This window comes from Eubacterium sp. Marseille-QA0814 (assembly GCF_965119675.1).
Taxonomy (GTDB): Bacteria; Bacillota; Clostridia; order Lachnospirales; family Lachnospiraceae; genus Eubacterium_G.
The window spans coordinates 388527-503869 of sequence record NZ_CBCPMG010000001.1 but is presented as its reverse complement, the minus strand read 5'-3'; the positions used below and the strand labels follow the sequence as shown (position 1 = coordinate 503869).

Genomic DNA, 115343 nt, shown 5'->3' with positions numbered 1-115343 from the left:
TGCTGTTCTGTAAATACTGTTTAAATCACCTGAACCAATTGAATCAATAATTGTTGCCATCAAAAGTGGTATAAAGTTTTCAACAATTACTTCTGCTAACATGGCAATAGGTGTAAGAATGGATACCAGTTTAAATTCTTTAATCTGTTTTCCTAATGTCTTTAACATTTTAATCTATCCTCCTACTTAAATTCTTCATATAAAAATTTACTTCCTAATTGTTTTATGGAAACATTTTAAATCTTCTTCGTTAAGCTGACTGTCATCTAATAAATTGGCATACAATCTTTCAAGAAAGTTTTCCAATTTGTTTTTTTCATCATCACTGAAACCCTTAACCAGGATTTCTTCTGTTTTAGATTTATATAAATCTAACTTTTCCTTAATACCGTATGCTTCTTTCGTAACATAAATATTTTTGAATTTCTTGTTATCCTCATCTATTTTAATGTCAATTAAATTTTTGTCCTCCATTCTATTTAAAATTCCTGACATGGTAGAATGCTTAACTTCAAATTCCTGACACAAACATTTCTGTGTTACTTTCTGGTCGGGATGATGTAATAAATACATTAATACATGCATCTGACTGTTAGTTAATCCACTCTTTTCTAAATTGCGGTCCATACGCAATTTAAATAACCTATCAATACGTTTAATCTGATGACCTAAATCCTCCATAAAAATTCTCCTTAACATAATAAAAGAGCTACGATATGTAGCACGCTACACATCTTAACTCTTTTTAATATTATAGTCAATATATTTTTTTATTTTTTAGTTAAATAATATAACAACCTATAAATAGATTATAAATCAAACTATTTATATACAGGCACTTGTATTAAGGATTAAATCAATCTGTTCTCTTGTGTTTTCTTCTGAATATGAATTGTCAATAAATTCATCTGCCCCTTTATTATATTCTTCATCTGCCGGCTGACTTTCAATAACACTGATACACTTTTCTTTAGAGTAACCTCTTGTCTGCATTAGTCGTTTAATTCTTGTATCCCTGTTACAAAAAACAAACCAAAGTTCGTCACAATATTGTTCAACTCCGGAACCTAATAAAATTGCTGACTCTACAACTATAATTCTTTTTTTGGATGACTTAATTCTTGAGATAATTTCCTTAACAGCTCCCGGGTGGGTAATACTGTTTAATTTTTCAAGTTGTTCCTTGTCATTAAAAACAATCTCCGCAAGTTTTTTGCTATCAATCTTATTATCAACTATGACTTCAGGAAATGTTTTCACAATTTCATTGTATACATCATTTCCGGGAAGCATAACCTCTTTTGCCACCTTATCTGCTTCAATTATGTTTGCCTCATAGTTATTTTCCAAATAGTTAAGTACTGTTGACTTACCTGAGCCAACGCCTCCCATTACACCAATAATCATTTTTATATCCTTCGTTATCTTTTATATTTTAATGAGCTTCATCCCAATTATTTCCTACTTCTGCTTCAACAAGAAGTGGTACTTCAAGATTTGCTGCCTGAGACATTTCATTTATTAAAATATCTTTTACCTGTTCCACTTCTTCCTTTTTTGCCTCGATTAAAAGTTCATCGTGAACCTGTAGAACAATTCTTGATACTAAATTGTTATTTTTTAAGGCTTTGTCCACATTAATCATGGCAATTTTCATAATATCTGCAGCAGTTCCCTGAATTGGAGCATTCATTGCTACTCTTTCACCAAACTGTCTTCTCATAAAATTAGACTCTTTTAATTCAGGAATAGGTCTTTTTCTGCCAAACATTGTAACAGAATAACCTTTTTCTTTTGCACTGTTTACAGAATTATCTAAGAACTGCTTAATGCCCGGATAACTTTCAAAATAATTGTTAATGTACTGCTGTGCTTCTTTTTTGCTAATTGATAAATCCTGACTTAATCCAAAAGAACTTATGCCATAAACAATTCCGAAGTTTACAGCTTTTGCATTACTTCTTTGTGTTTTAGTAACTTCTTCAATTGGCACACCAAAAACAAGTGAAGCTGTAGCAGCATGTATATCTTTTGAATGTTTATAGGCATTAATCAAATTAGCATCACCTGACATATGGGCTAAAATTCTAAGTTCAATCTGAGAATAATCGGCATCTACAAATACGCACCCTTCTTTTGGAACAAAAACTTTTCTTAGCTGTCTGCCAATTTCTGTTCTAACAGGAATATTTTGTAAATTAGGTTCTGTACTGCTGATTCTTCCTGTTGCAGTAATTGTCTGGTTAAATTTTCCGTATATTCTGCTGTCATCTTTTATAAAAACACTTAATCCATCTGCGTAAGTAGATTTCAACTTAGTTAATTGTCTATACTCCAATACATCTTTAACAAATGGATAATCCGGTTCTAATTTTTCCAAAACAGAAGCTGATGTGGAATAACCTGTTTTTGTTTTCTTACCACCTGGTAATCCCATTTCTCCAAAAAGTATTTCACCTAGCTGTTTTGGTGAATTAATGTTAAATTCGTGACCGGCACTTTCGTAGATTTTCTTTTCTAAATCAGCAATTTTGATACCAAGTTCATCGCCATATTTCTTTAAGGCCTCACCATCAACTTTTATACCAATGTTCTCCATGTTAAATAAAGCAATTGATAAAGGTTTCTCGATGTTATTGTATACAGCCTCCATTTCCAATTCTTTTAATTTCTCCTGAACAGGCTGAAAACCTTTATAGAAAATAAATGCGTTATAGCAGGCATATCTCATTTGATTTTCAACTATTTCAATAGATGGTGTTTCCTTCTTTTTTGTCTTTGGAAAAATTTCCTCATAAGTTGGAACTGTCATTGAAAGATAGTCCCTTGCAACATCATCATAATTATAAGAATGACCATTTGGATTAATTAAATATTGCATTAAACCTAAATCTTCAAGATTTACATATTTTTCATCAACTAATGATGTTTCAAAAAGATTATTGTTCTCTTTTATATCAGTTGTGTAAATCTTTGTTTTATCAACCATTTCTTTTAACTTATCTTTGATATATTCTTTTGTAATAAATCCTACTACCGGTATATAATATATTTTTTCTTCACTTAAACATAAACCTATACCGAAAATATCAGTTTCATTTAATATAAATAAGCCTACCTGCTCACTGTTATTTATACATTCGTTAAAAATTTCTTCTGCTTCAACGTAATCATTAACTAATTTAAAATTCTCCTCTATGTCCATTGATGCTGAAACATTAGAAAATCTTGATATCATACTCTTTAATTCAAGTTCTTTTATGATGTCTAAAGCTTCTTCTGTATAAATATCTCCAAAAACACACTCTGACGGTTTAACACCTACAGGTGATTCAATATTAATTGTTGCCAAAACTTTACTCATTTTTGCCAATTGGAAATTATTAATTAAGGCATTTCTGTTTCTTGTGTTTGAAATTTCATCTGCGTGTTCTAATGCATTTTCAATTGAACCAAACTGGGAAATAATGGCAGTAGCTCCCTTTTCTCCAATTCCCGGCACACCCGGTATGTTGTCAGAAGAATCCCCCATTAAAGCCTTTACGTCAATAAATTCAAAAGGTGTTACCTTATATAAAGCCTTTACGTCTTCTGTATTATATCGTTCAATTGTTGTTTGACCTTTTTTAGTTTTAGGAATACAAACAGTTATTTTTTCAGATGCAAGCTGCAATAAATCCCTGTCACCGGAATAAATGCACACATCCATACCTTCTTTTTCCCCTTCTTTACACATAGTTCCTATTACATCATCTGCTTCATAACCTGGAAGTTCAATTACCGTAATATTCATTTTCTTTAGCAAATCCTTGATAATTGGAACCTGCTCCCTTAATTCAGGTAACATAGGTTTTCTTGTTCCTTTATACTCCTTAAACATTTCATGTCTGAACGTTGGCTGATGAACATCAAATGCAACTGCAAAATGAGTTGGCTGCTCGTCATCTATAAATTTAAACATCATATTAAGGAAGCCGAATACTGCATTAGTATGTACTCCTTTTGTATTTCCAAATAAAGGAACTCCATAAAAAGCCCTGTTTAATATGCTGTGTCCGTCAATTAATAATAATTTATTCATGTCTACCTCGTTTTAAATAATATTTGTTAAAATAAAATAATTTTCACTATAACATAGGAAATTATGGAAAGAACAATTGCTAAAATGGCAATAATTGAAATTCGTGCAGCTTTTTTATAGGACTTTTGCCTTTGCAAATATTCATCATAGTATTCAATTAAATCCTGCAATTCTTCCTCTGCCTTCTTCGTCTCCTCACCCTCAAAAGGAGCCGGCACATCTTCCAAACCTCTATGTATAGTATAATACAATTGTAATTCTTCCATACAATCTTTGCATTCTTTTGCATGACTGAGAAAATCTTCTAAATCTTCTGAATATTCAATTCTATCAAAAATAAAATCATTTATTTTCTCCTGAAACACTTCGCAATTCATATTTACCCTCGTTTCATCTTACATTTATTCGCTCATTTTGTACTTTTTTATTTAAAATCCAATTGCTCATTTTGTTTTTATTCAATTCAAAGCTCATTTTTCTTTTTTAAGATAATTAAAAATTTTTCTGAAATCAATTATACATTTTTATTGACATTTATACAACAAAATGATAAGATTTTTATTGCTTGCGGATATGGCGGAATGGCAGACGCATCAGACTCAAAATCTGACGCCCATAAAGCGTGTGGGTTCAAGTCCCACTATCCGCATTGATTAACACCACATAATGTGGTGTTTTTTTATGTAATAAGAAACGTTCCACTAGGGATGTACACTCGCGTGAAAAGAAAAATGTTCCACTAAGAAAGCACCCTGGTGTAATAAAACAATAGTTATATGATAACACGCACTCAGGTTATACATTGATGCAAAAAAGCCAATTTCTACTGTAAATCATAATACAATTAACTATATTCAACAGTTTTAATTGTATTGCTACTTACATAGAAATTGACTTTTTTTAGTTTCTTTTATTTTGACTTTTTATAGTAACTGTTTTTTTATTATTCTTGCTAATTTTTCTCTGCATATTTGAACAATTATTGAAAACAATGTAATATCTTTAAATTAATCCAAACTGTAAGAACCACCATTATACTTTACTCCATACACGGTACCTGATTCGCAGGATACTGCATATGACTGTGAAGACACACTCTTTCCATCCTTGTCCTCAATTTCACAATTAATAATATAATATTCTTCTGAAGAAATTTCAGTTATCTTTTTATATTCCAAATAACCTACATCGCCATTTTCAAATTCGCCATAATTATTTTCAAATTCACCATTTGAAACAAGATAATCTGTAAGGCTGTTAGATGCCTGACTGTATGATATTCTCTTAGGTACATAATTATATGCTCTTGTAACAACTGAGCTTGTTATACCCTGATTATCTATTGCAACAAAATAGTAAATAGAATTCTTTTTTGGAATTTTAATTGGTTCTGTATACAACTGACTTTTCTTTGTTGGAGTTGTACCGTCTGTTGTATAGTATATACTACAACCACTATCAGCAGTTACGGTAATCTTCTCCTGAGTCGAGTATTCACCACTCTTCAAATCTACTGTAGGCTCATTTATTTTCTTAAATTCTAATATATACTTGTAGGCTGCTTCTTTGCTTTTCTTTTTATTTTTGTCAACAGAATATGCTCTTAAAGTATATGTTCCTTCTGTTGCAAAAGAAATTGTACCTGAATATTTTTTTCTTGAAACACTGTCACTTGGATCTGAACCATCTGTTGTATAGTAAATCTTTACATCATCACTGGCACTTAGTTTCACTTCTATTGGTTTATCATAAGTTCCTGCCTTTACGCTGGCTGATGGAACTGTGCCATCAAAATTCTCCAACTCTTTTCTTAAATTTGCAGGTGCAGAATTAACTAATGTTTTGATGTTCGAATCCATGTCATTATTCTGATAAAGAACAATCAGTTTCTTATAATAGTCAATATTCTGATTATCAACGTCAATTAAATATTCAAGATATTTCATTTCTTCTTCATCATATTTCCCAAGAATTTCGTCTACCTGACAAACCTTTTCATAGGCTTTAATTTTCTGTTCTTTTGTAAAAGCATTACTTGAAGCTAAAATATACTGAGACTTGGCATACTCATAATTTTCTTCTTTGTAATATTTTTCACCAATATTATAATATTTGTCAAACTTACCTGTCATAATTGATTTCTTGACAGCTAATGTTCCCACAGATGTAGCTGCCATTAGTACAATTACCAAAACAATTAAACCAAGCACCTTCTTCTTTGACATTTTCTTCTTAGGTGCCTTTTTCTTTGAAATATTCTTTTTTGTTGTGTTCTTTTTAACTTTATTGCTACTTGAGTAATTATGTGAAGCACTTTTGTAATTATGCTCTTTAGAGCTGGATATGTAAGAGTCATCAAATTCCTCTAAATCCTCTTCAACCTCATCATCTAACTTCTGTATTTTATAACTACTCTTCTTATTTTCGTTTTCACTATAACCTTCTCTGCCTGACTCTATTTTAATACCGGCAAAAATATCTTCTTCTGTCTTATCTATTTTATCTATTGATGTTTGTGTAATATCATTATGAAAGCCATTGATTTTTGTACCACATTTTCTGCAAAACATAGCATTATCATCACACTCACATCCACAATTTGGACATATCATATTTTAATTCCTTTCTGTTTTGAAAATATAATATTTACAGCCTAGAATATATCATATAATATTCTATCTTTCAAATATATATTTTATCTATATATTATACTAATTTCATTCATCCCTTTTAGAGAATACACAACCACAAAAATTTTGTCTATACAAATTATGTTCTTTTGACAACTCAATAGATCTCTTATAACCGTTTTTCTTTTTAAAATCAGAAAATAAATAATCTATATTATACTTTTCAGATATTTCTTTTCCAATTTCATTTAATTTCTGTGCGTTTTTAAGGGGACTAATTGACAGAGTTGTTGTAAAAAAGTCGTACCCGTTATCCTTTGCATACTTTCCGGAAAATTCCAATCTTAACCTATAGCATTTAAAGCATCTTTCGCCACCTTCTTTTGCTTTTTCATATCCTTTTACATATTCATAAAATTCTTTAGAATCATAATTAGCAATAATGGGTTTTACACTATGTTGAAATTCCATTTCATTTATAAATCTGATTAACTCTTCTGCTCTATGATTATATTCCTCTGTTGTTGAAATATTAGGATTATAAAACAACACATCTATCTCAAAATATTTAGACAAATATTCTAACACATAACTACTGCAGGGTGCGCAGCAGGCATGAAGAAGTAACCTTGGAGTTTTATTTTCGTTAATATTATTCTCTATTGTCTTTTCAAGTTCTTTTTGATAATTTATTTTGTTCATTTATTATCACACTTTCATATAAAAGATAAGACAGGATCTGTCCTGTCTTATCTTTTGTTCTTTTTCTTATTTAATTCTAAATATTGCTTATAAGCTTTCTTGAGTATCATTCTTTCATTTGGAAATTTCAACAAATGATACGCTTCAATATACTTATAATATCCAGAATCGTAAAAATATTCTTCGCGCTGTGGTTTACTATAAAAGCTATTAGAAGACATTAGGTACCAATGCACCTCTTTTTCAACAATATCTCCAGGAATATTAAATGTATATTCGCTTTTTCCCACATACTCATTAATTTTTGCACTTACGCCGGTTTCTTCTTTCACCTCACGTAAGGCAGTTTCTTCATGAGTTTCTCCTGGTTCAACTGTTCCTTTTGGAAGAACCCATCCTTCATACCTATTCCGAAAATTTTTGTATAAAAGTAATATTTTATTTCTATATATAACCACACCGCCACAACTGACCGCCTTTTCCATAGGTTGTCCTCCTGTTTTGTAGTGTGTTAAATTACTTTTAGTATACAGTAATAGAGATATCATTGCAATATTTCATCTAATTAAAATATTCATCAAATACTTCTTTTGCACAATTTACTGCAGAGTTGCTTCCTTCCGGCATATTTTCTAAAACTACTGCAATTGCAACTTTCTTTTTGCCTTTCTTTGCATAGCCTACAAACCATGAATTAACATTGTCTTTTTTGTCAACTTCTGCAGTACCTGTTTTACCGTAAGCCGTATAATCTGAATAAGCCATCACTTTACCTGTACCGTATTCACAAACAGCTCTCATATATTCCTGTAACTGCTTTGCCTGTGCCTTTTTCATCAAACGCTTATATTCTGTTTGCTCTGTGGATTTAACCACAGTTCCATTACTGTTTTGTACGTGGTCTACAATATAAGGTTTCATTAAAACACCATTATTTGCAATAGCTGACGCAATCATTGCCATATGAGCCGGTGATACCGTTGTTTTACCCTGGCCTATACTTGTCTGTGTAATATCAAACTGTGAAGACTTCTTTGTTAGTGGAAAAACACTTTCGTTATAATCCATATCCAATGGCAATTCCTGATTAAACAATAACTTCTCTGCTGTCTTTCTAAACTTTGACACATTAAGTTCATTACCAATTGTTGAAAATGCGCTGTTACATGAATATGCAAAAGCGTGTGTTAAATCTTCACTATAATGGGCTGTTCCGTCAAAACATTTAATTGAAAAATTATTAAAGTTTGCCTTACCATTACAATTATAAGAAAAATCAGAATAATTCTTATTTTCTTTCATGTATTCTAATGTAGTAATAATTTTAAAAATCGAACCCGGTATATATTTACCCTGTGTGGCTCTGTTTACTAATCGTGAGTCACTTGAATCAGATGTGATCTTATCCCATATATCATCTATACTTTCAGGATCATAAGATGGTCTTGAAACCATTGCTCTAATTTCTCCTGTATTAGGATCTATTACAAAAACTGCTCCTTTATACCCTGAAAGACTATTATATGCAGCTTTTTGTGTGCTAACACTTAAAGTTGTATATACATCACATCCCCGCTCTTCTGTGTCAGAGAAATCATCAATAATCTTCTGCACTGCTGAAGTCTGAGATGACAATAAATCATAATTGCACATTTTTTCCAAACCATACTTTCCATGTGTGGTTATTCCTATTGCATGAGAAAAAATCTTACCGTATGGATATTTTCTTTCATCGTCAGACAAATCTGTCTCTGTCCCTTTCGTATCAGTATAAGCAAGTCTTTTTTTACTTTTACTGTAAATAGTGCCTCGCACTACTTTAGATGCACTTCCATCAATTCGTCTGTTATATGTATTATTAATAATCTTTGGACTTTGATTAACAACAAAATTAGCATAAAAACCTATCATAAATACAAAAATAAGGGAAATTACTACAGTTGTAACCATTGCCTGTCTATTAAGTTTTTTTCTTTCTATTTTAGCGTATTTTGATTTCCTGCGTTCTATCGAGGCCTTGGATTTCCTGCGTTCTTCTTTCCTTGACATGTCTTGCTCCTTTTTCTGTTACTCTTCTTCTTGTGGACTTTTGCGCCGTTCCCACAATTGCCAACCCTTGAATAATTGCAAATACAATCAGCGTACTTAGAATCGAACTTCCACCATAACTTAATAATGGGAATGTAACACCTGTTGATGGAATCATGTTAATTGCCCCGCCAACTGTAACGATAATCTGTACTGCATACTGCATTCCTAAACCAATACATACCAACTTGTTAAATAAACTTATTTGCTGCATAGCTGTATTTAAAAAGGCAACAAAACATGTTAAACATAACAAAAGTAAAAGTATTGCAAATATTGCACCAAGCTCTTCACCAATAGCTGAGAAAATAAAATCCTGATCTACAACCGGTACATCTTTTGGTCTGCCCTGATATAATCCTGTACCAGTTAAGCCACCATTACCCAGCGCAAACAAAGACTGTGTTACCTGAAATCCTGTATCTCCGGGATCAGCCCAAGGATTAAGCCAAACGCTCACTCTTACTCTAACATGAGCAAAAACCTTGTATGCGAAAACTGAGGCAATGGAAAGTCCTGCAAAGCAGATGAAAATATAGCCTACTTTTCTTGTGCCAACATAAATCATAAAAACATAAATCATAAAGAATATTAATGCACTACCTAAATCTCTTGAGGCTACTAGCAATAACACATGGATACCAGCCATTATGGCTGATAAAACTACGTTTTTAAAACTTGTTGATTTACTTAACAAGCCTGCAATAAAGAAAACAAAAATTATTTTCACAAATTCTGATGGTTGGAAAGTAAAGAATTTTCCAATTGGTATTGCAAGCTTAGCTCCATTATCTGTTTTACCTACAGCTAAAACCAATGCCAGTAAGGCTATCCCTACAAAACAATAAATCCATGTAAATGATTTCCATAATTCATATTTGCTCATTAAATAAGGCACAATTAGTGACAGCATCGTTACCACAGCTACGATTACAAACTGTCTTATGCTATTGGCAAACTTCAATCTTGCTAACATAATAAAACCGATTGTCAATAACATGCACATATTACTTAAAATTGCCTTATTAATATTAGGATAAATGATTGGAAAAATTCCAAGCACAACTATCAAATAACAAAGTTGTGCACCTCCTAATATTATTACTCCTATTTCCGTAGTATCCTGTTGGTTCATGTAAATTGTCGCAATTCCCAAAAAATACGTTAGAAATATTATTCCATTTTGTCTTTGAAAAATACCTGACGCCTTGTATGGATTCTTACATCTAAGTGCACTAAAGCATTCCCATACGTAAAAAAACATAAGTAAAATAAAAAGGTATTTTGTCACAATAATTAAAAATGTACTCATTTTTCAATCTCCATATTACTCTACAGAACTCCTCTTTTAAAATGTCCCCTAGTTGAATCTGTTTTATCAATGATATTCTTATTATATAAAAATGAATCAATATAATCTTTAGCTATATTTTTCACTTCATCCTGAGATTCAATTGTAAAATTCAATCTGATTGTCTGAGGACTTAATTTGTTAATATTATCCCTATATCCTAACAAAGATAAAGGTTTGCAATTATACATTAAATTATAACAGTAATCGCATACACACTTTATATTAAATATATTATTTAATCTGTCTTTAATTCCATATATATCATTGCTCTTTCTACAATTGTCTACTGTTTTTAAGCAACAGTTGGCAGAAATCATTGTAGGTATATAACCATAAGCAACAAAATTCTCACCCCCACAACCGCGCTCTCTTAATTCTGCATAATTAAGTTCTAACGGGCTTGTAGTTGTTATGTGATCATCACAATAATATTTTTTCGAAATACTGTTATACGCATAAACATTATAATCAAAAACATAAAGAGTTTCCATCTTTTTTTCTTTCAAATAGAAATATTCCTCTATATTTCTTATTAAAAATCCGTCAAAATTTTTTAATGCTTCACCAAATTTAGCATTAAACTTTTTAACGTCCTGTTTTCTAAAAACATACGGCATTGCCAAATATACTTCTTTTTTTACGCGCCTGCATTGCTCAATTATATCACTTATGTCATTAGAAAACAAAAACTCTTCCAAATATACTTTTGAAATTTCTTTAAATGATAAAACGGCATTTAATTGTTTCTTGTTAGAAACCATTGCTACAAAATTATATTTCCCATCATTATTATTATAATTATTAATTTCTGACGAATCTTTACGTTCAAATAATATATTCTTTCCTTCCGTTTCCTCTATGGTTCTATTATATTTAACTATAATTTCATTGTATGTTTTTTCAATGAAATCACGTCTTAAATTATTCAATGCTCCAACAGGTACGAATAAATTTTCATCTATATTTATTGATAAACTCCTGAATTTAAAATCTGTGTTTCCGAGTTTACTTAATTGTTTAATAACTGTTTCTTTAGTTATCGGCTTATTTTCAGCAATAAACGGTACCTGTCCTTGTGCTACAACCTTCTTATGATTAATTGTTGTACTAATTTCTATAGGATAGTTTTCCTTTATTACTACAGTCGCATCTAATAGATATTTTTTTCTTTCTTTTAAATATTTTTCTCTAATATAACTAATATATTCTGTATTTTCTAATCTAAAGGATGGCTTCTTTAAAGAAATCATGTTTCTTCCATTATGTTGTTTAAAATAACTTTCATTAAAACCATTCCTGTTAAATAAATCCCATAATTTCTGTAAATCTGATTGTTCTACTTTATATTGTATTTGGGAATTTTCCTGAGTCTTCAAATATAAATCTACATATTTTCTGTAAATACTTACCACTCCCGCAACATACTCAGGTTTCTTCATTCTGCCTTCTACTTTCAGTGAATACACACCACTTTCTATTACTTCCGGCAGAATTTTTAATGTACAAATATCTTTTGGACTAAGTACATATTTTTCATTCTTTTTATTTAATACTTTTCCGTTTAATGTAACATCATACTCCATTCTGCAAGGCTGGGCACATTGGCCTCTGTTTCCGCTACGACCACCTATAAAACTACTTAGGAAACACTGGCCTGAATAACAATAACATAAAGCTCCATGAACAAAACTTTCGATTTCGAGATTTGTCTTTTGATGTATATATGATATTTCATTTAAAGAAAGTTCTCTTGGTGTGACAATTCGTGACACGCCAAGTTTTTTCAGATATTCAACTGTCAAATTACCGAAAATTGTCATCTGGGTACTTGCATGAATATGCATCCCTGGAAAATTTTCTTTTATAAACAATAATACTCCCATGTCCTGTACAATAACGGCATCCAACCCATTAGTATACAGTGGAAGTAAATAATTATATAGTTTTTCTTTTATTTCATTATCTTTTACTAAAGTATTAACTGTTAAATAAATCTTTCTATTAAATAAATGTGCATACTGTATTGCACTTATTAATTCATCCTCCGATAAATTATTTGCATTAGCTCTTGCTCCAAATAATTCTCCACCGGTATATACTGCGTCAGCTCCGGCATTTATGGCTGCTATAACGCTTTCATAATTTCCACCCGGTGCAAGTAACTCAACTAACATAAATTTCTCCTATAACTGTTTTATTAGTAAGAAACGACCAGGCCGAAGCCTGATCGTTTAATTTACTTTTCAAGTTCTGTCTGAAGTTTAACAATCTCTTTTTCGAGATTCTTAATTTTTTCAAGAGCTTCATCTAATTCTTTAGTTGCTGTCTCAGCTTTCGAATCTGAAACTATCAACTCATGTTTTAAATCGTATACTTCTTTTTCCTTTAGTTCTAAATCACCCTCAAGCATGTCTGCCTGTTTTTTTGCTTTAAAATAATCATTTGCTATGTTAATTTCAAGAAGTATTCTCTGCATATCCATATTCTGCATACGATAGCTTTCATTCTGTTTAAAGTCCTGTATCATATTATTGATATATGTAGCAACCTTCTGTAGATACGCTTCACTCTCAAATCCACCTATATTGTAAATCTTCCCATCAATAATAACATCCACGTAGTTCTTTGATGACATAATTATCTCCTTGTACTAAAATCATTGATTATAATATCACAAAATCTTTTAAATTAAAAGAAGTATGTAATTTATCACTTTAATTATTTAACCTTAATGCTCTTTGCCTTTGACCATACTGTGTATCCAGCACTTGTTTTAACTCTTGTTCTAACATAAATCTTCTTCTTTGATTTAATCTTCTTACCTGTTAATTTAACAGTGTTCTTCTTTGAAGTAACTTTTGTCTTTGAACTAAAGTTCTTCTTTGTTGAATACTGGAATTCGTATGACTTAGCACCTTTTACTTTCTTAGCTGTAGCCTTAATGTAAGCTTTCTTAGCTTTCTTTGTCTTAAGTTTTGGAGCCTTTGATGTTGCAACTGGATTTCCTGCGACTACCTTAAAGTCTTTAATTTCAACCTGACCGCTCATGTCGTTTTCATCTGGGAATTCTTTTAAGAAAGCACCCATAGCTAACATAACGCCCATTGTCTTCTGCTTATACTTAATTGTATCGCCAGGCACTGTAACCTTAGTTGTGACTGTAACATAATCATCATTTCTGCTATCTAATTTAATCATGTTCTTGAAATCTTTTGTGTTTGAAAGAACATTTGCTCCCTTATATGTAGCCTTAACAGCATAAAGATTTACTGCTGGATCTCCGTCCTTTGTGTTATTTCTGTAAGCTTTTAAATGAACATGCTTAATGTAGTTCATCTTACCTGTTCCTACATTGTATCCTGTTCCATCTTTACGTTTCTTTGTCTGTTTAATTTCATTCTTTAATGTTGACTTAATCTTAAATGAAATTGTGTAAGTACGTCCTCTATCAATGTTAAGGATTTTCTTTAATGTAACACCCCAAGGGTTGCTCTGTGCTACAGTTCCCATTGGTGTCCACTGAGCACTATAACCTGTACTTGTAATGTTAAGTAATGCATCTCCGTTTGTTGAAGCTGCAGCAAGCTTAGCATTTTCGCCATAGCTCTTGAAAGCGTTCTTCTGGTTGTTGTAAACCTGACCATCTTTCTTTAATTCATCTTCCCATTTTCCACCATCTTCTCTAGTGTGAATTGAAAATGCCTGCCACTTAACTCCGTTAGAGATATCTGTACCTGTTTTAACTGCGGCTGGTACTGTACCGACCATTCCTACTACCATTGTTAAAGATAATGCAACGGCAGAGATCTTTTTGAAAAAATTCTTTCTCATTTTATACACCCTCCTAAAAAATTTCATCTCTTTTATATTACCATTTTTAAACGTTTTTTTCAACACCTATATGTGTATAAGCAAAGTCTGTTACCACTCTGCCTCTCGGTGTCCTTTGAATAAATCCGTTTTGAATTAAATATGGTTCATAAACATCTTCTAAAGTGCCTGCATCCTCGCCTAAAGCAGCCGCTAAAGTATCAAGTCCCACAGGTCCGCCTGCGAACTTGTAAATTATGGTTTCCAGTATGCTTCTATCACCTTTATCAAGACCTAACTTGTCAACTTCTAAAAGGTTCAAAGCATCATTTGCCACTTCATATGTAATCTTACCGTCGTATTTAACCTGAGCAAAATCCCTTACCCTTTTTAACAAGCGGTTTGCAAGACGTGGTGTTCCTCTTGAACGTCTAGCCATTTCAACAGCTCCCTGTTCATCAATTTCAACATTAAGTAAGCCAGCAGACCTTATAATAATCTGCTTTAATTCATCTATTGTATAAAACTCCAGCTTATTAATAACACCAAATCTGTCTCTAAGAGGGGCTGTTAATAGTCCTGCTCTTGTTGTTGCCCCAACCAAAGTAAACTTAGGCAAATCAAGTCTAATAGATCTGGCCCCCTGACCTTTACCAATCATAATGTCAATTGAATAGTCTTCCATGGCCGGATACAAAACCTCTTCTACCTGTCTGTTTAATCTGTGAATTTCATCTATAAACAAAATATCATTTTCCGATAAATTATTAAGTATGGCAGCCATCTCTCCCGGCTTTTCAATTGCCGGTCCTGAAGTAATCTTAATATTAACGCCCATTTCATTTGCAATTATAGTTGACAAGGTTGTTTTTCCTAGTCCCGGTGGTCCATAAAACAATACATGATCTAACGGTTCATTTCGCGATTTTGCTGCTTCTATAAAAATTTTCAAATTATTTTTTGCTTTCTCCTGACCAACATATTGATCAAGAGAAGATGGTCTAAGACCTTTTTCTATTACAACATCCTCGGATGCTGCTTCTGTTTGAATAATTCTTTTCGCCATTTATCTTTCCTTCATATTATAAAAGTTATATTATATTCTTCAATGCCTTTTTCAATACTTCCTCAACATCCATGCTTTCAGTAATTTCTATCTTCTTAACTGCGCTGAAAGCATCGCCCTTAGAATAACCAAGCGCTACTAATGCGTCAACTGCGTCTGACTGGACACTGTTTGAAATATCATCATTTCCTGATGTATGAATCATATCTTCCAAATCTATCTTATCTTTTAATTCTATAATAATTCGCTGAGCAGTTTTGGCACCTATTCCCTGTGCTTTTGAAATTGCCTTGGCATCACCTGAAATTATTGCCATTTGAAGTTGTTCTCCAGGCAATGCAGAAACAATGGCAAGGCCGCCCTTTGGACCAACACCACTTACACTTATTAATTTTTTAAATAATTCTAATTCTTCTTTAGAAAAAAAGCCAAACAACTGCATTGCGTCTTCACGTACATTAAAGTATGTGTAAATCTTGACTTCTTCTCCTATACCTAATGTTTCAAGTGCCGTTACCGGCATTAGAATATTATATCCTATCTGATTATTTTCAATAACAACTCTGTCCAATTCAACCGAATCAACAACACCTTTTATGTATGAAATCATTATCTGTCTCCCTTTTTCACTTCGTTCATTAATAGAACAAATGTTTACCTTGAAGATATAATAACACATTTTTTTATCTATTACAATTCAAATTATAATTTAAAACAGGATTCTCTTTCAACCAGTGTACAAGGCATTTTTACCTTAACCGCAGTTGAAATACTCAAATTTGAGGCTCCATATAAGAAATTAACACCATATTGTCCCATATCATAAGCCGGTGCATGTAACGTTGTAAGTGAAGGTGTTGTGTAGTTACAAATACTGGCATCATCAAATCCAACAATAGATATATCCTCTGGCATCTTTAGTCCTTTTTCATTAATTGCCTTCATTGCGCCAAAAGCAATGTAGTCACTTGCACAAACAACAGCTGTGGGTATTTCATCTGAATCTATCAAATTCTTCATCATTTCATAACCTGATTCGATACTGTAGTTACCCTGTCTTAAGAAAGTATCACAGTCCATTTCATTTTCCCTGCAAAATGACACATAAGCATTTAATCTCTCATCTTCTACAATCTCATTTTCATCTAACACTTCTACTCCTGCAAGGAAGCCTATTTTTTTATGACCTAAAGATAAAAGATAATCCATTCCCTTGTAAATTGCATCTTTGAAGTCCATGGAAAAAGTTGTCACATTGTAGTCAGGCATTTCCATATCCAAAAATACTGTGTTTGACGTGATTTTAGTAATAGACTTTATATCTTTTTTACTAAATTTTCCAATGCAGATTATTCCATCTACGTCATTTAAATTTTCAATATAGTTCTCGTCACTTTTAAATACTCTTATAATTTGTATTGAGTTTTTAAGACAAAAATCTTCAATTCCATTTCTCACAGAAAGATAATATGAATCCTGCATCTCCTGTTCTGCTGAAAACCACTGTACAATCCCCAAAGTAAAATTACTTTTCTTACTTCTACCTGTTTTTTTATAATTTAGTTTTTTTGCAGCCTCCATTACCCGCATTTTTGTTTCTAAAGATGTACTAAGACTGCTGTCATTATTTAAAATTCTTGAAACTGTTGCCATGCTCACATTTGCCATTTTGGCAATATCTTTAATCGTAGCCATTTTTTACCTCCAAAATTATGTATCTAATATGTATTTCATTATCTAACTTGCATTATGAAATTTTCATTATTCTATTTACTCAAACCGTTAATTAGTAACTATCCTAAGTTGCCTAATAAATAGCTTTTTTTCAATACTTATATATTACAAAACCTATTTACTTTTTTCAATAATTTTTTTACTAAATTTTACTAAAAGTTTACCACAAAAAAATAACGATTTTATACGTACATTTATACTAATTTCCTTTTATTATATTTATTACTTTTTCACAAAGATTTTTTATTTTAGTAAACTTTGTTGATTTTTTAGTAAAATAATTTTATATTTACCTTAACAGAAGAAATTTAAAAGTTTTCAACTAATTATTTGTTACGGTTTCACTACATATTTTGGAGGTATTTTATGAAAATAGACGAATTAAAGAAACAAATATTAAATAACAAATTCAACTCTACTTTAGCAGATATATACTATGACGATTCTGAAATGATTGATTATCAGAAAAATCGTTATATTAATGCATTAAGTAAATACGAAAAATTTTTCGACGATGAAGATGTTGAAATTTACAGTGCTCCCGGCAGAACTGAAGTTGGTGGCAATCATACAGACCATCAGCATGGTATGGTTCTTGCAGCTTCAATTAATTTAGATGCAATAGCCATTGTTGGAAAAACTACCGAAAACACTATAGAACTTATATCTGAAGGTTATGACCCAATTTCAGTTTCTGTAGAAGACTTGAATGTAAACGAAAAAGATTTTGGCACTACTTCTTCTTTAATTAAAGGAGTTCTTGCAGGAATGAAAAAAGAAGGCTATAAAATAGGACCTTTTAAAGCTTATATTACAAGCGATGTAATAAACGGTGCCGGTCTTTCATCTTCAGCAGCTTTTGAAGCAATTATCGGAACCATTATTTCAGGTATGTATAACAATATGGAAGTATCTTCCACTGAAATTGCTCAAATCGGACAATATGCAGAAAATGTTTTCTTTGGAAAACCTTGCGGCTTAATGGACCAAATGGCTTGTTCCGTAGGGGGTTTTGTACATATTAATTTTAAAAATCCTGACTCACCAATAGTCGAAAAAGTCGACTTTGATGTTGAAAAAGAAGGCTATAGTCTTTGCATCACAGACACCAAAGCCTCACATGCAGATTTAACAGATGATTATGCTGCCATTCCTGCTGAAATGAAAGAGGTTGCCCAGTATTTTAACAAAGAATTTTTAAATGAAATACCTGCAGATGATTTTTATGATAAAATTCCTGAACTCTACTCTGCTGTTAGCAATCGTGGGTTATTAAGAGCAATTCACTTCTTCGGTGAAAATGCCAGAGTTCAGAAAGAAGTTGATGCATTAAAAAATAATGACTTCACAAACTTTCTTAATTTAGTTAAAGAATCAGGTAATTCATCTTATAAATATTTACAGAATATTTATTCAGGAAAAGATTATAAAAATCAGCCTGTTTCAGTTGCATTGGCGGTTAGCGAACTTGTATTAAAAGACAACGGTGTTTGTCGCGTACATGGTGGTGGTTTTGCCGGAACAATACAGGCATTTGTAAAAAATGAATATGTTTCAACTTACAAGGAGCAAATGGAAAAATTATTAGGTGAAAACACATGTCATGTTTTAAAGATTAGAAAATATGGAGGAATTAAAGTATTATGATTAATGTAGTTATAGATGAAAATATAAAAAGACTTGTACAATATGGAATTGATAATAATTTAATTCCTGAATGTGAAAGAATTTATTCTACAAATATGTTGTTGGAAGTTTTTGGTAAAGAAGATTTCAGCGATCCTGATGTAGAATATAATTTAACTTTAGATGAAATATTAGGAAACTTGCTTGATGCAGCAGTAAAACTAAATATAATAGAAGATTCCGTTACTTACAGAGACTTGTTCGACACAAAAATTATGAACTGTATCACTCCAAGACCAGGGCAGGTTATTTCAACTTTTTTTGAAAAGTATGAAAAATCACCAGAAGAAGCAACTAACTTCTACTACAATTTTTCAACAAAAACAAATTATATAAGGAAATCAAGAATTGAAAAGAATAAAAATTGGAAATACCAATGCGAATATGGAAATTTAGATATTACAATCAATTTATCTAAACCTGAAAAAGATCCGAAAGCTATTGCCGCAGCTAAAAACGTAAAAGCATCTTCATATCCTAAATGTGCATTGTGTATTGAAAATGAGGGTTATGCCGGCAGAGTTAATCATCCTGCAAGACAGAATCACAGAGTTATTCCTTTAACTCTTAATAATTCTAAGTGGTGCTTTCAATATTCCCCTTACGTTTATTACAATGAGCACTGCATAGTTTTTAACGGTGAACATACACCAATGAAAATTGAAAAAAGCACTTTTGTAAAATTATTTGATTTTGTAAAAATGTTCCCTCATTATTTTTTAGGTTCAAATGCAGACCTACCAATTGTAGGCGGTTCTATTTTAACACACGACCATTTTCAAGGGGGCAACTATACTTTTGCCATGGCAAACGCACCTATAATTAAAGAATTTTCTGTTGGCGATTTCCATGATGTAAAATGTGGAATTTTAAAATGGCCTATTTCAGTAATAAGACTTGAGTCTGAAAATTTGGATTCTTTAATTAATCTTGGCAATCATATTTTGGAAGTTTGGAGAAACTACAGTGATGAAGAATATTTCATTTTCTCTGAAACTGATGGTACTCCTCATAATACTGTAACTCTTATAGCAAGAATTAAAGATGGAAAATATCAGGTTGACATTGCTCTTAGAAACAACATTACAACTAAAGAACATCCATTAGGTGTATTCCACCCTCACGAAAACCTGCACCATATAAAGAAGGAAAACATCGGTTTAATTGAACTTATGGGACTTGCTGTTTTGCCGGCAAGACTTAACAAAGAAATGGACATTCTATCTGATTATATTTTAAATAACAAAGATATCCGTTCAAATGAAGAAATCAGAAAACATGCTGACTGGGCATACAATTTTATTCCTAAGTATGAATCAATTACTAAGGATAACATTAATGAAATTCTTCAACAGGAAATCGGAAAAACTTTCGTTAAAGTATTAGAAGATGCCGGAGTATACAAATGTACCCCTGATGGAATGAAGGGCTTTATGAAATTCATTCAGCAACTATAAAACAATAAGCTGTTAATATCTTATCTGATATTTTTTTATCAAAATATCCACAGTTAACAGATAATAATTAAAAATAACAGGAGATTTCATTTATGATTATTGAAGATTTTGGCACATTAAGTAACGGTAAGGAATGTAAATTATATACTTTACAAACCCCTGCTCTCGATTTATCAGTTACAGATTATGGCACTACTCTTGTAAACCTGATTGTTAAGGATGGTGACAAAAAAACTGACATCGTTCTTGGTTTTTCAAATGCAAAAGATTATGAAACTAAAAACGATCCATGTTTCGGTTGCAATGTAGGCAGAAACGCCAACAGAATAAAAAACGGTAAATTTACTTTAAACAATGTTGCATACAGTCTTGACCAAAACGATGGTAAAAACAATTTACATAGTGGTAACAATCCTTATTTTAAACGAATATGGAATGTTGAAACTTATGATGATAACCACATTACATTTTCACTGAACAGTCCTAATATGGATCAGGGATTCCCCGGTGAGATAAAAGTATTTGTAACTTACAAAATTATAAACAATAATTCATTTGAAATAATTTTTGAAGGTATACCAAAGGAAGATACAATAATTAATATTACTAATCACTCCTACTTTAATCTTAACGGTGAAGGTTCAGGTTCGGTATTAGACCATAGCGTACAGATTTTTGCAGACTACTATACTCCTGCCAACAGGGAATCGATTCCTTTAGGAACTGTTGAATCGGTAAAAAACACGCCTATGGACTTTACCAGCCCTAAAAAAATTAGGTTAGAAATAGAGAATGATTTTCAGCAATTAATTTACGGTAAAGGTTATGACCATAACTTTGTAACCGTAGAACCTAATAAGGCAGTTAAATACGAAGATTTACCTTATAATGGAAAACTTCACAAAATTGTTGAAGCTACCGGTGATAAGTCAGGAATTAAACTTTCCGTAGAAACAGATTATCCGGGTGTCCAAATGTATACAGCCAATTATGTAGAGAATATTTCAGGAAAAAACGGGCATGTATACAACCAGCGGGCCGCTGTTTGTTTTGAACCACAATTTTTCCCTGATGCAATTAATAATCCAAATTTCATCAGTTCAGTATGCCCCAAACATAAAACATTCAAAAAACATATTTTGTACACACTAAATACATAATTTCGGACTACTATATGATTATAGAACAGTTAAATAATTAAAACTCCCCTTTAAAATATATTATTTAACTAAATGGGATTGTGGATTTCCCTCTCACACAATCCCTAATCATATAGATATTTAACTTTTAATATAGACGGCGCATGTGTTGTATTTTATTTCTCCTTTTTGTTAGCACATGCGTTAATTTTTGTCTTACATTTTCTTTTTTATTGAAATTCTAAAAAATCTAAGAAGAAATTTTTTCAAATCAAAAGGATATAATGGATATATATAACTTGTCCTTGCAATGGTTCTGTTAGAAACTATTGTTAAAACCGTAATCACCAATCCTATAATTAAACCTGTTAAATTAAATAGCTGTGTCAAAACAAGCATTATTAATCTCAAAAATTTAATAGAGTATGCAAGCTCATAATTTTCATGAGTGAAATTAGCAATGGCTACTACCGCCATGTAAAGCATTGTCTGTTCATTAAACCACCCTGTATTAACTGCAAACTCCCCAATAATTATTGCTGCAATTAATGACAGCGGGGTATTCAATGTACTTGGCGTATTTATGGCAGCCAGCTTTAAACCGTCTACCGCCAGCTCTAAAATTAGCAATTGCAGGAAAATAGGGACATATTGTGGCTCAGTTATTTTTGTAAAAAACAGCCAGTCTGGCACAAACTCAGGATTGTTTGCGTAAAGCAAAAATAACGGCGTTAATATTAGGGATACCAACGTCACAATTGTTCTTGCCAGTCTTAAATAAGTTCCTGTAATTGGTGGAAAATAATAATCATCTGCTTCTTCTATTACGTCAAATATAGTTGTGGGAAGTAACATTGCAGCAGGTGAATTATCAACCAATATACAAATTTGTCCCTCTAATATTTCCGCAGCAACTGTGTCCGGTCTTTCCGTATATCTAAACTTGGGAAAAGGATTAAACCAATGTCCTTTATGCAAACATTCTGACAAACTTTCCTGATTCATGGGAAGGGCATCTGTTTTAATTTCACGAAGTTGTTTCTTTATATAATTTAAAAGTTTTTTGTCAGCTTTATCTGACATATAACACACTGCTATATCGGTTCTTGAACTTCTACCAACCTGTACAACCTCGCACATATATTTAGGATCACGTATTCGCCTTCTGATTAAAGCAGTATTCCTTATTATATTTTCCACGAAACCATCTCTAGAGCCTCGCAAAACCTTGTATTTTTCAGGTTCTTCTATACTTCTGTCAGGATATTTTCTAATATCAATAAGCATTGCCTTGGGGAAACCTTCAACTAAGAGACATACAACACCTGACAAAATAAAAGTAACAACATTATATTGATCCTTATATAAATCTATTTGTACATAAGGAATTTTATCTCTGACAAATCTTTCAGGCGTATCCGGTATTTCATCGGCTTTAAGCTTACAAAAAAATTCCTCTATTTTCTGAATCATGTCACTGTCACAAAAGCCGTTAATATAATACATTACAGCTTTTCTATTACCTACTGTAAGTTCTCTTTTTAGTAAATCAAAACTTTGTTCCACATAAAGCAGTTTATCTATTTTTTCCACATTCATTTGTAAATTATCTGATATAAAATTTACATCGTTATATTCAATGCTATTATTACCATTTGTATTTCCTTTTGGATAAATATTCACTCCATTATTACCATCATTCTTAGAACTATCACTATCTATTGTATCCAAGAAAGGATTTTTTCTTTTATTATTTTTTTCCATAAAAATACCTCACACTAAGTTATAGTATAAGGTGATTTTTATTAATTATTCATTTAAATATTTTCAATAACTTTCTTAGGACATTTTTCTGCACAAATACCGCAGTTTTTACATTTGTCCTGATTAATAACTGCTAAGTTAAATTCAAAATCAATAGCTTCGTTTGGACAGTTCTTTGCACAAAGTCCGCATCCAATACAGCCTGCTGTACAAGCCTGCATTACATCTCTACCTTTATCTTTTGAACTACATTTAACAACATATTTTGAATCATATGGAATAATTGAGATTAAATGTTTTGGACACGCCTGAACGCATTTACCACATGCTTTACACTTATCTCTGTCAACCACAGCCTTACCGTTTACAACATGTATTGCATCAAACTCACACACTTTCACACATGAACCTAAACCTAAACATCCATAACCACATGCCTTTGCACCGCCACCAGGTATGTTTGCAGCATCTTCACATGACATATTTCCATAATAATTATATTTATCTTTTGCCTTATCACAGTCACCGGAACAGGCAACGTAAGCAACTTTTTTTACTACGTTTGCTTCCACACCAATGATTTTGGCGATTTTCTTTGCAACTTCTGCTCCACCAACAGGACAGGCTCCCGGATCACATTCGCCTTTTGCAATTGCAGCAGCTAAACCGTCACAGCCCGGAAATCCACAACCACCACAGTTATTTCCAGGAAGCTCTTCTCTTATTGCAGCTTCTGTTTCATTAACTTCAACTGCAAAGAATTTTCCTGCAATTCCTAAAACTATACCAATTATAAGTCCTACACCACCAACAATAAGAACAGCCAAAAGTATTCCTTTTATAGTGGCACTTAATGCTAAAATTCCCATGTTCTACCTCCTTAAATAATGCCGGTAAAACCGGTAAATGCTATTGCCATTAATCCAGCTGCCAATAAAACCATAGGTGTTCCCTGAAATGCTTTTGGTATATTATTATTTTCTGATTTTTCTCTAATGCCGGCTAAAATAACAATGGCAATTAGAAAACCAACAGAAATACCAAAAGAATTTGCCATACTTTCAGCAAAATTATATCCGCTGTCAATATTAGAAATTGCAACACCAAGTACAGCACAGTTTGTTGTTATAAGTGGCAAGTATACACCTAATGCCTGATATAAAGGTTTAATAAATTTCTTTAATATCATTTCAACTAACTGAACTAAAGCTGCAATAACCAAAATAAATACTATAGTCTGTAAGTATTCTAATTTAAAAGGCACTAAAAGTGCATAATATAATCCGTAAGTAACTGCTGACGCAATCATAATAACGAAAATAACGGCAGCTCCCATGCCTGCAGCAGTATCTGTTTTCTTTGATACTCCAATAAAAGGACACAAGCCTAAAAACTGGCTTAATACAACATTATTTACTAATGCTGCAGCAACAGCTATTAACATACAATTAACCATTTATTTGTCCTCCTTTTCTTCTTTATCACAGGAATCAAAATTAATACAGCCCTGACAACTTGCACAGCCTTCTTCACAATGCAATTTTCTTGGCTTTTTACCATGACTAATTCTAATCTGATTCTGAATGGCAATTAAAAATGCCAATACAAAGAAGGCACCTGGAGCCATAACGAAAATTCCAATTCCATCCCAGTTAGGAATGTTAATTCCAAGAATTGTTCCTGCACCTAAGATTTCTCTGAAGCCACCTAAAATTGAAAGGGCAATTGTAAATCCAAGTCCCATACCCACACCATCAAAAATCGATGGTATAACAGGATTCTTTGATGCATAACTTTCTGCTCTACCTAAAATAATACAGTTTACAACAATAAGAGGTATATAAATACCCAACGCACTATTTAAGGATGGTAAATAAGCCTCTAATAAGAACTGTAAAATTGTAACGAAACTTGCAACGATAACAATGTACGCAGGCACTCTCACACTGTTTGGAATAATATTTCTTAAAAGTGAAATTACACAGTTAGATAATATTAAAACAGCCATTGTACTAAGTCCCATACCTGCACCGTTAATTAATGAAGAAGTAACCGCAAGCGTCGGACACATTCCAAGTACCAACACAAATGTTGGATTTTCTTTGATAATACCGTTATATAATCTCTCATCTATCTTTCCCATTACTTGCCACCTCCTGTAATATATTTCACACAGTAGATAGCAGCATTAACACCATGAGTTACTGCATTACTTGTAATTGTAGCACTACTTATAGCATTAATTTCATTATCTGCTGAAGCTCCACTTTTTGAGTAAACAAAATAATCTGCTTTTTTATTTTTAAACTGATTCTTAAAACTATCTTCATTTGCCTTCATACCAAGTCCAGGTGTTTCAGATAAAGATAAAAATGAAATACCAAGAACCGTACCGTCATTTTTTATACCAACTGTCATCTGAAGACTTCCATCGTAGGCCTCATTATCAGTTACAGTTACAATATAGCCTAATGCTTCTCCACTATTATCTTTCGCCTCTACCACTTCATTAATATCACAGTTAAACTCTTTGATAGTAGTGATGTTATTGTCTGTTTCGTTTTTCTTAACCTGTTCTTTAATGTATTTAGCACAGGCGCTGTCAACTTTCACATTTTCAAAGCTTTCCATACCAGGCATTACTGACTCGTAAGCAGTCATTTTAGTTTTTTCTTCCTGGTCATTTCTAGCCTTTGATGTAACATTATAAACAAAGCCAAGTCCTAAGCCTGCCACTAAAGTAATGGCAAATAATATTAATGTGTTCTTAACAATATTCTTCATATTATCTGCCTCCCTTCTGCTTAACAATACCGAAAGCTCTTGGAATTGTGCATTTCTCAATTAAAGGCACTAAAAGGTTACAGAAGATAATTGCATAACTTACACCTTCTGCTGTGTTTCCAAAAGTTCTGAATATAGCTGTTAAAATACCTAAGCAGGCTCCAAAAATATAACGACCTGTTTTTGTAATTGGTGAAGTTGTGTAATCTGTTGCCATAAAGAAAGCTCCGAAAATTAAACCACCACCACAAAGATGCATTGCAAGGAAATCAATATCTGTCTTACCATTAAATAACATAATACAAATTGCAAATACAACTATATATGTAAGTGGAATTCTTAAATCTATTACCTTCTTAACTACTAAGTATAAAGCGCCAATTAAAAGTGCAATTATACTTGTTTCACCTATTGTACCTGCATGGTTACCAATAAACATATCAAGTAAAGATGAAGAACTTTCGCCTACATTCTTTAATGCTGTCAGCGGTGTTGCACTTGATGTAGCATCTATTCCACTAACATCTGTAGGGTAGAAAGCTGTCATGTTACCTGCAAAACTTAACATTAAAAAGCATCTTGCTCCAAGTGCAGGGTTCATAAAGTTCTGTCCAAGTCCGCCAAATAACTGCTTTACAATTATAATTGCAAACACACCACCTAATGCAGCTTTCCAATATGGAAATGTGCAAGGTAAATTAAGTGCTAAAATCATACCTGTTACAACTGCGCTTAAATCGAAAATTGAAACAGGATTATTTGTAATTTTGTTATATATGTATTCAGAAGCAACACATGTAATAACTGTTAAAATTATTAATAATGCTGAGTGAATACCGTATTTTATGCCAAAAAGGTTGGCTGAGTTATATATTCCAAAAATTGTAGCCGGTAGTAACGCAATTATTACATCTCCCATAATTGACATAGTTGTAACTTTTGCTTTTACATGAGGGCTTGATGATACATTATACATTTCTTTCACTCTTACCCTTTCCTACGTGCAGCCTGAACTTTTCTTTTCATAGTTCTAACTGATTGTGTAATATTTCTGTTAGCAGGACAAATAAAATTACATGTACCACATTCAATACATTCCATACCATGCATTTTAATAAATCCTTCCATGTCATCAGCTACAGCAGCCTGTGCTAATTTGGCACAAACTAACCCTTCAGGACAAACCTGAACGCACTTGCCACAATTTAAACAATTAGTCATTGTGCCATGTGCAACCTGATCATGTTTAAACACAAGTAAGGCTGATGAACCTTTTATAACAGGCACATCCAAATTGAACATAGCCTGCCCCATCATAGGACCACCGGATAGAATTTTTTCTGTATTTTCATCAATTCCACCAGCTTCGTCAACTATTAACTGATGCATTGTTCCAAAAGGAACTTCCAAATTACAGGGATTTTTGACTCCGTCACCTGAGACAGTAACAATTCTCTCTGTTAAAGGTTTGTGTAATTTAACAGCTCTGTAAACATTGTATACAGTATCAACATTGTCAACTATGCAGCCTGCATCAGCAGGTAGCATTGATGAATTAATTTTTCTTTTTGTTACTGCATGAATAATATGTCTTTCAGAACCCTGTGGATATTTTGTTTTAAGTGTTGCCACCTGAATTCTGTCTTCATTGGCTGTAAGCTTTGTTAAATTCTCTATTACATCCATCTTATTATTTTCAATTGCAATAACACCTTTTGCATTGTCAAATAATTGAAGAATAATCTTTAATCCTTCTATAACTTCCTTAGGATTCTCAACTAATCTTCTGTAATCAGATGTAATATATGGCTCACATTCCGCTCCATTAACAATAATATAATCAATGGCATTTTCATCTTTCGGTGCAAGCTTAACATGTGTTGGAAAACATGCTCCACCTAAACCAACAACACCACACTCTTTTACAGATTCTCTTATATATTCCTTAGTGAAAGGCTCACTTGGAACTTCATACTCCATTTCTTCATATTGTTCATCATTTTCAATGATAATAGATAAAACTTTTGAACCATTTGGTACAAGTCTTGGTTCTATCTTCTTAACAGTTCCTGAAACTGATGAATGAATATTGGCTGAAACAAATCCATTTGCCTTGGCAATTAGCTGTCCCTTAAGCACTCTGTCACCGATTTCAATAACAGGTACTGCCGGTGCTCCTATATGCTGAGATACAGGAATTACAACTTCTTTTCCCGGATTTACTTTTCTAACAGCCACATCTTTTGAAAGTTCTTTTCCATCGTATGGATGAACTCCTCCTTTAAATGTTAGAATAGACATTTTTTTACCTCTCTCTATTTTTTATAGCCTTCTCTTATAATAATACTTTTGATGATTTTCTTCAATAAATACATTAAATTTATCATATTTTTATGTTAAAATCGCTCTTATCCTGAAATATTTTCTTTAGACATTTTCTATAGACTACTTTTAATTTTTGTCTGCACTTTTTCTTTTTTTAATCCTATGATAAAATACACTTATGATAGTTATAAGAAATAAAGCAGATGTAAAAATTGAATACCCTATAGAAACACTTTCGTCTAAGGACAAAGTTATTTTTTTTGACATTGAAACAACAGGTTTTTCCAGAAAATACTGTAACATATATTTAATCGGCTGTATGTATTATGCAGGTGAGCAGTTAATGTATACACAGTGGTTAGCAGAAAATTTCAATGATGAAGCTAACGTTTTAATGGCATTTAACAAGTTCATAAAAGATTTCGACACGATAATTCATTTTAACGGTAATTCTTTTGATATTCCTTTTGTAAAAGAACGTGGCGAAAAATATATGCTGGATTTTAATTTTGAGAAATATAAGCAGATAGATATTTATAAGTCAGTTAATTCAATTAATCATATTTTAAAAATGGAAAATCAAAAACAGAAAACTTTTGAAAAACTCTTAAATATCGAAAGAACAGATCCATTTTCAGGCGGTGATTTAATTGAAGTTTTTAAGCAATATGTAGAATCTAAAGATGAGCGTTTACTTTTCCCACTTCTGCTTCATAATAAAGAAGATGTATTTAACATGGGATATCTACTCTCACTTTTGGCTTTCAATGACTTGTTTAATTATAAATATAATATTAAGAAATATGATTTTTATGATTACACTGATTCTAACGAGAATCCACAAAAAGATTTGTGTGTTAATTTTGTTTTAGATAATCCCCTTCCAACTAATATTTCTTATAATATTAGTGGCATATCATTAATAATAAAAGAAAACGTTGGTGAACTTACTGTTAATGTTTTAAATGGTACTTACAAATATTTTTATTCAAATTATAAAGATTACTATTATCTTACTGCCGAAGATGTTGCCGTCCATAAAAGTGTTGCCCACTATGTTGACACAAAATACCGCAAGCAGGCTACTGCTTCCACATGTTACGAAAAGCACACAGGAGAATTTCTTCCGGTAAAAGATTCTACTGATTTTAAATATTTATTTAAAGAAGAATATAAAGATAAATATCAGTTTATAAAAGCTGATTCAATTAATGATGAAACCATTAAAGTTTATGTTAATTCCATTATTGATTTCATCAAAGTTAAACCTAAATAATTTATTTTTTAAGCTTAAATTGTTTTTTCAAAATTTGTCAAAAAAACAACAACTTACCAGTTTATATTTTTTATATTTCCACATAATAGTAGTGTAACAAATATTCAATTGAAAGTTAGTTACTATTAAACAAAAATGTGGAGGTGTATTATGAGTAACACAAATAACGTTAATGTTCCAGAAGCAAAGAGTGCAATGAACAGATTTAAAATGGAGTGTGCATCAGAAGTTGGTGTACAGCTTACAGATGGTTACAATGGTAACTTAACATCAGCTCAGGCTGGTTCTGTTGGTGGCCAGATGGTTAAAAAGATGATTGAAGCTCAGGAAAAACAGATGAGCGGAAAATAATCGGATTTTAACGCTGTTAAAATTCAATTAAATAATAGACTTTTCTATTATTAAAAAGAGAGACTGCTAATTGTATGTTAAAGATTTTTCTAAACTATACAATTCTCAGTCTCTCACTTTTTACTTCTGAAATTTATTTACAATTTCTTTAAACTTCATGCTGTTTGAAGCCTTAATTAAAACTGTATCGCCTGTTTTGATAATGTCATCCATCTGTTCAAGAAATTCTTCCTTTGTCTCAAAATGAAGACATTGACCTGCACCAGCAAGCGCCCCCTTATGTATTTCTTTTGCAAGTTCACCGATAGTAATTACCAGATCAATTTTTAACTGACCTGCAGTTTCTCCAACCTCTCTATGAAGTTCAAGCTCTTTAGCTCCAAGTTCAAACATGTTACCAAGAATAGCAACTTTTCTACCTGTTGCGTGAGATAAAACTTCAAGACTTGCTTTCATTGACATTGGATTAGCATTGTAGCAATCATCAATTACTGTAACTCCATTTACTTCGAACATATTGTTTCTGCCACCTATGGCTTTTAACTTTCTAATACCTTTGTCAATTTCATCAAAACTCATACCAAAATGAACGCCTATACATGTTGCCGCCATGGCATTGTAAAGCATATGGTAGCCCGGTATTGGAATTACTGTTTCAAACTTATGACCAAAATAATTAATAACAGCCTTTGTACCCATTACTCCTATTTGCTCATATTCATCTATAGATACATTTTGTTTTGTTTCAACACCAAAGAAAACAGGTTTGCTTCCTTTTACTTCCTTAACATTGATAAGTTTGTCATCATCACCATTTAAAACAACAAAAGGATTTTCCTGTGCGTAATCAAACATTTCTGTTTTAGCCTTAAACACACCATCTCTGTCACCTAAATTTTCAAGATGACATGTGCCAATATTTGTAATTACACAAACATCAGGTTTAGATACTTTTGCAAGTCTGTGCATTTCCTCAAAATCACTAATACCCATTTCGATTACAGCAATTTCGTGGTTATCACGAATTTTAAGAACTGTAAGGGGTTCTCCAATTTCATTATTATAATTTCCTTCTGTTTTTAAAACACTGAACTTTTCAGACAATACAGAAGCGATAATTTCCTTTGTACTTGTTTTACCAACACTGCCTGTTATACCAATAACTTTACAGTCAAGCTGTTCTCTGTAAAACTCAGCAATATCCTTTAAAGCCTGTGCTGTTGATTCAACCAAAATATATGGTCCGTTAACATTATCAAGTTTCTTTTCGCTTAAACTGCAAATTGCCCCTTTTTCAAAACACTGATTAATAAAATCATGACCGTCTACTCTTGCCCCTGCAAAAGGCACATAAAGAAAGCCATCCTCAATTAATCTGCTGTCTTTTTCCACACCTGTAATTATATTGCTCTTTAAACTTTCATCGCCAATGTATTCACCATTACAGGCTTTAGCGATATTTTCCAATGTCATATTTTTCATTTTCATGTTTAATTCCTATTTCTTTCTGTAAAATTATTTCTTATACAATTTATCTTATATGCATGCTATTTGTATTAAGTAATGAAATTATCTTTGTTTAGTTATATTTTTTAATAATATATTTTTTTGTTTACTAATGTTTCTTAGATAACTGCCTTAATTTACTGATATTTCTTAAGTGAAATATTAATTAAGTTATCGCATAAAGTTGGATAATCAATTCCAATTGCTCTTGCTTCATCAGGAATAAGACTTGTTGCAGTCATACCCGGTAATGTATTTACTTCCAAACAGAACATATTGCCATCCTTATCCATCATTACATCTGCTCTTGAATAGGCTTCACAGCCAATGGCATCACAGGCACCTTCTGCAACTTTCTGCATTTTCTTTGTTAATTCTTCATCAAGCTTTGCAGGACATACATGAGTTGTAGCACCTTCTTTATATTTATTTTCGTAGTCATACCAACCTTCATTTGGAATAATTTCAACAATAGGATATGCCATGCCATCAACTACACCAATTGAGAATTCTCTTCCTTCAATAAAGTCTTCTACCAAAATCTGATTATCATATTTAAAGCACTCTTCTACGGCGCTATCATATTCAGAAGCTTCTTTGACCAAAACAACACCTACGCTTGAACCACCGTTACATGCTTTTACAACAACAGGTGCTTTCATACCATGTGCCTCTAAAGATGTGTCTTCACCTTTTTTAATCCATACACTTTTAGCTGTTGGGACTCCTTTTGCAATAAAAATCTGTTTTGTAACAGCCTTATCCATACCAATTGCAGACGCAAGTGCACCTGAACCTGTATATTTAATTCCGTGTAAATCTAATGTTGCCTGACATTTTCCATCTTCTCCGTTTTTTCCATGTAAAGCAAGAAATACAATATCAGCCTTAGCGCAAATTTCCAATACATTTTCTCCAAAGAAAGATTTTCTGATTTTCTCTTCTTCCTTTACTTTTGAAGATAAACTTCTAATATGGTCTCTTTCTGCTATTACATCATATTCTTTCTCTGATTTTTCAAATATTGAAAGATCCTTGTTTCCAAAAAATGCATCTAATAAAATTGCGTTATGACCTTTTTCTCTTAAAGCTCCGCAAACATTATAACCTGAGTTAATTGATACTTCTCTTTCTGTACTATTTCCACCACATAAAACTACAATATTCATATTAAATCGTATGTAAAACATACGCTCCTTTCTATATATTAATAATACCAGTATCCTGATATTTTAAAATTTCTTTTTCTTCGTCTGTTACTTCCACCTGATTATTTTCTATTAAATCAGCAGCCTGTGCCGCCTCTTTTAAAACTTTGGCATCATTCATAATGTCTCCGATTTTAAATTCAAAATCACCACTTTGTCTTACACCAAAGAAATCACCGGGACCTCTAAGTTTTAAATCTTCACTTGCTATATAAAAACCATCATTTGACCTATTTAATATATCAAGTCTGTTGCTGGCGTCTTTCTTGCCTGAACCATTAATAAAAATACAATAAGACTGATGTTTTCCTCTACCAACACGACCTCTTAACTGATGAAGCTGTGCCAAACCAAATCTCTCAGCATTTTCTACCATCATTACCGTAGCGTTTGGAACATTAACACCAACCTCAACTACCGTTGTTGAAACCAGAATTTGAATTTTATTTTCGGCAAATAGATTCATTTTTTCATTCTTCTCTGCCGGTTTCATTCGACCATGTAAAAAGTCTACTTTTACAGAGGGTGGCATGACAGCCTGTAACTTTTTGGCATATTCAATAACGTTTTCCCCTTCCACAGCCTCGCTGTACTCAACAGTAGGACAAATAACATACGCCTGTCTACCCGCGGCAATTTGCTTCTCAATAAAATCATAGGCTCTTGGTCTATAATCAGTACCTACAACGCAGTTTGCAATAGGCTTTCTTCCACTTGGCAATTGGTCGATTATTGATATGTCCAAATCACCATACATAATAATTGCCAAGGTTCTTGGAATTGGAGTTGCACTCATTACCATTGTATGAGGGTAATCTCCTTTTTCTGCTATTGTTTCTCTTTGTTTTACACCAAATCTATGTTGCTCATCTGTTACCACCAATGCAAGATTTCTGTATTTTACCTTGTCCTGAATAAGGGCATGTGTACCTATAATTATGTTGGCATAACCTGTTTCAATAGCCTCATAAGCCTCACGCTTTTCTTTTACCTTCATTGAGCCAACCAAAATTACAACTTTCAGGTTAAGGTTATTCTTCTTAATTAATTCACAAATATCTTCATAATGCTGTCTTGCAAGAACTTCAGTTGGTGCCATTAAAACACCCTGCTCACCATTTAACGCAGCAGTTAATAGCCCTAAAATAGCAACGATTGTTTTACCTGAACCAACATCACCCTGAACTAATCTGTTCATAACCTTCTCAGAAGCCATATCATTTTTTATTTCATTCCAGGTTTTCATCTGGGCATCAGTTAATGTAAAATCCAAATTATTAATGACCTGTTTAATTTCTTTTGGTTCCTTCAAAACATGATGATTTGAAACAAAACTGTTATTTTCTTTTAGTTCTCTTAATGTAACAATAAATCTGAAAAATTCTTCAAAAACAAGTCTTTTTCTTGCAATCTGAAAATCCTCGTTATTGACTGGAAAATGTATCTTCTTAATTGCTTCCTGACAATTAATTAAATCAAATTTTTCTCTAATAGATTTTGGAATATATTCCTTTTTCTCAACAAGAGAAAATGCCTGTTTAACCGCCTTAATAACTATATTGTTTGTAAGCCCTGAAACTAAAGGATACACCGGTTGCATTTTGCCCATTTTCTTTTGATACTGAGCTTTCGTAAATGTTTTCGGCTGATCAATAACGTAACTGCCTCTGCTCTCATGTATAAATCCTCTAAATATTAAAATATCACCATTATGTATAGTATTTTTAATATATGGAGCATTAAACCATGTTGCCTTAATTCCGTTACCTTCTAAATCCCTTATATAAGCCTCTACAATTTGAAGATTTCTAACTCGCCTTAAAGAAATCTCCCTAACAACTGTTCCAAGTACAGCCTGAGTTCTATTTTCTTCAAGATTTCTAACTAAAACAGGCTCCTCATAGGTATCGTAATATCTTGGATAATAATCAAGTAAATCCTCTACTTTTTCAATGCCTGCTCTGTTCAATGTTTTTTCAGTTTTTTCGCCAATACCTTTTAATTGTTTTAATTCCATAAAGAAAACCTCAATAGCTTTTTTGCCATGTTTAATTATACTTAACTGATAGGGAGAAATCAACCTCTTCCTGATGCAAGCATCATTCTTTCAACGCGAACTCCTTTCTTATAGGAAATGAACTTTTTCTTTAGAAAAACTTCATTTCCTATAAGCGACGTTGCATTAGCTGAAATGCCCGCCTATAAATCAAAAACAACACACAGTCTCTTGTGCTAGCACAAGCGATGTCACACGAACGCTTTCTTATAGAAAATATATTTTTCTGTGAAAAATTATATTTTCTATAAGCGGCGTGCATTCCTTAAATGCACGCCTATAAACCAAAAACAACACACAGTCTCTTGTGCTAGCACAAGCGATGTCACGCGAACGCTTTCTTATAGAAAATATATTTTTCTGTGAAAAATTATATTTTCTATAAGCGACGTTGCATTTTTCAAATGAACGTCGCCAAAATAAAACAGAAGCAACCTCTTCCTGATGCAAGCATCATTCTGGGATTGCTTCTGTTTTATTTTAAGCGTTCGCTTGAAATAATTGCCTTCGCTTAGTTGTTGATTAATTTGCCGCTTTCGTCATTCCAACTGTAAAGTTTTCTGATTTCTTCTCCAACTTTTTCTGATGGATGTTCTGAAGCTAACTTTCTCATTGCCTTGAAGTGTACCTGACGGCCTGCTGGTGACATGTCAAGTAAGAATTCTTTTGCGAATGTTCCGTCCTGAATGTCTGAAAGAACTTTCTTCATTGCTTTCTTTGTATCTTCTGTTACAATCTTTGGTCCTGTTATGTAATCACCGTATTCTGCTGTGTTTGAGATTGAGTATCTCATTCCTGCGAATCCTGACTGGTAAATTAAGTCTACGATTAATTTCATTTCATGGATACATTCGAAGTATGCGTTTCTTGGATCATATCCTGCTTCACATAATGTTTCGAATCCTGCCTGCATTAATGCACATACACCACCACAAAGTACAGCCTGTTCTCCGAATAAGTCTGTTTCTGTTTCTGTTCTGAATGTTGTTTCAAGAACTCCGGCTCTTGCTCCGCCAATTCCTAATGAGTATGCTAATGCCATGTCTAATGCCTTACCTGTTGCATCCTGTTCTACTGCTACTAAACAAGGTGTTCCTTTTCCTTCCTGATATTCTGAACGTACTGTATGACCAGGTGCCTTTGGTGCTACCATTGTTACGTCTACATCCTTTGGTGGCTTGATGCATCCAAAGTGAATGTTAAATCCATGTGCGAACATTAACATATTTCCTGCTTCAAGGTTTGGTTCAATGTCCTTCTTGTACATGTCTGCCTGTAATTCGTCGTTTATAAGTATCATTATAATGTCTGCCTGCTTTGCAGCTTCTGCAGCTGTGTATACCTTAAATCCCTGCTTTTCTGCCTTTGCCCATGACTTACTTCCTTCATATAATCCGATGATTACGTCACATCCTGATTCTTTTAAGTTTAATGCATGTGCATGTCCCTGGCTACCATAACCGATGATTGCAATCTTCTTTCCATCTAATAATGATAAGTTGCAATCTTCCTGATAAAAAATTCTTGCTTCTGACATAATAATAAAACCTCCTATTTATCTTTGTCTATGTTGGTATTATATTCCTTTAGTTGTCTTATGTCAATAACGTTGTCTGCTCTCTTTGTAATTTCCCCAATTTATTTATTTATTGTCTAATCCCAAACGCTCTATTGCATGAATAATATGAACCTTCATTGCGTTTTTTGCGCCCTCAGGATTTCTGTTTTTCATAAAATCTGTTATTAATTTATGATCAGACAAAATTTCTTCCATTTCCAAATTTTCATGTTCATAAATGTAAACACCTTTTTGGATTGACTGTTGTAAGACAGGCTCCAGTTGATTTATAAATTCATTATGTGTAGCTTTTGCTATGGAGCAATGGAATGCCTTTTCTTCTTCTTCATAATCGATGCCTTTTCTAATAAGCTTTTCAATTTTTTCAGAAATAGACAGTATTCTTTCAATCTCTTTTTCTGTTGCTCTTAATGTTGCATAATATGCTACTTCAGGTTCGAAAATCAAACGCATTTCATATAAATCATTTAAACCTACCTTCGCTGTTGAACCTACTTCCAAACCTTTAAATGTATATTGCTTAAAATCTTCTTTAACAAATGTTCCTTTTCCTCTTTTTATTTCTAAAACATTTGCTGTTACTAAAATTCTAATGGCTTCCCTTAATGTGATTCTGCTTACGCCTAACTGCTCAGATAATTCCATTTCATTTGGCAACTTATCGCCTGGATTATATTTCTTTTCTACTGTTATCATAGACAAAATCACATCAGCAATGTCATCTGATAGTCTTTTGCTCTTTGCCATTTATATCACCTCTAATATGTTGCTTTTAGAGTTGATTATAGCACACTGTTTTAACTTTGGCTAATAAAAAAGTATCAGTCATCTATTTTAAACGAATTTTCCATCTAAAATATCTGACTGACACTTTTATTATTTACTGTGAATTATTTAGCTATGATTTCCTTTCAATCCTTCAGTTTAACTAAACTATAACCTGTTATTGAATTGGTAATCAAGCACTGAATATATATTTTTTATTATTCACAATTTATTATTTAACTCTAATTTTCTTACTATACTTACCGTAATAATACTTCTTACCAACTTTCTTGTAAGCACGAACTCTTATATAACCCTTAGGCATTTTCTTTGTTCTCTTAACTGTTACTTTTAATTTCTTTGTTTTCTTTGTAACAGTATTTTTCTTCTTGAAGTTACTCTTTGTTGAGTATGAAACTTCATAACCTGTTGCCCCAAGAACCTTTGATAGCTTTAATGTAGCTTTTTTCTTAGTAATTTTTTTCTTTGCTACTTTTGCTTTAGCTGGTCTGATCTTTAATGTAAATGTTGTAGACTCTCTGTATGCATTTATACCTGTAATAGTAATTTTTCCATTACCGATATTTTTGTTGTTAGTGTATTTAACAGTATAATCAACACCGTTTCTTAACTTCAAGCCATCAACAGTTACTACAACCTTAGGAGTAATATTCTTTCCTGTGTAAGTTTTTGTATAAACTCTTTGCATATTTGAATCATAATCAAAATCTCCTGAAATCTGAATATGGTTCTCATAGATTCCTTTTCTTGCTTTTTCATAAGTTTTATCTAACTGTGCTTTTCCATTTACATAAGATAAAACCTTACACATGTTACCACTTCCGTAAACTCCGTAGCCTGCTTTGTTAATAGCGTAATCAATACCGCCATTACCGACTAAACTATATGTACAAACATTTGTAAATTTAACATTTGCAGTATTTGGACATTCAACAGCTGACTTCAAGTAACACTGTGCTTTCTGATAACAAGAGTAAATACCAATACCATAGCCTTCATGGCTTGTTACATTGCTATTTACCTTGTAATCTGCATATCCATATGTACCAGGTGCATTCCATACACTCTGGCTTGTAATATCGTATGGTAATTCACTTTGATACATATAACATTTTCCACCGTTACCATTCCATACAGTCTGGTATTTCTGGAAATGCTCAACCATTAATCCATAAGTTGTAATGTTATCACCATTGAAGATTACACCTGTATCTGCAGTATTCTTGTCCCACGCTACGCCTGCACCATGGTCAGCTCTCCAAATCCAGAAGTTATCACCGATAACATTATTGCTGTTAATTACAACACAATTTGTTGTTTTACCTGGTGTGCTGTCAGCTCCACCAACTCTATAGAAAGTATCAATTAAGCAAATTGGATTATCAGAATTATCATTAGTATTCTTTTCTGTACCAACTGTTAATAAAGTACTTGATTTCTTACTTCCTGCATCAAATAAAACACCTGCAACCTTAACGCCTTTAACGTCAGCAATAGTCATACACTGATTTCCTTTAGTTGGTTTGAGAGTTGCATAACCAAGACCTAATACAACTGTATTTTCATTTGTAATTGTAATAGGTTCACTGATTTCATAAATACCAGGTGTTAAAATTAAATTCTTTCCGTCTTTAATTTCACCATTAATTTTTGCTGCTGTATCACCAGGTTTTGCAACATAAAATTTATCTAAGCCAATTGTTTCACCTTTGATTTCATCTCCATCCCATGAAACACCTGTTGCATCCTTGCGTAACTCAGGAACAAATACTCCATATTCACCGTTTTTGTCAACAGTTAAGAATGGTTTTTCCTGAACTTCCGGAGTCTTTGTAACTTTTGTGTAAGCTAAATATGGCCATTCACCATCAGGACCGTTTTTAACTTCTGCGTTTGTATCAAGTAATGGCTTAACTTCACAACCAACGAAAACATAGTTCCAAACGCTTCCATCCCACCTGTTCATTTCAACGTTTCTTGATAACCATTGCTGCTGTGAGCCACCTGCTACACCAGCTTCTGCAACTACATCTTTTCCTGTTTTACGGTCTTTATATGTGTACTTTCTACCTGCGATTTTTGAATCTGCAAGAAAGCCACCACTGGCATATCCACCTTCATGATGTAAGTTTAAATTGCCTTTAATATTCATTCTTCTCATTGATGTTGCCTGAGAAACAGCCCACATTGTTGTCTGATTTGTAGTTGTTAAGTTTTCAACAGATCTCCAGAAATTACATAAAGCATTGTAATTAACTGAACCATCATATTTCTTGCCCTTCATCCATTCAGCTTTACATGTAATATTGCCTAAAGTTGTATCTTTGGGTGATATTCCCATACCTGCAACCTGTGTGTAAAAACCTACATTAACATTAAGATTGTCGCTGTATGTTCCAGGTGCAAACATCATTGCATATCTGTCAGAAATAAACTGACCTGCCTCTGTTGTCTTATAAACGTTATCAATATATTTTTGAACTTCTGTTGTATTATCAGTGTCCTCGAATATTGCTGTGTTATATCCAAATGTCTTAATTTCATAAGATGTTGGATTAGACAAAGTATATTCTTTTCCATCTTTTACAAATGAAACCTTGTAATATTCACCATTATAATCTTTGTCATTGTAACTTGCATCAGAAGATGTTCCTACTTTTTCATATTTGGCAAATCTACTGCTTGCCTTGTAAATATTATAAGAACCACCATCTAATTTGTTCCATGTAATTGTACATGAACCGTCATCATTTTTTACAAATTTCAAATTTGAAATAGTTGTAACATTAGTTGCTCCGCTAACCGGCATAACCGTTACACTTGTTAATACTAATGCCATAACTAAAACAAACGAAATTACATTTTTCTTAATTTTGTTCATTCTCTTCGCTCCTTTTTCCGAAATTTAAAGTTATTTTATCATAATAGTTTTACTATTCCAAATAAAAAAACGTTTTTAAACAATGTGTACAAATAATGTTTTTTATATTATTAAAAATCACCAAAAAATTTTATCTATTTTCGAAAAAGGTCACATATACTCTTTTTAATTTGGATTATTAAAGTTGGTAAAAATGCTAAAGCTAAAATCTTCACTAATTCCATTATATCTAAATCCTCAATCATAAACATTGTTTTTAATGGCGGAATAGTTAAAACTCCCAGTAGTAAAATTACACCTATTGCAAATGCTCCAATAATCCATTTATTTGTTCCTAATTTTATTTTTACAATTGATAAATCACTTCTACAGTTAAACCCATGAAATAATCTTGCCAATGTTAATACTGCAAATGCCATTGTACTTGCCTTTAACGACGAAGTCCTATCCCCCATTAAAAATCCAGCAAAAGTTACTATAGAAATTAAACAACCATAAAGTAAAAGTTCCTTTGTAAATTTCTGCGTAAAAATTCCCTTTTTAGGATTTCTTGGTTTGATTTTCAATAATGATTTGTCTACTTTTTCCATACCAATTGCCAATGCCGGAAGGGAATCTGTCAACAAATTAATAAACAATAAATGAACCGGCTTAAATGGTACATCTAAATTAAGCAATGAACATATTAATACAACAATAATTGCAGCTAAGTTCCCTGACAAAAGGAACAATATTGAATTAATAATATTTCTATAAACACTTCTACCATTAGAAACAGCTTTGATAATTGTGGCAAAATTATCATCTGCAAGAATCATTGATGATGCATCTTTTGAAACTTCAGTGCCGGTAATTCCCATTGCAATTCCGATATCTGCTTTTTTTAACGCAGGTGCGTCATTTACACCGTCACCTGTCATTGCCACAATATTTCCCTGTCTTTGCCAAGCGTCAACAATTCTGATTTTATTTTCAGGTGATACCCTTGCATATACTGATACTTTTTTGATTTTATCATTTAGTTCTTTGTCATTAATTCTGTCAAGTTCTTCCCCTGTCATAACCAAATCATTTTCATTATAAATACCGATTTTCTCTGCAATGGCTCTTGCTGTTTCTTTATGGTCACCGGTAATCATTATTGGTTTTATGCCGGCTTCTTTTGCATTCTTTACAGCTTCCTTTGATTCTGTTCTTGGTGGATCCATCATTGAAATTAAACCTAAAAATACAAAATCTTCTTCATTCTCAAAACTTAAGTTCTCTTCCTTGTAAATTTCTTTATATCCAAAAGCTAAAACCCTGTAACCATTTTTTGAAAAATTATAATTAGTTTCTAATATGTTTTCTATGTCTGACTCTTTTATGTCTTTTACTTTACCATTTAAACTAATGCCTTTAATTTTGTTAATTAAAACATCTACTGCCCCTTTTGTGAAAACAATCTTTTTATTATCAATCTCATACTGAGTGCTCATTATTTTTCTTGTAGAGTCAAAAGGATTTTCTTCTTCTCTTAGAAATTTATTTCTAAGATTTACATAAGTTTCATTTTTTAAAATATTAGCTCTTTCGACCATTTCTAATAAACAGGTTTCTGTTGGATCACCAATATTTTTTTCAGTTGAAATTTCTGAGTCATTGTTAAGTATTGCATTATAAATTAAAAATCTTTCTGTTAAATCATCACAGGAACAATTTTCAGGTTTTAGAATTTTATTATTTACATAAATATCTTCTACTGTCATTTTATTCTGTGTTAAAGTACCTGTTTTATCTGAACAGATAACAGATACGCAACCTAAACTTTCAACAGCTTTTAAATCCTTTATTATTGCATTTTCTTTTGCCATTCTGCTTGTTCCCATTGCCTGAACAATTGTAATAATAGATGTTAGTGCCTCTGGAATCGCTGCTACTGCAAGTGCTACAGCAAACATAAGTGAGTCAAGTAATGCCTGCCCTCTAATTAAACTAAGAAGTAAAACAAAACCACATATTCCCATAATTACAAGTGCTAGTTTTTTGCTAAAATTATCCATGCTTATCTGTAAAGGCGTTTTCTTATTTTTGGTGTCATTCATAAGGGAAGCAATGTTACCAATTTCTGTGTCCATGGCTGTATTTGTGACAATAACTTTTGCCCTACCATAAGTTACCAATGTTCCTGAATACACCATATTCACTCTATCTGCAAGTGGAGTTTCATCCTGTAAAACTATATCTGCCTTATCCACATTTAAAGATTCGCCTGTAAGAGAACTTTCATTTACCTGTAAAGAATAATTCTCTATTATTCTGCCATCAGCAGGCACCATATCTCCTGCTTCCAATATTAAAATATCACCAGGCACAATCTTTTTTGATGGAATTTCCATTTTTGCACCATTTCTAATTACTTTAGACACAGGTGATGATAATTCTCGTAAGGCATCAAGAGATTTCTCAGCTTTAAAATATTGAACAGTACCTAAAATTGCATTTAAAATTATTACTACCAAAATTACAATAGTGCTTTCCACATTACCCGATGCTAATGAAATAAGCGCCGAAATAATTAGAATAATAACAAGTAAATCATTAAACTGGTCGTAAAATATTTGAAAAAATGTTTTCTTTTCTGTTTGTTCTAAAATATTTTCTCCGAAAGAGTTTAATTTTTCTTCTGCTTCTTTTGATGTTAGACCATTAAAAGTTCCAAATTGTTCTTTTAGCTGTTGTTTTGTTTTTTGATAATTTTCCATGGGAACCTCCTTGCTAATATTTGCATTTTTCTTTTTTTATTTACAATGAATTCCCTTGGAATTCATTGTAAATAAAAAAGAACGAGATTTTTGTGCATCAAAAATAATGCACAAAAAGTCTCGTTCAACTAAATCTTGTTAGTTCTCTGGCCTCCGGTTCAATTATGAACGTACTGACGAAAACCAGAACATGTAAAACATGCAACTACTCCCCTTTTGTTGTAAAGGTCTATAATTTTCTGTTATTATATCACACTGCAATCGAAAATCCTAGTACAATTTCTAATAAAAATTCCAGACCTAAAATTTTCAGAGGCAAATTTCATAAATTACATGCCCATTCCCATACCAGGGTTAGCTGGCATAGCAGGAACATCTTCTTTTATGTTTGCAACAACGGATTCTGTTGTAAGTAATGTACTTGCCACACTTGTTGCGTTCTGTAAAGCGCTTCTTGTAACCTTAGCAGGATCAAGGATTCCGGCGTCAACCATCTTAACGTATTTTCCGTTAAGTGCATCAAAACCTGTTCCCGGTTCTGATTCTCTTACTTTATTTACAATAACTGAACCTTCAAGTCCTGCATTCTTTGAAATTGTAAATAATGGTGCTTCAAGAGCCTTAAGAATAATTGAAGCTCCTGTCTTTTCATCACCTTCAAGTGAATCAACTAATTCTGCAACTTTCTTTGAAGCATGGATATAAGCAGATCCGCCACCTGCAATAATTCCTTCTTCTACAGCTGCTCTTGTTGCGTTTAAAGCATCTTCCATTCTTAACTTGTTTTCCTGCATTTCTGGTTCTGTAGCAGCACCTACTCTTATTACTGCAACACCACCGGCTAATTTTGCAAGTCTTTCCTGTAATTTTTCTTTATCGAAATCTGATGTTGTTTCTTCAAGCTGAGCCTTAATCTGACCAACTCTTCCTTCGATTTCTTCTGATGCTCCAAGGCCATCAACAATAATTGTATTTTCTTTTGTTACCTTAACAGATTTTGCTCTACCTAAATCTTCAATCTTAGTTTCTGCAAGAGATAAACCAAGTTCATCTGAAATAACCTGACCACCTGTTAAAATAGCAATATCTTTTAACATTTCCTTACGTCTGTCACCATATCCAGGTGCCTTAACAGCTACTACATTAAATGTACCACGTAACTTGTTTACGATAAGTGTTGTAAGAGCTTCACCTTCAACATCTTCAGCAATAATTAAAAGTTTTGCACCAGACTGTACAATCTGTTCAAGTACAGGAAGGATTTCCTGAATGTTAGAAATCTTCTTATCTGTAATTAAAATATATGGATCTTCTAATGTTGCTTCCATCTTTTCCATATCTGTTGCCATGTAAGCTGAAATATATCCTCTGTCAAACTGCATACCTTCAACTAAATCAAGTTCAGTTTTCATTGTCTTTGACTCTTCAATTGTAATAACACCGTCGTTTGAAACTTTTTCCATTGCATCTGCAACCATGTTACCAACTTCTTCGTCACCTGCTGAAATTGCAGCAACCTTTGCAATCTGTTCTTTTCCTGTTACAACACTGCTCATGTCAGCGATTGCTTCAACTGCACAATTTGTAGCTTTCTTCATTCCTTTTCTAAGAATAATTGGGTTAGCACCTGCAGCTAAATTCTTCATACCTGCGTTAATCATTGCCTGTGCTAAAACTGTAGCTGTTGTTGTACCATCACCTGCAACGTCATTTGTCTTTGTTGCAACTTCTTTTACAATCTGTGCTCCCATGTTTTCAAAAGCATCTTCTAATTCAACTTCTTTTGCAATTGTTACACCATCGTTTGTAATAAGTGGTGCCCCAAATGATTTATCTAAAACTACGTTTCTTCCTTTTGGTCCAAGTGTTACCTTTACTGTATCTGCTAACTGGTTTACACCTGCTTCAAGAGCCTTTCTTGCTTCTGCTCCATATTTAATTTCCTTTGCCATAATAAATGCCTCCTATAAAAATTATTCAACTATTGCAAGTATGTCTGACTGTTTTACAATAATGTATTCTTCATCATCTAATTTAACTTCATTGCCTGCATATTTTGAAAAGATAACAACATCCCCAACTTTAACATGCATTGTTACTTCTTTTCCATCAACTAATCCACCGGGACCAACTGCAACAACTTCTGCCTGCTGTGGTTTTTCCTGTGTCTGACTTGTTAAAATAATTCCTGACTTTGTTTTTTCTTCAGGAGTAGACTGTTTTAATACTACTCTGTCTGCTAATGGTACTAATTTCATTTTGTTACCTCCATATGTTATACTCATAGGTTCTAGACCTGCTTTTTTATGTTTTGTTAGCACTCTTTAATTATGAGTGCTAATCACTAATACATATATTATCACTTTTCTTATTAAATGCAACCCAAATAATAAAAAATTAACAAAACTGTTACATTTTTATTTTCCTACCTTGTTATCTCTGCCAAAACAGAATAAATATTGTTGGGCATAGCCACCGTACTCTCCGTATTTTTCTCTGGCAAATTCAGCAATCCTTTCCTTAGATGTATCTTCACCATTGAAATAAACTGACTCCATAATTCTTTTTATCCATACATCAATTGGAAAAGCATCTCTGTAGCCAAGTGAGAAAAGCATTACACAATTGGCGACCTTTTCACCAACACCTTTAATTTCTATTAGTTTTTTTCGTGCCTGCTCTTCATTTAAATTCTTAAAAGTTTTCTCACATAAATAGCCACTACTAATCTTTTCCACTGCATCAGCCAAATATGGTGCCCTGAAACCTGTTTTCATTTCTCTAAAGCTTTCTTCCGTTATTGTTCCAAGAACCTTTGGTGATGGGAATGAATAATATTTTTCATTGTTTATGGTACCCAGATAATTTCCATATTTTTCGCTAATTCTTTTTACAAGCTGTTTAATATGGGGAATTTGTTTATTTTGGGAAATAATAAAAGATATAAGCATTTCATGAAACTGTTGATTTAAAATTCTAACGCCATATTTTTCCTTTATTGCAGGTTCCAGTTTTTTGTCATTTTGCAATAAAAAATTTTTGATTTTTCCATAATCACGTTTCAAATCAAAATAATCAATCCAAATATTTTCGACTTCTTCTATAGAATTATTGAAGAAAATCAAATTATCATCTTCCTGTTTTACATGTATTAATTTCTCATAGGCAACAACTACATATTCATTATCATTTTGCTTATAAAATCTAAAACACTGACCACATTCTAAAGTCTGTTCCAAATTAAAATCATTTATTCCCTCTATAATTGTATTATTTTTTTGCTGGTATATTCTCATTTTTTTCTCCTAATGTATTTCATAATAACACTAGCCTAACATTTTTAATTATCAGATTCAATAGAATCATTTACCAATTAATATATCATGAAAAAAAGCTTATACTAAATATATATTCTTACTTTATTTTGTGGCAGTTTCGTATTATAATTAAAGAAAATTTGTAACGACTAATACAAATATATTTAGAATAATAATTGGAGGTTTAGATATGGGATTTTTAAAAAAATTATTTGGAACAGCAGCAGTTACCGGAGCCGCTGTTGGTGGTGCATTATATGTGAAGAAACGCAAGGAAGAAAAAGATATTGACGAAGATATTTTTGAAGATTTTGACGATTCAAAAGCATTTGATGTTGTAACTGATGACAACGGAGATTCTACTAAGGTTGTAATTACAATTAACAAACGAAAAGTTAAGAATTTTGCTGATAGTGCAGCAGATAAGATTATTGACACTTCTGAAAAGATTAAGGATACCGTATCTGAAAAGCTTGGAGAAGACAATGTTAATATTATTAAAGATAAAGCTAGTCAGGTAAAGGAAAAAGCTTACGAAGCTGCTGACATTGCAAGTGAAAAGGCAAAAGATTTTCGCGAAATGGCTGTAAACAAAGTTGGCGAAGATAAAATCGATGCTACAAAAGAAAAGATTAGCAATGCTGCAACTAAAGTAACAGATACAATTAACAATACAATCGACAAGATGACTTCTACTTCTTCATCACATATCAACGATATTGATGATAATCTTTTTGATGAAGACGATTTGGAAGATGCCTTTACTGATCAGGATGTAACAGAAGACGATTTCGTTACTGAAGATGATGTTACAGTTGACTCAAAAGAACAGGGTGACTTATATGAAGAAGATTCTGATGGCGATGATTTAGATGATGATTTGCTTACAGATGAATTAAATGATCTATAAAACATAATTAGAAAATTTGTTTTTAGATTCACCTGCTTTTTCTTTTTATTTTTGATACTTTTTAAGGTTTCAGACTTTTATATAAAGTTTGGAACCTTTCTTATTACACAAAAAAGAAGTCTTTATTGATATACGATTTTTGCTTTCCAAATATCTATCTTAATAAAAACTTCTTTTTAATTTATATTCTTTTTATATTAATCTTAATACCAATTCCATTCTATTTCTTTGGCAACTTAAATGAGCTCTTAAGTGATACGATTCTGTTAAATACAGGATGCTCAGCTGTATAGTCTTTTAAATCTGCACAGAAATATCCCTGTCTTACAAACTGGAATTTATCTTCAGGCTTAACATCTGCAATGTTTGGTTCAACATAACAATCTGTTAATACTGTCTTTGAGTTAGGATTTAAGTTAAGAGTTCCATCTTCATTTAACTTACCTTTTTCTTCATCAACAATGTTTTCATAAAGACGTACTTCTGACTTAACACCATGACGTGCTGAAACCCAATGGATAGTTCCTTTTACTTTTCTACCTGTAAATCCACTGCCACTTCTTGTTTCAGGATCGTAAGTTACATGTATTTCTGTTACCTTACCGTTCTCATCCTTCTTGTAGTCCACACATTTAACAAAGTAAGCATTCATTAATCTTACTTCATTACCAGGGAATAATCTAAAATATTTCTTAGGTGGCTCTTCCATAAAGTCATCGCGGTCAATATAGATTTCCTTACAGAATGGTACTTTTCTTGTTCCAAGTTCAGGACATTCAACATTATTTACAACGTCAAACCATTCAACCTGATCTTCAGGATAGTTGTCAATTATAACTTTAATTGGATCTAAAACAGCCATTAATCTTGGTTTCTTAGCTTTTAAATCTTCTCTGATGCAGTATTCTAACATTGCATAGTCAACTGAGCTGTTACTCTTTGAAATACCACATAATTCAACAAACATCTTAATTGATTCAGGTGTAAAACCTCTTCTACGCAAAGCTGCAATAGAAACAAGTCTTGGATCATCCCAACCGTCAACAATTCCATCTTCAACTAACTGTTTAATATATCTCTTACCTGTTACAACATTTGTAACATATAACTTAGCAAACTCAATCTGTCTAGGTGGATTTGGATACTCTAATTCTCTTACTACCCAGTCATATAATGGTCTATGGTCTTCGAATTCTAATGTACAAATTGAATGAGTAACCCCTTCGATTGCATCTTCAATTGGATGAGCAAAATCGTACATAGGATAAATGCACCATTTATCTCCTGTGTTATGGTGTGTCATGTGAGCAACTCTATAAATAATAGGATCTCTCATATTAATATTAGGGCTTGCCATGTCAATTTTGGCTCTTAATACTTTTTCACCATCTTTATATACACCGTTCTTCATGTTTTCAAAGAGTTCAAGATTCTCTTCAACAGTTCTGTCTCTGTAAGGGCTGTCCTTACCAGGTTCTGTTAAAGTACCTCTGTATTCTCTAATTTCTTCAGGTGACAAATCACAAACATAAGCCTTGCCTTTTTTTATAAGCTTAACTGCAGCTTCATACATTTGTTCAAAATAATTTGACGCAAAAAATAGTCTGTCTTCCCAATCTGCACCTAACCACTTTATATCTTTTAATATTGATTCAACAAACTCTTCCTTCTCTTTTGTAGGGTTTGTGTCATCAAATCTCATATTAAACTTTCCGTTATATTCTTTTGCTAATCCGTAATTTAATAATATTGATTTAGCATGTCCTATATGAAGATATCCATTTGGTTCAGGTGGAAATCTTGTCTGAACATGGTCGAATCTTCCTTCTTCTAAATCTTTGTCAATAATCATTTCAATGAAGTTTCTTGACTCAACTTTTTCATTATTTTCTGTATTAATGTGTTCCTTATCCATTTTTGCCTCCAGTATTATTACTTCATCATATCCATTTAATAAAATATGTAATTAATTAGAATATAATTGTTTTTAACCCATAATGTAGAAAATTATACACTAAATACAATATGTTTTCAAGAATAAATGGGCTGTACATAATAAAAAGTTTATCTTCACCTTGTTCACTAATTTAACCGAAATTTGAGAAAATAATCGCTCAACAGTTAATTATGTATTCAATGTAAAAATAAACTTTTTATAATTATATATTTAGTGTTCTATCTTGCAACAAATACTTCTACGTATCTAACGCCCCACTGTAATGCAGCTGAATGTGAGCTGAAGAACATATCAATATGATTCCCTCTTACTCCACCACCTACATCTTCAACAGTGTAAGTATGACCGTTAATAACTACCTTTGTTCCCATTGGTAACTTTGATGTATCAGCGGCAATTGTTCTGCCTGCTGTTGCTCTCTTACCTGATGCAGTAACACCATTGCTCTTACCGCAACATGATGAACATGGGCAATAACCTGTAATTTTAAAAGTACCTAAACTTCTTAATTTTGTTTTCTTCTTTGTTACTTTTTTCTTTGCTTTAAGCTTCTTAGCCTTCTTAGCTTTTAATCTCTTAGCCTTAGCTCTCTTTGCTTTAAGTTTTTTAGCCTTTTTAGCTTTCTTCGCCTGTGCTTTAGTTGCTGTCTGTTTGCTAACACCTGTATTTGGTGAAATAATAACCTTTTCTGTTTCCTGTGTATTTAAAAATAGTTTTGTTTCCTGTGTGTTTAAGAAATTTGCAGAAAGTTTTGAGTTTTCATTTAATTCTTTAACAACTTTCCCCTCTTCGTTCTGTGTAATTACTTCAGTATGGTTATTTGCCTGCTTATCACTTTTATTACCTGTTAATGTCTGTGCCTGTATTGCTACAATTGCCAAACTAAATATTATAAGTGCTGTACAAGTAACAACTTTTACTCTGTTCATAATATAACTCCTTTTCTGCGCAATTTGATTACGCAAGGAGTATATTACAGCATTTGTTACAGTTTGTCAATAAAATATTACATTTTTGTTACAAACTCATTTCTCTTTTTAACTTTTTTGACGTTTTTTGTACTGTATTTATTACATTTTGTAAATATGGATTTTATAATATATTTTCTAAAATTCTCTGAATAATTGTCTCATAACCACATACAACAACCGTATTTTCATTAATTATTACAAAAGCTGTTTTTCTAAAGTTAAGACCTACTCCCAATTCCATACCAGCTGACATTTCTGCCCTTCTGACAATTTTATCTATTTCCCTTTTATTGTCCTTTTTTAACTTGCTTTTTTCGAATTCAATCATAGGAAAACCACCTCGGTAACCTACAAGTTTCAAATCCTTTAGTTCAAATTCTTTCTTCCACTGTTCAATCTTCTCATCCATAATTTATCTCCATTATCAATTTCTTTGCTTTATAATACAACATTTTTATATTTTTTTCACTTTATTTTTTAATCTGCATAGTTTATACCATGGAGGTGAATATGAAACCTATTGCTATTTTATCCGGTGACAAACGTCAAAAGTATATTTTAAAATACCTTAAAACTCATGGCTATAACGCCTATTTAAAAAGTACAATGGATTTTAATAACGATGATATACTTGTATGTTCTACTCCTTTTTGCAAAAACAAAAAATTCATTAACTGTGACTTTTACTCCAGCTTTCCACTAAGAACATTTTTATCACTTTTAAAACCAAACCAAATTGTTTTTGGTGGAAATATTCCTACAGCCTGTAAAAAAATAACAAATATCAAATTCGTAGACACACTTCAATTAGATGATATAGTTTGGAAAAATGCTATTTTAACGGCTGAAGGACTAATAATGCATATCATAAAAAATACTGATTTTGCCATTGAAAATTCCGAAATTCTTATTCTAGGTTACGGTAACTGTGGTACAAATATTGGCAAAAAATTAAATGCCTTAGGCGGCAAAGTCACCTTTTATGACCATACGGAAATTCACTTAATTGGTGCTAGGGCTAATGGTTTTAAAACTGTACAATTAGAGGATTTTGATACACATCTAAATAAATTTGACATAATAATAAATACAGTTCCACAGCCTATACTTTCAGATAAACATTACTCTTTACTTTCAAAAAACACCGTTCTTTTCGATGTTTCTTCTCAGCCTTTTGGGTTCAATAAAGATTTAGCATGTAAAAATCATTTATCTTTAATTACATGCCCTGGCATACCAGGTGCAACATCACCAAAGAATGCCGGGGAATTAATTGCAAAAAGCATTATTTCATATTTAGAAAGGACTGAGATAAATGAGTCATAACTTTGTTGGTAAAAACATTGGTATAGGTATTACCGGTTCTTACTGCACTTACAAAAAAGTTTTTGAAGAATTACGTAGACTTGCAGACACTAAAGCCAATATTTTTACAATTTTTTCTGACAACGCTTCGACTACCGACACCCGCTTTGGGAAGTCAAAAGATTTCCTAAAACTTGCAAAGGAAATCAGCAAAAAAGAACCAATTACAACCATCCCCGCTGCCGAACCAATTGGGCCAAAATCAATGCTTGACATACTTGTAATTGCCCCTTGTACCGGTAACACATTATCAAAACTTGCAAACGGTATTAGCGATACACCGGTTTTAATGGCAGCTAAAGCACATCTTAGAAACAACAGACCTTTAGTTATTTTCTTAAGTACTAACGATGCTCTTGGTATGAATTTGAAAAACATAGGAATATTATTAAATACGAAAAATATTTATTTTGTGCCTTTTGGCCAGGATGATTATATACAGAAACCAAATTCAATGATTGCCCATGTGGACTTAATTGAAGACACAATTGAAAAGGCATTAATTGGACGCCAAATCCAGCCTGTTATCAAAAGTCCACATGTTACTATTTTATAAAAAGGGAGAATTATATGTGCGGTATTGCTGGTTTTTATCAAATAAAGCATAATGTTTTTAAAGACTATTCTTACAAGCTTCTCACAGGTAAGCTAAAAAACATGAGGGACTCTATCAAACATAGAGGTCCTAATGATGATGAAATATTTATGGAAGGTTTTTGCGGTTTGGCTCATACCCGTTTATCCATTCGTGATATTAAAGGTGGTGCCCAGCCTATGACAAGAAAATATAACGGAAAACGTGCAACCATAGCTTATAACGGAGAAATCTATAACACTGATCAATTAAAAAATAAACTGGCTGCTTATGACATTGACTTAAGAACAACTAGCGATACCGAAATAATTCTTTACTGCTATCTTGTATTTGGACCAAAGATTTTCAAAGAATTAAACGGGATTTTCGCCTTTGCTATATATGAAAACAATAAACTAACCATTGTAAGAGATCATGTTGGTGTTAAGCCATTGTTCTATTATTTTGACGGTTCTCAGTTTGTTTTTTCATCAGAAATAAAAGGGATTTTCGCCTACGGTATCACACCCCGTTTAAATAAAAGCAGTTGGTGTGAGATTATCGGTTTAGGTCCGGCTCATACTCCGGGCAATGGAGTTTTTGAAAATATTCATGAGGTATTATCAGGACATTATTTAACCATAAAATTAACACCAGATAAAAAGATTATTCTTGAAGATTATTGTTACTGGAAGCTTAGAAGCAAAATCCATAAGGATGACTACAATGCCACTGTTATGCATACAAACTTTTTAATAGAAGACAGTATAAAAAATCAAATGGTTTCTGATATACCTATTTGTACTTTTTTGTCAGGTGGCTTGGACTCCAGCTTAGTTTCTTCTATTGTAAATAAACATCTTGGTGAAAAAAGCCTTGCTACTTACTCCTTTGATTTTGTAGACAACAACATTAATTTCAAGGCTAATTCTTTTCAAACAACAAGAGACAGACCTTATGTGGATATTATGAAGGACTATCTTCACAGTAAACACCACTATTTAGAATGCAATAATAAGAATCAGATAGAATGTCTTTTTAAAGCAGTTGATGCCAGAGATATGCCTTGTATGGCTGATGTGGAATCTTCCATGTTATATTTTTGTAATCTTGTTTCCAGAGAATGTAAAGTTACCTTAACCGGTGAATGTGCTGACGAAATATTTGGTGGCTATCCCTGGTTTCACCGTAAAGAAATGCTTGAGCAAAATTCTTTCCCATGGTCATACGATTTGTCTGCACGAACTTTTTTATTTAAAGATGATTTTATAAATGAGCTTAACATTGATGAATATGTGGCAACCGCCTACCAAAATTCAGTAAATGAATGTGAATTTTTAGAAGAAGAAAACGAAACAGAAACTTTAAGACGAAAGGTAACCTGGCTTAATATTAAATGGTTTATGATGACACTTCTTAACCGAATGGACAGATGTAGCATGTATTCAGGTCTTGAGGCAAGAGTTCCTTTTGCTGACTACCGAATACTTGAATATGTATTCAATGTTCCATGGGAATATAAATGTTACAAAAATCAGCCTAAAAGTCTGTTAGTAGAATGTGGAAAAAAATATCTACCTAACGAAATTCTTTATAGGAAAAAAACACCTTACCCTAAAACCTATGATCCTAATTACGAAAAACTCTTAGGTCAAATGGTAATGGAGGAGTTTGATTCTAATTCAGCTCTTCGTGATATTATTGACAAAGAAAAGCTTTCTTCTTTCATTAAAAGTCCAAAGGACTACGGCAAGCCTTGGTACGGTCAGTTAATGGCAGGTCCACAGATGCTTGCTTACGTTCTACAAATTGGCTACTGGTTACGAAAATATAGTATACAGCCGTAATGCATGTTGCCGCGTAACTATTTTTATTTCGTGGGAGCGTACGTTCCTAGTTGAACTTTTTAATAAGAAATTCTAAAGTCTTTTCTTATTAAAATATAAAGAGATAAATCAATCCAAAATCGGTGATTTATCTCTTTTGTCCAACTTTACTTAATCAATATTAATGTCTTTCAGCAAATAATTGTCTAACTTTGATTCTTTATTAATGCTCTCAGAAATCTTCTTATTTACCAAATCTACTTCTTCCTTAAAATTCATAGCTGACATTCTAAGGGCGCCATGCCCCATAATAATTAACTGTTCTAAGGCATCAGATGTTGCAACTGTAACCCTGTATTTATTAGCCATTTTATGGGTAGTTTTCGCAATATACATATCTGCAGTTTCAGCAGCTTTTGTAAAGATAACATAAACATTATTATGTTTATAAACTGTTTCCTTGTGTCTGTTCACATTATATGCGTCAAATACAACAATAACCGTATTCTCCTTATAGCCCTGATAGTTTGACATAATATCAAGGAGTCTGTCTCTGGCACCATCTATGTTTTTCGAGGCAATATTTTTCAGTTCATCCCATGCAAAAATAATATTATAGCCGTCAACCAAAACACATTCAGGCAAATTATTATTTTCCTTGCCCTTATATTTTTTTGTAGGTTTATTGTATGTTTTAACTTTGGTTTCTGAATATTTTTTACGTTTAATCGGCCCAAAAGTTTTCTCGAAAATAGCCTCTAATTCCTTATCAGTTGCATATGAATCTGACTTTTTCCTGTGTGTAACATTTACTTTGACGTTATCTTCTACCTGATTGCTTTCATCTAAAACGTCATTTAAGTTAATTGAAGATTTTACGTGCATGTAATTTTCAACTTCATTCCAAGGCACATTAAAACCTGCACCATGGGCACAAAAGACTGAACCTGTAGGATTTGACAAGTCACTTTCGCTATCATAGCCTATGTTTTCAATTACTTCATCTGCATTATGACATGGTGCATAGCCTTTAAATTTCAATGTTAAAGAACCTAAACCATGAGTATATTCATTTACATCATTTATATAGTTCCACATTGTAGATACCGGCCCATAACCTGTAAGAATACACTTATCTCCCTTGGTTTCAGGGGGATTTACGTTGCCTTCCATATTGCTAATATCAGTCATGGCTTTACCTACATTCTCCTGTGGAACTGTTAAAACAAAATCATAATATGGTTCTAACAAAACTGATTTTGCCTTCTTTAAGCCCTGTCTCACAGCCCTGTAAGTTGCCTGTCTGAAATCGCCACCTTCTGTGTGTTTTAAATGAGCTTTTCCACCTATTAAAGTAATGGAAATATCTGCTATTGGTGAACCTGTTAAAACACCTCTATGATTCTTTTCCTGTAAATGTGTAAGAATTAATCTTTGCCAGTTTTTGCTTAATAAATTTTCACTTACGGCTGTGTTAAAGGTTAAACCACTACCTGGAAGTCCCGGCTCTAATAGAAGATGTACTTCTGCATAATGCTTAAGTGGTTCAAAATGACCAATTCCCTCTACAGCTTCCATAATTGTTTCTTTATACAAAATACTGCCGGCACCAAATTCTATGTCTAAGTTGAAACGCTCTTTTACTATATTTTTCAGAACCTCTATTTGAATTGCTCCCATTACATTAGCTGTTAATTCCTGTTTTTCTTCATTCCAAGTGATTTTTAAAGTTGGCTCTTCTTCCTCAATTTCCTTAAGCTGTTTATAAACCTGATTAATGTTTATTCCACTTGGCACTATTATTTTATAAGCCAATACCGGTATAAGACTTGGTTCAATAAACTCATGTTCAAAGCCTAATCCCTCTCCCTGATATGTTTCATTAAGACCTGTAACGGCAACAATATCACCCGGTAAAGCCTCTCCTATTGCGTCATATTTTTCTCCTGAGTAAACACGAATTTCATTTACTTTTTCACTCCACTCTTTTGCACCGTTTTGCCCTGTCAAAAGATCCTTTACCTTTAAACTACCACCTGTTATCTTCATGTGGGTAAGTCTGTTATTATTGTTGTCTTTGGTTATTTTATAAATTTTTGCCCCAAAGCTTTCATTATATATAGGCTCATAAGTGTAACTATATAAGCCTTCCATCAACTGCTCTATACCGTCAAGTTGCAGGGTCGAGCCAAAATAGCATGGAAACAACTCTCTGTTACAAACAAGCTCAGATATAGTAGTGTCTGTAAATTCCACTCCATTCATGTAATCTTCCAGCAAATCTTCATTGCACATTGCTATGTCTTCGTATGTTCCCACACCTACTGGAAATCTTACAATTTCATCTCCAAATTTATCTTTTAACTCGTGCAAAAGAAAATCTCCACTTACATTTGGCATGTCCATCTTGTTTACAAAAATAAAAGTAGGCACTTGATACTTGTCCAATAATTTCCATAAGGTTTCAGTATGTCCCTGAACACCCTCACTTCCACTAACAACTAAAACTGCATAATCAAGAACAGATAAAGTTCTCTCCATTTCCGCTGAAAAGTCCACATGCCCCGGTGTATCAAGGAGAACCAGTCTCATGTCTTTGTATTCCATAACTGCCTGCTTAGAAAAAATAGTAATTCCTCTGTCACGTTCCATTTGAAATGTATCAAGATACGCGTCCTTATGGTCTACTCTTCCAAGCTTGCGGATTTTTCCTGTTGTATATAAAAGTGCCTCCGACAATGTTGTTTTTCCACCATCTACGTGAGCCACAATTCCAATTGTAATTTTTTTCATGTATTAATTCCTCGTTTTATTTTTCATATAATTATTTGTGCTATTTTTCTATATGATTCTTATTTACTTTTTTATATTTCAGTATTTTCTGATATTTTCCTATAACATTTTAGCATAAAAACTTTGTTTTTTGCATATTTTTACTTTGTTTAGTTTTGTATTGACTTAATTTATTTAACAAATTTCCCTATAGAAACTTTGAATGTAAAATTTATGATGGTATATTGAAAACTAAAAAATATAAGGGGGAGATAATTTGACAATTTACATTATTTTTGTAGCCATAATTCTATTTCTATGTATTTTAGCAGATAAATTTTCAGGGCGTTTTGGCTTACCGGCACTTATTCTTTTTATGGGAATAGGAATGTTGTTTGGTTGCGACGGGTTATTTAAAATTCAGTTTTCTAATTACACTATAGCTGAAGAAATTTATACAGTGGCTCTTAGTTTTATAATGTTTTACGGTGGTTTTAACACTAAATGGTCCACTGCAAAAGCAATGGCTTCTAAAGCAATTTTCCTTTCAACCTTTGCCTGTTTAAGAGGTGCAGCTTCCATTGTATTCTCAATAATGATAAAACGTGCCGGGGATACTATTGTTCCAAATGGAGATACTGTAATCTGTGTACAGGATAGCGTTATACTAAGTGTGCCATCCTACGAACTAACAAAAGCCGATTCATACTTTGGTGTATGTCATCGGCTTTTGTTATCTAGATTATACAATTATTTGGTGTATCTTATTATGTAATTATTTTGTGTATCCAATAATGTCTACACCTTTATCATATTTAAAATTTTCTAATTTAGTATTGTTAGTTACATCAATTGAATTTAATTTATTGTTATTACAATATAAAGTTGTTAATTCCTTGCAATTTGAAACATTAATATTGGTTAGCTGATTGTTGTAACAATAAACCTCTGTTAATTTGCTATTATTACTCAAATCTAAATTAGTTAATTGATTGTCATTTATAACAAGCATTGCCATCTCTCCATTCTTTGACAAATCAATTTGATTTAACTGATTATTGTAGCAGAATAACTTGGTCAATTTTTCGTTGTTTGTAACATCTAAAACTGTTAAATTATTATTTCCTAAATCGATGTATTCTAGCTGCTTATTATTTGAAATATCCAATGCCAACAATTTATTATTGTTACAATACAAACGAGTTAATTTCACAAGATTACTTATGTTAAGCGTTGTAATCTGGTTATTATAACAATAAAACTCTGTTAAATTCTCACTGTCAGCAATATCAAGATTTTCTATTTTGTTATCACCACAACTTAATTTTGATAAGTTCTTGTTTCCTGAAATTTTCAAATCTGTAATTTCATTATTCGAACAGGATAACTCTTTTAATTTCTCATTGTTTGAAACATCTAATTTTTCTAATTTGTTAGAATCACAATATAGTTCTTCTAAACTTGCATTTCCCGAAACCTTAATATCAGTCAACAAATTATTGTTACAATTAACATCTTTAAGGGAATCCAAACCTGATAAATCTAATGTGCCCTTTAACTCTTTGTCTGTCCAATCTATACCAACCAGATTGCCACTTTCATCCCATGTGTAATCACTATCACCCATATTGTTGCTAATGTCTACACCACTTGATTTGATATTCTCAATTATATCCTTTAAAGCTTTTTTATCTTTTTCATTAAGCTTAGATTCGTCAATTGTAGGCTGTTCCGGTTTTGTTGTAACTTCCGGAGTTGTTGTTTCTTCCGTTTTCGTTGTAGGTTCAACTGTAGTCTCAGACTCTGCTGGCTTAATAACAGGCTTCTTGATATTAGATTTTTTGTTTCTCTTTTTCTTTACTTTAATTTTGCACTTATAAGCTTTCTTACCAACTTTAGCGGTAATTGTTGCTTTTCCTGCCTTAATTCCTTTTACTTTACCTTTTTTACTTACCTTTGCTACTTTCTTGTTTGATGTTGACCACTTAACCTTTTTCTTATTATTTTTCACTTTCAATTTATTTGTTTTGCCAACATAAATTGTTGCCTTTGTCTTACTAATTTTTGCTTTTTTTGCTGCAAAAACACTGTCAGGTGTAACAGAAAATGCCAAAACAATCACCAAAACAATAGCACATAGTTTCTTTAGCTTAGCCATTTTACTTCCCTCCGTTTTTTATTAATAGCATAATGCCTTGTTTATTATGATAGCAAATTGCTATTATAGGTGTAAAGTGTCGTTTTTATAGAGGTTTCAAAATTTTATAGGGGTTCTTACATTGGGATATGAATTACAAATTGTAAAAAAGAAATCTGTATAATTTAACAAATATTAAAGTATACTCAAAAAGCATCTAACAATAGCTAGATGCTTTTACTTTTCTGCAACATCTGTCTTAAATCATCAAATGTTTCAGCTATTGATGTTGTTCTTTTATTATTTACGTCATTCTCGGCTTCTGCAAGAATTTCCAAAAGTTCAATTCTCGATTTCATTCTTTTATATTCTTCATAGAAAAAAATAATATTATCACCTTGTTCATTTAACATTGTCAGATTATATATTAATTTTCATTAATATCAATTATAATCTTGTTACACTCTCCACACATATATGCTTCAACATATGTTTTTGTTAGTAAACTGGTAAGTTTTACACTTTTCACACTACGATTTTCTGATTTCCATTTCAAAGGATATCTGTCTTGATTTATTTCACCTTTCTACATTTTCGAATTGCAATACGGACATTTCATTTTTTACACTCCTTGTATTTAAATAGTATCTAGTTTCATCTTTTAAAATTAATAAACATTGTACAAATTTAATTAATTTTTAAATCCTAAAATATTTATTAGTAATTATAACATCATTTTACCACTTATAAAAAATAACAAAAATTTACCAAACTCTATGATTGGGCATATCATATAGAAAATATTTTTATTATTAATATCTAAATAAGTAGTATCTAAAATAAAAAGAGCCAGCTTGTGCTGACTCTAATATTTAAAATTTATTTTGAATCTCATATATTGAATTAATGTCCGTTAACAGAACCAGTATATCCTGTTATAGCAACATTACTATCACACCATAAGGAAATTAACTTTTTATTACTTGTAAGATTTAAAGTAGTAAACTTATTTCTAGCACAAGATAAAGACCATAATAAAGTATTCTTTGATACATCTAGCTTTGTTAACTGTAAATTATCTACATTTAATGTCTCCAATAATACATTTTTAGATACATCTAAAGTAGATATAGTATTATAAGGATAATAAATAGTATCAAAACGCCCCCAATTTCCTACCCCAAGTCTTTTTAACTTTGTGAGATTAGACACATCTAAACTTGTTAGTTCATTTAGCCCCACATTTAAAACTTCTAAAGATATATTTTTAGATAAATCAACGCTTTTTAAATTATTTCCATCTAAATTTAACTTTGTTAAACTTGTATTTCTTGAAACATCAATACTTTTTAACTTGTTTCCTCCTGCGTCTAAAGAAACTAAATTTATATTATTTAAAACATCTATTGACTCTAACTTATTAGTAGAACAATCTAATTCCTCTAATTTATTATTCTTAGATACATCCAAAGATGATAACTTATTATCAGAACAATCTAATCTTCGTAATTTACTATTCTTAGATATATCTAAATTTGTTATATTAGAATAACTACAATCTAACTCCTCTAAATTAATATTATGAGTTACGTCAATTCCTTTTCTTAAACTTATACAATCATAAAGTGTAAGAAACTTTAAATTTTTATTACTTGATACATCAATATCATTTAACTTTTCACAAGCAACTAAGTATAACTTCTCTAAATTCTTATTGTTTGAAACATCAAGACTTTCTATCTTTGCACTTTCACTAGCAACAATACTTAAAGACTTTAATTTAAGATTATTTTTTACAATTAGACCTGTTATTCTATCACCACTAATAATACTTAAATCTTCTAAGTGATTTAAACCTGTTAAATCTATATTTCCCCAAACTCGTATATCTAATCCTGTTAAATAGCCAGCTTTATCAAAGGTACTATTTGCTAAGTCATCTTCAATAAAAGTATTACCCCTACTCTTTTGCTCTTTAATTATTCTCTTAATAACTACTGCGTCACTACTATTTAATTTTAATTTTCCTACAGTCACTTTCTTACTAGGCTTAACTACCTTCTTCTTTACAGTAATCTTGCATTTATATTTTTTCTTTCCAATCTTAGCTGTGATTGTTGCCTTACCAACTTTCTTTCCTTTTACTTTACCCTTCTTGCTTACTATGGCTACCTTCTTATTTGAAGTAGACCATTTAACTTTCTTCCTATTATTGTTCACTTTTAACTGAACTGACTTGCCTACATATACTGTAGCCTTTGTCTTATTCAATTTTACTTTCTTTGCTGCGAAAACACTTTCTGGTGTTACAGAAAACGCCATTATTAACACCATAACAATAGCACATAGTTTCTTAAACTTACCCATAATTTTTCTCCTCCTCTTTCTTATCATGTGTTTACCACTGTTTAACATTTTAACAAATAAATCGACCTTATACAATGTTTTTATTGTAGAGCAAAGAATACGTGTTGCCGCGCAACTATTTTCTTCTCGCACAAGTGTGCCCCAGTGGAACGTTTTTTATTAAATAAAAAGAGACACCCGAAGATGCCTCTTTTTACATAAGGAAAATCCTTAAATTATGATTTAATTTAACTAAAACTTACCTTCATCAGCAGCCTGCTGTACGCTAACTGCAACAGCAACTGTCATACCAACCATAGGGTTGTTTCCGGCACCGATTAAGCCCATCATTTCTACGTGAGCTGGTACTGATGATGAACCTGCGAACTGTGCATCTGAGTGCATACGTCCTAATGTATCTGTCATACCGTATGAAGCAGGACCTGCAGCCATGTTATCTGGATGAAGTGTACGTCCTGTACCACCACCTGATGCTACTGAGAAGTACTTCTTACCTTGTTCGATACATTCTTTCTTGTATGTACCTGCAACTGGATGCTGGAATCTTGTAGGGTTAGTTGAGTTACCTGTAATAGATACACCAACGTTTTCGTGATGCATGATTGCAACACCTTCCTGAACATCATCAGCACCGTAGCACTTAACTGTTGCACGAAGACCATCTGAGTAAGCCTTTTCGTATACGATGTTTAATTTTGCTTCTTTATAATCATACTTTGTTTCAACATATGTGAAACCGTTGATTCTTGAAATAATCTGAGCTGCATCTTTTCCAAGACCGTTTAAGATAACTCTTAAAGGTTTCTTACGAACCTTGTTAGCCTTTTCAGCGATACCAATAGCACCTTCAGCAGCAGCGAATGATTCGTGTCCTGCAAGGAAAGCGAAACATTCTGTTTCTTCTTCAAGTAACATCTTTCCAAGGTTACCATGTCCTAAACCTACTTTTCTGTGGTCAGCAACTGAACCTGGAATACAGAAAGCCTGAAGACCTTCACCAATTGCAGCAGCAGCATCAGCAGCTCTTCTACAACCTTTCTTAATAGCAATTGCAGCACCTACAGTGTAAGCCCAGCATGCATTTTCAAAACAAATTGGCTGAATTCCCTTAATCATGTCATATACGTTAAGTCCAGCGTCCTTTGTGATTTTTTCAGCTTCTTCAATTGAAGCAATACCATAACTATTTAAAACAGAATTAATCTGATCAATTCTTCTTTCATATGATTCAAATAATGCCATTATTATTACCTCCTATTCCTTTCTTGGGTCGATAATCTTAACAGCGTCATCAACACGACCATACTGACCTTTTGCCTTTTCCCAAGCTGTTGTAGGATCATCACCTTTTTTGATAAAGTCTGTCATCTTTCCTAAGTTAACAAACTGGTAACCAATAACTTCATTATCAGCATCAAGAGCAATACCTGTTACATAGCCTTCAGCCATTTCAAGATATCTAACACCTTTTGCCTTTGTAGCATACATTGTACCAACCTGTGAACGAAGACCTTTTCCTAAATCTTCAAGTCCGGCACCAACTACAAGACCATCATCTGAGAAAGCACTCTGTGTTCTACCATATACAATCTGTAAGAATAATTCTCTCATAGCTGTATTGATAGCATCACAAACTAAGTCAGTATTTAAAGCTTCAAGAATTGTCTTTCCCTGAAGAATTTCAGCTGCCATAGCTGCTGAATGTGTCATACCTGAACATCCAATTGTTTCGACTAATGCTTCTTCAATGATACCTTCTTTAACATTTAATGTAAGCTTACAAGCACCCTGCTGTGGAGCACACCAGCCAACACCATGTGTAAAACCTGAAATATCTTTGATTTCTTTTGAGTGAACCCATTTTCCTTCTTCTGGAATTGGAGCAGGTTCATGCTTTGCACCCTTAGCTACTGGGCACATCATTTCAACTTCTTTTGAATAAATCATTTGAATAAATACTCCTTTCGAAATATAAACTATGGAATATTTCCATGTTATTGCAGCTGTAATATTAGAATTACTTCTGCTTGCCCTGTGGGTTGATAGTATTACCCACACTTGTTTTTATTCTCTCATAAAATGACAAAATAGTCCATACTTTAATTTAAATTTAACAAAAAAAATACAAGAACTACGAACTGCCGACAATTTAACCAACAGTCCATAGTTTTTGTAAAAATTATATTTTATTATTTTTTAATTTTAACTTTCTTTGCTGAAGAATATGCACCATACACTTTTGTCTTTCCATTCATTGAGAATGCTCTGATTTCCATGTAATTCCTTTGTTTGCTGTATTAGAAGGATTTAATTTTCAGTTATTTTGACGAAAATCGTAATGTGAATTTAAAAATTCACCCTTCTATATTAAACTCACAATTAATTATACAAAAAAAAATAGAAGCATTCTGATATATTTATCTCATACCAAAATACTTCTATCTTTCATATTTCTCTTAAAATGATTTTCTAAGAATCTATATTATTTTGCTTCAATATATCCTTTTGCAACTAAAAGCTCTGCTGATAAAACAGCTCCACCTGCAGCGCCTCTAAGAGTATTATGTGATAAGCCTACAAACTTGTAGTCATATACTGTATCTTCTCTTAAACGTCCTACAGATACGCCCATACCGTTTTCAAAATTAACATCTAATGAAACCTGTGGTCTGTTATCTTCTTCTAAGTACTGAATAAACTGCTTTGGAGCACTTGGAAGTTCTAATTTCTGTGGTTCTCCACTGAAGTTTTCTAATGCTTCAATAAGCTGTTCCTTAGTAGGTTTCTTAGCGAACTTAACAAATACAGCTGCTGTATGTCCATCTAAAACAGGTACTCTGATACACTGTGTTGTAATAACAGGTGATGTAGCCTTAACGATTTCACCGTTTTCAACTTTACCCCAAAGTCTAAGTGGTTCCTGTTCTGACTTTTCTTCTTCACCACCAATGAAAGGAATAATATTTCCTACCATCTCAGGCCAATCTTTAAATGTCTTACCTGCACCTGAAATTGCCTGGTATGTTGTTGCAACAACTTCTGTTGGTTCAAATTCTTTCCAAGCTGTAAGTACAGGAGCATAACTCTGAATTGAGCAGTTAGGTTTAACTGCAACAAAACCTTTCTTAGTTCCAAGTCTCTTCTTCTGTGACTCAATTACTTCATAATGTTCTGGGTTAATTTCAGGAACAACCATAGGAACATCAGGTGTCCATCTATGTGCACTGTTATTTGAAACAACTGGTGTTTCAGTTTTTGCGTAATCTTCTTCTATTTTCTTAATTTCTTCTTTTGTCATGTCAACTGCACTGAAAACAAAATCAACAGTTTCAGCAACTGCTTCAACTTCATTTACATTGTGTACAATCATTTTCTTAACTTTTTCAGGCATTGGAACAGTCATCTTCCATCTGTCACCAACTGCTTCTTCATAAGTCTTTCCAGCAGAACGTGGACTAGCTGCTAATGTAACAACTTCGAACCATGGATGGTTATCTAATAAAGTAATAAATCTCTGTCCTACCATACCTGTTGCACCAAGTACGCCTACTTTTAACTTTTTGTCTAATTTAATCATTTTTCTATCCTCTCTATATAATTAAAATAAATTGTTAACAAATTAATTACCGGTCTGTGCTGAAATGGTAGTCTCTACAACAGTAACCGTTTCAGTGGCTGACTCTTTCGCCTTGTTCTGCTTTATGTTTTCTTCTCTTTCAATTTGTATCTGTTTAGTGTATGCATCTCTGCTTTGTACCCATGTATCGGACATATTCATGATACACACCTGAGCCATAAAATAACAAAACATCCATACAATTATCATACCTGACAAAGAAGAACTAAATGTATGTTTCTTAAAAAGAGGTAACTTCTCTCTATATTTAAAGTCTGATAAAAAAATCAACGGACTAAAAAATAAAATTGCAAAGAACAGATATTTTTCAATCATTAATATATAATCTATTGTTTCAAACTTATAATGAAGTAATTCTCCTACAATAGATGCGCCAATAAAATAAGCCATGGCAGCATAATACAAAAGTGCCGGAATCATTTTATACGCCTTTGCAGACCTTAATCCGAATATTTTTACACCATCTTTCATGAAGTTTCTCCTTTTCAAAGCTTCTGGCGCGACTCGAACGCGTGACCCATTGCTTACGAGGCAATTGCTCTACCAACTGAGCTACAGAAGCATATTGATAACAAATCAATAAATGCATCATTCAACTATATTCCTATTAATATAGTTGATTCACACCAAAACTGTCATTAATTATAATCTAAAATAAACATTATTGCAATTAGCAATTACTTACTATTATTCATTGAACATATAAATTTACTTTGTTATAATACACATTATGATAAGTTTAAAAATAAATGATATAAATAATTTTATGCAAAAACTATTAATTGGCAATGCTTTTGACAGTTTTTTACTTTGCGAAGGCGAGGTTGATACATCTAATACTTTTACAATTAACGGGCGTATTAATCAAAAGTTTTACAATGCCGATGAGCTGGAAGCAATTCCTGATGAATTTGTATATTGGAGGGACGTTAAGCACATATTTTTCGAAATGATAAAAGGACACAAGGTTCCCAGCAAAATGAAACTTGTTTTTGCATTCTCCAAAACTAAATATTCAGATATTTTAACGAAATCCCAGATGGCTATATCTGAAAGTGAAATTGGTGGTCTTTACATACATGTTATGTTTGAAGACAACTCCCTACATATTATAACAGGAACTTCAATTAACACTTTCACCATGGACAAAACCCTTGATAAATATTGGGATAAGACTATCAGCAACTTCCTTAGCGAACATTTTAACTGTGATTTGCTGTAAGTTTTAATGATTTTTTATTAAAATATGAACAAATAGTAAATTTTTAGCACTCTTCTCTGTAGAGTGCTAATTTTTTATTGACTTTTGTTTTTTGTGCGTTAAAATTAGTTATGTTGATAAAAAATCAATGTATAAATATAAAATTTAATTTTCTACAGTAGTTTTATTATTTTAAGACTACTTATTTTAAAATATTTAAAGGAGTGATTTTGTTATGGCAAAAAACGGAAGTTTATCAATTAACAGCGAAAATATTTTTCCAATTATAAAGAAATGGTTATATTCAGACCACGATATTTTCTTTAGAGAATTGGTTTCTAATGGATGTGATGCTATCACTAAATTAAAGAAGTTAGACATGATTGGCGAAGCTAACGTCCCTAGCGATGAAGAATTCAAAATACAGGTATTAGCAAACCCTGAACTTAAAACTCTTACATTCATTGATAATGGTCTAGGTATGACCGAAGATGAAGTTGACGAATACATTAATCAGATTGCTTTTTCAGGTGCTGAAGCATTTTTAGAGCAGTACAAAGATAAAACATCTGAAGACCAGATTATCGGTCATTTTGGTTTAGGTTTCTACTCTGCCTTTATGGTTGCTGACAGAGTAACAATTAACACTTTATCATACAAAGATGGTGCTAAGGCTGTTCTTTGGGATTGTGAAGACGGCATGGACTTTACAATGTCTGATTCAGACAAAACTACAAGGGGTACAGAAATTACTCTTTATTTAAATGAAGACAGCGTTGAGTTCTGTAACTTATATCGAGCTGAAGAAGTTTTAAATAAATACTGCTCATTTATGCCTATAGAAATTTTCTTATCAGATCCAACTAAGGAACCTGAATACGAAACTATTTTAGAGGAAGAAGTTACAGACAAAGATACTGTTGTTGAACATATTGTAGAACCTGCAAAAACTGAAGAAAAAGAAAACGAAGACGGCACAAAGGAAACTGTTGAAGTTGAGCCTGAAAAGAAAAAAGCCAAAGTATTAAAACGTCCTGTAAGCATTAGTGACACTACTCCTCTTTGGACTAAGCATCCTAATGAATGTTCAGATGAAGAATACAAAGCTTTTTATCATAAAGTATTTATGGACTACAAGGAACCTTTATTCTGGATTCATTTAAATATGGATTATCCATTTAACTTAAAAGGTATTCTTTACTTCCCTAAAATTAATACAGAATACGAATCAATCGAAGGAACAATTAAATTATATAACAATCAGGTATTTATTGCCGATAACATCAAGGAAGTTATACCTGAATTCCTTATGTTATTAAAGGGTGTTATTGATTGTCCTGATTTACCTTTAAATGTATCACGTTCTGCTCTTCAGAATGATGGTTTTGTTAAAAAGATTTCTGATTACATTACTAAAAAGGTTGCTGATAAATTATCAGGCATGTGTAAGACAGATAAAGAAAACTACGAGAAATATTGGGATGATATTAGCCCATTCATCAAGTTTGGTTGCTTAAAAGACGAAAAGTTCTGCGATAAAATGTCAGACTATGTTCTCTTTAAGAATTTAGACAATAAATATCTTACATTTAAAGAAGCTTTAGAAGAAAATAAGGAAAAACACGAAAACACTATTTTCTACACAAATGATCCTGTACAGCAAAGCCAGTATGTAAATATGTTTAAGGATCATGGTATTGATGCTGTTATTTTAAAAGACAACATCGACCAGCCTTTCATTTCACAGCTTGAAGCCAAAAATGAAGGTGTTAAGTTTAAACGTATTGATGATGAACTTAATGATTCTTTCACAGAAGAATTAAGCGAAGATGAGTCAAAAGATTTAACAGACAAGCTTACTGATGCATTCAAGAAAGCACTTGGACGTGATGTTACTATTAAGGTTCAGAAATTAAAAGACGAAAATATTTCTTCAATGATTACTGTTTCTGAAGAAACACGTCGTATGCAGGATATGATGAAAATGTATGGTATGGCAGGTATGGATCCTTCAATGTTTGGCGGTGCCGGAGAAACATTAACTCTTAACGCTAACAACGATTTAGTTAAATACATTGTTGCAAATCCTGAAGGTGAGAACACTGAACTTATTTGCAAGCAGCTTTATGATTTAGCTTTAATCAGTCATACTCCATTAAATCCTGACAGCATGACAGCATTTATTGAACGTAGTAATAAAATTCTTAAAATTTTAACTAAATAATTTGAGTCAGGTAATTTAGGGCGAATATTATGGGCTGAATAAAATTTATACCGAATAGTTTAAGTCGAATAATTTTAGCTAAAAAAAATTTATATATTAATTTATACAACAAAAAATCCATTACTTTCATTTGTTAAGTAATGGATTTTTTATTATGTCTATACTATTAAATCTTTATTTTTTGATATCTATTGAATTTTCGGTTCTTTAACAAATATAGAAATCAAATATTATTTTTAATTAATCGTTTTTTATATTCTATACCACATACTCATTAAAAATCTGTTCTACTGCCTTCTCGTATTTAAATGTACTTTGAGACTTTCTTATCATTTTGGCTGTTTTATGTGGGTCTGTTGTTGCATAGGACAAATAGTTCCACATTTCAATCATCTTATTTAACAGATGTTTGTCAGCACTCATTTCCCCAGCAAAATCCCCGTACAACTTATCGTGAAACTGGCGTAAAGTTTCTTTGGAAATCTTCTCTCCACCTTTGATTTCATTAACAAGATTTGGATTTCTCAACAACCCTCTTCCTAACATTACAGAATCAACATCATAATTTGATATAATATCATTATAATCTTCCACCGAAAATACATTTCCGTTGTAACATAATTTATTTTTGCTTACTTTGTAGGCATAATCAAAACTCTCCATGTTGGGAAGTCCGTTATAAAGCTGAACTCTGGTTCTTGGATGCACAATTACTTCCTCAAAAGGAAACTTATTGTACACTTCCATTATCTCAGGAAATTCACTTTCATCAAAGATTCCAATTCTTGTTTTTACAGAAATTTTCATATCAAGCTTGGTAAAAACTTCATCAAAAAACTTTTCCATTAAATCTGTGTCTTTTAAGAAGCCTGCTCCTCTTCCTTTTGGCACAACCGTACCTGAGGGACAGCCGGCATTTAAGTTAACTTCGTTATAGCCCATTTCCTGAAGCTGCTTTGCCCCTTTTATAAAATATTCAGGATTATTTGCCATAATTTGTGGGACAAGATTAATATTTTCATTGTTTTCGGGAAGTAACTCACGAATTTCTTTTCCTTTTAATTTTGGATTATGACAGGGAGAAATAAAAGGTGCAAAATATTTGTCCGGTGAGACAAAAAACTTTGTAAATGCATTTCTATATATACGACCTGTCACTCCATCTATCGGTGCAAAATATAATTTCATATCTATCTCCATTTTTACTTTTTATCTTTAGCCTGCTCTAGTATAACAAAAGTTTTTTCCAAAGTACACTGCCATTATTTATTCAATTTTAACGGACAATTTAACAATTATAAAAAGTACCTACTAACACCCATTAATATAAAACATAACTAACATCCACTAATAAAAAAGAATATTTGAAAATCAACAGTCAAAATGATATACTTTTATAGTTGTAGCTTAATATATCTTTATGATATTAGCTACTAAAAATAAGAGAAATAAGCGAGGTATACATATGAAATTATGGGGTGGTCGTTTTACTAAAGAAGAGAATCAGTTAGTTCACAATTTTAACGAGTCTCTTTCTTTTGATCAGAAATTCTATGCACAGGACATTCGTGGAAGTATTGCCCATGTTAAGATGCTTGGAAAACAAAATATAATTTCTGAGGATGAAATGAACCAGATTATTAAAGGATTAGAAGGTATCAAGAATGATATAGATAATGGAAATCTTGTTTTCACAAAGGAAAGCGAAGATATTCACAGTTTTGTTGAGGCAAACTTAATCGAAAGAATTGGTGATGCCGGCAAGAAACTTCATACAGGACGTAGCCGTAATGATCAGGTTGCACTTGATATGAAACTTTATACAAGAGATGAAGTTGTTGAAATTAATCAGTTGTTAAAAGACCTTCTCTCTTCACTTTTAAAAGTTATTGAAGCAAACACAAATACATTTATGCCTGGTTTTACACATTTGCAGAAAGCTCAGCCTATTACTTTGGCTCATCATTTTGGAGCTTACTTTGAAATGTTTAAAAGAGACAGAGACAGACTTGATGATATTTACGATAGAATGAACTACTGTCCTTTAGGTTCAGGTGCTTTAGCCGGTACTACTTATCCATTAGACAGAGAATATACTGCCAGTCTTCTTGACTTTGCAGGCCCTACTCTTAACAGTATGGATTCCGTATCTGACAGAGATTACATTATTGAATTATTAAGTGCTTTATCTACAGTAATGATGCATTTAAGCCGTTTCTGCGAAGAAATCTGCATTTGGAATTCAAACGAATATAGATTTGTAAATATTGATGATTCTTACAGCACAGGTTCAAGTATTATGCCACAGAAAAAGAACCCTGACATTGCAGAATTAATCAGAGGTAAGACAGGTCGTGTTTACGGTGCCTTAACATCAATTCTTACAACCATGAAAGGTCTACCACTTGCTTACAACAAAGATATGCAGGAAGATAAGGAACTTACATTTGATGCTATTGATACTGTAAAAGGATGTATTCTTTTATTTACAGGAATGATTGACACAATGACATTTAACAAAGATGTTATGGAAGCAAGCACAAAGCATGGCTTTACTAATGCTACAGATGCTGCTGACTATCTTGTAAATCATGGGGTACCATTTAGAGATGCTCATGGTATTGTTGGTCAGTTAGTTTTATTCTGTGAAGAAAAAGGCATCGCCCTTGATGATATGACTTTGGAAGAATATAAGGCAATCAGCCCTGTATTTGAAGACGATATATATGAAGCTATTAGCTTAGAAACATGCGTTAATAAGCGAATGACTATCGGTGCTCCGGGACCTGAAGCCATGGAAAAAGTCATTAAAATTTACAAGGAATATTTAAACAAATAATATTCATGCTAAAATTTATAATAACACATTATATTATTATGAATCTGAGGATAAAAAAATATTACAAATAAACACACTCTAAAAGTTATACTTACAACTTATAACTATAACTTTTAAGTTAAAACTATTAATAATGATTTTTAAATAAGTTATTAAAAAGGTTATAAAAAAGGTTGTTTAAATAAAGTGATAACTGTAAAAAACAGTTCACCTAAAAGTTTAAACAACCTTTTTTATTATGTTATTTATAAGCTTATTGCTTTTAGAATTTCTCTTATGCATTTTCAAATTATTTTTTATGGAATTCCTGCTATATCTTATAAGTCTTTAAAATGGAACTGTCTCTTTCCTTTTGCATAATCATCAACAACATTTCCATTTCCAAATAATTTGTACTTGTAACTTACAAGACCTTCCAATCCAACAGGACCTCTTGCATGAATTTTACTTGTGCTGATTCCAACTTCAGCACCAAATCCATATCTATAACCATCAGCAAATCTTGTTGAACAGTTCTGATAAACTCCGGCAGAATCCACGTATCTCATAAATTCATTTGCAGTTTCACTGTTTTCTGTAATGATACAGTCTGTGTGATGGGAGCCAAAATAATTAATATGTTCAATGGCTTCATCTAATGAATTAATAACCTTTGCTGATACTATGTAATCCAAGTATTCTTTTCTGTTGTCTTCTTCTGTTCCCTGATTGCAACCTGTTAATTTGACGATTTCTTCTGTGCCTCGTAATTCAACATTGTTTTCTTTTAATGCTTCATAAAGCTTTGGTACAAATTCGTCAACTATATCTTTGTGAATCAATAATGTTTCTACAGAATTGCACGCTGAAACATACTGAGTTTTCGCATCTATTATAATTGGAATGGCTTTCTTAAAATCTGCCTCTTTATCTACATAAATATGACAAATTCCATCTGCATGTCCCATTACAGGAATTTTTGTATTATTCATAATATACTGCACAAAAGCATTAGAACCTCTAGGAATAAGCAAATCTACAGATTCGTTGCATGTTAAAAGGTCTGTAATTTCTGATCTTGCTTCTAACTGAAGCATGCAGTTTTCAGGCATACCTGACTTTATAACAGCCTCGTAAATTATGTTAAACAACACTCTGTTGCTGTTCATTGTTTCACTACCACCCTTTAAAATAACGCAGTTTCCACTTTTTATGCAAAGGGATGAAATCTGTATTAAGGCATCAGGTCTAGCCTCAAAAATAACGCCAATTACACCTATAGGACAGGTTTCTCTATAAAGAGTCAAGCCCTCATCTAACTGTCTGTGCATATCCTGTTTAAACAAAGGATCTTCCAGTTTAACTAAGTCTTCAATGCCTGCAATTACATCTCTTAATTTTGTTTCATCAAACTTTAGTCGCTTAATAATAGGTGCTGCAACCTTATCAATTTCAGCCTGTTTTAAGTCCATTGCGTTTGCTTCAAAAATTTCCTGTTGTCTTGCCTTTAATTGTTTTACTACTTCCAGCAACGCCTTATTTCTGGCTTCTTCACTTGTTCCTGCCATTTTAGGCGAAGCCAATTTGACTGCCTTTGCCTCTTCCTTTATATTCATTCTCAACTCCTAACTTGCAATAAATGCATTATATTTAAGGATTACATATTTTACATGGATCATAGCCCTGATTTATAACATCTTCTCTTGTACCTGTATATATACCCTTATTTGACTCACTCATTCGCTTAACACTGCTACATGATGGTAAATGGAATTTGTGAGTATTCATATTTAAAACATATTCAACTTTTCCACTGCTTGATGTGGATTTCTTTGAACCTGATGTACCTGAATTTTTATTTCCAATATTATTTGAATATTTCTTATTATTTTCATTGTCTTCTGTGTTAGAATATTTACCTGTTGATTTGCTATCACCTGTTTTGTAAGTGATACTTACTCCAGGCTGTGCATTGTAACAATACACATTAAATTCAATGCCTGCACCTGAATCCTCAACAGAGTAACCTTCCATCAAGACACCACGTGCAACAAGTTCAGAACCGCTAAATATAGGTGTCACTCTATACATTACGTGATTGTTTGTTTCCTTCACATAGTCGGCTACCATATTTTCAAAAGGTAACATACCGTCAACATTCAAATATCTTGTTCCCGTAATCAGATTTCTTTCGTTGGCATTTTCACCTGTTAATTGATAGCCAATTAAATGACATCTGTTATACAAATATTTTCCGTCAACAAAAGAATATTTTATTGTATGCCAACCTGTAGGTCTTACAGAACCAATTGCACCACGCTTCTGTGTGGGCATAATGTCTCTACCAACTGAAGCAACTGCCACGCCACATCTACCAAGAGAATCTAATGAAGAATATAACTCAAAGGATTTTTTTGTTATTTCCTTCTTGGTAAAATATGGTTTGTTGTTATTTATAACTGTGTAAGCCTTGCCTTTAAATTTGAGACTTTTTACATTTATATTTTTATAGCTAGTCTTTTTGACAGTTATGCTCTTTTTATTAGTTGATGTTTTATTCTTACTACTTTTACTTTTGCCACTTTTATTCTTACTTTTGCTACTATTGTTTGTTTTATTTTTTGCTTTTGTATTTTGGGTACTAACATTTTCAATATTCTTTGCTACAAATTTTGTTGTCTGTTTTGTTGTAGCTACTGTTGTTTCTGCTTTATCATTGTAATTTGGGTCTGTTTCATTAACCGCCCCCAAAACAACAAAACATATAAACAGTGTAATTAGAATCTTTTTTAATTTACTTTTTGATTGTTTCATTTCTCTCATATACCTCTTTTACAATCTTATCATGAGAATATCCCTGAAACTCCAGTGTACTAACAAGCTTATATTGTCTTAATGGCAGCTTGTAGTCAGCCGGATAAACTTTATCCCATCTGTATACAACAACTTTTTTTGCCTTCAAAATATCAACAATTTGATTTTCAATAAAACAATACTCATTGTCTGACACCTGATTAAAATAATCTTCAGAAATCTGAATATTTGCCGGTGTATTTTCAAATAATTCCTTTGAATATTCGTTAATATATAATGTGTTATTTTCTACCATGTGCACAATGTCTCTAATAACATATCTGTCCTTACTCTGTCTTCTTTCATTAAAGAACATACCGTTATTTTCATCTAAACATACTATTGCTATCATATAAATCCACCCCTTATCCTAGTTTTAAATTATCCCTACTAACTATATTTTAAATAATTTTCAGTTTAAATTCTTTATGTTATATCATTATTCAATCTAATTTACTATTTACAAAACTTACATATTGTCAGCATTATTGTCATTTTTATTATTTATATGAACTTCTAACTGATTATATGGAATTTCTATATTATTCTTTTCAAGCTCAGCTTTTATATTTTCTATTAAATAAAAATATGCATCCCAGTAATCATCGGGTTTTACCCAGGCTCTTGTTTCCATATCTATACCGCTGTCAGCGAGTTTCATTACAACTACATTGTTTTCTCGTTCTTTATCAACATATTTGCAATTTCTTATAACATCCATAACTATTTTTTTTGCATTATTTATGTCGCTGTCATAATGAATTGAAAACTTAACATCAACACGTTTTCCGTTTTCATTTGAGTAATTTATAATCACTTTTTTTGCCACGTCGCCATTTGGGCATTTAATTATGGTATTATCAAACTTCACAATTGTTGTATAAATAATATCCACCTTTTTTACTATACCTTCATGACCTTCAATTACAACATAATCTCCCACTTTAAAAGGTCTTGTAAGAAGTAATAAAACACCACCTGCAAAATTTGATAAGCTGCCCTGCAATGCCAAACCAATTGCAACACCGGCACTACCTAATACTGTTATAAATGATGTTGTCTCAATTCCAAGTTCTGAACAAATTACAATGAATACAATAAAATATCCTGTTATTTTAATTATTGAATCGACAAATTTTACTACTGCTTCGTCTGCACTTGTTCTGCCGATAATTTTTTTAAAAAGTTTACGCAATAATTTTATAATTATTTTTCCAATAATAAAGATTATTACAGCATTTATAATATTTATTCCTAAACTTATCATTTTAGATGAAAATCCATCAAATAACTTTGAAAGCTCTGAAACTTTTTCAGCGCTATTCTCACTTACTTTTTCACTTATTTCTTCTCCAATATCTGTTGCTAAAAAAAAGTTCATATTACTCTCCATTTTCAGATTATTTCACTCAAATTTTCGTATAACCTTAATATATAAAAAAGAGACTATTCTAATCAATAGTCTCTTTTTTAGTATATAACCTAATTGATTAGTTCTACTTTACTACTCTAACCTTAATTACGCCATCTACAGCATTTAATTTTTCAATTAAAGTATCTGTTGCACTATGGTCTAAATCAATGATTGCGTAAGCAAAATCACCCTTTGACTTATCTACCATGTCTGCAACGTTCACTCCTTCAGCAGCAATTGTTGATGAAAGCTGTCCAATCATGTTTGGTATGTTCTTATGACAAACTGTAACACGACTTGTCTTATCACATACACCTAATGTTGCTGCAGGATAGTTTACTGAATTTTTAATATTTCCGTTTTCAACAAAATCAACGATTTCTTCTACTGCCATAATTGCACAGTTATCTTCTGATTCTGCTGTTGAAGCTCCAAGATGCGGTGTAGCAATAACACCATCTACGTTAGCTAACTTTGGATTAGGGAAATCAGTTACATATCTCTTAACCTTTCCGCTGCTAAGTGCTTCAACAATATCATCATCACAAACTAATAAATCTCTTGCAAAGTTTAAGATTACAACACCATCTTTCATCATGGCAATTGTATCTTTGTTAATCATTTCCTTTGTATCATCTAAAAGTGGTGTGTGAACTGTAATGTAATCACATTCCTTGAAGATTTCTTCTCTTGTCTTAACTACATTAACGGCTCTCTTTAAGCTTAAAGCTCCTTCTACTGAAAGATATGGATCTGTACCATACACTTCCATTCCCATTGATACGGCTGTATTTGCAACTAATCTACCAATTGCTCCTAAACCGATAATACCAAGTTTCTTTCCCTTGATTTCGTTTCCTGCAAAGTTCTTCTTAGCCTTTTCCATATCTTTGCTAATATTTGCATTTTCCTTGTTGTCAACAACCCATCTGTTTCCACCGATGATGTCTCTTGAACCAAGAAGTAAACCACACATTACTAATTCTTTAACACCATTTGCATTTGCGCCAGGTGTGTTAAATACAACAATACCATTTTCAGCACACTTATCAAGGGGAATATTATTTACACCTGCACCGGCTCTTGCTACTGCTAATAAGCTTGCTGGTAAATCTAAGTCATGCATTGCAGCACTTCTTACAAGTGCCACATCTGCCTCATTAAAATCATCTACGATTTCATAGTTATCATTTAATTTGTTAAGTCCTAATTTTGAAATAGGATTTAAGCAATTTACTTTTGTCATTTTTTATGTACCTCCATAAATGTTTTTAATAAGATATTATTTTAAATATTTTAAATTATTTGTAATAACTCTTATTAAACGTAAATTAAGCATTTTCCTTTTCGAATTTTTCCATAAATTCTACTAAGGCCTTAACACCTTCAATTGGCATAGCATTGTAAATACTTGCTCTCATACCACCAACTGTTCTGTGTCCTTTTAAGTTTTCAAGACCGGCAGCCTTAGCTTCTGCAACAAATTTTGCATCTAATTCTTCATCACCTGTAACAAACGGTACGTTCATAAGTGATCTGTCTTCTTTTACAACAGTTCCCTTAAACAACTTGCTGTTATCTAAGAAGTCATAAAGAATCTTAGCTTTTTCTTCATTGTGCTTCTTCATTGCATCGAGTCCGCCCATCTTCTTAATCCACTTAAATACTTTTCCACAAATATAAATTCCATAGCATGGAGGTGTATTGTAAAGTGAACCTGCATCTGCCTGTGTTTTCCAAGCAAGCATTGTTGGTACTGTGCTGTCAACTTTTTCAGGAATTAAATCTTCTCTAACGATAGCAATTACAACACCTGCAGGACCAACATTCTTCTGAACACCACCGTAAATTACTCCGTATTTTTCTACGTCAACTGGTTCTGATAAGAAACATGAAGATACGTCAGCAACTAAAGTATGTCCTTTTGTATTTGGTAATGTATGATATTTTGTACCATAAATTGTATTGTTTTCACAAATGTATACATAATCAACATCATCATCAATATCTAAATCACTGCAATCAGGAATATAAGAGAAAGTCTTATCTGCTGATGATGCAACTCTCTGTACTTCAACATACTTTTCTGCTTCCTGAGCAGCTTTCTTTGCCCACTGTCCTGTAATAATGTAGGCAGCTTTTCCATTCTTCTTTAAATTCATTGGTACAGCTGCAAACTGCTGTGAAGCTCCACCCTGAAGGAACAATACCTTGTAATTATCAGGAATGTTCATTAAATCTCTAATATCCTGTTCTGCTTCATCAATAATCTGTTGGAAAGCTTTTGAACGATGACTCATTTCCATTACACTCATTCCTGTTCCTCTATAATCAAGCATCTCTTCCGCTGCTTCTTTTAATACTTCTTCCGGTAACACTGCCGGACCTGCTGAGAAATTATATACTCTAGCCATTTCTAATCATACCTCCATATATCTTCTATCTTTTTGGAGCTAATTCATTATCATAAATTAACCCCTATAACATTATAATTAAAGTCAGTAATTAACTGGCAATATTAACAATCATATCCTAATTCTGCTAAATCTTCTTCTGAGAAAGCTTCACTAATAGCTGTATTAGCAGGAACCATTGGGAATACCTTGTCGTCCTGATCAATCTGAGCATCAATTACGCAAGGGATATTCATTTCAATTGCGTCTTTAAGAGCTGCTTCAAATTCTTCTACAGTTGTAACTCTATATGCTTTTGCTCCCATACCTTCAGCGATTTTAACAAAATCAACTGCATCATTTAATACAGTGTTTGAATATCTCTTTCCATAGAACAATGTCTGCCACTGTCTAACCATACCAAGTACATGGTTGTTAATTACAATCTGAATAATTGGTATATTGTATCTTGTTGCAGTTGCAATTTCATTCATGTTCATTCTAAAGCAACCGTCACCTGCGATATTTACGCAAATCTTATCTTTGTTGCCCATCTTGGCACCGATACAGGCTCCAACACCATATCCCATTGTTCCAAGTCCACCTGATGTAATAAGCTGTCTTGATTTCTTATATTTATAGAACTGTGCAGCCCACATCTGATGCTGTCCTACGTCTGTTGTTACAATTGCATCACCCTTTGTAATATTGTAAAGTGAATCAATTACTGCAGGACCTGTTAATTTTGACTTATCTAAATCTAATGGATACTGCTCCTTTAATTCTTCAATATGAGCCATCCACTGACTGTTCTCTTTCTTTTCAACTTTCTTGTTAAGTCTTAATAATACTTCTTTAATATCACCAATAATACTTGCGTCAGCCTTGATGTTTTTATTAATTTCTGATGGATCAACATCAATATGTACAATGTTTGCATTCTTTGCAAATTCTTTTGCATTACCGATAACTCTGTCACTGAATCTTGCACCTAATACAATAAGTAAATCTGATTCTGTAACACCGAAGTTTGATGCCTTTGTACCATGCATACCAATCATACCTGTGTATCTCTTGTTTGTACCATCAAAAGCACCTTTACCCATAAGTGAATCACATACAGGTGCATCAACTAATTCTGCAAACTCTCTTACTTCCTTGTCCGCTTCTGAAATAACAGCACCACCACCAACTAAGATAAATGGCTTTTCTGATGCCTTAATCATATCTGCAACAGTATTAAGGTCATCTTCTGTAATACTGTCTGAATATCTCTTAATTTCTTCAGGTTCTTTACTTGTAAATTCAATCTTATTAGCTGTAACGTCCTTTGTAATATCTACTAAAACAGGACCAGGTCTGCCACTTTTTGCAATCTTGAAAGCCTTTCTAAGTGTTGGGGCTAAATTTTCGATTTCTTTTACAATAAAATTATGTTTTGTAATAGGCATTGTAGCTCCAACAATATCAATTTCCTGGAATGAATCTTTTCCTAAACCTGACTTTGCAACGTTGGCTGTAATTGCAACAAGTGGTACTGAATCCATATATGCTGTGGCAATACCTGTAACAAGGTTTGTTGCTCCAGGTCCTGATGTTGCCATACAAACTCCAACTTTTCCTGTTGAACGTGCATATCCGTCAGCTGCATGAGCAGCTCCCTGTTCATGTGAAACAAGGATATGTGTAATATCATCTGAATTCTTGTATAATTCATCATAAATATTCAAAATTGTTCCACCAGGGTATCCGAATACTGTGTCAACACCCTGTTCTTTTAAACATTCAATAACTATTTGTGAACCGTTTAATATCATAGCGTTTCCCTCTTTCCCTTATTTATTTATTTCTAATATAGCTCCTCTGTTACCTGATGTAACCATTGAAGCGTATCTTGCTAAATAACCTGTTGTAACCTTTGGTGTTCTAGGTTTCCAAGCTTCTTTTCTCTTTGCCATTTCTTCATCTGACACATCAATGTGTAATGTCATTTCAGGAATGTTAATCTTAATAATATCGCCTTCTTCAACTAAAGCAATAGGTCCGCCTACTGCAGCTTCAGGAGATACATGACCAATTGAAGCTCCTCTTGAAGCACCTGAGAATCTACCATCTGTTATAAGAGCTACTGTTTCGCCAAGTCCCATGCCTGCAATTGCTGATGTAGGGTTAAGCATTTCTCTCATACCAGGACCACCCTTTGGTCCTTCATATCTAATTACAACAACATCACCGGGAACAATCTTACCGCCCTTAATTGCTGCAATGGCATCTTCTTCACAGTCAAATACTCTTGCAGGACCTTCATGTACCATCATTGATTCTGCTACTGCTGAACGCTTTACAACTGAACCGTCAGGTGCAAGATTTCCTTTAAGCACTGCAAGACCACCTGTCTTACTATATGGGTTATCTGTTGGTCTGATAACTTCAGGATTTCTGTTTACACAACCCTTAATATTCTCCCCAATAGTCTTTCCTGTTACTGTTATACAATCTTCATTTAATAAGCCAAGTTCACTTAACTCATTCATTACTGCATATACACCACCAGCTTCATTTAAATCTTCCATGTATGTAGGACCTGCCGGTGCTAAATGACATAAGTTAGGTGTCTTTTCACTAATTTCATTTGCAAATGAAATATCGAAATCAAATCCAACTTCATGTGCAATAGCTGGTAAATGAAGCATACTGTTTGTTGAACAGCCAAGTGCCATATCAACTGTTAATGCATTGAGAATTGCATCCTTTGTTATAATATCTCTTGGTCTTATGTTCTTTCTGTATAAATCCATTACAGCCATACCTGCATGTTTTGCAAGTTTGATTCTTTCAGAGTAAACAGCCGGGATTGTACCATTTCCTTTAAGTCCCATACCTAATGCTTCTGTTAAACAGTTCATTGAGTTTGCTGTGTACATACCTGAACATGAACCACATGTTGGACAAACCTTTTCTTCAAATTCTCTAACATCATCTAATGTCATCTTACCTGCTGCATTTGCACCAACTGCTTCAAACATTGATGATAAACTTCTCTTTCTACCATGTACATGACCTGCAAGCATTGGACCACCTGATACGAAAACAGTTGGTACATTAACTCTTGCTGCTGCCATTAAAAGTCCCGGTACATTCTTATCGCAGTTTGGAATCATAACTAAAGCATCAAACTGATGTGCCAAAGCCATACATTCTGTTGAATCTGCTATTAAATCTCTTGTTACTAATGAATATTTCATTCCTTCATGTCCCATTGCGATACCATCACATACTGCAATAGCAGGGAACATAATTGGTGTACCACCTGCCATGGCTACACCCATCTTTACTGCCTGTGCAATCTTGTCCAGGTTCATGTGTCCCGGAACAATTTCGTTATATGAACAAACAATACCAACTAATGGTTTTGCAAGTTCTTCTTCAGTCATCCCAAGAGCATTAAATAATGATCTGTGAGGTGCCTGCTGTATACCTGATTTTACTGCATCACTCTTCATAATAATAACCTCCGTCAATATAAATATGTATTATATACGTTTTGCTATTTCATCACCCATTTCCTTACAACCAACTAATGTCATTCCTTCTGACATAATATCAATTGTACGAATGTTATCCTCTAGAACCTTCTGAACTGCTGCTTCTACAGCATCAGCTTCTTTATCTAAATCAAATGAATATCTAAGCATCATGGCTGCTGATAAAATTGTAGCAATTGGATTTGCCTTATTCTGTCCTGCAATATCAGGAGCTGCACCATGACTTGGTTCATACATACCAAACTTATCTTCTCTAAGAGATGCTGATGAAAGCATACCAATTGAACCTGTTACCATACTTGCTTCATCTGATAAAATATCACCAAACATATTTTCAGTTACTACAACGTCAAACTGTGCAGGATCTTTTACAAGCTGCATTGCGCAATTATCAACAAGCATATGTGTAAGAGTAACTTCAGGATAATCCTTTGCTACTTCATTTACAACCTTGTCCCATAATCTTGAACTGTCTAAAACATTTGACTTGTCAACGCTGATTACGCTCTTACGTCTCTTCATTGCTATTTCAAATGCCTTAATTGCAATTCTTCTGATTTCATTTTCGTTATATGTTAATGTATCTGTTGCTGTAAGGACTCCGTTAACTTCCTCTGTCTTTCTTTCTCCAAAGTAAAGACCACCTGTTAACTCTCTTACAATAATCATGTCAAATCCAGCATCTGCCACTGATTCTTTAAGTGGACATGCATCCTTTAACTCCTTGTAAAGATATGCAGGTCTGAGATTTGCAAAAAGATTTAATCCTTTTCTAATTGCAAGAAGTCCAGCTTCCGGTCTAAGATTAGGTGGTAATTCATACCAACTGTCTTTACCAACTACACCTCCTACGGCTCCTAATAACACAGCATCATTTGACTTTGCTGTTTCAAGTGCCTCATCAGTAAGTGGAACGCCATGTTTATCAATGGAAATACCGCCCATGTCCACTTCTGTGTAGTTAAAGCTGTGTCCAAATTTATTACCGACGACGTCAAGCACTTTTCTTGCCTCTGCTACGATTTCAGGGCCAATTCCGTCACCGGGAATAACTGCAACGTTAAAATTCATTGTAATTCCTTCTTTCTATCTAGTTTAAATTAATATGCTATAAAAGATATACCGTGCCATATTAACTCGTAAAATTATACCTTAAAATCCGTCATATTTCAACCATACATATATAATGTATTTCTTGATTATATTTAACATAAGAAAACTGTCACAATAATTTTTACGATTACTGTGACAGTTATTTTAAACATTATATTTCTTTTTCTTAATCACTCCAAATACTCCTGCAGCCTCTGCAACAGCAGACATAGTTATTCCTGCAACAATTCCTTTCCATGTTTATCAGCAATGAATTCAACATTAAGCAATTTTAATGGAGATAGCTGGTCTCTGTTGCATTTCCATTTTTGTCTTTTACTTCCACCTTGATTTTATCAGAAACATTTTTCATTTCGTGCGAGTGTGCATCCATAGCGGAACGTTTTTTTATTACAGAAAAAAGCCTTCAGTGGCATCACTACCACCAAAGGCTTTTTAATCACAACATCTATATAAAATAAAATGTCTCTTAAGCGTTTGCTTTTTCAATGTCAACAATTGCTGTTTTCTGCATTGGTATACGACAGTTCTTGTTTCCACCAAATTCTACAATAACAGTATCTTCAGTTACATCAATAACCATGCCATAGAAACCACTTGTTGTAAGAATACTATCTCCAATTTCTACGCTTTCCATTAATGCCTTCTGTTTCTTTTCCTGCTTCTTCTGTGGCTTAATAGCTAAGAAATACATAAATCCAATAATGATTACTACATATACTACTATGATAACCCAGCTTCCGCCTGCACTAGCTGCTGCTAATAAATTCATTATAAATCCTCCTCATAATATGTTTTTGATACAAAGATGTATCTATTTTTTGTCATTTTCTTTGAAACCTTCCAGTTTTTTTGCTTTATATTCTGCAAAATTTCCTGCCTCTATGGCATATCTGATTTCCTCCATCATTGTATTATAAAAATACAAATTATGCAATACACATAAACGCATACCAAGCATTTCTTTTGCCTTTAACAAATGTCTTATGTACGCTCTGCTGTGATATTTACATGCAGGACACTGACAGCCTTCTTCAATAGGTGATGGATCTGTTTCATATTTTGCATTAAATAAATTTAACTTACCCTTATTTGTGTAAACATGACCATGACGACCGTTTCTTGCAGGATATACACAGTCAAAGAAATCTACACCTCTTTCCACTGCTTCCAAAATATTTGAAGGTGTACCAACACCCATTAAATAAATTGGCTTGTCCTTTGGAAGATGTGGTTCAACACTTTCGATAATTCTATACATTTCTTCATGCGTTTCACCTACTGCAAGTCCCCCAATTGCATAACCGTCCAAGTCTAATTCTGAAATCTGTTTAGCATGTTCAATACGAATATCATCGTAGATTCCACCCTGATTAATACCAAATAACATTTGATTTTTGTTAATTGTATCTTCTAAAGTGTTAAGTCTGTCCATTTCTACTTTACATCTTTTAAGCCATCTTGTTGTTCTGTCAACAGAATTCTGCATATATTCTCTTGATGCCACACTTGATGGACATTCATCAAAGGCCATTGCTATTGTTGATGCTAAGTTTGACTGAATCTGCATACTTTCTTCAGGTCCCATAAAAATCTTACGTCCATCTATATGAGATCTAAAATGTACGCCTTCTTCTTTAATACTTCTAAGACCTGCAAGTGAAAATACCTGAAATCCACCTGAATCTGTAAGAATAGGTTTGTTCCAATTCATAAATTTATGAATTCCACCCATTTTCTTTACAACCAAATCTCCCGGTCTTACATGTAAATGATATGTGTTTGATAATTCAACCTGTGTTTTTATCTGATATAAATCTTCTGCGGCTACCGCTCCTTTAATAGCTGCCGCTGTTCCAACATTCATAAACACCGGTGTCTGAATAGTGCCATGAACTGTTGTAAATTCTCCTCTTTTGGCATTGCCATCTTTTGCTAATACTTTAAACATAATTAACCTCATTTTTTTACAAACTTTATTAATTATATTATTTATGGCAATTTAAAGCAAGAATATATTTTATTATTTTACTTATATTAATTTGATATTATTTTATTTCCTTGTTATAATTGGACAAGAATTTAACAAAAGGGAGACTATTATGGCTGGTTCAACATACGGAAATATATTTAAAATCAGTACCTGGGGCGAATCTCATGGCAAAGCTTTGGGGGTTATTGTAGATGGATGCCCTGCAGGTATTAATTTATGTGAAGAGGATATTCAGAAGTTTTTAAATAGAAGAAAACCAGGTCAGTCAAAATTCACTACACAGCGTAATGAAGATGACAAGGTTGAAATTTTATCAGGAGTATTTAACGGAAAAACTACCGGTACTCCTATTTCCATGATTGTAAAAAACAAAGATCATCATTCAGCGGACTATACTGACATTGCTTCATACTACAGACCGGGGCATGCGGATTTTACTTTTGACGAAAAATATGGTTTTAGAGATTACAGAGGTGGTGGCCGTTCTTCAGGAAGAGAAACTATCGGTCGAGTAGCTGCCGGAGCTATTGCATCAAAGATTCTTGAATCTCTTGGCATTGAAATTACAACATATTCAAAATCTATTGGTAATGTGGAAATTGACTATAGTAAATTCAAAAAAGATGAAATTCCAAATAATCCAATGTATATGCCGGATAATGATGCCGCAGCAAAAGCTGCCGAATTATTAAAAGAAAAAATGGAAGAAAAGGATTCTGTTGGTGGCATAATTGAATGTTTAGTTGATGGCATGCCTGCAGGTGTTGGAGAAACTGTATTTGACAAATTAGATGCAAATCTTGCAAAAGCTGTTATGTCAATTGGTGCCATTAAAGGTATTGAGTTCGGTGACGGTTTTAAAGTTGCAGAACTAACAGGTTCAACAGATAATGATGGTTTTAAAATTGAAAATGACACTATAGAAAAAACTTCAAACCATGCAGGTGGTATTCTTGGTGGTATGAGCGATGGTTCACAAATTGTTTTACGCGCAGCAGTTAAACCTACTCCTTCTATTGCAAGAAGTCAGGATACAATTAACAAAGCCGGTGAAAACATCAGCATCAACATAAAAGGTCGTCACGATCCTATTATTGTACCTAGAGCTGTAGTCGTTGTAGAATCCATGGTTGCTGTTACTTTAGTGGATATGCTATTTACTAATATGACAGCTAGAATTGACAAGATTGTTGATTTTTATAAGTAAATTTTACAAATACTTCAATTTAAAATATTTAAGAGATAGTGAACTTAGTTTTACTATCTCTTATTTTTTGACTCTTTATTTAATACATTTTCATAAAATAGACCAACTATAAACCATATTGGTGCATAATCAAGTCTAATTACTCCTTTAATATTATATTTACACTTGCTATAATCCCAAGGACACTTAAACGCTTTTTTTAACATACAGCCACTTATAAATTCTGCACTAAATATCCCCAGTGTATACAGTAGCCCACGCTCGGTTCTTTTTAAATGATGTTTTTTCAATTTAAAACTGATGGGCTTAATTATTGATGCCATGCCATAAATTGGAAACATCCATATAGATGTATGCCCCATTAGTCGGTAATCTTTTTTTCTGAAGCTATGAATCGATGTGAAAACAACTTCCATGCACCAACCAATAATTCCACATTTAAAAAAATTATAAAATATATTTTTCTTCATATAGTTAATTATTTCCAACTAATTAATATCTATACAAAAAAAGAAACTGCAAAGAATTTCTTCACAGTTTCCTTTTCACAATTTATTTGATTTTTACCTTCTTAGGTTTTGACCAGGCTTTTTATTCATATAAAGGATATTTGTCTGTTAATCCCTTTACTTTTGCTTTTACAGCTTCACAATTGCCCTGTGGATCTTCTGCTATCATTGCCATGCATTCAGCAATAACATCCATATCTTCTGTGTTTAAGCCTCTTGTTGTTACGGCAGGTGTACCAATTCTTACACCGCTTGTAATACCAGGTTTCTGTGGATCATTTGGAATTGCATTTTTGTTACATGTAATATTTGCTGCATCAAGTGCAATTTCAAATTCTTTACCTGTTATATTTTTGCTTCTTAAATCTACTAACATAAGATGATTATCTGTACCACCTGATACAAGATCAAATCCTCTGTCTGTAAGTCCTTTTGCTAAAGCCTGTGCGTTATCCACAATGTTCTTTGCGTATGCCTTAAAATCATCTGATAATGCTTCTTTAAAACATACAGCCTTTCCTGCTATAACATGCATTAATGGACCACCCTGAATTCCAGGGAATACTGCTTTGTTTAATTTGTGTTCTAAAGCAAATTCTTCACTTGAAAGAATAAGACCCCCTCTAGGTCCTCTTAATGTTTTATGTGTTGTAGTTGTTGTAACATGTGCGTATGGAATTGGACTCATATGCTGTCCACCTGCCACAAGACCTGCGATATGTGCCATATCTACCATAAGATATGCACCAACTTCGTCAGCAATTTCTCTAAACTTCTTAAAGTCAATCTTTCTTGCATAAGCACTTGCACCTGCTACAATTAATTTTGGCTTGTTTTCAACAGCTATTTTTCTTACCTGATCATAATCTATATAACCGTCTTCATTTACACCATAAGATACAATGTTAAAATATGTTCCTGAAATATTAACCTTTGAACCATGTGTTAAATGTCCACCTGCATCAAGACTCATTCCCATTACTGTATCTCCCGGTTTAACTAAAGCAAAAAATACAGCTAAGTTTGCCTGTGCTCCTGAATGTGGCTGAACATTTGCGTATGTACATCCAAACAATTCCTTTGCTCTGTCAATTGCTAACTGTTCTACAACGTCTACATATTCACATCCACCATAATATCTTTTTCCAGGATATCCTTCTGCATACTTATTTGTAAGATGACTACCCATAGCAGCCATAACGCCTTTACTTACTAAATTCTCAGATGCAATAAGTTCAAGATGAGAACGCTGTCTTCCCATTTCGTCTGCCATTGCAGCATAAATTTCCGCATCTGCATTTTTTACTTCATCAAATGAAAACATATATCTACCTCCTAATGTCCTTAAGACCGGCTGCATCTTTCGATGCAGCTTTAATCTTATATTACTTTACCATAATACAGTGTATTTTAAAATTATTTTTTTAGAATTTGTAGTAATTTGTTAAAAAAATAACTATTTTCTTAATCTTTTTCGTCTTCTTCATCTACAAAATCTTCTTTTGGTCTTTTATCATCACATGGATTCTTGATTTGTAATTTACAGTCATTATAACAGCATTTCTCTTTTTCTTTCTTTAGTCTGCCCTCACATTTTGGTGGTGCAAGTTCTAATGGTTTTATTTCTTTTGACAAAAGTCCACTTTCAACGAATTTAATGCATGCGTTTTCTGAATTGTCTCTTAAATTTACCTTTACAGGTTTTGACTTGCCAATATAGGGTATTTCATATACTTCATAGTATAGAGTTCTGACAAATAAAGAAAGTCCTGCTGAAAATACACCTGTCACTTCATCAAAGTTTATGGCTTTAGCTGTTCCGCTTAAGTTTACTCCATTTACTACAGCATTATTATTCTCATACATACCAACAATGTTAAAATAATAATCTCCACCCTCGTTTATGCCAACACCGTAAGGTGCAAACAACTCAAAGGTTACATTTGAAGGATTTGTTTTTTCGCTATAATAATCGTAATCTGTACTTGTTGTGCTACCTGGTAAATAATTTACTGTAATTGTAGTTGAACCTAAATATTTATGGCACTTGTCGTATAATTTGATCTTTAAAGTAACTGAAATATTAGTTAAGGTAATTTTGAAACAATTTGGTCTCAATGAGTCATCTATTGTAGATACTGCATCATCTGTGTCTGCTAAGTCAATATTTATTACATCAACGGAAACACATTCTGTAGTTGGAAAATTAGCTAATACATCTGCCGGAATAGTTACTTCCCTACAAACATTCACTCCCACTTCATCATACACAACCGGTGCGTATATTGATAGAAATTCAGGCATTCCACAAATAGCATCATTACAAACATCTCTGCGACATCCACATTTGTGCTCACAACAACATTTTTCTTTTTCCATGTTTATCTCCTTTTTTAGTCTTTCTCTATATATTTTATGCGTTTCATTTTTTATTGTTCTAAAAAACAAAGCTAATAAATATATATACAATAATGGGATTCACCTGTATTTTAATTACATCTGTGTACTAACCTTTAATCATACTAATATTTCAAAAAAGGAGTAATTCATTGTATAAAATTTTAGCATTTGAAAACGGACAACCAATTATTTTGTACATAGAAAACGAAAAAGTTTATATGTATACTGCGGCAAGAGGGAAAATTATTCCAAAAGGACTTTTATTTAATGATGTTGGAAGAGATTTTGACGTTTTTTCCTGTAATAAGCAATATGTGTATTATATTTCTACTGATAATAAAATGAAACTTGCGGTTTTAAACAGGGACAGATTTACGGAATTTTTGTCTATCCCCCTAGGGGACTCTTCACATCAAATGGAAATAGTAAATATTTCACCTTTAATGTGCCAAAACGAGCTTTATATTTTCTACTGTAATCACAATAAAAGTAATAATAAGTATGAAATTTATTATATATTATCAAGTTGTCCTGAAAAAAGTTGTCTCATAAAACGTAATGTTTCCACCAACAAGGGCTTCGATGTTTTTAAGGCTAATGAAAAAATAGGTATTGTTCTAAATGACAGTTATTACTACTTAAGTACTGAGAAAAAATTAGTAAGTACCGACACTTCTCATAAGGACAAAGAAAAAATCAATACTTTAACTGAAAACATTAATTATTTAAAATCAGTTATATCAGAAAAAAGCGACTGCTTAATTGATGTGCAAAATCTTTTGTCAGAAAAAGAAAACGAAATTCAAAATTTGAAAGAAACTCAGGAAAATATAGTGAAACAGTATAATGAGCTTGCTGAATATGCCGGCAAGCTTCAGGATGAGCTTAGAAAATTTCGCTATATGTAATAAAATATGCATACATAGTGGGACCTCATTCATATACTAAGAAATTTCGAATTAAATTATTATTCCAAAAAATACCGATAATTCTCTTTTGCACATATCTAATATGCGCCTAGGAAAACTATCGGTATTCTATATATTTCAGCTATATAATTTCTATCTGCTAAATCTAGAATTGACTTCGATTATTAACACATTACTGCTCTTTGTAATAATCTACCACAATTATTCTTCTTCCGGCTTAACAATGTCAATTGCTAATTCTTCTAACTGTTTTGAATCAACAGGGCTTGGTGCATTAGTCATTAAACATGAAGCATCTTTTACCTTAGGGAAAGCAATTACTTCTCTAATGTTATCTTCTTTTGCCATGTGCATAACTAATCTGTCAAGTCCGTAAGCAAGTCCTGCGTGTGGTGGAACACCATACTTAAATGCATCAAGTAAGAAGCCAAACTGTTCATGAGCTTCCTCATTTGTGAAGCCTAATGCCTTAAACATTCTTTCCTGAATGTCTTCCTGATGGATTCTAACACTACCACCACCAAGTTCTGTACCGTTTAACACAATATCGTAAGCCTTAGCTCTAACCTTTCCTAAGTCTGTATCAAGATACTGTAAATCTTCTTCCATAGGCATTGTAAATGGATGATGCATTGCAAGATATCTGTTCTGTTCATCTGACCATTCAAACTGTGGGAACTCTACAACCCATAAGAAATTCCATTTATCTTCCGGAATTAATTCAAGCTGCTGTGCAAGCTCTAAACGAAGTGCGCCTAATACGTTCCATACAATCTTGTTCTTGTCAGCTGCAAACAAAAGTAAATCTCCAGGTTCACCTTCCATTGCTTTTACTAAATTATTTAATTCTTCTTCTGTCATGAATTTTGCAAATGATGACTTGTAAGTACCATCTTCGTTAATGCAAAGATAAGCAAGACCTTTTGCTCCATTTCCTTTTGCATGGTCAACTAACTTGTCAATCTTCTTTCTTGGCATATGTCCCTGACCTTTAACGTTAATACCTCTAACAGTACCACCGTTTTCAATAGCACCTGTAAATACGCCAAAGCCACAACCTTCAACTACTTTTGTAACGTCAATTAATTCCATGCCAAAACGTGTATCAGGCTTATCCGAACCAAATCTGTCCATAGCTTCCTGCCATGTCATTCTTGGCATTGGAAGTGGGATATCCACGCCTAAAATTTCCTTAAACATAGCCTGTAATAATCTTTCATTTACATCAATAACATCATCAATGTCAACAAATGATAATTCCATATCAACCTGTGTAAATTCAGGCTGTCTGTCGGCTCTTAAATCCTCGTCTCTGTAGCATCTTGCAATCTGCATATATCTGTCAAATCCTGAGCACATTAGTAACTGCTTGTAAAGCTGTGGAGACTGTGGAAGTGCATAGAACTCTCCCGGATGTACTCTACTTGGCACTAAATAGTCTCTAGCTCCCTCAGGAGTGCTTTTACACAAAGTTGGTGTTTCGATTTCAAGGAAACCTTCACCCTGCATGAACTTTCTAATAAAAGTTGTAACATCACTACGCAACTTAATATTTTTCTGTAATGATGGTCTTCTTAAATCAAGATATCTGTACTGTAATCTTAATTCTTCTCTTGTGCTAATATTTTCTTCAACAGGAAATGGTGGTGTATCAGATTCTGATAAAATACGAAGTGTATTAACTGTAACTTCAATATCACCTGTTGCTAAATCTTCGTTAATTGCGCCGCCACGCTTTCTAACTACACCTTCTACTGCAATTACGAACTCACTTCTAAGATTTTTAGCTTTTTCAAAAACTTCTTTATCATTTTCGTCAAATACTAACTGAAGAATTCCTGATCTATCTCTTAAATCAATAAAAATAAGACTTCCTAAATTTCTTCTTTTCTGAACCCAGCCCATAACTGTAACTGTTTCACCAATATTTTTATTACTTACTTCTGTACATCTGTGACTTCTGTGAAGTCCCTGCATTGACTCTGCCATAACTTTTCCTCCTATTTTAACGGATTTTTATAAAATTCCTTAAAGTTCTCAAAGCCCTGTGTCTTTAACTGCTCTTTTTGGAATTTTTTATTCTTGTTCATTCTTGTTACAAGAACCTGTGTACCTGTTTTTCTTTCTTCCTGTGCTTGTGCAATAACTTCACAAAGTCTGTCGCCTTCAACACCTTTTTCAATAAGGTATACAACCTTGTCATAATCTTCAGGAATTTTGAAGCCCTGTTCCATTAATAATAAAACAATTCTTTCAAATCCAATTGAAAAACCACATGCCGGTACATCATGACCTGTGAACTTACCAACCATCTTGTCATAACGACCACCGCCACCGCAGCTGCCGCCAAATTCAGGAATTGCTATTTCAAAAATTGTTCCTGTATAATATGACATACCTCTAACTAATGTTGGATCAAATACAATTTCAAAATCAGATGACTTTGTAGCCTTAACACTGTCTATAATTTCATCCATCCACTGTTTTACATCATCACCCATGAAATCTCCAAGCTTATCTGCCAGGTATCCAATAGGATCTGCCTGATTTTCAATTTCTTCAAATAATTGTATATATTTTTCAACTGATTCAGGGGCGAAATCGTATTTAATTAATTCTTCCTTAACGCCTTCTAAACCAATCTTGTCCATCTTATCAAGAATAATGAAAACGCTGTCAAATGACTCTTCAGGGAAACCACTGTATGAAGCCATTGCCTTTAAAATTCTTCTTTCATTAATTCTAATCTGGAAATTCTTAAATCCTAACTTTCCAAGTGTAGTTGTTGTTGCTAAAATAAGTTCAATTTCAGCTAAGTTACTTGGATCACCTAATATATCAATATCGCACTGCATAAACTGACGATATCTTCCCCTTTGTGGTCTGTCTGCACGCCAAACATTTCCCATCTGTAATGCCTTAAATGGTGATGGTAAATCGTTGGCATTTTTTGAATAATATCTAACAAGAGGAACTGTTAAGTCATATCTTAAACCATTATCAACTACATCCATTTCTTCCGTAGCTGTTTCTAAGTTTAACTTTTCTCCTCTTTTTAAAATCTTAAAAATTAACTTTTCGTTTTCTCCACCCTGTTTGCTTGTCAGGTTTGTAATGTGTTCCACGCAAGGTGTCTCAATCTGAGTAAATCCAAATGCATTATAAGTTTCCTTAATTACATTCTGTACATAATTTCTTATTTTCATTTCTTCAGGAAGAATATCCTTCATTCCTGTAACCGGTTTCTTACTTAAAGCCATGTTTTTGCTCCTTATATTTTTCTAACTTGTATATTTTACTATTAAATAGAAAAGAACACAAGTGTTGTATCTTTTATTAATTTACAAAATAACTTCTTTTTCTTTCAATCATTTCGTCAATTCTGTCAATATACTGGTCTACATTTTTCAATGTATCAATTCTAGTGGCACTTTTTCTGTCAGAAGAAAGTAGTTTTGTAACTGCTCCTGCTCCACATGCCCATACATTCTGATAGTCTCCCATCATAAGTATGTTGTAAATTCCTTCTTTACCGGGCAATGAATAACCTACATTTTCCTGATTACCTGCCATATTTTTTTGTCTGTACAAATAGTATGGCTTCATACCCATTTCATAAGCATATTCTTTTGTAATATCCATTAACTTTGTATTGTTATCAAAATTTAAATCTGAATATTTTTGTCTGTTCATGTTAAGTCTTGAACCACGTTTTAATGCCAGGGAATGTACTGTAATACCATCTGGTGCCAGCTTCAAAGCCTGTTCCATTGAATATTTAACCATGTCCTCTGTTTCATTTGGTAGACCGATTATAAAATCCATATTTATGTTATCCATGCCACAATCTCTTGCCAAATTAAAAGCCTGTATTACCTGTTTGACTGAATGTTTTCTACCTATAATATCTAGAGTTTCCTGATTCATTGTCTGTGGATTAATGGAAATTCTTGAAACATTTTGTTTTTTTAAAGTCATTAATTTATCTCTTGTAATGCTGTCCGGTCTGCCTGCTTCAACAGTAAACTCCTTTACATTACTGAAATCAAAATTATCTTTTAATGCATTTATTAATCTGTCTAACTGCGCAGGTTCAAGTGTGGTTGGCGTACCACCACCAATATATACTGAATTAAGTTCTTTATCCTGTAATTGCTTACCTAGGAATCTCAATTCCTTAATAACTGAATCCACATAAGCATCTACTTTTTCCTTATATCTGTTTAAAGGATAGGATGTAAATGAACAATAAAGACAAGTTGTTGGGCAAAATGGTATACCCACATATAAACTATAATTGCCCTTGTAATTAACATTTGAAAGTACCTTATGTTCCATGTTTGAAACATCCAGTGCCAGGTCCAACTTGTTATCAGAAATAAAATATGTTTCTTTCATTTCTTTTCTTATTGCTTCATCTGAAAGTCCCTGTTCTTTTAACATACCCGGAATTTTTGCCGGTCTGATACCTGTTAAATTGCCCCAAGGCAGGTCATGTCCTATATCTTTTCTCATTAAACAGTACAAAAGCTTTTTAAGAGCGTTTTTTGTCTCCCTTCTATCCTGAAAGTCACAACAAATTTCGTCTTCAAAAAGCTTTTTGGCCTCATCGTACAATGATGCAGTAATTTTTTCTTCCTGAAAAATCACTTTTAGTGTTCTGTATGACTCCTCTAAATCTTCATTAATTTTAAAAGGCTGTCCCACATAAAAAGCCTGCACCATTGACTGAATATCATATTCAAATTGTTTAGGTTCTATCTGAATGTCTATCATTAATAATATACCTTTTCGTTATCTATAGTTGTCATATCCATATGTCCCGGATAAACAGTTGTTTCCCCTGGAAGCACTAACAATTTTTCTTTAATTGATCTGATAATTGCTGCTTCACTTCCCCCTGGAAAATCTGTTCTACCTCTACTCTGATGGAAAAGTGTGTCACCACTAAACAAAACTTCATCTTCTGCTATATAATAACAACCGCTTCCCTGCGTATGACCAGGCGTTAAAATAAACTTAATTTCCTTATCTGCAATAGTAAACTTATCACCATCTCTTAAATATTTGTCTGCACAAATGCTTACAGGATTTCCAAACATTGATGATAAATTTGCTCTTGTATCTACTAAAAGCCTGTCTTCTTCTTCAGAAGCATATACGGGAATATTATATTTTTCCTTTAATTCCGTTACAGCACTAATGTGGTCTGCATGACCATGTGTAAGCAAAATTGCTTTTGGAATCATTTCTATGTTACTAACATTAACACTGATTTTTAAAGCATCATCACCGGGATCAACAATAAATCCTTCTTTTGTATCTGTGTTCATACATAAATAACAGTTAGTATAGCATTCACTAACTAATACGCTTCTAATTTTGATATTTCCCATCTATTTCTCCTTTTCAAAAATGGAAGACAATTGTTATCCACTACACTATACCCACTGTGCCACCTGACAAATTAACGAAAGCACGCTCCCGCTGCCAAACGCTCGTAGCGGTTCTATCAAGCCGACTACGCTGCCTTGATGAACCGACGGCGTTAGAGCACTTTCTTCTAATTTTGTCAGTTGCCACAGTGAAGAAATTAATTTCCATAACATAACAATTGTCTTCATTTTTTCACATTACAAAATGTCAATTACAACGTTTAACTGCTTGTTCGCTCGATATCAATGATACTGTCAATTGTTCGAATTTTTGCAATTAAGCTGTTTAATTCTTCTGTACCCTGTATTGCAAATGTCATTGTAATTGTGGCAATGTCAGACTTGCTTGTTCTACTATTGATGCTGTTTACATCAATATTTCTTTCTGTAAATATTCTTGACAAGTCTGTCAAAATACCGACTCTGTTGTTTGCATAAATAACAATTTCTGTCATATATTTGCCGTCCTGCTTGCCTTCGTCAGCAGCCCAGCTTGCCTCAATTAATCTACCTCTTTCAATATCAGGAAGATTCATAATATTGATACAGTCTGTTCTATGAATTGAAACACCACGTCCTCTTGTTACAAAGCCCACAATTTCATCACCTGGTACAGGACTACAACATTTAGAAAATCTAACTGCTACGTCATCCATACCTTCAACAATAATACCGCTCTTAGAATTACTTTTTCTTGGGACATTTGCCTTATTATTGTTTGTGTCTTTTAATACATCATCGTCTGTTACTTCAACCTTGTGTTCCTTCTCGTATTCATCAAGAAGTTTATTTACAATCTGACCTTCTTTTAAGCCACCATGACCAATTGAAGCAATAAGAGAATCCCACTCTTTGTAACTGTATTTCAACCGAACTTTTTCCATATATGCAGGCTTTAATATTTCTGATAAATTAATATTCTTTGCCTTGCAATATTTTTCAATAAGTTCTTTACCTTTTACTATATTTTCTTCTTTATTTTGCTGTTTAAACCAAACATTAATTTTATTTTTTGCCTGTGTGCTCTGAACAACCTTCAGCCAGTCTCTACTTGGACCTGTAGAGTTATTAGATGTAATAATTTCCACTCTGTCACCGTTTTGGAGCTTGTAGTCGATATTAACCATCTTGCCATTAACTCTTGCACCAACCATCTTATTACCTACTGCACTATGAATACTGTATGCAAAATCAATTGGTGTAGAACCGCTTGGTAAATTCTTTACATCACCATTTGGTGTGAAACAGTACACTCTTTCAGAGAACATATTCAAATCATCTTTTAAAAGATTAATAAATTCATGGTTATCTGACATGTCTCTCTGCCATTCGAGAATTTGTCTTAACCAGGCAATTTTCTGCTCTTCATTATCGCCGTCACCTGTAATATTTTCCTTATACTTCCAATGAGCTGCGATACCATATTCAGCAGTTTTATGCATTTCGTATGTTCTAATCTGAATTTCAAATGGTTGCCCGTTTGGTCCAATTAATGTTGTATGAAGTGACTGATACATATTCTGCTTTGGCATTGCAATATAGTCTTTGAATCTTCCCGGCACAGGAGTATATTTCTCGTGTATTATACCTAACGCCCCATAACATTCCATTACACTGTCAACAATAATTCTTACTGCAAAAACATCATAAATCTGATCCAAAGTCTTGTGTTGCATAGTCATTTTCTTGTAAATACTAAAATAATGCTTTACACGACCATCTATTGTTGCTTTAATGCCTGCCTTTTCAATATAGCCTGCCACCTCAGCAATTAAGTTACTCATAAACTCTTCACGATGTTCTAATCTTTCATGAACACCGTCAACTAATTCTTTGTATTTTTCAGGCTCTAAATATCTTAAAGCTAAGTCATCTAATTCAATCTTAATTTTAGAAATACCTAGTCTGTCAGCAATTGGCGCATAAATATCCATTGTCTCTTTTGACTTTTCTTTCTGTTTTTCAGGTGTCATATACATAAGCGTACGCATGTTATGTAATCTATCCGCAAGCTTAATCAATATAACTCGAATGTCCTTTGCCATTGCCAAAAACATTTTACGCAAATTTTCTGCCTGCTCTTCCACCTTATCAACATCGTAATCTAATTTAGTAAGTTTTGTTACGCCATCAACCAGGTCAGTTACTTCTTCGCCAAATTCCTTAATCATTATTTCGCGGGTTGCGGCTGTATCTTCCATTACATCATGAAGAAGACCTGCCATAATTGATTCTTTATCCAACTCTAAATCAGCTAATATTAAAGCTGTATGAAGCGGATGAATAATGTATGGTTCTCCAGACTTTCTTTTCTGGTCGCCATGTGATTTTTTTGCAAAGTTATATGCCTTATCAATAATTCTTAGATCATCTGCTGATGGATGATAGTGCTTAATTTTTTCAATTAATCTTGCATATAATTCTTCAGGTGTCGCCTGCTCTTCTTCTTTTGGGATTACTCCATGATTTTCAATTTTAATGTTTTTGTTTAAATCTGTCATATCTCAATCCTTTTTATTTTCCATCGTATGTTACTACTGCATCTACTCTATATTTTGAAAGTTTTTCTCTTCCTTTAAGTCCTGCCAGTTCAACTAAAAACAGGTTGTCTACAACTTCTCCTCCTAATTTTTCAACTAACTTAATAGCTGCTTCAATTGTACCACCTGTGGCAATTAAGTCATCGACTAAAATAACTTTCTGACCCGGTTTAATTGAATCTATATGCATCTCAATTTCAGCTTTTCCATATTCTAAATCATAGCTTTCTGAAATTGTCTTACAAGGTAATTTACCTTTTTTTCTAACTAATACAAATGATTTTCCAAGTAAGTAAGCTAAAGGCATTCCAAATATAAAACCTCTTGCCTCTAAACCAACGATTACGTCAAAATCTATATCTTTAATCTTGTCCAACATTGAATCTATAGCAATCTTTAATCCCTTTGGATCCTGTGTTACTGTTGTAATATCTCTAAAGATAATTCCAGGTTCAGGGAAATCCGGTATACTTCTAATATATTTTTCTACTTCATTCATTCTTCTTGTCCTCCTTATGAATGCTTTTAGCAAAATCTGTCAATTACGATTTGTATTTGGCTATTACCGTTAAATTCGTTTATTGTTGGGTAATATGTAGCCATTATCTCAATGTTGTTTTTCTCCCCTACTAAAGCCTTGTTAATTTCTTCCTGACCGAATTTATTTTTTAAAAATTCCATAAAATCAATAACACGGCTAAAAATCATTGCAGTCATTGTATATGAACTGCTATTTGTAATGGTAAGCTTCAATACGTTACCATTCTTACCCAATATTTGTAATTTATTTATTTTTAAATGCTTTTCAGCAAATATTGGCTTTTCATTACCTTTACCAAATGGTTTGATAATACTTAACTCCTGTATCATATTCATTGTAACATATTCAAGGGGCAGTTGCATATCAATCCACACCTTTAAATATAAATCTTCTTGAGTTAAATTACAATTTTCATTTAGCTTTTTTCTTAAAATATCTATATTTTCTTTTGGAAGGGACACACCTGCAGCCATTTTATGACCACCAAACTTAGTAAACAATTCTTTTACCTTAGTAAGTTCAGCGTACATGTCATATTCTTCAATGGAACGGCCGGAGCCTTTTACACCTTCAACGGCATCTGTTAAAACAATAGTTGGTTTATTATATTTTTCCCTTACACGACCTGCAATAATTCCGGCAATACTTTCATGGCAATGTTCTAAATATATAACCAAAACTGAATCATCTAACTGTTCTGCTTTTTCAATAGCTTCTTTAGTTCCTTTTTCTGTTAAATCTTTTCTTTCATCATTTAATTTTTTCAAGGCTTCTGCTAAAACTTCTGCATGTTTTTCGTCTTCACATTCAAGCAAATCCATTGCTTTTTTTGCGGTATCAAGTCTGCCACTAGCATTTAAACATGGTCCAAGTACAAATCCAAAATGATAGGAATCAAGGTTCTTTTTATTTAACTTACACTGATTAATCAAAGCATTAATTCCTATATCATTATTTGTTTTTAAAGCTTCTAAACCTTCTTTAACAATTATTCTGTTTTCGCCCTTTAATTCTACCACATCACACACAGTTGCCATAGCACCATAGGGTAATAATTTTAATATAAATCTTTCGCTTACATGCATATTTTCAAATAGAGCGCGCATAAACTGAAATGCCACCATGGCACCGCACAATTCTTTAAATGGATATTGACAGTCTATTTGCTTGTGATTAACTATTGCATCTGCATTGGGCAAGATATATTTTTTTTCGCCATTACTTTCTTCAAAAACGATTTCATGATGATCAGTTACAACAACCGTCATTCCTAATTCTTTTGCATATTCTATCTGTTTTATGGCAGCAATACCATTATCACATGTAACAATAGTATCAACGCCCTGGTCGTATGCCTGCTGTATTAACCTTTCATTAATTCCATAGCCATCTTCAATTCTATGTGGGACAACCACATCCACATCAGCGCCTAAATACTTTAAACAGGTATGTAAAATATAGCCGGAACATATACCATCAACATCATAGTCGCATATAATTCTGATTTTATTTTCATTATTTATTTTTATACTTAAAATATTAACTGCCTTGTCCATGTCCTTAAATAGCCATGGAGAGCTTATTTCATTTATAGTTCCGTTAAGATATTGATTTATTTCTTTTTCAGATATAACATCCCTGTTTCTCATTAATCTTGCTGTAATAGGGCTAATGTTATATTTCTTTGCAATACCATTAAAATCTGCTTTTTTTGTCTGTAGAAACCACTTTTCATTCATAATAAAAATCACCATTTAAAGTAAGAAAAGCGGCACCATCCAATAGATGATACCGCTCAATAAAACCTTAATTATTTATCGTATTTCTTACCCTTCATAATATACCATAAAGAACCTGTAACAAATACTGATGAGTAAGCACCAGCTACAATACCTACCATTAATGGTAATGTAAATTCTCTAATAGATGATACACCCATTACAAAAATCATAAATACCATTATAAATGTTGTAAGTGAAGTATAGATACTTCTTGTAAGAGTCTGTGTAATACTCTGATTAATAGTATCAATCATTGTATCTTCACGTTTCATTACAGCCTTGTTTTCTCTAATTCTATCGAAGATTACGATTGTAGCGTTAATTGAGTAACCTACAATTGTAAGTAAGCATGCAATAAATGTTGTTCCTACTGTTACTCTTGATAAACCATAGAAACCTACAACAATAAGTACGTCATGTAATAAAGCTATAACGGCTGCTAAAGCAAAATGTACATTCTTAAATCTGAACCAAATATAAATTAACATACAAATTGTTGCTATAACTGTTGCAACAACAGCATCTGTTTTCATTTCAGAACTGATTGTATCTGAAATTTCTGTATCATTAAAGTTCTGCTTGTCGTCTTTAGCCTGATATTTGCTAATTAATAAGTCTTTAAACTTAGTCATTTCTTCACCTTCAAGCTTCTTCGTCTTGATTGTGAATAAGCCCTTTGTATTTGTATCCTTCTGAGCCTGAATATCGTTTGTTGAAAGTAAATCTGCGATAGCAGGTTTTACATCCTTATTAAATTCATCAATTGTGTAGTCCTTATCAAACTGTACCTGAATTGATGTACCACCCTTAAATTCAATACTGAAATCAAATGGGCCGTTACCTTTAGCTGAGTTAAAGATAATACCGCCAATTCCAATTACAATTACAATAATAGAAATTGAGAACCAAATTTTTCTCTTTTCAATAAATTTAATTGTTTTCTTAACTCTTTCTTTTCCGTAGAATACAGGCTTCTGGAATCCCATGTAGTAAAGCATCCATACAAGACCTCTTGAAACTACAAGAGATGTAAATAACTGGATGAAAATACCAATCATAAGAGTTGTTGCGAATCCCTGAACTGTACCTGAACCCTTAATCCATAATACTAATGCAGCAATAAATGTTGTAACGTTACCGTCAACGATTGCTGATGTTGCTTTCTTAAATCCTATTCCAATAGCACTCTTAACATTCTTACCTGCCGCAATTTCTTCTCTAATACGGGCATAAATAATTACGTTGGCATCTACCGCCATACCAATGTTAAGGATAATACCTGCAATACCAGGTAATGTAAGTGTTAAGTCAAATCCGTTAAGTGCTAAAAGCATTAACTCAATGTATGATATTAAAGCCAAGCCTGCAGCTAAACCTGGAATTCTATATACAAATAATAAGAATAAAATAATTATAATAAAACCAACGATACCTGCCTGAATACTCTTTGATAAAGCATCACTACCTAAGTTAGCACTCTGAACGCTATGGCTTAATTCATCAAGCTGTACTTCCAAAGAACCAATACCGATGTTTGTAGCAAGTGTCTGAGCTTCTTTTAATGTGAAATCACCTGTAATCTGTGCCTGTCCACCTGTAATGGCAGCCTGAATATTTGGAGCACTTAAAACTTCATCATCATAAATGATAAATGACTGTTCGCCAACATGAGAACTTGTCATTTCACCAAAAGCCTTTGTTCCTTCTGAGTTAAACTGTAAACTTACGATGTTTTCATTTACACCTTTATCGTTTGTTGTAGCCTGTCCTTCAGCACTGGCTACTGTATCACCTGTTAACCATACCTGATAATAACTCTTATCTACCTTAATGTATTTCTTATTCTTTAATTCAGCCTTTGTTGGTGTGTACCCACTCTTTGCAGCTGTACAGAAATATAAAATACCCGGTTTTCCTAATTCATCTAATACTTCATCAGCATCGTATGCACCTGGAATTTCAACAGTAATTCTGTCTTCTCCTGCTTTATACGCTGTTGCTTCTGTACTAAATGCAGCAATTCTCTTTTCAAGTTTTGCTCTTGTTTTTTCTAAAGTATCTGCTGTCAAATTACTTTTATCAGATTCTGCTACCTGATATGTAATACTTACACCACCCTTTAAGTCAAGACCCTGAGTAATGTACTTTGCCTGGCCGCGATCCCCTATACCAAACATAATAACGTATCCTGCAAAAGCAAGTACGGCAAGAGAAATAATAAATGCTATTATTCCCTTTGTTTTGTTCATCTTAATTTTCATCTTTTACCTCTTTCTTAGTCAGCATCCGCTAAAGCTGCCTTTATCATTATTGAGCATTCCACTCTTTTTTTCTGCATTTCACAACCTATGTCATAGGCATCATTTATTGTACCGTGAAAATTGTATGAGTTTGCTGCACATCCACCACTACAATAAAATTTTGAAAAACAGTTTTTGCACTTTTCTTTTGAATATACGTTGCAATCACCAAATGTTTCAACTATATCGTTTCTAACGATTCCGTCATTTACATTCCCCATTAAGAAATCTTCATTGCCAACAAACTGATGACATGGATAAAAATCTCCCCAAGGTGTAACTGCTAAGTATTCCGTACCTGAACCACATCCTGATAATCTCTTATAAACACATGGTCCCTGATTTAAATCAATCATAAAATGGAAAAAGTTAAAGCCATTACCTTCTTTTTCCCTCTTAATATATTCAAGAGCTAATTTATCGTACTCTTCCATAATTTTAGGTAAATCTTCTTCTCTTATAGAGTATGAATCTTCCTCCGGTCCAACAACCGGTTCAATAGACATTTGTTTAAATCCTAAGTCTGCAAAATGCTTCACATCTTCAGAAAAATCTAAATTATCTCTTGTAAATGTACCTCTTACATAATAGTTTGTCTGATTTCGGCTATCTGCAAGTTTCTGAAACTTTGGAACAATAAGGTCATAACTACCTTTACCTGTTCTAAAAGGTCTCATTCTGTCATTTACTTCTTTTCTACCATCTAAACTTAAAACTACATTTGACATTTCTTTATTGAGATATTCCATTATCTCGTCATTTAATAAAACACCATTTGTAGTTAATGTAAATCTGAATTTCTTGTTATTTGGTTCTTCAAGTGAACGACCGTATTCAACTAACTGCTTTACAACATCCCAGTTCATTAATGGTTCGCCACCAAAAAAGTCAACTTCCAGATTAACTCTGTTTCCTGAATTTGCTACTAAAAAGTCTAAAGCTTTCTTACCCACTTCAAAACTCATTAATTCTCTACGGCCATGGTATTCACCTTCTTCTGCAAAACAATACTTGCATGCTAAGTTACAATCATGAGCTATATGTAAACATAGAGCCTTAACTACTGTCTGACGTGTTTCCTTAAACTTTTCTACGAAAGGCTGATATATATCCTCAGTAAACAACTGTCCATCTTTCTTCAACTGTTCAACTTCGTCAATAACTTCTCTTATCTCTTCTTCTTTGTACTTTGAGCTAAGTTCTGAAATTATAGCTTCAGCATCAAGTTTTTCAAACAATTCTATAACATCGTATGTAACATCATCAACAACATGAACCGCTCCACTGTTGACATCTAATACAATATTGTACCCATTGCTTTTATATTGATGAATCACTGTAATTTTCCTCCCTTTTTAACGCACTATAACAGAGTTGAGTGCTCAACTCTGTTATAGTGTAAAATAATCAATATTAAATTATTTGTTTTCGCAAGTCTGGTTTCCTACTGTACATGATGTCTTGCAAGCTGACTGACATGATGTCTGACATTCACCACAACCGCCTTTTTTCATTGTGTCCTTTAATGTTTTCTGATTTAATGTTTTGATATGTTTCATGGTTTTCCTCCAATACTTATTTGCGTAAAAAGATACTTACGCATAATTCTTATGGTATTATAACACATAAAACGTTTTTTTCAAACGTTTTTTTAGCTAACCATTCCTCCGAGGGTTCCACCCCCTACAGATGCCAGTACTAATTTTATAATTCCTATAGTTTCACTATTAATTTGACCGTTCACTATTATCGAAACTAAAACTATGACAACAGCATATATGAGACCTGATATGGCTCCCCACATAAACTTCCATTTATCCATAACTTTTCCTATTACATAACCTCCTGCAAAGGTAGCTATGACATATGTAGCAAGAATTAAAATTTGTATGGTGCTATAGGCTGGTGAGATTTTTAAAACAATAAATGCAACTGCTACTATTATCACAAAACTTACAATCATTTCTAAAAGTAAGTCTTTTAAAAAAGATAAAATAATTTTGTCCATTTTACTCCTTTTTTCATTTTTTCTTTATTTTATTACAGTGTCAAAATGCCTTATTCTACCTGTACTTTTTTAATAATGGTATTGACATTGAAAGACCGTAATCAGAATTTAGGTATTCTCCCCTCCAAATATTTTTATAATAAATTATATTTGTGGGCAATATAATTTATTACCAATTCTTGACTTTAACAGGTTCATTATGTAAAATCTTCCTTAACAAGTCAGGGACTTGAAATATTATTAATTTATAAGGAGAAAGTTATGGGACCCAGTGACATAGCTCTGCTATGCGTATTACTTATTTTATTATTATTCTCGGCGTTTTTTTCCTCAGCCGAAACAGCTCTTACCACTACTAACAAGGTAAGACTTAGAATGCTTGTGGAGGAAGGCAACAAACAAGCCATTATTCTTGATAAGATTTTAGGTAATTCAAGAAAAATGCTTAGTACAATTTTAATTGGAAATAATATTGTAAATATTGCCGCTTCTTCTTTAACAACAATTTTTATGCAAAGTGTTTTTAACGTAAGTTGGATTGTTAGTATTGGCGTTGGTATTCTTACACTTGTAATTATTATTTTCGGAGAAATTATTCCTAAGACAGTTGCCTCAATTTATGCTGATTCAATTGCTCTAGCTTATGCTAAACCAATTAATTTCTTTATGATTGTACTTACACCTATTATTTTTGTTTTAAATTTATTCTCAAGTTTATTCTTAAAACTTTTTAGAGTTAATGTTAATTTAAATTCTAAATCAATTACTGAAGATGAACTTAGAACTTTAGTTGGTGTTAGTCAGGAAGAAGGCATAATTGAAGAAGACGAAATGGATATGATTAACAACGTTTTCGATTTTGGTGATACATGTGCTAAAGATATTATGATACCAAAAGTTGACATTACAATGGTTCCTTTGGATATTACCTATAATGATTTATTAAAAGTCATTAGAAAAGACAAATTCACAAGAATGCCTGTTTACAAGGAAGATTCAGATAACGTAATCGGTATTATAAATATTAAAGACATGATGTTAATGGGTGTTAATCCTAATAATTTCGATATAACAAAAATCATGCGTGAGCCATACTTCACTCACGAAAAAGAAGAATTAAATGACCTTCTTATGGAAATGAGAAATAAAGAACCGGGCATGTGTATCGTTTTAGATGAATATGGTCAAACTGAAGGCCTTATTACTTTAGAAGATATTGTGGAAGAAATTATTGGCGATATACATGATGAATTCGACGAAGCTGAGGAACAGGTTATCAGACCTGTTGGCGAAAACGAATATATTGTTGAAGGTTCTATTAACCTTGATGATTTTAATGACCAGTTAGGCACCGAAATTGACTCAGAAGATTATGAATCATTAGGTGGTCTTATTATTGAACATCTTGACCGCCTTCCTAATAAGGGTGACAGTGTTGTAATTGATAATTGCAAATTAACAGTTATAAAAATGGACGAAAAACGAATTGACTTAGTAAAGGTTGTTGTCACTCCTAAAGAAGATGAAACAACTGAATACGATACGGAAAATGAGGAATAAACAATAAGCATTTGCTTCTTGAATCGTACCATTATATTTTTTTCTATTTGAACAAATATAATTGTACGCTTTTATGCAATAATAGACTATCATTACACAAAAAAGGAATTGGCGATTGCCAATTCCTTTTTCTTTCTATAGTATCTTGAAACTTTCAAAACGCCTCATTCTTTTATCTTAATTTTCTGCCGTATTCAAATCCTATCATTAGGCAATATTTAGTTGAAACAATAAATATCATCATTAATGCCGTTCCAAACAAAAAACCTGTTATTACACGTCTTGTATTTGTACTTTCGTATTTTGTTTTTGCCTGAATAACGCCGTCAATTATTAGTGGGCATAAAAGTGCAACCCAAACACATATATGAATATTTATTAGAAAATAACATCCAAATATTGCACATATCATACCAGCAAGTTCACCTGTACATCTTGCGCATATTGGAAACTGTTTTCCTTTATAGAAAAAAGAACGATCTGAACGTCTATGGCAGCCAAAAATAATTGGTAGCCATTTATAAAACCACTGTTTCATTTTATACGCCAAAAGCTACTCCTGCTCCAACTCCAACAACAACCATTATTATGTACCATAATACTGAAACGCAAACACTAACTAATGCTCCGATTCCTGCTGCTTTTGAATTTTTAGGCTTAGTATCTCTCCATACCAAAAACAAAATCAATCCTACAATTGGAATACAACATCCTAACAATCCCCATCCTATGCTTCCTGTATCATCAGAAGCCGGCTGATTATTATCTGTTGCCACTCCACAATTAGGACATACAACTGCCAAATCATCAATTTCTTTTCCACAATTTTTGCAATACATTTCTTCATCCTCCGTATTTCATAATTTTCTCATTTAGTATATCAATATACTATTTTAGCGGCAATACATTTTGAGCTTTTTGTCATTTTTTGTTACATTTTTACAAACAATGTAATAAATATTTTTATAAATAAAAGTCTTAGTATAATATCCTATGTAAATCGCTACAAACAGTTTATTTAACTATTACTTTGCACTTGGCTTTTTTCCCACCGTCTTTTGTTCTTACCACAATGTAGCATTTTCCTTTTTTTAGTGCCTTTACTTTTCCCTTTGACACTTTTGCGATTTTTTTATTTGTAGTTTTCCATGTCACCATTTTATTTGTAGCCTTGCTAGGTGTAATAGTATATTTAAGTTTATATTTTTTGCCCTTCTTTAACACTAATTTCTTTTTATTAAGTTTTATTTTTTTAACAGAACGAACAGGTGTAGGCATACCAATGCATGTTCTACGTGGCTCAATGTACTCTTGCTTTTTGTATAAATTATAGTTGCTCCAACTATTTTTGTATTTGTTGGAATACCATATTACAACATCATCTTTACCTAAAACAAATTTGCCCAAATCATTTGGTTTATTTCCGCAAAAAGTAACTTTTTCTAAATTACTGCAATTATTAACTGCTCCATCTTCAACTTTTGTAACAGTTATTGGGAATTTTATTCGTTGTATGTTTTTATTTTCGCAAAAAGTATTTTTTGCAATTGTTTTAACACCTGTTTTTACTATAACTTCTATGCCTTGCATTGCAGCTGGATAACATAAAAGGTGTGTTTTGTCCTTATTAAAAAGCATACCATTTTCACTGGCATATTTTTTATTTTTACTGTCTAATGTTATCTTTTCCAAAGATGTGCAGCCTGCAAAACAAGAACTAACACTTGCATTTTTGCCATTAATTCCTTCAACCATATTTCCGTCATTTGTTTCTGCAAGGGATTCAACAGTTGATGGAATTGCTATTTCTTTAAGGCTTTTACAATTAGAAAATGCATATATGCCTATACTTTTTGTTCCATTAGGAATTACAATATCCTTCAAACTTTCACAGCCACTAAAGGCACATACACCAATGCTTTCAAGGCTTTCAGGTATATTAATACTTTCAAGGCTACTACAGCCTTCAAAGACTCCATCACTTAAATCTTTAATACCATTAGCAATGCTTACCCTTTTCAGATTTTCGCATTTGCTAAACACTTTTCTGCCTAAATATTTTACATGCTCAGGTATAACAAATTCTGCTACGTTTTTACCTCTTGGATACAAAAGAATTACTTCTTTGTTTTTGCTATATAAAACTCCATCTTTGCTGGAAAATTCACTGTTATTTTCATCAACAATAATATTTTTCAAGTTGTCGCATCCATTAAAACAAGGAAATGCTTCCCTTGAATTGCTTTCAATATTTTTTATATTCTCAGATAGTGTAATATTCTTTAATGTTTTGCAGTCTGTAAATGTATCTTCTCCAATGGATACAACTTTCTTTCCATCGATTACTGCTGGTACAACCACATCTTCTTCTGTGCCTGTGTACTTCATTATGTATACATTTTCGCCATTTACAACATACTCCCAATTTGATGATGTTAAGGTTTCATTCTCTGTAGCCCTAACTCCTGATAGCAACATTACTATCATTGAAAAAGATAATAACGCACTAATTAAAATTTTTGAATTTAATTTTGCCTTCATATTCTTACCTCCAACTTTGTTTTCTATACTTATATTCATTACATTTATGCTTAATAAACACAATGTCATTTTATAATTTTAGTATTTTTATCCTCCCTCCCAATTTATTTTATAAGCAACTGTCACAATAAATTATATCAGTATAAAATAACACTTAATTAAATTTTTCTTTTCATAAATACTATAACATACTTTCACCTGTTTTTTCACTTTTGGGATAAACGGTACTTTTTTTGGAATGAACGACACTTTTTTCTCTAAAAAAAGAAATCACCGTCAGAAACAGTGATTTCTTCTTGAAATAGTTTATATTAAATTCTATTTACTTTTAATATTCTCCCATAACTTACCCTGCTGCTCTTCACAATACTGGCAACTATAGAGACCATTCTTCTTGTCTGTTAAAATAAATACGTCATCAAGTTCCTGCTCAATTGATGTGATGCATCTTGGGTTCTTGCAATGTAAAACATTTACGATTTTTTCTGGAAGTTTAACTTCTCTTTTTTCAACCAGCTTTCCATCCTTGATAATATCAATTGTAATGTTATGGTCTACAAATCCTAATACGTCAAAATCAACAATATCATCTAATGAACCTTCAACCTTGATAATGTCTTTCCTGCCCATTTTTCCACTGCGGGCATTTTTTATAATTGCCACCTGACAATCTAACTCATCTAAATTCAAATAATGACAAATTGCCATTGCTCTTCCTGCCTGAATGTGGTCTAATACAAAACCGTTGTTTATTGAATCAATGTTAAGCATCCTTTACCTCCAATAATGTTAAAATAAGTGCCATTCTTACATACACTCCATATTGTGCCTGTTTAAAATATACTGCTCTAGGATCCTTGTCCACTTCAACAGAAATTTCATTTACTCTAGGCAATGGATGAAGTACAAGCATGTCTTCTTTTGCCATTTTCATTTTCTTCTTATCAAGTACAAAACTGTCTTTTAATCTGATATAGTCTTCTTCGTTAAAGAATCTTTCTTTTTGTACTCTTGTCATATATAATAAATCTAACTCGCCAATAACATCTTCTAATTTGGCAACTTCCTTATATTCTGCTCCGGCTGCCTCAATTCTCTCAATGATGTATTTTGGTACTTTTAATTCCGGTGGAGAAATAAGAACAAACTTCACATTGTCATATCTTAATAATGCATTGATTAATGAATGTACTGTTCTACCAAATTTCAAGTCGCCACACAATCCAATGGTGATGTTGTTTAATCTTCCCTTTAAAGATTTAATAGTTAACAAATCAGTTAATGTCTGTGTTGGATGCTGATGTCCACCATCCCCTGCATTAATTACAGGTATTGAAGAATTGTTTGCTGCTACTAAAGCTGCTCCTTCCTTTGGATGTCTCATTGCCACAATATCCGCATAGCATGAAACAATTCTAATTGTATCTGCCACACTCTCGCCTTTTGAAGCCGAACTTGATGTTGCTTCTGAGAATCCAAGAACGCTACCGCCTAAATTAAGCATTGCCGCTTCAAAACTTAAACGTGTTCTTGTACTTGGTTCATAGAACAATGTTGCTAACTTTTTGCCTTTACAAGCTTCTTTGTACTTTTCTGGGTTTTTCTCAATGTCATTGGCAAGACTTAATAACTTGTCTATTTCTTCTACTGAAAAATCCAGAGGATTAATTAAATATCTCATTTCACCCTCCAAAACTATTTATTTTTCGCTATTAAGATGATACATTATAGACAATGAATATTCAAGGTTATACACAATATTTTTAGACATTTTTTTGCACTTTTTATGGAGGATATTATGATTAATGATTTAGACATATTAGAAACTTATATCAACATTATTAAGAAACAGACTTCCCTAGTACCTGATATAGCAATTATATTAGGTTCAGGTCTTAATTCTTTTATAAAAATGGTTAATATAGATGCTGAGATTTCCTATTCTTCTTTACCTGATTTTCCTACCTGCACTAACAAAATGCATAAAGGACGTTTTATTATAGGAACTATTGAAAATAAAAATGTAATTATTGCAGATGGCAGACTGCACTACTATGAAGGTTACACTCCTAAACAGGTTATTATGCCTGTTCGTATAATGAAACTTCTAGGGGCAAAAACACTTGTTATTACAAATGCTGCCGGTGGAATAAATGAGAATTTTGAACCAGGGGATTTTATGGTTATAAAAGACCAGATTTCTTCATTTGTACCTTCTCCATTACGTGGATATAACATTGAAGAATTAGGACCTCGTTTTCCAGACTGTTCAAACATATACGACACTGACTTAAGAAATCTCCTTAAGGAATGTGCAGCTAATCTTAATATTCCTATAAAAGAAGGAGTTTATCTTCAAACTCAGGGGCCAAACTACGAAACTCCTGCAGAAATAAAAATGTACAAACTGCTCGAAGCTGATGCTGTGGGTATGAGCACCTCAATGGAGGCAATATGTGGAAGTCATTGTGGATTAAAAATTTGTGGTTTAAGTTGTATCACCAACAAAGCTGCCGGTCTTTCTGATAATAAACTTTCTGACGATGAGGTAATTGAAATAGCTTCAAAATCCGCTAACGATTTCTGCAGACTTTTGTTTAATTTTATAAAGAAATTAGATTAACAATAAAAATGAGTAAGGCTGTAAGCCGGGTTATGTCTTGGATAATCATCTATCTAGGCTAAATGTTGCCACTTAGCTCAAGCAACCTACCCGAAAGCTGGCGGGCAACCAATACTTTCTGCTCGGTCTTGCTTCGGATGGGGTTTACACTGACCTTTAATGTTACCATTAAAGCGGTAGTCTCTTACACTACCATTTCATCCTTACCATTGCTGGCGGTTTAATTTCTGTTGCACTTTCCTGGGAGTCACCTCCACCGGCCGTTAGCCGGCATCCTGCCCTGCGAAGCCCGGACTTTCCTCTCCTGCGTCCTTTCGGCAATAGCAGCAGCGATTATCTACCTTACTCACAATTATCTAAATTATCATACTTTAAAAATTAATTCAATACTTATCTAAACAGGAAATACACTTCCTCCAACAAATTCACTTAATATTGAATTACTTGGAACATTTTCTTTTGGTATTCCCAAAATATAATCTAAGAACTTAAGAAGTCTCTTTGCCTCTAAATATTCCTCTGTATCTTTTGGTACGCCAAACAATTTAGGTTCTGCAAAAACTTTTAACACTGATAATTCATAAACCATTGCAGAATTAAATATTGCATCGGCACTATCCTGAAATGGAAAAATATATTTTTCCTCTCCTAGTCTTACCTTGTTCCATCTTTCAATAGATGTTTTAGCTGATATATTTCTTGTTCTGCTGTCTCTTACAATTCTTCTAAGTAATCTTAAATCAGAAGATGAAATTCTATTATGTTCATCAACATTTATAGGTGTTAATGCGCTAACTCCTATTCTGTATTTTTTCTCTTCAGGAATACTGTAAGATAACTTGTCATTTAAACAGTGTATGCCCTCAATTATTAAAACCGAATCATCTGTGAGAGTTATTGTCTTTCCATTAAACTCTCTCTTTCCTGTTACGAAATTAAACTCGGGCATCTCTACTGTCTCACCATTTGCAAGCTTAGTTATATGGTCATTAAATAACTCAATATCAACAGCTTCTAAAGCTTCAAAATTAAGTTCACCATTTTCATCCTTTGGAGACTCTTCTCTGTTTACAAAATAGTTATCTGTAGATATTATTTGTGCCTGAAGTCCCTGCGCCATAAGCTGTATTGCAAGTCTATGAGCAAAAGAAGTTTTGCCTGAAGATGAAGGGCCTGCAATTAGCACAACCTTAGCTTCTTCCCTTGACGCAATATCTGATGCGATGTCTGCAATTTTCTTTTCCTGTAAAGCTTCCTGCATCATCATAATATCGTTAATTGAACCATCTACTATTTTGTCGTTAATTTCTCCTATTGTTGAAACACCTAACTTTTCCGCCCACTTTTCTGATTCCTCTAAAGCTTTGACAACTTTGTTTTGAGGTGTAAACTCTGGCACATGTTTTGGAGATTCTTTTACCGGCATTTGAAGTACAAAACCTTCGTTATATGGGATTAATTTATAATATTTAAGAATACCTGTAGAATATGCCATATAACCGTAAAAATAATCCTCAAAACCTTCCATTTTGTAAATTTTTACAGATGAAGCTCTTCTGTATTTAAACAAATTAACCTTATCCTTCATTCTGTATCTTTTAAACTTACTGATGGCTCTGCCTGTTGACATAACCTCTTTTGTTATAAGCATGTCACGTTTAGCCAGACTATCCATTTCAGTTTTTAATTTTCTTAAAAACTCGTTGTTAATCTGTATGCCGCCATTTATTTTACAGTAATAGCCTTTGCTGACAGAATACTCTACCGAAATATCATCAAAGGCACTATGGTCTGCTATTTTGTAAAAGGCTTTTATCATCATAAAAACCATGCTTCTTCTATAACATTCCATACCAATATGATTTGCTGTTGTAATAAAAGATACCTTGCTGTTATCGATTAAAACTTTTGACAATTCACAAAGTTTTCCATTGCACACTGCAAGTATAATGTCATTTTCATAATAGTCACCAAAATCCTTCGCTATTTCGTACAAAGTGGTTCCGTCTTCATATTCGTATACAACATTTGAAATTTCCACATCAATCATAATATTTTCTACCTTCCTGATTCATTTCTAAAATTTCCTCAACCTTGTGCAAATTATCACTTTTTTCTTTTTTCATATTTTCTGCAATTTTAGAAAACTTTTTATACTCTTTTTCCAAATATTCTTTTAAAACAGGATTTCTATTTTCCAAAAGTAATTTGCCATATTCTAATTGAACTTTTGAATAATCATTTTCTGTTTTATCACATTTCAGAGCTTTTATTACCGTATAATATTTTCCAACATCAAATACCATGGCTTCATCAACAATCTGCCAGTTATTTTCTAACAGATATTTTCTTACCAAATCGACTCTTTTATGGGGAGACAGGACTAATTCTTTTATTCCTTTTATGCTCTTTCCATTTTCAAGTATTGATACAATCAAATCGCCACCCATACCGGCTATGACTGCGGTATCAATCATATTATCCTTTAGCTTTTCCATGCCATTTGAAAGAATTGTTATTATTTTTTGCTCAAGACCTTTTTCCTTAATATGTTTGTTTGCAATGTCTAAAGGTCCCTGATTGATGTCCATGGCATACGCCTTATCTGTTATGTTTTCTTCCACCAGATAAATAGGCACATACCCATGGTCTGTGCCTATATCTGCAATTATATTTCCTTTTGTAACCATACCGGCTACTGTCTGCAATCTTTTTGATAACATATATTTTCCTAACTTAATGTAATGTGTATTTTTTGTAACATACTTTGTTCTTTTATAATATTCTGAAGGTCAGAAATATCTGTAGCGTTTCTTGCCCTGTAATCAAGACTTTCTTTTTTTATTTTATGAACAGCATCATTAATTGCTCTCTCCTGCTCATCAAGGCTTAAATTAGCCCTAATTGGAGAAACAAATAACTGGGCAACCTTCTTATGTTCTTCTTCATCTTCAAAATAATTCATTATCTGTGCAGGTTTTCCCTGACCGCTCTCCATCTGTTCCCAAAACAGTGATGCCACCTTATTGTAAAAAGGGTCTACAAAATCTTTTGGCGAGATAACCTGAGCCACTTTCATAAACCAATTATTTTTATCAAGTAAATATGCCAGCAAAATTCTTTGAGCACTTATTGGTGCATCTTCTTTCTTTGTCTGCTTTGAAACTGCAGGCTCCTTTTCAACTTTTTCTTCTTTTCCAACATAAGTAAGACCAATCTTTTTAACTAATTTAGACAAACCTTCTTTTGGAATTTTGAAAATAGAACAAACAGAATCTAAATAATTGTCTCTTTCTATTTCGTCTTTAAATTCCAACAGCATTTCAGCTACCTGCTTGTGGAAAGCTGTTTTTTCCTGTGGATCATTTAAATTGTATTTCTTCTGTTCCTGCTCAACCTGGAATATAAAGAAATTAGTTGCATTCTTAATTCTTTCTTCGTAAGCATCCCTGCCTAATGCCTTTATAAACTCATCAGGATCTTTGTAGGGTTTCATGTTAAGAACTTTTATTGCAAGCCCTGCATCCCTTAAATAAGGAATTGCTCTTAATGCTGCCTTAATACCTGCCTCGTCACTGTCAAAAGTTAAAACAACTTCCTTGACGTATCTTTTTATTAAAGTTGCATGTCTTTGTGTAAAAGCTGTTCCAAGGGCTGCAACTGCATTGTTAAAACCTGCCTGATGTAAACTAATAACATCCATGTAGCCTTCACAAATTAAGAAATAATCTTTTCTGGAAGACCTGGCAACATTTAGTCCATAAAGGTTTCTGCTCTTATCAAAAACTTTGGTTTCCGGAGAATTTAAGTATTTTGGCTTTGCATCTCCCATAACTCTTCCACCAAAAGCAATAACCCTGTTATTTGCATCCATAATCGGAAACATTACACGATTCCAAAACTTGTCTGTAACACCTCTTTTTTCATCGTAAGTAAACAAGCCTGTTTCACGTAATTCATTATCATTATAGCCTTTTTTCTTTAAATACATATAGAGATTGTTACTGTATTTATCAGAATAGCCTAAGCCAAATTTGACAATAATCTCATCTGATAACTGACGTCCCTTTAAGTAATTATATGCAAGTTTTCCTCTGTCTGATTTTAGAAGATAGTGAAAATACTTGGCTGCTTCTGTGTTAATTTCTATTATTTTTGTTTTTAAATCTTTTTCTCTTCTCTGCTCTTTTGAGTATTCCATCTTCGGAAGTTCAACTCCGGCTCTATTAGCCAAAACTTCCATTGCCTCAATAAAGGTGTAATTTTCATATTTCATCAAAAAAGATATTACATTTCCACCTTCACCACATCCAAAACAATAATACATCTGTTTATTAGGAGACACAGAAAAAGAAGGTGATTTTTCGTTATGAAAAGGACAAAGTCCAAAATATGAGCTTCCCTTTTTTTGTAATTTTACATAATCACCTATTACTTCTACTATATCGTTTTCAGTTCTTACCTGCTCTATAATATCTTCTGAATAAAACAATTTTTCCTCCGTAAGCTATTTTAAAGTTCCCAAGACTTTGGAATAAATATTTTCTTAAAAGCAGCAACAGAATACTGGTCACT

97 protein-coding genes, 2 tRNA genes and 1 other RNA gene (2 of these 100 cut by a window edge) are annotated in these 115343 nt (G+C 32.7%); 18 read left to right on the top strand and 82 right to left on the bottom strand.

Going from position 1 to position 115343, the window contains the following annotated elements:
• The 5 genes from ACQY63_RS02300 to ACQY63_RS02280 all read right to left on the bottom strand — a co-directional run.
• Positions 1-168, bottom strand: the beginning of a protein-coding gene (locus ACQY63_RS02300; RefSeq protein WP_022166134.1) for an ABC transporter ATP-binding protein. 1632 nt of this gene lie to the left of the window's left edge; only the first 168 of its 1800 coding nucleotides appear in the window; the start codon lies at positions 166-168; its stop codon lies beyond the left edge, outside the window.
• A gap of 39 nt (positions 169-207) precedes the next feature.
• Positions 208-681 (bottom strand): MarR family winged helix-turn-helix transcriptional regulator, encoded by a 474-nt coding sequence (locus ACQY63_RS02295; protein WP_022166135.1) that lies wholly within the window; start codon positions 679-681, stop codon positions 208-210.
• Positions 682-825: 144 nt separating this feature from the next.
• The gene (coaE, locus tag ACQY63_RS02290) at positions 826-1407 is read right to left on the bottom strand and encodes a dephospho-CoA kinase (RefSeq protein WP_428244651.1); all 582 of its coding nucleotides are present in this window, start codon (positions 1405-1407) and stop codon (positions 826-828) included.
• Positions 1408-1435: 28 nt separating this feature from the next.
• Entirely contained in the window at positions 1436-4081 is a 2646-nt protein-coding gene (gene polA / locus ACQY63_RS02285; RefSeq protein ID WP_428244650.1) for a DNA polymerase I, read from the bottom strand.
• Positions 4082-4107: 26 nt separating this feature from the next.
• Complete coding sequence (locus ACQY63_RS02280) at positions 4108-4458, bottom strand: hypothetical protein (RefSeq protein WP_022166138.1); 351 nt, start codon at positions 4456-4458, stop codon at positions 4108-4110.
• Between the two features lie 190 nt (positions 4459-4648).
• Here ACQY63_RS02280 and ACQY63_RS02275 point away from each other — a divergent pair.
• A tRNA-Leu gene (locus tag ACQY63_RS02275) sits at positions 4649-4730 on the top strand.
• Between the two features lie 358 nt (positions 4731-5088).
• On the opposite strand, the gene ACQY63_RS02270 is transcribed toward ACQY63_RS02275, so the two are convergent.
• The 11 genes from ACQY63_RS02270 to ACQY63_RS02220 form a co-directional block, all read right to left on the bottom strand.
• Positions 5089-6693: a chitobiase/beta-hexosaminidase C-terminal domain-containing protein gene (locus ACQY63_RS02270; RefSeq protein WP_428244649.1), complete on the bottom strand. Its 1605-nt coding sequence runs from the start codon at positions 6691-6693 to the stop codon at positions 5089-5091.
• Positions 6694-6798: 105 nt separating this feature from the next.
• Positions 6799-7413 (bottom strand): epoxyqueuosine reductase QueH, encoded by a 615-nt coding sequence (locus ACQY63_RS02265; protein WP_428244648.1) that lies wholly within the window; start codon positions 7411-7413, stop codon positions 6799-6801.
• A 47-nt stretch (positions 7414-7460) separates the two neighbouring features.
• Complete coding sequence (locus tag ACQY63_RS02260) at positions 7461-7898, bottom strand: NUDIX hydrolase (RefSeq protein WP_022166139.1); 438 nt, start codon at positions 7896-7898, stop codon at positions 7461-7463.
• Positions 7899-7974: 76 nt separating this feature from the next.
• Positions 7975-9462, bottom strand: coding sequence for a peptidoglycan D,D-transpeptidase FtsI family protein (locus tag ACQY63_RS02255; protein ID WP_428244647.1), 1488 nt, complete (start codon positions 9460-9462; stop codon positions 7975-7977).
• Positions 9395-10813, bottom strand: coding sequence for an FtsW/RodA/SpoVE family cell cycle protein (locus ACQY63_RS02250; protein WP_299054932.1), 1419 nt, complete (start codon positions 10811-10813; stop codon positions 9395-9397). Before ACQY63_RS02250 ends, ACQY63_RS02255 begins: the two co-directional genes overlap by 68 nt.
• Before the next feature lie 20 nt (positions 10814-10833).
• Positions 10834-13029, bottom strand: a complete 2196-nt coding sequence (locus ACQY63_RS02245; RefSeq protein ID WP_428244646.1) for a peptidase U32 family protein — start codon at positions 13027-13029, stop codon at positions 10834-10836.
• A gap of 62 nt (positions 13030-13091) precedes the next feature.
• Entirely contained in the window at positions 13092-13490 is a 399-nt protein-coding gene (gene zapA, locus ACQY63_RS02240) for a cell division protein ZapA (RefSeq protein WP_022165270.1), read from the bottom strand.
• 83 nt (positions 13491-13573) lie between these two features.
• Entirely contained in the window at positions 13574-14686 is a 1113-nt protein-coding gene (locus ACQY63_RS02235; RefSeq protein ID WP_302689812.1) for a hypothetical protein, read from the bottom strand.
• Positions 14687-14732: 46 nt separating this feature from the next.
• Positions 14733-15731, bottom strand: a complete 999-nt coding sequence (gene ruvB / locus ACQY63_RS02230) for a Holliday junction branch migration DNA helicase RuvB (protein ID WP_022165269.1) — start codon at positions 15729-15731, stop codon at positions 14733-14735.
• Positions 15732-15756: 25 nt separating this feature from the next.
• Positions 15757-16341, bottom strand: coding sequence for a Holliday junction branch migration protein RuvA (gene ruvA / locus ACQY63_RS02225; protein WP_022165268.1), 585 nt, complete (start codon positions 16339-16341; stop codon positions 15757-15759).
• Between the two features lie 92 nt (positions 16342-16433).
• Positions 16434-17426, bottom strand: a complete 993-nt coding sequence (locus tag ACQY63_RS02220) for a LacI family DNA-binding transcriptional regulator (RefSeq protein WP_022165267.1) — start codon at positions 17424-17426, stop codon at positions 16434-16436.
• Between the two features lie 405 nt (positions 17427-17831).
• On the opposite strand from ACQY63_RS02220, the gene ACQY63_RS02215 reads away from it, so the two are divergent.
• The 3 genes from ACQY63_RS02215 to ACQY63_RS02205 all read left to right on the top strand — a co-directional run bounded on the left by ACQY63_RS02215 (position 17832) and on the right by ACQY63_RS02205 (position 21768).
• Positions 17832-19112 carry a galactokinase gene (locus tag ACQY63_RS02215; protein WP_428244645.1) on the top strand — a complete coding sequence of 427 codons (1281 nt, stop codon included), beginning with the start codon at positions 17832-17834 and terminating at the stop codon, positions 19110-19112.
• Positions 19109-20608: a UDP-glucose--hexose-1-phosphate uridylyltransferase gene (gene galT, locus ACQY63_RS02210; RefSeq protein WP_022165793.1), complete on the top strand. Its 1500-nt coding sequence runs from the start codon at positions 19109-19111 to the stop codon at positions 20606-20608. The genes ACQY63_RS02215 and galT overlap by 4 nt, the downstream gene beginning before the upstream one ends.
• 92 nt (positions 20609-20700) lie before the next feature.
• Positions 20701-21768 (top strand): aldose epimerase family protein, encoded by a 1068-nt coding sequence (locus ACQY63_RS02205; RefSeq protein ID WP_022165792.1) that lies wholly within the window; start codon positions 20701-20703, stop codon positions 21766-21768.
• A 195-nt stretch (positions 21769-21963) separates the two neighbouring features.
• Here ACQY63_RS02205 and ACQY63_RS02200 read toward each other — a convergent pair whose 3' ends face one another.
• The 7 genes from ACQY63_RS02200 to rsxC are packed head-to-tail and all read right to left on the bottom strand — an operon-like array spanning position 21964 to position 28596.
• The gene (locus ACQY63_RS02200; protein WP_368074885.1) at positions 21964-23511 is read right to left on the bottom strand and encodes a spore germination protein; all 1548 of its coding nucleotides are present in this window, start codon (positions 23509-23511) and stop codon (positions 21964-21966) included.
• 53 nt (positions 23512-23564) lie between these two features.
• Positions 23565-24380 carry an RnfABCDGE type electron transport complex subunit B gene (locus ACQY63_RS02195; protein WP_428244644.1) on the bottom strand — a complete coding sequence of 272 codons (816 nt, stop codon included), beginning with the start codon at positions 24378-24380 and terminating at the stop codon, positions 23565-23567.
• Positions 24381-24391: 11 nt separating this feature from the next.
• Positions 24392-24967, bottom strand: a complete 576-nt coding sequence (locus ACQY63_RS02190) for an electron transport complex protein RnfA (protein WP_022165789.1) — start codon at positions 24965-24967, stop codon at positions 24392-24394.
• A complete protein-coding gene (gene rsxE, locus ACQY63_RS02185) occupies positions 24968-25654 on the bottom strand; it encodes an electron transport complex subunit RsxE (protein WP_428244643.1) in 687 nt (228 codons plus the stop codon).
• Positions 25654-26295: an FMN-binding protein gene (locus ACQY63_RS02180; RefSeq protein ID WP_022165787.1), complete on the bottom strand. Its 642-nt coding sequence runs from the start codon at positions 26293-26295 to the stop codon at positions 25654-25656. Before ACQY63_RS02180 ends, rsxE begins: the two co-directional genes overlap by 1 nt.
• 1 nt (position 26296) lies before the next feature.
• Positions 26297-27271 (bottom strand): RnfABCDGE type electron transport complex subunit D, encoded by a 975-nt coding sequence (locus ACQY63_RS02175; RefSeq protein WP_022165786.1) that lies wholly within the window; start codon positions 27269-27271, stop codon positions 26297-26299.
• Between the two features lie 11 nt (positions 27272-27282).
• Positions 27283-28596: an electron transport complex subunit RsxC gene (gene rsxC / locus ACQY63_RS02170; RefSeq protein ID WP_302690272.1), complete on the bottom strand. Its 1314-nt coding sequence runs from the start codon at positions 28594-28596 to the stop codon at positions 27283-27285.
• Between the two features lie 202 nt (positions 28597-28798).
• Here rsxC and ACQY63_RS02165 point away from each other — a divergent pair, with 202 nt between their 5' ends.
• Entirely contained in the window at positions 28799-29896 is a 1098-nt protein-coding gene (locus ACQY63_RS02165; protein ID WP_428244642.1) for a ribonuclease H-like domain-containing protein, read from the top strand.
• A gap of 150 nt (positions 29897-30046) precedes the next feature.
• Positions 30047-30247, top strand: coding sequence for an alpha/beta-type small acid-soluble spore protein (locus tag ACQY63_RS02160; RefSeq protein ID WP_022165783.1), 201 nt, complete (start codon positions 30047-30049; stop codon positions 30245-30247).
• A 120-nt stretch (positions 30248-30367) separates the two neighbouring features.
• Here ACQY63_RS02160 and ACQY63_RS02155 read toward each other — a convergent pair whose 3' ends face one another.
• From ACQY63_RS02155 to ACQY63_RS02110, 10 genes are all read right to left on the bottom strand, one after another.
• Positions 30368-31735: a UDP-N-acetylmuramoyl-tripeptide--D-alanyl-D-alanine ligase gene (locus ACQY63_RS02155; protein ID WP_428244641.1), complete on the bottom strand. Its 1368-nt coding sequence runs from the start codon at positions 31733-31735 to the stop codon at positions 30368-30370.
• A 155-nt stretch (positions 31736-31890) separates the two neighbouring features.
• Complete coding sequence (locus ACQY63_RS02150; RefSeq protein ID WP_022165782.1) at positions 31891-32943, bottom strand: D-alanine--D-alanine ligase family protein; 1053 nt, start codon at positions 32941-32943, stop codon at positions 31891-31893.
• Between the two features lie 10 nt (positions 32944-32953).
• Entirely contained in the window at positions 32954-35041 is a 2088-nt protein-coding gene (recG, locus tag ACQY63_RS02145; RefSeq protein WP_428244640.1) for an ATP-dependent DNA helicase RecG, read from the bottom strand.
• 487 nt (positions 35042-35528) lie between these two features.
• On the bottom strand, positions 35529-36554 hold the full coding sequence (ilvC, locus tag ACQY63_RS02140; protein WP_428244639.1) for a ketol-acid reductoisomerase: 1026 nt from the start codon (positions 36552-36554) through the stop codon (positions 35529-35531).
• A 105-nt stretch (positions 36555-36659) separates the two neighbouring features.
• Positions 36660-37343 (bottom strand): FadR/GntR family transcriptional regulator, encoded by a 684-nt coding sequence (locus ACQY63_RS02135; protein ID WP_022164500.1) that lies wholly within the window; start codon positions 37341-37343, stop codon positions 36660-36662.
• 250 nt (positions 37344-37593) lie between these two features.
• Positions 37594-40263 (bottom strand): hypothetical protein, encoded by a 2670-nt coding sequence (locus tag ACQY63_RS02130; RefSeq protein ID WP_428244638.1) that lies wholly within the window; start codon positions 40261-40263, stop codon positions 37594-37596.
• Between the two features lie 134 nt (positions 40264-40397).
• Positions 40398-43007: a cation-translocating P-type ATPase gene (locus ACQY63_RS02125; protein WP_428244637.1), complete on the bottom strand. Its 2610-nt coding sequence runs from the start codon at positions 43005-43007 to the stop codon at positions 40398-40400.
• A gap of 329 nt (positions 43008-43336) precedes the next feature.
• Positions 43337-44959 carry a chaperonin GroEL gene (groL, locus tag ACQY63_RS02120; RefSeq protein ID WP_022165644.1) on the bottom strand — a complete coding sequence of 541 codons (1623 nt, stop codon included), beginning with the start codon at positions 44957-44959 and terminating at the stop codon, positions 43337-43339.
• 21 nt (positions 44960-44980) lie between these two features.
• The gene (locus ACQY63_RS02115; protein WP_117998998.1) at positions 44981-45265 is read right to left on the bottom strand and encodes a co-chaperone GroES; all 285 of its coding nucleotides are present in this window, start codon (positions 45263-45265) and stop codon (positions 44981-44983) included.
• A 159-nt stretch (positions 45266-45424) separates the two neighbouring features.
• Positions 45425-46303, bottom strand: coding sequence for a DNA-3-methyladenine glycosylase family protein (locus tag ACQY63_RS02110; protein ID WP_412334868.1), 879 nt, complete (start codon positions 46301-46303; stop codon positions 45425-45427).
• Positions 46304-46514: 211 nt separating this feature from the next.
• On the opposite strand from ACQY63_RS02110, the gene ACQY63_RS02105 reads away from it, so the two are divergent.
• A complete protein-coding gene (locus ACQY63_RS02105; protein WP_022165642.1) occupies positions 46515-47234 on the top strand; it encodes a hypothetical protein in 720 nt (239 codons plus the stop codon).
• A 220-nt stretch (positions 47235-47454) separates the two neighbouring features.
• Here ACQY63_RS02105 and ACQY63_RS02100 read toward each other — a convergent pair whose 3' ends face one another.
• From ACQY63_RS02100 to ACQY63_RS02090, 3 genes are all read right to left on the bottom strand, one after another.
• Positions 47455-49149, bottom strand: a complete 1695-nt coding sequence (locus ACQY63_RS02100) for a glutamine--tRNA ligase/YqeY domain fusion protein (protein ID WP_290989398.1) — start codon at positions 49147-49149, stop codon at positions 47455-47457.
• A gap of 260 nt (positions 49150-49409) precedes the next feature.
• Entirely contained in the window at positions 49410-50120 is a 711-nt protein-coding gene (locus tag ACQY63_RS02095; protein ID WP_022165640.1) for a 3D domain-containing protein, read from the bottom strand.
• Positions 50121-50283: 163 nt separating this feature from the next.
• Complete coding sequence (locus tag ACQY63_RS02090) at positions 50284-50571, bottom strand: hypothetical protein (protein WP_302690234.1); 288 nt, start codon at positions 50569-50571, stop codon at positions 50284-50286.
• Between the two features lie 101 nt (positions 50572-50672).
• On the opposite strand from ACQY63_RS02090, the gene ACQY63_RS02085 reads away from it, so the two are divergent.
• Genes ACQY63_RS02085 through asnB form a run of 3 tightly spaced genes read left to right on the top strand, consistent with a single transcriptional unit; the run spans position 50673 to position 53948 of the window.
• Entirely contained in the window at positions 50673-51488 is an 816-nt protein-coding gene (locus ACQY63_RS02085; RefSeq protein ID WP_022165639.1) for a dipicolinate synthase subunit DpsA, read from the top strand.
• Positions 51478-52083, top strand: a complete 606-nt coding sequence (locus ACQY63_RS02080; protein WP_022165638.1) for a dipicolinate synthase subunit B — start codon at positions 51478-51480, stop codon at positions 52081-52083. Before ACQY63_RS02085 ends, ACQY63_RS02080 begins: the two co-directional genes overlap by 11 nt.
• A gap of 14 nt (positions 52084-52097) precedes the next feature.
• On the top strand, positions 52098-53948 hold the full coding sequence (gene asnB, locus ACQY63_RS02075; protein ID WP_428244636.1) for an asparagine synthase (glutamine-hydrolyzing): 1851 nt from the start codon (positions 52098-52100) through the stop codon (positions 53946-53948).
• Positions 53949-54098: 150 nt separating this feature from the next.
• Here asnB and ACQY63_RS02070 read toward each other — a convergent pair whose 3' ends face one another.
• Positions 54099-56720, bottom strand: coding sequence for a translation factor GTPase family protein (locus tag ACQY63_RS02070; RefSeq protein WP_022165636.1), 2622 nt, complete (start codon positions 56718-56720; stop codon positions 54099-54101).
• Between the two features lie 256 nt (positions 56721-56976).
• Between ACQY63_RS02070 and ACQY63_RS02065 the strand changes: the two genes are divergently transcribed.
• Positions 56977-57474 carry a cation:proton antiporter gene (locus ACQY63_RS02065; RefSeq protein WP_022165635.1) on the top strand — a complete coding sequence of 166 codons (498 nt, stop codon included), beginning with the start codon at positions 56977-56979 and terminating at the stop codon, positions 57472-57474.
• Here the strand turns inward: ACQY63_RS02065 and ACQY63_RS02060 are convergent, their stop codons facing one another.
• The 9 genes from ACQY63_RS02060 to ACQY63_RS02020 all read right to left on the bottom strand — a co-directional run bounded on the left by ACQY63_RS02060 (position 57475) and on the right by ACQY63_RS02020 (position 65402).
• Positions 57475-58857: a leucine-rich repeat domain-containing protein gene (locus tag ACQY63_RS02060; RefSeq protein WP_022165634.1), complete on the bottom strand. Its 1383-nt coding sequence runs from the start codon at positions 58855-58857 to the stop codon at positions 57475-57477.
• A 206-nt stretch (positions 58858-59063) separates the two neighbouring features.
• The gene (locus tag ACQY63_RS02055; RefSeq protein WP_428244635.1) at positions 59064-59195 is read right to left on the bottom strand and encodes a hypothetical protein; all 132 of its coding nucleotides are present in this window, start codon (positions 59193-59195) and stop codon (positions 59064-59066) included.
• Between the two features lie 68 nt (positions 59196-59263).
• Positions 59264-59413 carry a PF20097 family protein gene (locus tag ACQY63_RS02050; protein WP_428245271.1) on the bottom strand — a complete coding sequence of 50 codons (150 nt, stop codon included), beginning with the start codon at positions 59411-59413 and terminating at the stop codon, positions 59264-59266.
• A 326-nt stretch (positions 59414-59739) separates the two neighbouring features.
• On the bottom strand, positions 59740-61203 hold the full coding sequence (locus ACQY63_RS02045; RefSeq protein ID WP_428244634.1) for a leucine-rich repeat domain-containing protein: 1464 nt from the start codon (positions 61201-61203) through the stop codon (positions 59740-59742).
• 231 nt (positions 61204-61434) lie between these two features.
• Positions 61435-62445, bottom strand: coding sequence for a GGGtGRT protein (locus ACQY63_RS02040; protein WP_117999010.1), 1011 nt, complete (start codon positions 62443-62445; stop codon positions 61435-61437).
• Positions 62446-62457: 12 nt separating this feature from the next.
• Positions 62458-63150, bottom strand: a complete 693-nt coding sequence (locus ACQY63_RS02035; RefSeq protein WP_022165710.1) for an iron-sulfur cluster assembly scaffold protein — start codon at positions 63148-63150, stop codon at positions 62458-62460.
• Positions 63151-63685: 535 nt separating this feature from the next.
• The gene (gene asd / locus ACQY63_RS02030) at positions 63686-64780 is read right to left on the bottom strand and encodes an aspartate-semialdehyde dehydrogenase (protein WP_022165709.1); all 1095 of its coding nucleotides are present in this window, start codon (positions 64778-64780) and stop codon (positions 63686-63688) included.
• A gap of 42 nt (positions 64781-64822) precedes the next feature.
• Positions 64823-65311, bottom strand: coding sequence for a hypothetical protein (locus ACQY63_RS02025; RefSeq protein WP_302690361.1), 489 nt, complete (start codon positions 65309-65311; stop codon positions 64823-64825).
• A gap of 18 nt (positions 65312-65329) precedes the next feature.
• Positions 65330-65402, bottom strand: a tRNA-Thr gene (locus tag ACQY63_RS02020).
• Positions 65403-65606: 204 nt separating this feature from the next.
• Between ACQY63_RS02020 and ACQY63_RS02015 the strand changes: the two genes are divergently transcribed.
• Together ACQY63_RS02015 and htpG are read left to right on the top strand one after the other, a co-directional pair.
• Entirely contained in the window at positions 65607-66062 is a 456-nt protein-coding gene (locus tag ACQY63_RS02015; RefSeq protein WP_302690360.1) for a DUF5721 family protein, read from the top strand.
• Positions 66063-66276: 214 nt separating this feature from the next.
• Entirely contained in the window at positions 66277-68265 is a 1989-nt protein-coding gene (gene htpG, locus ACQY63_RS02010) for a molecular chaperone HtpG (RefSeq protein ID WP_428244633.1), read from the top strand.
• A 258-nt stretch (positions 68266-68523) separates the two neighbouring features.
• Here the strand turns inward: htpG and ACQY63_RS02005 are convergent, their stop codons facing one another.
• Positions 68524-69453, bottom strand: coding sequence for a tRNA dihydrouridine synthase (locus ACQY63_RS02005; protein WP_428244632.1), 930 nt, complete (start codon positions 69451-69453; stop codon positions 68524-68526).
• A gap of 277 nt (positions 69454-69730) precedes the next feature.
• Here ACQY63_RS02005 and argH point away from each other — a divergent pair, with 277 nt between their 5' ends.
• Entirely contained in the window at positions 69731-71104 is a 1374-nt protein-coding gene (gene argH / locus ACQY63_RS02000) for an argininosuccinate lyase (protein ID WP_022164996.1), read from the top strand.
• Between the two features lie 317 nt (positions 71105-71421).
• On the opposite strand, the gene ACQY63_RS01995 is transcribed toward argH, so the two are convergent.
• From ACQY63_RS01995 to tgt, 11 genes are all read right to left on the bottom strand, one after another.
• Entirely contained in the window at positions 71422-72699 is a 1278-nt protein-coding gene (locus tag ACQY63_RS01995) for a glutamate-5-semialdehyde dehydrogenase (RefSeq protein ID WP_022164997.1), read from the bottom strand.
• Positions 72700-72733: 34 nt separating this feature from the next.
• The gene (locus tag ACQY63_RS01990; RefSeq protein ID WP_022164998.1) at positions 72734-73897 is read right to left on the bottom strand and encodes a DNA/RNA non-specific endonuclease; all 1164 of its coding nucleotides are present in this window, start codon (positions 73895-73897) and stop codon (positions 72734-72736) included.
• The gene (locus tag ACQY63_RS01985; protein WP_022164999.1) at positions 73878-74288 is read right to left on the bottom strand and encodes a hypothetical protein; all 411 of its coding nucleotides are present in this window, start codon (positions 74286-74288) and stop codon (positions 73878-73880) included. Before ACQY63_RS01985 ends, ACQY63_RS01990 begins: the two co-directional genes overlap by 20 nt.
• Before the next feature lie 117 nt (positions 74289-74405).
• Positions 74406-75317, bottom strand: coding sequence for a mechanosensitive ion channel family protein (locus ACQY63_RS01980; RefSeq protein ID WP_022165000.1), 912 nt, complete (start codon positions 75315-75317; stop codon positions 74406-74408).
• 115 nt (positions 75318-75432) lie between these two features.
• The gene (locus tag ACQY63_RS01975; protein WP_428244631.1) at positions 75433-76596 is read right to left on the bottom strand and encodes a phosphoglycerate dehydrogenase; all 1164 of its coding nucleotides are present in this window, start codon (positions 76594-76596) and stop codon (positions 75433-75435) included.
• An 85-nt stretch (positions 76597-76681) separates the two neighbouring features.
• Positions 76682-77764 (bottom strand): 3-phosphoserine/phosphohydroxythreonine transaminase, encoded by a 1083-nt coding sequence (gene serC / locus ACQY63_RS01970; RefSeq protein ID WP_412622407.1) that lies wholly within the window; start codon positions 77762-77764, stop codon positions 76682-76684.
• A gap of 104 nt (positions 77765-77868) precedes the next feature.
• On the bottom strand, positions 77869-79560 hold the full coding sequence (gene ilvB / locus ACQY63_RS01965) for a biosynthetic-type acetolactate synthase large subunit (RefSeq protein ID WP_428244630.1): 1692 nt from the start codon (positions 79558-79560) through the stop codon (positions 77869-77871).
• 18 nt (positions 79561-79578) lie between these two features.
• Positions 79579-81246, bottom strand: a complete 1668-nt coding sequence (gene ilvD, locus ACQY63_RS01960; RefSeq protein WP_302689979.1) for a dihydroxy-acid dehydratase — start codon at positions 81244-81246, stop codon at positions 79579-79581.
• A gap of 30 nt (positions 81247-81276) precedes the next feature.
• Positions 81277-82359, bottom strand: coding sequence for a 3-isopropylmalate dehydrogenase (leuB, locus tag ACQY63_RS01955; RefSeq protein ID WP_022165005.1), 1083 nt, complete (start codon positions 82357-82359; stop codon positions 81277-81279).
• Between the two features lie 511 nt (positions 82360-82870).
• Positions 82871-83173, bottom strand: a complete 303-nt coding sequence (gene yajC, locus ACQY63_RS01950) for a preprotein translocase subunit YajC (protein ID WP_022165006.1) — start codon at positions 83171-83173, stop codon at positions 82871-82873.
• 42 nt (positions 83174-83215) lie between these two features.
• Positions 83216-84352, bottom strand: coding sequence for a tRNA guanosine(34) transglycosylase Tgt (gene tgt / locus ACQY63_RS01945; protein ID WP_117999026.1), 1137 nt, complete (start codon positions 84350-84352; stop codon positions 83216-83218).
• A 151-nt stretch (positions 84353-84503) separates the two neighbouring features.
• On the opposite strand from tgt, the gene aroC reads away from it, so the two are divergent.
• A complete protein-coding gene (gene aroC / locus ACQY63_RS01940) occupies positions 84504-85601 on the top strand; it encodes a chorismate synthase (RefSeq protein ID WP_302689981.1) in 1098 nt (365 codons plus the stop codon).
• Positions 85602-85654: 53 nt separating this feature from the next.
• On the opposite strand, the gene ACQY63_RS01935 is transcribed toward aroC, so the two are convergent.
• The 3 genes from ACQY63_RS01935 to ACQY63_RS01925 form a co-directional block, all read right to left on the bottom strand.
• The gene (locus ACQY63_RS01935; protein ID WP_428244629.1) at positions 85655-86071 is read right to left on the bottom strand and encodes a putative ABC transporter permease; all 417 of its coding nucleotides are present in this window, start codon (positions 86069-86071) and stop codon (positions 85655-85657) included.
• Between the two features lie 121 nt (positions 86072-86192).
• Positions 86193-87434, bottom strand: a complete 1242-nt coding sequence (gene glyA / locus ACQY63_RS01930) for a serine hydroxymethyltransferase (RefSeq protein ID WP_022165010.1) — start codon at positions 87432-87434, stop codon at positions 86193-86195.
• 140 nt (positions 87435-87574) lie between these two features.
• Positions 87575-88489 (bottom strand): hypothetical protein, encoded by a 915-nt coding sequence (locus ACQY63_RS01925; protein ID WP_022165011.1) that lies wholly within the window; start codon positions 88487-88489, stop codon positions 87575-87577.
• Between the two features lie 170 nt (positions 88490-88659).
• On the opposite strand from ACQY63_RS01925, the gene ACQY63_RS01920 reads away from it, so the two are divergent.
• On the top strand, positions 88660-89418 hold the full coding sequence (locus ACQY63_RS01920; protein ID WP_302689983.1) for a hypothetical protein: 759 nt from the start codon (positions 88660-88662) through the stop codon (positions 89416-89418).
• 222 nt (positions 89419-89640) lie between these two features.
• Here ACQY63_RS01920 and aspS read toward each other — a convergent pair whose 3' ends face one another.
• From aspS to ACQY63_RS01865, 11 genes are all read right to left on the bottom strand, one after another.
• Positions 89641-91428, bottom strand: coding sequence for an aspartate--tRNA ligase (aspS, locus tag ACQY63_RS01915; RefSeq protein ID WP_022165013.1), 1788 nt, complete (start codon positions 91426-91428; stop codon positions 89641-89643).
• 11 nt (positions 91429-91439) lie between these two features.
• Entirely contained in the window at positions 91440-92699 is a 1260-nt protein-coding gene (hisS, locus tag ACQY63_RS01910) for a histidine--tRNA ligase (protein WP_022165014.1), read from the bottom strand.
• Between the two features lie 76 nt (positions 92700-92775).
• Complete coding sequence (gene hemZ / locus ACQY63_RS01905) at positions 92776-94215, bottom strand: coproporphyrinogen dehydrogenase HemZ (protein ID WP_022165015.1); 1440 nt, start codon at positions 94213-94215, stop codon at positions 92776-92778.
• Positions 94215-94835 carry an MBL fold metallo-hydrolase gene (locus ACQY63_RS01900; RefSeq protein WP_022165016.1) on the bottom strand — a complete coding sequence of 207 codons (621 nt, stop codon included), beginning with the start codon at positions 94833-94835 and terminating at the stop codon, positions 94215-94217. Before ACQY63_RS01900 ends, hemZ begins: the two co-directional genes overlap by 1 nt.
• A gap of 260 nt (positions 94836-95095) precedes the next feature.
• On the bottom strand, positions 95096-97375 hold the full coding sequence (locus ACQY63_RS01895) for a RelA/SpoT family protein (protein WP_022165017.1): 2280 nt from the start codon (positions 97373-97375) through the stop codon (positions 95096-95098).
• Positions 97376-97388: 13 nt separating this feature from the next.
• The gene (locus ACQY63_RS01890; protein WP_022165018.1) at positions 97389-97913 is read right to left on the bottom strand and encodes an adenine phosphoribosyltransferase; all 525 of its coding nucleotides are present in this window, start codon (positions 97911-97913) and stop codon (positions 97389-97391) included.
• A 26-nt stretch (positions 97914-97939) separates the two neighbouring features.
• Complete coding sequence (gene recJ, locus ACQY63_RS01885; protein ID WP_022165019.1) at positions 97940-99694, bottom strand: single-stranded-DNA-specific exonuclease RecJ; 1755 nt, start codon at positions 99692-99694, stop codon at positions 97940-97942.
• 71 nt (positions 99695-99765) lie between these two features.
• Positions 99766-101997, bottom strand: a complete 2232-nt coding sequence (gene secD, locus ACQY63_RS01880) for a protein translocase subunit SecD (RefSeq protein WP_412622399.1) — start codon at positions 101995-101997, stop codon at positions 99766-99768.
• Positions 101998-102011: 14 nt separating this feature from the next.
• Positions 102012-103373 (bottom strand): thioether cross-link-forming SCIFF peptide maturase, encoded by a 1362-nt coding sequence (scfB, locus tag ACQY63_RS01875; RefSeq protein WP_022165932.1) that lies wholly within the window; start codon positions 103371-103373, stop codon positions 102012-102014.
• 81 nt (positions 103374-103454) lie between these two features.
• Entirely contained in the window at positions 103455-103595 is a 141-nt protein-coding gene (scfA, locus tag ACQY63_RS01870; RefSeq protein ID WP_022165931.1) for a six-cysteine ranthipeptide SCIFF, read from the bottom strand.
• A 92-nt stretch (positions 103596-103687) separates the two neighbouring features.
• Positions 103688-104044, bottom strand: a complete 357-nt coding sequence (locus tag ACQY63_RS01865) for a TIGR04086 family membrane protein (RefSeq protein ID WP_412622397.1) — start codon at positions 104042-104044, stop codon at positions 103688-103690.
• 261 nt (positions 104045-104305) lie between these two features.
• Here ACQY63_RS01865 and ACQY63_RS01860 point away from each other — a divergent pair, with 261 nt between their 5' ends.
• A complete protein-coding gene (locus ACQY63_RS01860; protein ID WP_022165930.1) occupies positions 104306-105604 on the top strand; it encodes an HlyC/CorC family transporter in 1299 nt (432 codons plus the stop codon).
• A 172-nt stretch (positions 105605-105776) separates the two neighbouring features.
• On the opposite strand, the gene ACQY63_RS01855 is transcribed toward ACQY63_RS01860, so the two are convergent.
• The 5 genes from ACQY63_RS01855 to pyrB all read right to left on the bottom strand — a co-directional run bounded on the left by ACQY63_RS01855 (position 105777) and on the right by pyrB (position 109826).
• Entirely contained in the window at positions 105777-106154 is a 378-nt protein-coding gene (locus tag ACQY63_RS01855; protein WP_022165929.1) for a DUF2085 domain-containing protein, read from the bottom strand.
• Positions 106144-106443 (bottom strand): zinc-ribbon domain-containing protein, encoded by a 300-nt coding sequence (locus ACQY63_RS01850; RefSeq protein WP_412622394.1) that lies wholly within the window; start codon positions 106441-106443, stop codon positions 106144-106146. The genes ACQY63_RS01855 and ACQY63_RS01850 overlap by 11 nt, the downstream gene beginning before the upstream one ends.
• Before the next feature lie 175 nt (positions 106444-106618).
• On the bottom strand, positions 106619-108145 hold the full coding sequence (locus ACQY63_RS01845) for a leucine-rich repeat protein (protein ID WP_022165928.1): 1527 nt from the start codon (positions 108143-108145) through the stop codon (positions 106619-106621).
• 318 nt (positions 108146-108463) lie between these two features.
• Entirely contained in the window at positions 108464-108916 is a 453-nt protein-coding gene (locus ACQY63_RS01840; protein WP_022165927.1) for an aspartate carbamoyltransferase regulatory subunit, read from the bottom strand.
• A complete protein-coding gene (pyrB, locus tag ACQY63_RS01835; protein WP_022165926.1) occupies positions 108909-109826 on the bottom strand; it encodes an aspartate carbamoyltransferase in 918 nt (305 codons plus the stop codon). The genes ACQY63_RS01840 and pyrB overlap by 8 nt, the downstream gene beginning before the upstream one ends.
• A gap of 117 nt (positions 109827-109943) precedes the next feature.
• Between pyrB and ACQY63_RS01830 the strand changes: the two genes are divergently transcribed.
• Positions 109944-110768: a purine-nucleoside phosphorylase gene (locus ACQY63_RS01830; protein WP_022165925.1), complete on the top strand. Its 825-nt coding sequence runs from the start codon at positions 109944-109946 to the stop codon at positions 110766-110768.
• Between the two features lie 5 nt (positions 110769-110773).
• Here the strand turns inward: ACQY63_RS01830 and rnpB are convergent.
• The 5 genes from rnpB to ACQY63_RS01805 form a co-directional block, all read right to left on the bottom strand.
• Positions 110774-111117, bottom strand: an RNA gene (gene rnpB / locus ACQY63_RS01825) — RNase P RNA component class A.
• Between the two features lie 45 nt (positions 111118-111162).
• Positions 111163-112818, bottom strand: coding sequence for a nucleoside kinase (locus ACQY63_RS01820; RefSeq protein WP_290987966.1), 1656 nt, complete (start codon positions 112816-112818; stop codon positions 111163-111165).
• Positions 112811-113491, bottom strand: a complete 681-nt coding sequence (locus ACQY63_RS01815; protein ID WP_022165606.1) for a tRNA (adenine(22)-N(1))-methyltransferase — start codon at positions 113489-113491, stop codon at positions 112811-112813. The genes ACQY63_RS01820 and ACQY63_RS01815 overlap by 8 nt, the downstream gene beginning before the upstream one ends.
• An 8-nt stretch (positions 113492-113499) precedes the next feature.
• Positions 113500-115260 (bottom strand): DNA primase, encoded by a 1761-nt coding sequence (dnaG, locus tag ACQY63_RS01810; RefSeq protein ID WP_428244628.1) that lies wholly within the window; start codon positions 115258-115260, stop codon positions 113500-113502.
• Positions 115261-115280: 20 nt separating this feature from the next.
• On the bottom strand, positions 115281-115343 hold the final stretch of the coding sequence (locus tag ACQY63_RS01805; protein WP_022165608.1) for a deoxyguanosinetriphosphate triphosphohydrolase. 945 nt of this gene lie beyond the right edge of the window; the window shows 63 of its 1008 coding nt (coding positions 946-1008); its start codon lies beyond the right edge, outside the window; the stop codon is at positions 115281-115283.

What these genes read in the sequence shown, in the direction of transcription:
- ACQY63_RS02295 (WP_022166135.1), bottom strand. Translation starts at nt 681, where the DNA reads ATGGAGGATTTAGGTCATCAGATTAAACGTATTGATAGGTTATTTAAA.
- coaE (WP_428244651.1), bottom strand. Translation starts at nt 1,407, where the DNA reads ATGATTATTGGTGTAATGGGAGGCGTTGGCTCAGGTAAGTCAACAGTA.
- polA (WP_428244650.1), bottom strand. Translation starts at nt 4,081, where the DNA reads ATGAATAAATTATTATTAATTGACGGACACAGCATATTAAACAGGGCT.
- ACQY63_RS02280 (WP_022166138.1), bottom strand. Translation starts at nt 4,458, where the DNA reads ATGAATTGCGAAGTGTTTCAGGAGAAAATAAATGATTTTATTTTTGAT.
- ACQY63_RS02270 (WP_428244649.1), bottom strand. Translation starts at nt 6,693, where the DNA reads ATGATATGTCCAAATTGTGGATGTGAGTGTGATGATAATGCTATGTTT.
- ACQY63_RS02265 (WP_428244648.1), bottom strand. Translation starts at nt 7,413, where the DNA reads ATGAACAAAATAAATTATCAAAAAGAACTTGAAAAGACAATAGAGAAT.
- ACQY63_RS02260 (WP_022166139.1), bottom strand. Translation starts at nt 7,898, where the DNA reads ATGGAAAAGGCGGTCAGTTGTGGCGGTGTGGTTATATATAGAAATAAA.
- ACQY63_RS02255 (WP_428244647.1), bottom strand. Translation starts at nt 9,462, where the DNA reads ATGTCAAGGAAAGAAGAACGCAGGAAATCCAAGGCCTCGATAGAACGC.
- ACQY63_RS02250 (WP_299054932.1), bottom strand. Translation starts at nt 10,813, where the DNA reads ATGAGTACATTTTTAATTATTGTGACAAAATACCTTTTTATTTTACTT.
- ACQY63_RS02245 (WP_428244646.1), bottom strand. Translation starts at nt 13,029, where the DNA reads ATGTTAGTTGAGTTACTTGCACCGGGTGGAAATTATGAAAGCGTTATA.
- zapA (WP_022165270.1), bottom strand. Translation starts at nt 13,490, where the DNA reads ATGTCATCAAAGAACTACGTGGATGTTATTATTGATGGGAAGATTTAC.
- ACQY63_RS02235 (WP_302689812.1), bottom strand. Translation starts at nt 14,686, where the DNA reads ATGAGAAAGAATTTTTTCAAAAAGATCTCTGCCGTTGCATTATCTTTA.
- ruvB (WP_022165269.1), bottom strand. Translation starts at nt 15,731, where the DNA reads ATGGCGAAAAGAATTATTCAAACAGAAGCAGCATCCGAGGATGTTGTA.
- ruvA (WP_022165268.1), bottom strand. Translation starts at nt 16,341, where the DNA reads ATGATTTCATACATAAAAGGTGTTGTTGATTCGGTTGAATTGGACAGA.
- ACQY63_RS02220 (WP_022165267.1), bottom strand. Translation starts at nt 17,426, where the DNA reads ATGGCTACGATTAAAGATATTGCCAAAATGGCAAATGTGAGCATGGCA.
- ACQY63_RS02215 (WP_428244645.1), top strand. Translation starts at nt 17,832, where the DNA reads ATGAAAATAGACGAATTAAAGAAACAAATATTAAATAACAAATTCAAC.
- galT (WP_022165793.1), top strand. Translation starts at nt 19,109, where the DNA reads ATGATTAATGTAGTTATAGATGAAAATATAAAAAGACTTGTACAATAT.
- ACQY63_RS02205 (WP_022165792.1), top strand. Translation starts at nt 20,701, where the DNA reads ATGATTATTGAAGATTTTGGCACATTAAGTAACGGTAAGGAATGTAAA.
- ACQY63_RS02200 (WP_368074885.1), bottom strand. Translation starts at nt 23,511, where the DNA reads ATGGAAAAAAATAATAAAAGAAAAAATCCTTTCTTGGATACAATAGAT.
- ACQY63_RS02195 (WP_428244644.1), bottom strand. Translation starts at nt 24,380, where the DNA reads ATGGGAATTTTAGCATTAAGTGCCACTATAAAAGGAATACTTTTGGCT.
- ACQY63_RS02190 (WP_022165789.1), bottom strand. Translation starts at nt 24,967, where the DNA reads ATGGTTAATTGTATGTTAATAGCTGTTGCTGCAGCATTAGTAAATAAT.
- rsxE (WP_428244643.1), bottom strand. Translation starts at nt 25,654, where the DNA reads ATGGGAAAGATAGATGAGAGATTATATAACGGTATTATCAAAGAAAAT.
- ACQY63_RS02180 (WP_022165787.1), bottom strand. Translation starts at nt 26,295, where the DNA reads ATGAAGAATATTGTTAAGAACACATTAATATTATTTGCCATTACTTTA.
- ACQY63_RS02175 (WP_022165786.1), bottom strand. Translation starts at nt 27,271, where the DNA reads ATGTATAATGTATCATCAAGCCCTCATGTAAAAGCAAAAGTTACAACT.
- rsxC (WP_302690272.1), bottom strand. Translation starts at nt 28,596, where the DNA reads ATGTCTATTCTAACATTTAAAGGAGGAGTTCATCCATACGATGGAAAA.
- ACQY63_RS02165 (WP_428244642.1), top strand. Translation starts at nt 28,799, where the DNA reads ATGATAGTTATAAGAAATAAAGCAGATGTAAAAATTGAATACCCTATA.
- ACQY63_RS02160 (WP_022165783.1), top strand. Translation starts at nt 30,047, where the DNA reads ATGAGTAACACAAATAACGTTAATGTTCCAGAAGCAAAGAGTGCAATG.
- ACQY63_RS02155 (WP_428244641.1), bottom strand. Translation starts at nt 31,735, where the DNA reads ATGAAAATGAAAAATATGACATTGGAAAATATCGCTAAAGCCTGTAAT.
- ACQY63_RS02150 (WP_022165782.1), bottom strand. Translation starts at nt 32,943, where the DNA reads ATGTTTTACATACGATTTAATATGAATATTGTAGTTTTATGTGGTGGA.
- ilvC (WP_428244639.1), bottom strand. Translation starts at nt 36,554, where the DNA reads ATGTCAGAAGCAAGAATTTTTTATCAGGAAGATTGCAACTTATCATTA.
- ACQY63_RS02135 (WP_022164500.1), bottom strand. Translation starts at nt 37,343, where the DNA reads ATGGCAAAGAGCAAAAGACTATCAGATGACATTGCTGATGTGATTTTG.
- ACQY63_RS02130 (WP_428244638.1), bottom strand. Translation starts at nt 40,263, where the DNA reads ATGAACAAAATTAAGAAAAATGTAATTTCGTTTGTTTTAGTTATGGCA.
- ACQY63_RS02125 (WP_428244637.1), bottom strand. Translation starts at nt 43,007, where the DNA reads ATGGAAAATTATCAAAAAACAAAACAACAGCTAAAAGAACAATTTGGA.
- groL (WP_022165644.1), bottom strand. Translation starts at nt 44,959, where the DNA reads ATGGCAAAGGAAATTAAATATGGAGCAGAAGCAAGAAAGGCTCTTGAA.
- ACQY63_RS02115 (WP_117998998.1), bottom strand. Translation starts at nt 45,265, where the DNA reads ATGAAATTAGTACCATTAGCAGACAGAGTAGTATTAAAACAGTCTACT.
- ACQY63_RS02110 (WP_412334868.1), bottom strand. Translation starts at nt 46,303, where the DNA reads ATGAGAATATACCAGCAAAAAAATAATACAATTATAGAGGGAATAAAT.
- ACQY63_RS02105 (WP_022165642.1), top strand. Translation starts at nt 46,515, where the DNA reads ATGGGATTTTTAAAAAAATTATTTGGAACAGCAGCAGTTACCGGAGCC.
- ACQY63_RS02100 (WP_290989398.1), bottom strand. Translation starts at nt 49,149, where the DNA reads ATGGATAAGGAACACATTAATACAGAAAATAATGAAAAAGTTGAGTCA.
- ACQY63_RS02095 (WP_022165640.1), bottom strand. Translation starts at nt 50,120, where the DNA reads ATGAACAGAGTAAAAGTTGTTACTTGTACAGCACTTATAATATTTAGT.
- ACQY63_RS02090 (WP_302690234.1), bottom strand. Translation starts at nt 50,571, where the DNA reads ATGGATGAGAAGATTGAACAGTGGAAGAAAGAATTTGAACTAAAGGAT.
- ACQY63_RS02085 (WP_022165639.1), top strand. Translation starts at nt 50,673, where the DNA reads ATGAAACCTATTGCTATTTTATCCGGTGACAAACGTCAAAAGTATATT.
- ACQY63_RS02080 (WP_022165638.1), top strand. Translation starts at nt 51,478, where the DNA reads ATGAGTCATAACTTTGTTGGTAAAAACATTGGTATAGGTATTACCGGT.
- asnB (WP_428244636.1), top strand. Translation starts at nt 52,098, where the DNA reads ATGTGCGGTATTGCTGGTTTTTATCAAATAAAGCATAATGTTTTTAAA.
- ACQY63_RS02070 (WP_022165636.1), bottom strand. Translation starts at nt 56,720, where the DNA reads ATGAAAAAAATTACAATTGGAATTGTGGCTCACGTAGATGGTGGAAAA.
- ACQY63_RS02060 (WP_022165634.1), bottom strand. Translation starts at nt 58,857, where the DNA reads ATGGCTAAGCTAAAGAAACTATGTGCTATTGTTTTGGTGATTGTTTTG.
- ACQY63_RS02055 (WP_428244635.1), bottom strand. Translation starts at nt 59,195, where the DNA reads ATGAAATCGAGAATTGAACTTTTGGAAATTCTTGCAGAAGCCGAGAAT.
- ACQY63_RS02045 (WP_428244634.1), bottom strand. Translation starts at nt 61,203, where the DNA reads ATGGGTAAGTTTAAGAAACTATGTGCTATTGTTATGGTGTTAATAATG.
- ACQY63_RS02040 (WP_117999010.1), bottom strand. Translation starts at nt 62,445, where the DNA reads ATGGCATTATTTGAATCATATGAAAGAAGAATTGATCAGATTAATTCT.
- ACQY63_RS02035 (WP_022165710.1), bottom strand. Translation starts at nt 63,150, where the DNA reads ATGATTTATTCAAAAGAAGTTGAAATGATGTGCCCAGTAGCTAAGGGT.
- asd (WP_022165709.1), bottom strand. Translation starts at nt 64,780, where the DNA reads ATGATTAAATTAGACAAAAAGTTAAAAGTAGGCGTACTTGGTGCAACA.
- ACQY63_RS02025 (WP_302690361.1), bottom strand. Translation starts at nt 65,311, where the DNA reads ATGAAAGATGGTGTAAAAATATTCGGATTAAGGTCTGCAAAGGCGTAT.
- ACQY63_RS02015 (WP_302690360.1), top strand. Translation starts at nt 65,607, where the DNA reads ATGCAAAAACTATTAATTGGCAATGCTTTTGACAGTTTTTTACTTTGC.
- htpG (WP_428244633.1), top strand. Translation starts at nt 66,277, where the DNA reads ATGGCAAAAAACGGAAGTTTATCAATTAACAGCGAAAATATTTTTCCA.
- ACQY63_RS02005 (WP_428244632.1), bottom strand. Translation starts at nt 69,453, where the DNA reads ATGAAATTATATTTTGCACCGATAGATGGAGTGACAGGTCGTATATAT.
- argH (WP_022164996.1), top strand. Translation starts at nt 69,731, where the DNA reads ATGAAATTATGGGGTGGTCGTTTTACTAAAGAAGAGAATCAGTTAGTT.
- ACQY63_RS01995 (WP_022164997.1), bottom strand. Translation starts at nt 72,699, where the DNA reads ATGAATATAAAGGAAGAGGCAAAGGCAGTCAAATTGGCTTCGCCTAAA.
- ACQY63_RS01990 (WP_022164998.1), bottom strand. Translation starts at nt 73,897, where the DNA reads ATGAAACAATCAAAAAGTAAATTAAAAAAGATTCTAATTACACTGTTT.
- ACQY63_RS01985 (WP_022164999.1), bottom strand. Translation starts at nt 74,288, where the DNA reads ATGATAGCAATAGTATGTTTAGATGAAAATAACGGTATGTTCTTTAAT.
- ACQY63_RS01980 (WP_022165000.1), bottom strand. Translation starts at nt 75,317, where the DNA reads ATGAACTTTTTTTTAGCAACAGATATTGGAGAAGAAATAAGTGAAAAA.
- ACQY63_RS01975 (WP_428244631.1), bottom strand. Translation starts at nt 76,596, where the DNA reads ATGACAAAAGTAAATTGCTTAAATCCTATTTCAAAATTAGGACTTAAC.
- serC (WP_412622407.1), bottom strand. Translation starts at nt 77,764, where the DNA reads ATGGCTAGAGTATATAATTTCTCAGCAGGTCCGGCAGTGTTACCGGAA.
- ilvB (WP_428244630.1), bottom strand. Translation starts at nt 79,560, where the DNA reads ATGATATTAAACGGTTCACAAATAGTTATTGAATGTTTAAAAGAACAG.
- ilvD (WP_302689979.1), bottom strand. Translation starts at nt 81,246, where the DNA reads ATGAAGAGTGATGCAGTAAAATCAGGTATACAGCAGGCACCTCACAGA.
- leuB (WP_022165005.1), bottom strand. Translation starts at nt 82,359, where the DNA reads ATGAATTTTAACGTTGCAGTTATTCCCGGTGACGGAATTGGCCCTGAA.
- yajC (WP_022165006.1), bottom strand. Translation starts at nt 83,173, where the DNA reads ATGAATTTATTAGCAGCAGCTAGTGCAGGCGGAAGCTGGGTTATCATA.
- tgt (WP_117999026.1), bottom strand. Translation starts at nt 84,352, where the DNA reads ATGTTTAAAGTATTAGCAAAAGATGGCAATGCCAAAAGAGGAGAATTT.
- aroC (WP_302689981.1), top strand. Translation starts at nt 84,504, where the DNA reads ATGGCTGGTTCAACATACGGAAATATATTTAAAATCAGTACCTGGGGC.
- ACQY63_RS01935 (WP_428244629.1), bottom strand. Translation starts at nt 86,071, where the DNA reads ATGAAGAAAAATATATTTTATAATTTTTTTAAATGTGGAATTATTGGT.
- glyA (WP_022165010.1), bottom strand. Translation starts at nt 87,434, where the DNA reads ATGTTTTCATTTGATGAAGTAAAAAATGCAGATGCGGAAATTTATGCT.
- ACQY63_RS01925 (WP_022165011.1), bottom strand. Translation starts at nt 88,489, where the DNA reads ATGGAAAAAGAAAAATGTTGTTGTGAGCACAAATGTGGATGTCGCAGA.
- aspS (WP_022165013.1), bottom strand. Translation starts at nt 91,428, where the DNA reads ATGGCAGAGTCAATGCAGGGACTTCACAGAAGTCACAGATGTACAGAA.
- hisS (WP_022165014.1), bottom strand. Translation starts at nt 92,699, where the DNA reads ATGGCTTTAAGTAAGAAACCGGTTACAGGAATGAAGGATATTCTTCCT.
- hemZ (WP_022165015.1), bottom strand. Translation starts at nt 94,215, where the DNA reads ATGATAGACATTCAGATAGAACCTAAACAATTTGAATATGATATTCAG.
- ACQY63_RS01900 (WP_022165016.1), bottom strand. Translation starts at nt 94,835, where the DNA reads ATGGGAAATATCAAAATTAGAAGCGTATTAGTTAGTGAATGCTATACT.
- ACQY63_RS01895 (WP_022165017.1), bottom strand. Translation starts at nt 97,375, where the DNA reads ATGACAGATTTAAACAAAAACATTAAAATTGAAAATCATGGAGTAATC.
- ACQY63_RS01890 (WP_022165018.1), bottom strand. Translation starts at nt 97,913, where the DNA reads ATGAATGAAGTAGAAAAATATATTAGAAGTATACCGGATTTCCCTGAA.
- recJ (WP_022165019.1), bottom strand. Translation starts at nt 99,694, where the DNA reads ATGAATGAAAAGTGGTTTCTACAGACAAAAAAAGCAGATTTTAATGGT.
- secD (WP_412622399.1), bottom strand. Translation starts at nt 101,997, where the DNA reads ATGAAAATTAAGATGAACAAAACAAAGGGAATAATAGCATTTATTATT.
- scfA (WP_022165931.1), bottom strand. Translation starts at nt 103,595, where the DNA reads ATGAAACATATCAAAACATTAAATCAGAAAACATTAAAGGACACAATG.
- ACQY63_RS01865 (WP_412622397.1), bottom strand. Translation starts at nt 104,044, where the DNA reads ATGGACAAAATTATTTTATCTTTTTTAAAAGACTTACTTTTAGAAATG.
- ACQY63_RS01860 (WP_022165930.1), top strand. Translation starts at nt 104,306, where the DNA reads ATGGGACCCAGTGACATAGCTCTGCTATGCGTATTACTTATTTTATTA.
- ACQY63_RS01850 (WP_412622394.1), bottom strand. Translation starts at nt 106,443, where the DNA reads ATGTATTGCAAAAATTGTGGAAAAGAAATTGATGATTTGGCAGTTGTA.
- ACQY63_RS01845 (WP_022165928.1), bottom strand. Translation starts at nt 108,145, where the DNA reads ATGAAGGCAAAATTAAATTCAAAAATTTTAATTAGTGCGTTATTATCT.
- ACQY63_RS01840 (WP_022165927.1), bottom strand. Translation starts at nt 108,916, where the DNA reads ATGCTTAACATTGATTCAATAAACAACGGTTTTGTATTAGACCACATT.
- pyrB (WP_022165926.1), bottom strand. Translation starts at nt 109,826, where the DNA reads ATGAGATATTTAATTAATCCTCTGGATTTTTCAGTAGAAGAAATAGAC.
- ACQY63_RS01830 (WP_022165925.1), top strand. Translation starts at nt 109,944, where the DNA reads ATGATTAATGATTTAGACATATTAGAAACTTATATCAACATTATTAAG.
- ACQY63_RS01820 (WP_290987966.1), bottom strand. Translation starts at nt 112,818, where the DNA reads ATGATTGATGTGGAAATTTCAAATGTTGTATACGAATATGAAGACGGA.
- ACQY63_RS01815 (WP_022165606.1), bottom strand. Translation starts at nt 113,491, where the DNA reads ATGTTATCAAAAAGATTGCAGACAGTAGCCGGTATGGTTACAAAAGGA.